119 protein-coding genes (2 of these 119 only partly in view) are annotated in these 112,044 nt (G+C 62.0%); 45 read left to right on the forward strand and 74 right to left on the reverse strand.

The window, feature by feature from the left end; genetic code table 11:
- The 7 genes from RS694_RS11105 to RS694_RS11135 all read left to right on the forward strand — a co-directional run.
- Positions 1 to 406, forward strand: partial view of a 3-hydroxyacyl-CoA dehydrogenase NAD-binding domain-containing protein gene (locus RS694_RS11105; RefSeq protein ID WP_029707015.1) — the 3' end only. 1,754 nt of this gene lie to the left of the window's left edge; 406 of the gene's 2,160 nt are visible here — the last part of the coding sequence; its start codon lies beyond the left edge, outside the window; its stop codon occupies positions 404 to 406.
- Between the two features lie 193 nt (positions 407 to 599).
- Positions 600 to 1,688 carry an MBL fold metallo-hydrolase gene (locus tag RS694_RS11110; protein WP_029707014.1) on the forward strand — a complete coding sequence of 363 codons (1,089 nt, stop codon included), beginning with the start codon at positions 600 to 602 and terminating at the stop codon, positions 1,686 to 1,688.
- A gap of 2 nt (positions 1,689 to 1,690) precedes the next feature.
- Entirely contained in the window at positions 1,691 to 2,608 is a 918-nt protein-coding gene (locus RS694_RS11115; protein ID WP_029707013.1) for a haloalkane dehalogenase, read from the forward strand.
- A gap of 35 nt (positions 2,609 to 2,643) precedes the next feature.
- Positions 2,644 to 2,913, forward strand: a complete 270-nt coding sequence (locus RS694_RS11120; protein WP_029707012.1) for a DUF1145 domain-containing protein — start codon at positions 2,644 to 2,646, stop codon at positions 2,911 to 2,913.
- A gap of 2 nt (positions 2,914 to 2,915) precedes the next feature.
- Positions 2,916 to 3,524, forward strand: coding sequence for a DUF1214 domain-containing protein (locus RS694_RS11125; protein WP_051391800.1), 609 nt, complete (start codon positions 2,916 to 2,918; stop codon positions 3,522 to 3,524).
- Positions 3,521 to 4,084 (forward strand): DUF1254 domain-containing protein, encoded by a 564-nt coding sequence (locus tag RS694_RS11130; protein ID WP_029707010.1) that lies wholly within the window; start codon positions 3,521 to 3,523, stop codon positions 4,082 to 4,084. The genes RS694_RS11125 and RS694_RS11130 overlap by 4 nt, the downstream gene beginning before the upstream one ends.
- An 8-nt stretch (positions 4,085 to 4,092) precedes the next feature.
- Entirely contained in the window at positions 4,093 to 4,977 is an 885-nt protein-coding gene (locus RS694_RS11135; RefSeq protein ID WP_037247002.1) for an esterase/lipase family protein, read from the forward strand.
- Positions 4,978 to 4,997: 20 nt separating this feature from the next.
- Here RS694_RS11135 and RS694_RS11140 read toward each other — a convergent pair whose 3' ends face one another.
- Positions 4,998 to 5,594 (reverse strand): TetR/AcrR family transcriptional regulator, encoded by a 597-nt coding sequence (locus RS694_RS11140; RefSeq protein WP_051391798.1) that lies wholly within the window; start codon positions 5,592 to 5,594, stop codon positions 4,998 to 5,000.
- 163 nt (positions 5,595 to 5,757) lie between these two features.
- Between RS694_RS11140 and RS694_RS11145 the strand changes: the two genes are divergently transcribed.
- The 9 genes from RS694_RS11145 to RS694_RS11185 all read left to right on the forward strand — a co-directional run bounded on the left by RS694_RS11145 (position 5,758) and on the right by RS694_RS11185 (position 14,665).
- Positions 5,758 to 6,579, forward strand: coding sequence for an esterase/lipase family protein (locus RS694_RS11145; RefSeq protein WP_029707007.1), 822 nt, complete (start codon positions 5,758 to 5,760; stop codon positions 6,577 to 6,579).
- Positions 6,580 to 6,613: 34 nt separating this feature from the next.
- Positions 6,614 to 7,438 (forward strand): metal-dependent hydrolase, encoded by an 825-nt coding sequence (locus RS694_RS11150; RefSeq protein ID WP_029707006.1) that lies wholly within the window; start codon positions 6,614 to 6,616, stop codon positions 7,436 to 7,438.
- A gap of 8 nt (positions 7,439 to 7,446) precedes the next feature.
- A complete protein-coding gene (locus tag RS694_RS11155; RefSeq protein ID WP_029707005.1) occupies positions 7,447 to 8,082 on the forward strand; it encodes a hypothetical protein in 636 nt (211 codons plus the stop codon).
- Positions 8,079 to 8,906 carry a type 1 glutamine amidotransferase domain-containing protein gene (locus tag RS694_RS11160; protein WP_029707004.1) on the forward strand — a complete coding sequence of 276 codons (828 nt, stop codon included), beginning with the start codon at positions 8,079 to 8,081 and terminating at the stop codon, positions 8,904 to 8,906. Before RS694_RS11155 ends, RS694_RS11160 begins: the two co-directional genes overlap by 4 nt.
- Before the next feature lie 64 nt (positions 8,907 to 8,970).
- A complete protein-coding gene (locus RS694_RS11165; RefSeq protein ID WP_029707003.1) occupies positions 8,971 to 10,635 on the forward strand; it encodes a sulfatase-like hydrolase/transferase in 1,665 nt (554 codons plus the stop codon).
- A gap of 27 nt (positions 10,636 to 10,662) precedes the next feature.
- A complete protein-coding gene (locus RS694_RS11170) occupies positions 10,663 to 11,703 on the forward strand; it encodes a formylglycine-generating enzyme family protein (RefSeq protein WP_081708588.1) in 1,041 nt (346 codons plus the stop codon).
- 34 nt (positions 11,704 to 11,737) lie between these two features.
- Positions 11,738 to 13,174 carry a WS/DGAT/MGAT family O-acyltransferase gene (locus tag RS694_RS11175; protein ID WP_051391797.1) on the forward strand — a complete coding sequence of 479 codons (1,437 nt, stop codon included), beginning with the start codon at positions 11,738 to 11,740 and terminating at the stop codon, positions 13,172 to 13,174.
- A gap of 209 nt (positions 13,175 to 13,383) precedes the next feature.
- Positions 13,384 to 14,001: a chromate transporter gene (locus RS694_RS11180; RefSeq protein ID WP_037247001.1), complete on the forward strand. Its 618-nt coding sequence runs from the start codon at positions 13,384 to 13,386 to the stop codon at positions 13,999 to 14,001.
- Between the two features lie 61 nt (positions 14,002 to 14,062).
- Complete coding sequence (locus RS694_RS11185; protein WP_029706999.1) at positions 14,063 to 14,665, forward strand: chromate transporter; 603 nt, start codon at positions 14,063 to 14,065, stop codon at positions 14,663 to 14,665.
- Here the strand turns inward: RS694_RS11185 and RS694_RS11190 are convergent.
- The 3 genes from RS694_RS11190 to RS694_RS11200 form a co-directional block, all read right to left on the reverse strand.
- On the reverse strand, positions 14,639 to 16,666 hold the full coding sequence (locus RS694_RS11190) for a putative bifunctional diguanylate cyclase/phosphodiesterase (protein WP_161631557.1): 2,028 nt from the start codon (positions 16,664 to 16,666) through the stop codon (positions 14,639 to 14,641). The two genes, RS694_RS11185 and RS694_RS11190, sit on opposite strands and share 27 nt — an antisense overlap.
- Before the next feature lie 234 nt (positions 16,667 to 16,900).
- A complete protein-coding gene (locus RS694_RS11195; RefSeq protein WP_029706997.1) occupies positions 16,901 to 17,461 on the reverse strand; it encodes a dihydrofolate reductase family protein in 561 nt (186 codons plus the stop codon).
- Between the two features lie 66 nt (positions 17,462 to 17,527).
- Positions 17,528 to 17,923, reverse strand: coding sequence for a hypothetical protein (locus tag RS694_RS11200; protein WP_029706995.1), 396 nt, complete (start codon positions 17,921 to 17,923; stop codon positions 17,528 to 17,530).
- Between the two features lie 310 nt (positions 17,924 to 18,233).
- On the opposite strand from RS694_RS11200, the gene RS694_RS11205 reads away from it, so the two are divergent.
- Positions 18,234 to 18,566 carry a hypothetical protein gene (locus RS694_RS11205; protein WP_152528794.1) on the forward strand — a complete coding sequence of 111 codons (333 nt, stop codon included), beginning with the start codon at positions 18,234 to 18,236 and terminating at the stop codon, positions 18,564 to 18,566.
- Positions 18,567 to 18,585: 19 nt separating this feature from the next.
- On the forward strand, positions 18,586 to 19,392 hold the full coding sequence (locus RS694_RS11210; RefSeq protein ID WP_152528793.1) for a hypothetical protein: 807 nt from the start codon (positions 18,586 to 18,588) through the stop codon (positions 19,390 to 19,392).
- A 415-nt stretch (positions 19,393 to 19,807) separates the two neighbouring features.
- On the opposite strand, the gene RS694_RS11215 is transcribed toward RS694_RS11210, so the two are convergent.
- From RS694_RS11215 to RS694_RS11230, 5 genes are all read right to left on the reverse strand, one after another.
- Complete coding sequence (locus RS694_RS11215) at positions 19,808 to 20,422, reverse strand: DUF4145 domain-containing protein (RefSeq protein WP_029706991.1); 615 nt, start codon at positions 20,420 to 20,422, stop codon at positions 19,808 to 19,810.
- A 68-nt stretch (positions 20,423 to 20,490) separates the two neighbouring features.
- A complete protein-coding gene (locus tag RS694_RS20490; RefSeq protein ID WP_156876172.1) occupies positions 20,491 to 20,874 on the reverse strand; it encodes a hypothetical protein in 384 nt (127 codons plus the stop codon).
- Between the two features lie 240 nt (positions 20,875 to 21,114).
- Positions 21,115 to 21,618: a hypothetical protein gene (locus tag RS694_RS11220; protein WP_051391795.1), complete on the reverse strand. Its 504-nt coding sequence runs from the start codon at positions 21,616 to 21,618 to the stop codon at positions 21,115 to 21,117.
- Positions 21,615 to 22,496: an alpha/beta fold hydrolase gene (locus tag RS694_RS11225; RefSeq protein ID WP_244898401.1), complete on the reverse strand. Its 882-nt coding sequence runs from the start codon at positions 22,494 to 22,496 to the stop codon at positions 21,615 to 21,617. The genes RS694_RS11220 and RS694_RS11225 overlap by 4 nt, the downstream gene beginning before the upstream one ends.
- Positions 22,497 to 22,536: 40 nt before the next feature.
- Positions 22,537 to 23,415 carry a helix-turn-helix transcriptional regulator gene (locus tag RS694_RS11230; RefSeq protein ID WP_029706988.1) on the reverse strand — a complete coding sequence of 293 codons (879 nt, stop codon included), beginning with the start codon at positions 23,413 to 23,415 and terminating at the stop codon, positions 22,537 to 22,539.
- 172 nt (positions 23,416 to 23,587) lie between these two features.
- Here RS694_RS11230 and RS694_RS11235 point away from each other — a divergent pair, with 172 nt between their 5' ends.
- Together RS694_RS11235 and RS694_RS11240 are read left to right on the forward strand one after the other, a co-directional pair.
- The gene (locus RS694_RS11235) at positions 23,588 to 24,613 is read left to right on the forward strand and encodes a Bug family tripartite tricarboxylate transporter substrate binding protein (protein WP_029706987.1); all 1,026 of its coding nucleotides are present in this window, start codon (positions 23,588 to 23,590) and stop codon (positions 24,611 to 24,613) included.
- On the forward strand, positions 24,613 to 25,089 hold the full coding sequence (locus RS694_RS11240; protein WP_029706986.1) for a DUF3237 domain-containing protein: 477 nt from the start codon (positions 24,613 to 24,615) through the stop codon (positions 25,087 to 25,089). Before RS694_RS11235 ends, RS694_RS11240 begins: the two co-directional genes overlap by 1 nt.
- A gap of 16 nt (positions 25,090 to 25,105) precedes the next feature.
- Here RS694_RS11240 and rlmB read toward each other — a convergent pair whose 3' ends face one another.
- The 4 genes from rlmB to RS694_RS11260 form a co-directional block, all read right to left on the reverse strand.
- Positions 25,106 to 25,873: a 23S rRNA (guanosine(2251)-2'-O)-methyltransferase RlmB gene (gene rlmB / locus RS694_RS11245; protein ID WP_029706985.1), complete on the reverse strand. Its 768-nt coding sequence runs from the start codon at positions 25,871 to 25,873 to the stop codon at positions 25,106 to 25,108.
- Positions 25,874 to 25,880: 7 nt separating this feature from the next.
- On the reverse strand, positions 25,881 to 26,246 hold the full coding sequence (locus RS694_RS11250) for a 2OG-Fe(II) oxygenase family protein (RefSeq protein ID WP_029706984.1): 366 nt from the start codon (positions 26,244 to 26,246) through the stop codon (positions 25,881 to 25,883).
- A 72-nt stretch (positions 26,247 to 26,318) separates the two neighbouring features.
- Positions 26,319 to 26,621: a DUF1330 domain-containing protein gene (locus RS694_RS11255; protein ID WP_029706983.1), complete on the reverse strand. Its 303-nt coding sequence runs from the start codon at positions 26,619 to 26,621 to the stop codon at positions 26,319 to 26,321.
- The gene (locus tag RS694_RS11260) at positions 26,618 to 27,304 is read right to left on the reverse strand and encodes an ABC transporter ATP-binding protein (protein ID WP_029706982.1); all 687 of its coding nucleotides are present in this window, start codon (positions 27,302 to 27,304) and stop codon (positions 26,618 to 26,620) included. Before RS694_RS11260 ends, RS694_RS11255 begins: the two co-directional genes overlap by 4 nt.
- On the opposite strand from RS694_RS11260, the gene RS694_RS11265 reads away from it, so the two are divergent.
- Positions 27,303 to 27,956, forward strand: coding sequence for an arylesterase (locus RS694_RS11265; protein ID WP_029706981.1), 654 nt, complete (start codon positions 27,303 to 27,305; stop codon positions 27,954 to 27,956). The genes RS694_RS11260 and RS694_RS11265 overlap by 2 nt on opposite strands.
- Positions 27,953 to 29,002, forward strand: a complete 1,050-nt coding sequence (gene mnmH, locus RS694_RS11270) for a tRNA 2-selenouridine(34) synthase MnmH (RefSeq protein WP_029706980.1) — start codon at positions 27,953 to 27,955, stop codon at positions 29,000 to 29,002. Before RS694_RS11265 ends, mnmH begins: the two co-directional genes overlap by 4 nt.
- 21 nt (positions 29,003 to 29,023) lie before the next feature.
- Here the strand turns inward: mnmH and RS694_RS11275 are convergent, their stop codons facing one another.
- From RS694_RS11275 to RS694_RS11385, 23 genes are all read right to left on the reverse strand, one after another.
- The gene (locus tag RS694_RS11275) at positions 29,024 to 29,221 is read right to left on the reverse strand and encodes a hypothetical protein (RefSeq protein WP_029706979.1); all 198 of its coding nucleotides are present in this window, start codon (positions 29,219 to 29,221) and stop codon (positions 29,024 to 29,026) included.
- A gap of 17 nt (positions 29,222 to 29,238) precedes the next feature.
- Entirely contained in the window at positions 29,239 to 30,060 is an 822-nt protein-coding gene (locus tag RS694_RS11280; protein ID WP_037246997.1) for a DUF2189 domain-containing protein, read from the reverse strand.
- Between the two features lie 54 nt (positions 30,061 to 30,114).
- Positions 30,115 to 31,326: a PLP-dependent transferase gene (locus RS694_RS11285; RefSeq protein ID WP_029706977.1), complete on the reverse strand. Its 1,212-nt coding sequence runs from the start codon at positions 31,324 to 31,326 to the stop codon at positions 30,115 to 30,117.
- A 141-nt stretch (positions 31,327 to 31,467) separates the two neighbouring features.
- A complete protein-coding gene (locus RS694_RS11290) occupies positions 31,468 to 31,992 on the reverse strand; it encodes a phosphoribosyltransferase (protein ID WP_029706976.1) in 525 nt (174 codons plus the stop codon).
- A gap of 78 nt (positions 31,993 to 32,070) precedes the next feature.
- Complete coding sequence (locus RS694_RS11295; protein ID WP_029706975.1) at positions 32,071 to 33,447, reverse strand: adenylosuccinate synthase; 1,377 nt, start codon at positions 33,445 to 33,447, stop codon at positions 32,071 to 32,073.
- Positions 33,448 to 33,458: 11 nt separating this feature from the next.
- The gene (locus tag RS694_RS11300) at positions 33,459 to 34,607 is read right to left on the reverse strand and encodes an ATP phosphoribosyltransferase regulatory subunit (RefSeq protein WP_029706974.1); all 1,149 of its coding nucleotides are present in this window, start codon (positions 34,605 to 34,607) and stop codon (positions 33,459 to 33,461) included.
- A 54-nt stretch (positions 34,608 to 34,661) separates the two neighbouring features.
- Entirely contained in the window at positions 34,662 to 34,853 is a 192-nt protein-coding gene (locus tag RS694_RS11305) for a DUF2065 domain-containing protein (protein WP_029706973.1), read from the reverse strand.
- A gap of 3 nt (positions 34,854 to 34,856) precedes the next feature.
- A complete protein-coding gene (gene hflC / locus RS694_RS11310) occupies positions 34,857 to 35,759 on the reverse strand; it encodes a protease modulator HflC (RefSeq protein WP_029706972.1) in 903 nt (300 codons plus the stop codon).
- A gap of 9 nt (positions 35,760 to 35,768) precedes the next feature.
- Positions 35,769 to 37,151 carry an FtsH protease activity modulator HflK gene (hflK, locus tag RS694_RS11315; RefSeq protein WP_029706971.1) on the reverse strand — a complete coding sequence of 461 codons (1,383 nt, stop codon included), beginning with the start codon at positions 37,149 to 37,151 and terminating at the stop codon, positions 35,769 to 35,771.
- 39 nt (positions 37,152 to 37,190) lie between these two features.
- Positions 37,191 to 38,363 (reverse strand): GTPase HflX, encoded by a 1,173-nt coding sequence (gene hflX, locus RS694_RS11320; protein WP_037246995.1) that lies wholly within the window; start codon positions 38,361 to 38,363, stop codon positions 37,191 to 37,193.
- 54 nt (positions 38,364 to 38,417) lie between these two features.
- A complete protein-coding gene (gene hfq, locus RS694_RS11325; RefSeq protein WP_037246993.1) occupies positions 38,418 to 38,666 on the reverse strand; it encodes an RNA chaperone Hfq in 249 nt (82 codons plus the stop codon).
- Positions 38,667 to 38,772: 106 nt separating this feature from the next.
- On the reverse strand, positions 38,773 to 40,110 hold the full coding sequence (gene der, locus RS694_RS11330) for a ribosome biogenesis GTPase Der (protein WP_029706968.1): 1,338 nt from the start codon (positions 40,108 to 40,110) through the stop codon (positions 38,773 to 38,775).
- Between the two features lie 17 nt (positions 40,111 to 40,127).
- Complete coding sequence (gene bamB, locus RS694_RS11335; RefSeq protein WP_051391802.1) at positions 40,128 to 41,264, reverse strand: outer membrane protein assembly factor BamB; 1,137 nt, start codon at positions 41,262 to 41,264, stop codon at positions 40,128 to 40,130.
- A 14-nt stretch (positions 41,265 to 41,278) separates the two neighbouring features.
- Entirely contained in the window at positions 41,279 to 41,953 is a 675-nt protein-coding gene (locus tag RS694_RS11340) for a YfgM family protein (protein WP_029706966.1), read from the reverse strand.
- Positions 41,954 to 41,965: 12 nt separating this feature from the next.
- Entirely contained in the window at positions 41,966 to 43,291 is a 1,326-nt protein-coding gene (gene hisS, locus RS694_RS11345) for a histidine--tRNA ligase (protein ID WP_029706965.1), read from the reverse strand.
- Positions 43,292 to 43,299: 8 nt separating this feature from the next.
- Entirely contained in the window at positions 43,300 to 44,574 is a 1,275-nt protein-coding gene (gene ispG / locus RS694_RS11350) for a flavodoxin-dependent (E)-4-hydroxy-3-methylbut-2-enyl-diphosphate synthase (protein WP_241463948.1), read from the reverse strand.
- Positions 44,574 to 45,545 carry a helix-turn-helix domain-containing protein gene (locus RS694_RS11355; RefSeq protein WP_029706963.1) on the reverse strand — a complete coding sequence of 324 codons (972 nt, stop codon included), beginning with the start codon at positions 45,543 to 45,545 and terminating at the stop codon, positions 44,574 to 44,576. Before RS694_RS11355 ends, ispG begins: the two co-directional genes overlap by 1 nt.
- The gene (gene pilW / locus RS694_RS11360; protein ID WP_076069606.1) at positions 45,520 to 46,356 is read right to left on the reverse strand and encodes a type IV pilus biogenesis/stability protein PilW; all 837 of its coding nucleotides are present in this window, start codon (positions 46,354 to 46,356) and stop codon (positions 45,520 to 45,522) included. The genes RS694_RS11355 and pilW overlap by 26 nt, the downstream gene beginning before the upstream one ends.
- Positions 46,349 to 47,503, reverse strand: coding sequence for a dual-specificity RNA methyltransferase RlmN (rlmN, locus tag RS694_RS11365; RefSeq protein WP_029706961.1), 1,155 nt, complete (start codon positions 47,501 to 47,503; stop codon positions 46,349 to 46,351). The genes pilW and rlmN overlap by 8 nt, the downstream gene beginning before the upstream one ends.
- An 8-nt stretch (positions 47,504 to 47,511) precedes the next feature.
- Complete coding sequence (gene ndk / locus RS694_RS11370; RefSeq protein WP_029706960.1) at positions 47,512 to 47,937, reverse strand: nucleoside-diphosphate kinase; 426 nt, start codon at positions 47,935 to 47,937, stop codon at positions 47,512 to 47,514.
- Positions 47,938 to 48,009: 72 nt separating this feature from the next.
- Positions 48,010 to 49,323, reverse strand: a complete 1,314-nt coding sequence (locus RS694_RS11375) for a pseudouridine synthase (protein WP_276324426.1) — start codon at positions 49,321 to 49,323, stop codon at positions 48,010 to 48,012.
- Positions 49,316 to 49,996 (reverse strand): SMC-Scp complex subunit ScpB, encoded by a 681-nt coding sequence (gene scpB, locus RS694_RS11380; protein WP_029706958.1) that lies wholly within the window; start codon positions 49,994 to 49,996, stop codon positions 49,316 to 49,318. Before scpB ends, RS694_RS11375 begins: the two co-directional genes overlap by 8 nt.
- 116 nt (positions 49,997 to 50,112) lie before the next feature.
- Entirely contained in the window at positions 50,113 to 51,141 is a 1,029-nt protein-coding gene (locus tag RS694_RS11385) for an RluA family pseudouridine synthase (RefSeq protein WP_051391793.1), read from the reverse strand.
- 14 nt (positions 51,142 to 51,155) lie between these two features.
- On the opposite strand from RS694_RS11385, the gene RS694_RS11390 reads away from it, so the two are divergent.
- On the forward strand, positions 51,156 to 51,962 hold the full coding sequence (locus RS694_RS11390) for an outer membrane protein assembly factor BamD (RefSeq protein WP_029706955.1): 807 nt from the start codon (positions 51,156 to 51,158) through the stop codon (positions 51,960 to 51,962).
- Here the strand turns inward: RS694_RS11390 and RS694_RS11395 are convergent.
- Positions 51,916 to 53,937, reverse strand: a complete 2,022-nt coding sequence (locus RS694_RS11395; RefSeq protein ID WP_029706954.1) for a DNA repair helicase YoaA — start codon at positions 53,935 to 53,937, stop codon at positions 51,916 to 51,918. The genes RS694_RS11390 and RS694_RS11395 overlap by 47 nt on opposite strands.
- Before the next feature lie 3 nt (positions 53,938 to 53,940).
- Positions 53,941 to 54,144, reverse strand: a complete 204-nt coding sequence (locus RS694_RS11400; RefSeq protein WP_029706953.1) for a YdcH family protein — start codon at positions 54,142 to 54,144, stop codon at positions 53,941 to 53,943.
- A 110-nt stretch (positions 54,145 to 54,254) separates the two neighbouring features.
- Between RS694_RS11400 and RS694_RS11405 the strand changes: the two genes are divergently transcribed.
- Positions 54,255 to 55,019 (forward strand): PP2C family protein-serine/threonine phosphatase, encoded by a 765-nt coding sequence (locus tag RS694_RS11405; protein ID WP_029706951.1) that lies wholly within the window; start codon positions 54,255 to 54,257, stop codon positions 55,017 to 55,019.
- A gap of 11 nt (positions 55,020 to 55,030) precedes the next feature.
- On the opposite strand, the gene RS694_RS11410 is transcribed toward RS694_RS11405, so the two are convergent.
- The 8 genes from RS694_RS11410 to RS694_RS11445 form a co-directional block, all read right to left on the reverse strand.
- Positions 55,031 to 55,618 carry a hypothetical protein gene (locus RS694_RS11410; RefSeq protein WP_029706949.1) on the reverse strand — a complete coding sequence of 196 codons (588 nt, stop codon included), beginning with the start codon at positions 55,616 to 55,618 and terminating at the stop codon, positions 55,031 to 55,033.
- Between the two features lie 17 nt (positions 55,619 to 55,635).
- On the reverse strand, positions 55,636 to 56,733 hold the full coding sequence (gene zapE / locus RS694_RS11415) for a cell division protein ZapE (protein ID WP_076070039.1): 1,098 nt from the start codon (positions 56,731 to 56,733) through the stop codon (positions 55,636 to 55,638).
- Between the two features lie 82 nt (positions 56,734 to 56,815).
- Positions 56,816 to 58,243, reverse strand: a complete 1,428-nt coding sequence (gene lpdA / locus RS694_RS11420; protein WP_029706946.1) for a dihydrolipoyl dehydrogenase — start codon at positions 58,241 to 58,243, stop codon at positions 56,816 to 56,818.
- Between the two features lie 12 nt (positions 58,244 to 58,255).
- Positions 58,256 to 59,521: a 2-oxoglutarate dehydrogenase complex dihydrolipoyllysine-residue succinyltransferase gene (gene odhB, locus RS694_RS11425; RefSeq protein WP_029706945.1), complete on the reverse strand. Its 1,266-nt coding sequence runs from the start codon at positions 59,519 to 59,521 to the stop codon at positions 58,256 to 58,258.
- 48 nt (positions 59,522 to 59,569) lie between these two features.
- Positions 59,570 to 62,464 carry a 2-oxoglutarate dehydrogenase E1 component gene (locus RS694_RS11430; RefSeq protein ID WP_029706943.1) on the reverse strand — a complete coding sequence of 965 codons (2,895 nt, stop codon included), beginning with the start codon at positions 62,462 to 62,464 and terminating at the stop codon, positions 59,570 to 59,572.
- Positions 62,465 to 62,665: 201 nt separating this feature from the next.
- Positions 62,666 to 64,567, reverse strand: coding sequence for a propionate--CoA ligase (locus tag RS694_RS11435; RefSeq protein ID WP_076070041.1), 1,902 nt, complete (start codon positions 64,565 to 64,567; stop codon positions 62,666 to 62,668).
- Between the two features lie 129 nt (positions 64,568 to 64,696).
- Positions 64,697 to 65,308, reverse strand: coding sequence for an isochorismatase family protein (locus tag RS694_RS11440; RefSeq protein ID WP_029706940.1), 612 nt, complete (start codon positions 65,306 to 65,308; stop codon positions 64,697 to 64,699).
- 49 nt (positions 65,309 to 65,357) lie between these two features.
- Positions 65,358 to 66,032, reverse strand: coding sequence for a TetR/AcrR family transcriptional regulator (locus RS694_RS11445; protein ID WP_051391792.1), 675 nt, complete (start codon positions 66,030 to 66,032; stop codon positions 65,358 to 65,360).
- A 271-nt stretch (positions 66,033 to 66,303) separates the two neighbouring features.
- On the opposite strand from RS694_RS11445, the gene RS694_RS11450 reads away from it, so the two are divergent.
- Complete coding sequence (locus tag RS694_RS11450; protein ID WP_029706938.1) at positions 66,304 to 66,858, forward strand: C40 family peptidase; 555 nt, start codon at positions 66,304 to 66,306, stop codon at positions 66,856 to 66,858.
- A gap of 33 nt (positions 66,859 to 66,891) precedes the next feature.
- On the forward strand, positions 66,892 to 68,148 hold the full coding sequence (locus RS694_RS11455) for a DEAD/DEAH box helicase (RefSeq protein WP_029706937.1): 1,257 nt from the start codon (positions 66,892 to 66,894) through the stop codon (positions 68,146 to 68,148).
- A gap of 252 nt (positions 68,149 to 68,400) precedes the next feature.
- On the opposite strand, the gene RS694_RS11460 is transcribed toward RS694_RS11455, so the two are convergent.
- A complete protein-coding gene (locus tag RS694_RS11460; RefSeq protein ID WP_029706936.1) occupies positions 68,401 to 69,603 on the reverse strand; it encodes a glycerophosphodiester phosphodiesterase in 1,203 nt (400 codons plus the stop codon).
- 220 nt (positions 69,604 to 69,823) lie between these two features.
- Between RS694_RS11460 and RS694_RS11465 the strand changes: the two genes are divergently transcribed.
- The 3 genes from RS694_RS11465 (at position 69,824) to RS694_RS11475 (ending at position 73,309) form a co-directional block, all read left to right on the forward strand.
- Positions 69,824 to 72,574 carry a DEAD/DEAH box helicase gene (locus tag RS694_RS11465; protein ID WP_076069612.1) on the forward strand — a complete coding sequence of 917 codons (2,751 nt, stop codon included), beginning with the start codon at positions 69,824 to 69,826 and terminating at the stop codon, positions 72,572 to 72,574.
- A gap of 82 nt (positions 72,575 to 72,656) precedes the next feature.
- The gene (locus RS694_RS11470; RefSeq protein WP_029706422.1) at positions 72,657 to 72,890 is read left to right on the forward strand and encodes a FitA-like ribbon-helix-helix domain-containing protein; all 234 of its coding nucleotides are present in this window, start codon (positions 72,657 to 72,659) and stop codon (positions 72,888 to 72,890) included.
- Positions 72,887 to 73,309, forward strand: a complete 423-nt coding sequence (locus RS694_RS11475) for a type II toxin-antitoxin system VapC family toxin (protein ID WP_029706424.1) — start codon at positions 72,887 to 72,889, stop codon at positions 73,307 to 73,309. The genes RS694_RS11470 and RS694_RS11475 overlap by 4 nt, the downstream gene beginning before the upstream one ends.
- Positions 73,310 to 73,319: 10 nt before the next feature.
- On the opposite strand, the gene RS694_RS11480 is transcribed toward RS694_RS11475, so the two are convergent.
- Positions 73,320 to 74,015, reverse strand: coding sequence for a 2'-5' RNA ligase family protein (locus RS694_RS11480; RefSeq protein ID WP_241463909.1), 696 nt, complete (start codon positions 74,013 to 74,015; stop codon positions 73,320 to 73,322).
- A 165-nt stretch (positions 74,016 to 74,180) separates the two neighbouring features.
- Between RS694_RS11480 and RS694_RS11485 the strand changes: the two genes are divergently transcribed.
- On the forward strand, positions 74,181 to 75,314 hold the full coding sequence (locus RS694_RS11485; RefSeq protein ID WP_037246745.1) for a YHYH protein: 1,134 nt from the start codon (positions 74,181 to 74,183) through the stop codon (positions 75,312 to 75,314).
- A 13-nt stretch (positions 75,315 to 75,327) separates the two neighbouring features.
- The gene (locus RS694_RS11490; protein ID WP_051391735.1) at positions 75,328 to 76,716 is read left to right on the forward strand and encodes a sensor domain-containing diguanylate cyclase; all 1,389 of its coding nucleotides are present in this window, start codon (positions 75,328 to 75,330) and stop codon (positions 76,714 to 76,716) included.
- Between the two features lie 9 nt (positions 76,717 to 76,725).
- Here the strand turns inward: RS694_RS11490 and RS694_RS11495 are convergent, their stop codons facing one another.
- Complete coding sequence (locus RS694_RS11495) at positions 76,726 to 77,658, reverse strand: LysR family transcriptional regulator (RefSeq protein WP_029706429.1); 933 nt, start codon at positions 77,656 to 77,658, stop codon at positions 76,726 to 76,728.
- A gap of 107 nt (positions 77,659 to 77,765) precedes the next feature.
- On the opposite strand from RS694_RS11495, the gene RS694_RS11500 reads away from it, so the two are divergent.
- From RS694_RS11500 to RS694_RS11510, 3 genes are all read left to right on the forward strand, one after another.
- Positions 77,766 to 78,689 (forward strand): SDR family NAD(P)-dependent oxidoreductase, encoded by a 924-nt coding sequence (locus RS694_RS11500; RefSeq protein WP_029706430.1) that lies wholly within the window; start codon positions 77,766 to 77,768, stop codon positions 78,687 to 78,689.
- A 113-nt stretch (positions 78,690 to 78,802) separates the two neighbouring features.
- Positions 78,803 to 79,186, forward strand: a complete 384-nt coding sequence (locus tag RS694_RS11505) for a hypothetical protein (RefSeq protein WP_076069614.1) — start codon at positions 78,803 to 78,805, stop codon at positions 79,184 to 79,186.
- A 36-nt stretch (positions 79,187 to 79,222) separates the two neighbouring features.
- On the forward strand, positions 79,223 to 80,002 hold the full coding sequence (locus RS694_RS11510; RefSeq protein ID WP_051391736.1) for a class I SAM-dependent methyltransferase: 780 nt from the start codon (positions 79,223 to 79,225) through the stop codon (positions 80,000 to 80,002).
- An 18-nt stretch (positions 80,003 to 80,020) separates the two neighbouring features.
- On the opposite strand, the gene mraW is transcribed toward RS694_RS11510, so the two are convergent.
- Complete coding sequence (gene mraW, locus RS694_RS11515) at positions 80,021 to 80,311, reverse strand: 16S rRNA (cytosine(1402)-N(4))-methyltransferase (protein ID WP_206538093.1); 291 nt, start codon at positions 80,309 to 80,311, stop codon at positions 80,021 to 80,023.
- A gap of 166 nt (positions 80,312 to 80,477) precedes the next feature.
- Here mraW and RS694_RS11520 point away from each other — a divergent pair, with 166 nt between their 5' ends.
- The gene (locus RS694_RS11520; protein WP_029706435.1) at positions 80,478 to 81,191 is read left to right on the forward strand and encodes a class I SAM-dependent methyltransferase; all 714 of its coding nucleotides are present in this window, start codon (positions 80,478 to 80,480) and stop codon (positions 81,189 to 81,191) included.
- Here the strand turns inward: RS694_RS11520 and RS694_RS11525 are convergent.
- The 21 genes from RS694_RS11525 to rsmH form a co-directional block, all read right to left on the reverse strand.
- A complete protein-coding gene (locus tag RS694_RS11525) occupies positions 81,173 to 81,865 on the reverse strand; it encodes a 4'-phosphopantetheinyl transferase family protein (RefSeq protein WP_051391737.1) in 693 nt (230 codons plus the stop codon). The genes RS694_RS11520 and RS694_RS11525 overlap by 19 nt on opposite strands.
- A gap of 34 nt (positions 81,866 to 81,899) precedes the next feature.
- Positions 81,900 to 82,316: a hypothetical protein gene (locus RS694_RS11530; protein WP_029706438.1), complete on the reverse strand. Its 417-nt coding sequence runs from the start codon at positions 82,314 to 82,316 to the stop codon at positions 81,900 to 81,902.
- Positions 82,317 to 82,404: 88 nt separating this feature from the next.
- Entirely contained in the window at positions 82,405 to 83,634 is a 1,230-nt protein-coding gene (locus RS694_RS11535; RefSeq protein WP_029706439.1) for a beta-ketoacyl-ACP synthase, read from the reverse strand.
- On the reverse strand, positions 83,631 to 84,362 hold the full coding sequence (gene fabG, locus RS694_RS11540; RefSeq protein WP_029706441.1) for a 3-oxoacyl-ACP reductase FabG: 732 nt from the start codon (positions 84,360 to 84,362) through the stop codon (positions 83,631 to 83,633). Before fabG ends, RS694_RS11535 begins: the two co-directional genes overlap by 4 nt.
- Positions 84,359 to 84,814 carry a hotdog family protein gene (locus tag RS694_RS11545; RefSeq protein WP_029706443.1) on the reverse strand — a complete coding sequence of 152 codons (456 nt, stop codon included), beginning with the start codon at positions 84,812 to 84,814 and terminating at the stop codon, positions 84,359 to 84,361. Before RS694_RS11545 ends, fabG begins: the two co-directional genes overlap by 4 nt.
- Complete coding sequence (locus tag RS694_RS11550; protein WP_029706444.1) at positions 84,815 to 85,999, reverse strand: beta-ketoacyl-ACP synthase; 1,185 nt, start codon at positions 85,997 to 85,999, stop codon at positions 84,815 to 84,817. It lies immediately after the preceding gene.
- Positions 85,996 to 86,571, reverse strand: coding sequence for a DUF3261 domain-containing protein (locus RS694_RS11555; RefSeq protein ID WP_029706445.1), 576 nt, complete (start codon positions 86,569 to 86,571; stop codon positions 85,996 to 85,998). The genes RS694_RS11550 and RS694_RS11555 overlap by 4 nt, the downstream gene beginning before the upstream one ends.
- On the reverse strand, positions 86,568 to 88,916 hold the full coding sequence (locus tag RS694_RS11560; protein ID WP_051391738.1) for an MMPL family transporter: 2,349 nt from the start codon (positions 88,914 to 88,916) through the stop codon (positions 86,568 to 86,570). Before RS694_RS11560 ends, RS694_RS11555 begins: the two co-directional genes overlap by 4 nt.
- Positions 88,913 to 89,545, reverse strand: a complete 633-nt coding sequence (locus RS694_RS11565) for an outer membrane lipoprotein carrier protein LolA (RefSeq protein ID WP_029706447.1) — start codon at positions 89,543 to 89,545, stop codon at positions 88,913 to 88,915. Before RS694_RS11565 ends, RS694_RS11560 begins: the two co-directional genes overlap by 4 nt.
- Positions 89,533 to 89,967, reverse strand: a complete 435-nt coding sequence (locus RS694_RS11570; protein ID WP_029706449.1) for an acyl-CoA thioesterase — start codon at positions 89,965 to 89,967, stop codon at positions 89,533 to 89,535. The genes RS694_RS11565 and RS694_RS11570 overlap by 13 nt, the downstream gene beginning before the upstream one ends.
- On the reverse strand, positions 89,957 to 90,088 hold the full coding sequence (locus RS694_RS21025; protein ID WP_276324424.1) for a hypothetical protein: 132 nt from the start codon (positions 90,086 to 90,088) through the stop codon (positions 89,957 to 89,959). Before RS694_RS21025 ends, RS694_RS11570 begins: the two co-directional genes overlap by 11 nt.
- Positions 90,066 to 91,058: an LpxL/LpxP family acyltransferase gene (locus RS694_RS11575; protein WP_051391739.1), complete on the reverse strand. Its 993-nt coding sequence runs from the start codon at positions 91,056 to 91,058 to the stop codon at positions 90,066 to 90,068. The genes RS694_RS21025 and RS694_RS11575 overlap by 23 nt, the downstream gene beginning before the upstream one ends.
- Positions 91,055 to 91,798: a glycosyltransferase family 2 protein gene (locus RS694_RS11580; RefSeq protein ID WP_029706452.1), complete on the reverse strand. Its 744-nt coding sequence runs from the start codon at positions 91,796 to 91,798 to the stop codon at positions 91,055 to 91,057. Before RS694_RS11580 ends, RS694_RS11575 begins: the two co-directional genes overlap by 4 nt.
- Positions 91,791 to 93,566: an ApeI family dehydratase gene (locus RS694_RS11585; RefSeq protein ID WP_029706453.1), complete on the reverse strand. Its 1,776-nt coding sequence runs from the start codon at positions 93,564 to 93,566 to the stop codon at positions 91,791 to 91,793. The genes RS694_RS11580 and RS694_RS11585 overlap by 8 nt, the downstream gene beginning before the upstream one ends.
- Positions 93,559 to 94,143, reverse strand: a complete 585-nt coding sequence (locus RS694_RS11590) for a COG4648 family protein (protein ID WP_051391740.1) — start codon at positions 94,141 to 94,143, stop codon at positions 93,559 to 93,561. Before RS694_RS11590 ends, RS694_RS11585 begins: the two co-directional genes overlap by 8 nt.
- On the reverse strand, positions 94,136 to 94,399 hold the full coding sequence (locus RS694_RS11595; protein WP_029706457.1) for an acyl carrier protein: 264 nt from the start codon (positions 94,397 to 94,399) through the stop codon (positions 94,136 to 94,138). Before RS694_RS11595 ends, RS694_RS11590 begins: the two co-directional genes overlap by 8 nt.
- A 21-nt stretch (positions 94,400 to 94,420) precedes the next feature.
- Complete coding sequence (locus RS694_RS11600) at positions 94,421 to 94,681, reverse strand: phosphopantetheine-binding protein (protein ID WP_029706458.1); 261 nt, start codon at positions 94,679 to 94,681, stop codon at positions 94,421 to 94,423.
- A complete protein-coding gene (locus RS694_RS11605; RefSeq protein ID WP_029706460.1) occupies positions 94,662 to 95,471 on the reverse strand; it encodes a lysophospholipid acyltransferase family protein in 810 nt (269 codons plus the stop codon). The genes RS694_RS11600 and RS694_RS11605 overlap by 20 nt, the downstream gene beginning before the upstream one ends.
- A complete protein-coding gene (locus tag RS694_RS11610; RefSeq protein ID WP_051391741.1) occupies positions 95,464 to 96,303 on the reverse strand; it encodes a beta-ketoacyl synthase chain length factor in 840 nt (279 codons plus the stop codon). Before RS694_RS11610 ends, RS694_RS11605 begins: the two co-directional genes overlap by 8 nt.
- Positions 96,304 to 96,526: 223 nt before the next feature.
- Positions 96,527 to 97,114, reverse strand: coding sequence for a hypothetical protein (locus RS694_RS11615; RefSeq protein ID WP_029706463.1), 588 nt, complete (start codon positions 97,112 to 97,114; stop codon positions 96,527 to 96,529).
- 323 nt (positions 97,115 to 97,437) lie between these two features.
- Entirely contained in the window at positions 97,438 to 98,508 is a 1,071-nt protein-coding gene (rsmH, locus tag RS694_RS11620; protein WP_029706465.1) for a 16S rRNA (cytosine(1402)-N(4))-methyltransferase RsmH, read from the reverse strand.
- 261 nt (positions 98,509 to 98,769) lie between these two features.
- Here rsmH and RS694_RS11625 point away from each other — a divergent pair, with 261 nt between their 5' ends.
- Positions 98,770 to 99,459, forward strand: a complete 690-nt coding sequence (locus RS694_RS11625; protein WP_152528771.1) for a hypothetical protein — start codon at positions 98,770 to 98,772, stop codon at positions 99,457 to 99,459.
- Between the two features lie 308 nt (positions 99,460 to 99,767).
- The gene (locus RS694_RS11630; RefSeq protein ID WP_029706468.1) at positions 99,768 to 101,108 is read left to right on the forward strand and encodes an MFS transporter; all 1,341 of its coding nucleotides are present in this window, start codon (positions 99,768 to 99,770) and stop codon (positions 101,106 to 101,108) included.
- Between the two features lie 130 nt (positions 101,109 to 101,238).
- Here the strand turns inward: RS694_RS11630 and RS694_RS11635 are convergent, their stop codons facing one another.
- Positions 101,239 to 102,141: a LysR family transcriptional regulator gene (locus RS694_RS11635; RefSeq protein WP_029706470.1), complete on the reverse strand. Its 903-nt coding sequence runs from the start codon at positions 102,139 to 102,141 to the stop codon at positions 101,239 to 101,241.
- A 141-nt stretch (positions 102,142 to 102,282) separates the two neighbouring features.
- On the opposite strand from RS694_RS11635, the gene RS694_RS11640 reads away from it, so the two are divergent.
- The gene (locus RS694_RS11640) at positions 102,283 to 103,056 is read left to right on the forward strand and encodes a glucose 1-dehydrogenase (protein WP_029706471.1); all 774 of its coding nucleotides are present in this window, start codon (positions 102,283 to 102,285) and stop codon (positions 103,054 to 103,056) included.
- Between the two features lie 128 nt (positions 103,057 to 103,184).
- On the opposite strand, the gene RS694_RS11645 is transcribed toward RS694_RS11640, so the two are convergent.
- Positions 103,185 to 104,252, reverse strand: a complete 1,068-nt coding sequence (locus RS694_RS11645; protein ID WP_029706472.1) for a LacI family DNA-binding transcriptional regulator — start codon at positions 104,250 to 104,252, stop codon at positions 103,185 to 103,187.
- Between the two features lie 250 nt (positions 104,253 to 104,502).
- On the opposite strand from RS694_RS11645, the gene RS694_RS11650 reads away from it, so the two are divergent.
- The 7 genes from RS694_RS11650 (at position 104,503) to RS694_RS11680 (ending at position 110,725) form a co-directional block, all read left to right on the forward strand.
- Positions 104,503 to 105,186 carry an amino acid ABC transporter permease gene (locus tag RS694_RS11650; protein WP_029706473.1) on the forward strand — a complete coding sequence of 228 codons (684 nt, stop codon included), beginning with the start codon at positions 104,503 to 104,505 and terminating at the stop codon, positions 105,184 to 105,186.
- Positions 105,183 to 105,866, forward strand: coding sequence for an amino acid ABC transporter permease (locus RS694_RS11655; protein ID WP_029706474.1), 684 nt, complete (start codon positions 105,183 to 105,185; stop codon positions 105,864 to 105,866). Before RS694_RS11650 ends, RS694_RS11655 begins: the two co-directional genes overlap by 4 nt.
- A 14-nt stretch (positions 105,867 to 105,880) precedes the next feature.
- Positions 105,881 to 106,621, forward strand: a complete 741-nt coding sequence (locus RS694_RS11660; RefSeq protein ID WP_029706475.1) for an amino acid ABC transporter ATP-binding protein — start codon at positions 105,881 to 105,883, stop codon at positions 106,619 to 106,621.
- 58 nt (positions 106,622 to 106,679) lie between these two features.
- The gene (locus tag RS694_RS11665; RefSeq protein ID WP_029706476.1) at positions 106,680 to 107,474 is read left to right on the forward strand and encodes a transporter substrate-binding domain-containing protein; all 795 of its coding nucleotides are present in this window, start codon (positions 106,680 to 106,682) and stop codon (positions 107,472 to 107,474) included.
- 48 nt (positions 107,475 to 107,522) lie between these two features.
- Positions 107,523 to 108,065, forward strand: coding sequence for a VOC family protein (locus RS694_RS11670; RefSeq protein ID WP_029706477.1), 543 nt, complete (start codon positions 107,523 to 107,525; stop codon positions 108,063 to 108,065).
- 72 nt (positions 108,066 to 108,137) lie between these two features.
- Positions 108,138 to 109,415, forward strand: a complete 1,278-nt coding sequence (locus tag RS694_RS11675; RefSeq protein WP_029706478.1) for a ribulose-bisphosphate carboxylase large subunit family protein — start codon at positions 108,138 to 108,140, stop codon at positions 109,413 to 109,415.
- Positions 109,412 to 110,725, forward strand: a complete 1,314-nt coding sequence (locus tag RS694_RS11680; RefSeq protein ID WP_076069619.1) for a four-carbon acid sugar kinase family protein — start codon at positions 109,412 to 109,414, stop codon at positions 110,723 to 110,725. Before RS694_RS11675 ends, RS694_RS11680 begins: the two co-directional genes overlap by 4 nt.
- 275 nt (positions 110,726 to 111,000) lie before the next feature.
- On the opposite strand, the gene RS694_RS11685 is transcribed toward RS694_RS11680, so the two are convergent.
- Positions 111,001 to 112,044 carry the 3' portion of a hypothetical protein gene (locus RS694_RS11685; protein ID WP_029708934.1) on the reverse strand. The gene runs 198 nt beyond the window's last position, so 1,044 of the gene's 1,242 nt are visible here — the last part of the coding sequence; its start codon lies off the right edge, out of view — the gene reads right to left on this strand; it ends in the stop codon at positions 111,001 to 111,003.

The raw sequence follows: 112,044 nt of genomic DNA on the forward strand, positions 1-112,044 counted from the left end.
ACAGCACAGCCGCCCCGGCCGCGCCGGTGGTGCGGGCTTCTACGAGTACCCCACAGACAAAGCCGTGAAGAAGTTCCTGTGGCCCGAACTCAAAGGCTTGTTCGAGAAGGCCGATGCGAACTGGAACATCACCGATCTGAAAGACCGTTTGCTGTACCGCCAGGCCGTGGAGACCGCACGCTGCCTGTCCGAGAACGTGTTGACCAGCGTGCACGACGCCAACATCGGCTCGATCTTCGGCATCGGCTTCCCCGCCTGGACCGGTGGTGCCATGCAGTTCATCTACGGCATCGGTGTGGACGCGTTCGAAGCGCGTGCGGCAGAGCTGGCCAAGGCCTACGGCCCGGGCTTTGCGCTGACAGCCGAGGTCAAAGCGGCTATCCGCAAATACCAGCCGGTGTATTAAGAAACCTGAACAAGGGATACGCCTGACGCTCAGCAACGCTAGGTGTAGACCCTAGACTGATTCCCAAAAACTCATGGTGGGCGTGGCTTTCAGCCCCTCACCATGGGGCTGGTACCCGACTGTCCGAATGTGAAACATAACGTGAACTGATTTCATAGACTAGTGCCATGAACAGAGCCACAGGAGTATTCGCATGAGTCGTACACGTAAAGTTGTCTGGAGCCTATTGGGGGCCGCAGTCTTGCTGGGAGCCGCAGCCTGGGTCTTCCAGAAACCCATCTCCGTCCGTGTACTCGAACAGGTAGCCCGCAAAAACGTGGGCCGCAACATCATTCCCGACCTGCCCGATGGCTTGCACCTGGCACTGTGTGGCACAGGCTCTCCGTTTCCAGACCCCACACGCGCGGGGCCCTGCTCCGCCATCATCGCGGGTGACCGCCTGTTCATTGTGGACACCGGAGAAGGCAGCGCGCGCACCCTGGGCTACATGGGCATACCGGCCGCGAAGATCGAAGCCATCCTGCTGACGCACTTCCACTCCGACCACATCGACGGCATGGGCCCGTTCCTGCTGCAGCGCTGGGGCGTGGGCACGGCCCAGACACCCACTCCGGTATACGGCCCCACAGGTGTGGACCGCGTGGTCAGCGGCTTCCGCGCGGCCTATGCGCTGGACTTTGGCTACCGTGTAGCGCACCACACCGAAAAAATCATGCCTCCTGGCGGCAGTGGCGGCAAAGGCATGCCCTTTGCCCTGCCTGCTGTGGGGCAGGGTGACAGCGTGGTGGTACTGGACGACAAGGGCCTGAAGATCACGGCGTTTCGCGTGGACCATTTGCCGATTGAGCCCGCTGTGGGTTACCGCTTTGACTACAAGGGCCGCTCTGTCGTCATCAGCGGTGATACCAAGGTCGCGGCCAGTCTGGTCGCTGCAGCCAAAGATACGGACATACTGGTGCATGAAGCGTTGCAGCCGAACCTCGTGAAAATTCTGGAAACCCAGTTTGCCGACCACCAGATGAACAACATGGCGCAGGTGATGCACGACATCCTGAACTACCACACCACGCCCGAAGAAGCTGCCCAACAGGCCACCAAGGCCGGGGCTAGGCAACTGGTGTTGAACCACATCGTGCCACCCCTGCCGCTGCGCTACGCCTACCCGGCTTTCCTGGGCGACGCAGCCAAGTACTACGACAAGCCCATCACCGTGGGTGAAGACGGCATGTTTTTCAGCCTGCCTGCAGGCTCCACGGCCATCAACACCCAACGCCTCTACTGACCATGCTGCCCACCATAAACAAGGCCCGCGTGCTGCGTACCCCTGACGCATGTTTTGCCGCCCTGCCCGACTTTCCCTACACCCCGCACTACCTGGAGCTGGACGACCTTCGCATTGGGTACATCGACGAAGGCCCGCGCGACGCGGCACCGGTGCTGCTGATGCACGGCGAGCCCACCTGGTCTTACCTGTACCGCAAGATGATTCCAGGCCTCGTGGCCGCCGGCCACCGCGTGATTGCGCCTGACCTGGTTGGCTTTGGTCGCTCTGACAAACCTTCGCAAAAGTCCGATTACTCCTATGCCAACCACGTGGCCTGGATGGCCGCGTGGATGGAGCGTATGGACCTGCAAAACGCCACGCTGTTCTGCCAGGACTGGGGCTCGTTGATCGGCTTGCGACTGGTCACGCACAACCCGCAGCGTTTTGCGCGTGTGGTGCTGGCCAATGGTGGCCTGCCAACCGGCACCGCCGCCGTTCCGCGCGCCTTCAAGCTCTGGCGCGCATTCGCACGTTTCAGCCCGTGGTTTCCAATTGGCCGCATCGTCAACTCGGGCTGCGCCAATAAGCTGTCACCCGCCGAGATCGCAGCGTACGACGCACCCTTTCCATCGTCGCGATATGAGATGGCAGCTCGCCTGTTCCCGACCTTTGTGCCCGCATCACCCAACGACCCAGAACGTGCAGCGAATGAACAAGCGTGGGAAGTGCTCAAGCAGTGGCACAAACCGTTTCTCACGCTGTTCAGCAGCCGCGATCCGATCACCCGCGGTGGTGACAAAATCTTCCTCAAGCTGGTGCCGGGCACTGCCAACCAGGCCCACGCCGTGACCCGTGGTGCCGGGCACTTTTTGCAGGAAGACAAGGGACCAGAGCTGGCCCAGAAGATTTCTGAGTTCATCGCGGCTACGCCTGTCTGACACAACAACAACCTATTGATACGAGGAGACTCTCCATGAACAACATTCTCAAAGCCGGTTGCGCAGCCATCTACATCCTGGCACTTGCCAGTCTGCTCTGGCCCTTCCCCGCAGGCGCAGGCCCGGTTCTGCAGACCCTGGCCGTGGCACTGATCGTGGTCCACGCACTGGAAATGCTGTTTGTGTTCAAACACATCAAGTCCTATCCCGGCCCGCTGCTGGTCAGCATCGTGTTGTCATTGCTGTTCGGCCTGCTGCACTGGCTGCCCCTGGCCAAAGCTAACCGCCCGGCGGCCAACACCTGACCATGGCCGTGCAGCAGACCTCCCGCTTGCGGCGCATCGCCATCGGTTTTGCCCTGTACCTGGGGGCGGTTGCCCTGGGTCTGGGTTCTGCCTGGTGGGTGCTGAAAAAAGCGCCGTTCACCAACCGCACGGTGCAAGCCGGTGCCTGGCGCACCAATACGCTGGCCGGCAGCACGGATGCCGACATGTACACGCGCGCTGGCGTCGCCGTGAACGGGCTGCTGGCGCTGGGGCGTGATGAAACCATGTACTTCATCGCCACACACGACGATGCCGGGCGCCCGCTGCGCTCGCAGTGCAGCTACCGCGTGGCGGGCGAACCGCCCAAGGCGCGCTGGTGGAGCGTCACCGTGTATGCGGACGACATGTTCCTGTTTGACGCACCCAACCAGCACTACAGCCTCAACGGCAGCACCGCCCAGCTGGACGCTCAGGGCCGCTTTGCGTTCAGCACCGGCCATCAGGCGCAGCCCGATACGTTCTGGCTGCCCACGCCGGGCAACCGGGGCATGGTGATGACACTGCGCCTCTACAACCCCGAGCCCTCGCTGCAGGCCGCACCGGCCTCGCTGGTGCCACCGACCATCCAGCAAACGGGAGACTGCGCATGAACACCCTCTCCACCCAACAGCGGCTCTGGTTCTACCGCATCCTCACGCTGCTGGTCACCGCCATCCTCGTGCATCTGCTGGCCGTCTGGGCCGCGCCGCGGCTGATCATGCGCATGGTGCTCAACGGTGCGGCCGCGCAGCAAATGGACATGCAGAACAAGGCGGCTTTTCCACCGCCCGTGACGGCCAGTTCGCGTTCTGTCGTCATGCCCAGCCCGGACCTGTTGTATTCGGTATGTGTATTTGATGTGTCCAGCGGCCCGGTGCGCGTCACTGCGGCCCCTAAACTCACGTCTTATTGGTCCATTGCGCTGTACGCTGCCAACAGCGACAACTTCTTTGTCATCAACGACCGCCAGGCCGCCAACAAACCGGTAGACCTGTGGCTGGTGTCCGAAGGTGGCAACGCCAGCCAGCACGATGTGCCTGCGGGCAGCACCGTGGTAGTGAGCCCATCGTCCAAGGGCTTTTTGTTGATGCGTGTGCTGACCGGAAACTACGAGGCTGAAAAAGACCTGGTGGAACCGGCGCGCCGTACCCTGACCTGTTCCCCAACCTAGGAAATTCAATGCTGGCACAACTTCTTCGACGCATGTTGCTGGGCCAGGCGGCCCTGGGCGCGCTGGTGGCCTGGCTGCTGTGCGGTAGCGTAGTGGCCACCGTGATCGGTGCCATGCTGCTGCCTTTCGTGACCATGGTCTTGGTAGACACGGTTTCGATGCTGCTGTCCCGTGCTGCGGGCGAGCCCACGCGCATGTGGTGGCGCGCGCTGTTCGGCGAGTACCTGGCGGGCTTTCGGGTTTTCCTGTTCCGCCAGCCCTGGACGGTGCAACCGCCCATGCTGCTGCCCGCAACCGGCGGTACACCCCAGATTCCGGTGGTGCTGGTGCACGGCTACATGTGCAACCACCGCATCTGGGACGACATGGCCGATGCACTGCGCGCCCAAGGCCATCCGGTGTTTGCCGTGAATCTGGAGCCGGTGTTTGCGTCCATCGACCGCTACGCCCCCATCGTGCAAGCCGCTGTGGATGCGCTGTGTGCCCACAGCAGCCACAAGAAAGTTGTGTTGATAGGCCACAGCATGGGAGGCCTGGCGATTCGCGCCTGGATGCGCGCGAACGGTACGGCGCATGTGGCCCGTGTCATCACGCTGGGCACGCCACACGTCGGCACCCAGATTGTGCGCAACACCCACACGCCCAATGGCAAACAAATGGTCTGGCACAGCCGCTGGCTCGAAGAGCTGGCTGCTGGCGAATCCGACGCGGCGCGCGCACTCATTCGGATTGCCATCACACCGCAAGACAACATCGTTTTCCCGCAGCGTGCCCAATTGCTGAAGGGCATCGTGCCTGCCGTGTTTGACGGCCTGGGCCATGTGGAGATGTGCCTGGACCCGGTGGTCATCCGCTGGACACTGGCAGAAGTGGCCGGGGCACAAACCCCTTGATCCCTTTTGCGCGCCGCGCTTCAGGCCTTGCCGGCCTGGGCAGCGGCGTCGCGTTTGACCAACTGATAAACGTAGCCGTCCACCAGATCGGACAAGGCCTGCGCAAATTTCGGCGACGCGGTGTCGGCTTCGTCGTTCCAGATGGCGGTGCGCAACGCCCCCAGAAATGCGCGCGACAGCACAAACATCTCGGTAGAGTCCAGCAGCCGGTTCAGCGGAAGCCCCTGGGAACGTGCCGATACGCTGGCCAACATCTGGCCCAGAAAGGTATTCCGCCCGTCAATGGTCCGCACATCGCGGCGCGACAACGCCCAGTCGATGATGGCTTTTTGTGCCGCACGGCGCTGGGTAAAGGCGCCCAGCATCAGGTCCACCAGATCACGCGTGCCCTGTGGCACACCCCGGGCAGCCAAGTCGCTGAACTGGGCCAGCAGGGTTTGCCGCTGGCGCTCGTTTTCCAGCTCCACCAGGGCCAGCATCACGGCGTCGATGTTCTCGAAATACTGGTACAGCGTGCCGACCCCATACCCCGACCGTTCGGCCAGCGCCGCGACCTTGAAACCAGCCAGCCCTTCCGTTTCCAAAATCTGAACGGCGCTTTCCAGAATCGCCTCCACTGTGATCCGGGAACGGTCCTGTTTTGGCGCCCTGACTATTGATTTAATGGAGTTTTTTTCCGATTTCTTTGCCATGCGTACCGCATCCAGAAATATGAAACATGAAAGTGAACTACTTTCATAAACTATAAGTCCAATCTTGCGCATGTTGCAAGGAGAAAACATGTCCCGACTGAAACGCCTCAAGACATCCCTGACCCAGTTTCCCGATATCAAGGCACCGCCGCTATGGCTGCTGGCGACGGAGCAACGCGCGTTCTGGGAATACTTTGCCGGGCTGGCCCTGTACAAGCCCCTCAAACGTGCGGCCCCACGCGGTGACGGCCATCCCGTGCTGGTCATCCCCGGTCTGGGCGCGTCCGATGTGTCCACCGCGCTATTGCGCCGGTTTCTGGATGACCTGGGCTACACCACCTACCCCTGGGGCATGGGCCGCAACCGCGGTGTCAAGGAAGAGGTGTCCACCACCATGGAACAACTGCTGCAGGACATCTACGCGCGGCATGGCCAGCAAAAGGTGAGCATCGTGGGCCAGAGCTTGGGCGGTGTGTTTGCACGCGAGCTGGCCAAGCTGGCGCCACACCAGGTGCGCCAGGTCATCACACTGGGCTCGCCCTTCACCGGCCACCCATTGGCCTCCAGCGTGGCGCGCTTTTACGAATGGATTTCGGGCGACAAGCTCGACAACATCAACTTTGACCGGCACGTGGAAATGCGTGTGAAGCCCCCTGTGCCGACCACGGCGGTCTACAGCAAGCTCGATGGCGTGGTGGCGTGGCGCTGCTCCATCGAAGAAGGCACGCCCGAGGGTGAGAGCATCCATCTGCGCGGCAACACCCACTGCGGCATGGCCGTGAGCCCCTCGGCCCTGTACCTGGTCGCCGAGCGCCTGGCCCAGGCACCAGACCAATGGAAAGCCTTTGAGCCCCAGGGCCTGGGCCGCGTTTTCTACGGCGCGCAAGACCATCTGCCCGCCCACGGATGACCCTTGATTCTTGAATATCTGCGGAGAACCCACCATGACAGACTTGGTTGTACGAAAACTGCTGATCGACCTGAACACACCGTTCGAGAGCCGCTGGAATGGCGGTGACGCGTTTCGCTCGGCCTTCTTCAGCGCCCTGTCCATGAGTTTTCCGCTGGGCGAGCAGTACTTCATTGACTCGGTGCGCAACGGACTCAAGACCTTGCCCGAAGCCGACCGGCAACGCCTGGCACCCGAGGTGCAGGGCTTTGTGGGGCAAGAGGCCACACACCGGCGCATCCACGCCCTGTTCAACGGCCATCTGGAAACAATGGGCTACCGCAATGTGCTCGAAGTGCGCGCGGGAAAACGCCTGAAAGACAACGCCCACCGCGACACGCGCATTCATGTGGCCGCCACCGCCGCTACCGAACACCTGACCGCCATTTTTGCCGACTGGATGCTGCGCCACCCCGAGGCGCTGGCGGGCGCCGAACCTCGCCTGCAAACCCTGTGGCTCTGGCACAGCGCCGAAGAGTCCGAACACCGCAGCACCGCCTTTGACATCTACCGCGCCATGGGTGGCAGCGAGACTTGGCGCCTGCGTCTGTTCCGTTACATCACCATCACCTTCCTGTCGGACATCACGCGGCAGACCATTCGCAACCTGTGGCATGACGGCAGCTTGTTCCAATGGAGCACCTGGCGCAGCGCGGGCAAGCTGCTGTTTGCCAAAGACGGCATGTTCCGCGGCAACTACGGCCTGTGGCGCGACTACATGGCGCCCGACTTCCATCCGCGCCAGCAAGACGCCAGCATGTCGGAGCAATGGCTGCGTGACAACAGCGACCAGTTCACCCCTGTCGGCCAGGCCGCCTGAGGTCCACCATGCTGATTGCCTCGCTCTGCATTGCCCTGCCGCTGGCGGCCCTGTACCTTGCCTTCTGGCTCTGGTACGGCGGCAACGGCAAACCCATGACAGCCGAAGAAAAAGAAGCCGCATTGCGTGCCCTGCAAGCCACGGACGACAGCGACCACACCCGAGCCGCGATAGAAGAGGTCCGCGAACTGCTGGCCAGTGATGACGGCAAAGAGTTCGTCATGCAAAACCTGGTGCGCTACCGCCCCAAGGCGCTGTACCCAGCGGGCTACCACTACAGCGACGACCCGCGCGAGGCAGACAATCGTTACGGCAAGTCCATCGTCTGGCCGCTGCTGCGCAACGGCAACCTGCTGCTGTTCATTGGCCGACGTACCGGTAACTTTGTGGTGCCCGAAGGTGCAGACGCCTGGCACTACGTGGCCATGGTGCGTTACCGCAGCCGGCGCGACTTTGTGCGTTTTGCCATTGACGCCAACCAGGCCGAGAAGTTTGTCCACAAGTGGGCGGCCATCGAGAAGACCCACATCTTTCCCGTCAAACCCGTCGTGAGCCTGTTTGTGGTGCGCACGCTGGTCGCGCTGCTGTTGTCCTGCGCAGGCGCTTTACTGTTCTTCATTGCTCTTCAACCATCCACACCATGACCATTGCACTCCTGCTGCTTGTCCTCACCGGCCTCTACCTCTGGCTGGGCTTGCCCGCCACCTTGCGCGCCTTGGGCCTGCACCCCCACTACCACGGCCCCCTGTACAAACTGCCGGGCCAGCGCGCGCTCATCATCACCACCAGCCAAGCCACTTTGGGTGAAGGCGGCAAGGCTACAGGTGTTTTTGGCTCGGAGATGACGGCACCGTATTACGCCTTCCTGGACGGTGGCATGCACGTGGATGTGGCGAGCATCCGGGGCGGTGCCATCCCGATTGAGCCGGATTCGTTTCGCTGGTTCATGGCCACCGACTCCGACAAACGTTACCTGCATGACGGCGTATTCCAGGCCAAGGTGGAAGACTCGCTGCGCATTGAAAACCTGGACTTTGCCGAATACGACCTGATTTTCCTGGCCGGTGGTTGGGGCGCCGCTTACGACCTGGGCACCTCGGCGGTACTGGGCGAAAAAATTACCCAGGCCTGGCGGGCGGGCAAAGTCATCGGTGGTGTGTGCCACGGCCCCCTGGGCCTGCTGCGGGCCAAAGACCACAACGGCGAATCGCTGGTCCAAGGCAAACGCGTGACCGCAGTAACCGACAAACAGGTCCGCGAACTGGGCATCAGCACCACGCCCCAACACCCGGAGCGTGAGCTGCGTGCAGCCGGCGCCCTGTTTGAAAGTGCCACCGCCCTGAGAGACCCCTTTGCCAACCACACCGTGGCAGATGGCAAACTGGTCACCGGGCAAAACCAGAATGCAGGCCCAGAGACAGCACAAACGATGATGCGTGTGGCCGGGGGCATGGTTCGCATGGCGTAAAACAGGCGCGCGCGGCGCCACTTCACCCTGCGGGGTGATCCATAAAAACAAAGGAGACATCGCTGTGACACTTCGCAAAAGACTCGGCATCACCGCCCTGGTACTGCTGGGGGCCGTGGCCCTGCTGTATGTCAACCGCATCGAGCTGCTGAAATATTCGCTGGGCTGGTACACCGACATCCGTTTTCCGCGCGAACCCAACAAGCCCGTACCCTGGATGGCTGGCCCCGACCAAGCCGACAAACCAGTGGGCCAGCGCCCGCCCAACATCATCGTCATCCTGGCGGACGACATGGGCATCAACGATGTGTCCACCCGCGGCGGCGGCCACACGGCCGAGGGTGTACCCACCCCCAACATCGACTCCATCGCCCGCGATGGTGTGCGTTTTGACCAAGGCTACGCGGGCGCGGCCGTCTGCACAGTCTCGCGTGCCGCACTTATGACCGGGCGTTACCCCTGGCGTTTTGGCGTGGAATTCACGCCCACCCCCGGAGCCATGTCACGCGTGGCTCCTGCGCTGTATGGCGATACCAAACGACTGTATCCCGTGATCGTGGACAAGGAAAAGGCCGAGAAGTCCAAGGACTTCAACGACCTGGGCATGCCTGCTTCCGAAATCACCGTGGCCGAGGCGCTCAAGGCACGGGGCTACCACACCGTGCACATCGGCAAATGGCACCTGGGCAGCACACCCGAGATGCGTCCCAACAACCAGGGTTTTGACGAAACCTTGTTCATGGAAAGCGGGCTGCATCTGCCCGTGAACTCGCCGGACGTGGAAAACTCGCGCCAGGACTTCGACCCCATCGACAAATTCCTGTGGCCCAACATGCGTTTTGGCGTGAGCTACAACGGTGGCAAGTGGTTTGAACCGGCCAAGTACCTGGCCGACTATTACACCGACGAAGCCATCAACGCGATCCAGAAAAATAAAAACCGGCCCTTCTTCATGTACCTCGCACACTGGGGCGTACACACCCCGCTGCAGGCCAGCAAGGAAGACTACGACGCGCTCTCCAACATCCCTGACCACCGTCGCCGCGTCTATGCCGCCATGGTGCGGTCCATAGACCGCAGTGTGGGCCGTGTGCTTCAAACCCTGAAAGACCAAGGGCTGGAAGAAAACACCATCGTCATCTTTGCCAGCGACAACGGCGCGCCCGGCTACATCGGCCTGCCCGATGTCAACAAGCCCTACCGCGGCTGGAAGCTCACCATGTTTGAAGGGGGCCTGCGCGTGCCCTATGTGGCCAAGTGGCCGGGGCATATTGCCGCCGGTACGCAGTACCAGCCACCCATCTCCAACATCGACATCATGCCTACCGTGCTGGCCGCAGCGGGCGGCACCCTGCCCACGGACAGGCCTATCGACGGCGTCAACCTCTTGCCCTACCTGACGGCCAAGCCTGCAACACAACCACCGCGCCCCCTGTACTGGCGCGACGGCCCCTACCAGGCCATGCAGGAAAACCTCTGGAAACTCATCGTCTCGGAGCGCCCTAAAAAAGAGTGGCTGTTCAACCTGGCCAACGATCCCACGGAAAAAACCAATCTGACCGGCGAGCAGCCGCAAAAGTTGGCACAAATGAAGGCGCAAATGGCAGCCCACCACGCCACCATGCCGCCCTCGATGTGGCCCTCCTTCATTGAACTGCCTATCGAAATCGACAAAACCCTGGATCAGGTTCATGAACCCAGCGATGAGTATGTCTATTGGTACAACTGACGTGTACCGGCGATTGAAGGAAGACGCATGACACTGCGCCGCACGGCAATAGGGCTGACCCTAGCTGCAGTGCTGGCTGTGGCGGGCATTTACGGGTACCGACTGTACTGGCAAGAGGCCACGCCGCAGGATGCAGGCAACACAGCGCGCCTGCAATGCGTCGCCCCCGGCACCGACGCGCAAGTACCCTCACCCCACCCCGGCATGGTGTGGGTACCGGCTGGCACATTTGCCTTTGGCGACACCGTGTATGCCGAAGAACAACCCGTGCGCCCGGCCACTGTCAAGGGCTTCTGGATGGACCGCACCGAGGTCACCAACGCGCAGTTCGCACGCTTCGTACAAGCCACCGGCTACGTGACGCTGGCCGAACGGCCCGTGGACACCAAGCTCCACCCCGGCTTGCCCCCAGACATGCAGCAACCCGGTGCTGTGGTCTTCATCAACCCGGCCGACGTGCGCAATGGCGGCGACCTGCGCCAGTGGTGGCAATACGTGCCCGGTGCCAGTTGGCGCCACCCCGGTGGCCTCGCCACCAGCATCGAGGGCCGCGATGCGTTTCCGGTGGTCAACGTCACGCTGGAAGACGCCCAGGCCTACGCGCGCTGGGCAGGCCGCGCCCTGCCCTCCGAGGCCGAATGGGAATGGGCCGCACGCGGTGGGCAGGTGGAGAACAACGACCGCACCCAACCCGTGCAAGCCAATACCTGGCAAGGTGTGTTCCCCGTATCCAACCAGGCCGCCGATGGTTTTACTGCGCTGGCACCCGTGGGCTGCTTTGCACCCAATGGGTTTGGTTTGCGCGACATGATTGGCAATGTGTGGGAACTCACCGCCGACCGCTATACCGAGCGCCACGGCGCACAAGACAACATCCCGCCCGACCAGCCGCCCGTGGCCCAGCGCCCCGGTGCCGAGCCCGGACGCCACGTGATCAAAGGCGGCTCTTACCTGTGTGCGCCCAACTACTGCATGCGTTACCGCGCCGGTGCGCGCCAGCCACAGGAAGATGACCTGGCCACCGCCCATGTCGGATTCCGGACAGTGTTGCGTGCAGCGGGGCCTTAAACTGGGCGCATAACTACACGACGGAGACTGCCGCATGAAAGCCCTGAGCCCCACCGATTCAGCGTTCCTGTGGATGGAAACGCGCAACCAGCCCATGCATGTGGCAGGGCTCAACATCTACACACCGCCCAAGGGCGCCGGGCCGGAGTTTGTGGGCCAGATGCTGGACGAGTGGCGCCAGCACCTGGGTGCCGAAGCACCTTTTAACCTGAAGCCGCGCCTGCGGCTGGGCATGTGGTACTGGGAAGAAGACACCGATTTCGAGATGGACTACCACGTGCGCCATCTCGCGCTGCCCCAGCCCGGACGCATCCGCGAGCTGCTGGCACTGGTGTCGCGTGTGCATGGCAACCTGATGGACCGCAGCCGCCCGTTGTGGGAGTGTTACGTCATTGAGGGCCTGCCCGGAGGGCGTTTTGCCACCTACATCAAGATGCACCACGCGCTGATTGACGGCGTGAGCGGCGCGCGCATGACAGCACAGGCCATGGCCACTACCGCTGCCGAACACAAGCCGCCGCTGTGGGCCCAATCGCTGGGCAAGGTGCCCAAGCCACGCCCTGCGTCTGCCAGCAAAAGTCTGCTGGCGCAACTGAGCGAACTGGCCCAAGCCGGGCGCGAAATACTGCCGGGCATTGGCGCCGGGCTGGTGGACATGGCCCGCTCCGCCAGCGGTGAAGAAACCGCCATCCCCACGCTCAAGGCGCCACCCACACCGTTCAATGTGGAGATTTCGGGTGCGCGCCGGTTTGCCGCACAGTCGTTTCCGCTCTCGCGCCTCAAACGCATTGGCCAGGCCGCCAACGCCACGGTCAATGACGTCACGCTGGCGATTTGCGCCGGTGCCCTGCGCCAGTACCTGCAAACCCACGCCAAGCTGCCCGCCAAACCGCTGGTCGCCATGGTGCCGGTGTCGCTGCACGGAGAGACCGATCTGGGTGGCAACCAGGTCACGCTGCTGCTGGCCGAGTTGGCCACCCACATCAAGGACCCGCTCAAACGGCTGGAGAAAATCAAGGCCTCCACCACCCAAGCCAAGGACAAGCTGCGCAGCATGTCGCGCCTGCAGAAAATGGCTTACGGCATGACGTCGATTGCCACCTTCGGCCCCGCGCTGGTGACCAAGCTGGCAGGCAAGTACCCGCCATTCAACCTGGTGATCTCCAACGTTCCGGGTTCACGCGAGACGCTGTACATGAACGGCGCCACGCTGGACGAGATCTACCCGGTGTCCATCCCCACGCACTACTTGGCGCTCAACATCACCATCAGCGGTTACCGCGACAACCTGGGTTTTGGCTTCATCGCCTGCCGCCGCTCGGTACCTGCGCTGCAGCGCATGCTGGACTACACAGAGCAATCGATTGAGGAACTGGAAAAAGCGCTGGGACTGAATGCTCCTGTGGCGAAGAAAAAAGCGGCCGCTCCTGCGCCGAAAAAGCCCCACAAGCCCGTAGCGAAGAAGACATAAACCGGGATTGTCCGTTGGGACGCGGATGGCTGGCGAGGCGAGTTGCGAGGCAGTTGAGTCACTGGTGAGAAGGCAATAGCACGGCTATTGCCGCCGAAGCAGGGGCACAAATGGCCGCAAATCGTCCGGCAGACACCGCGTAGGGGCGACAGCCCCGCCCAATGGACTATCCCGGTTGCAGTACAGTGCAGTTTTGCACTGTGCTTCGTATGCCCCCTGCCTCACCTCCTGCTGATTCTTCGGCAGTTCGCGCCCGCCCCCAATCGATAGCCGACCTGTTCTGGTCTTTCTCCATGCTCGCACTGCAGGGCTTTGGCGGCGTGCTGGCCGTGGTGCAGCGGGAGCTGGTCGAAAAGAAAAAGTGGCTCACGCTGGAAGAGTTTGTCGAAGACTGGGCTGTGGCCCAGATCCTGCCCGGCCCCAATGTGGTGAACCTCTCGCTGATGATTGGTGACCGCTACTTCGGCATGCGCGGTGCGCTGGCCGCACTGGCCGGCATGCTGGCTTTTCCGCTGCTGATCGCCGTGGCCATGGCCGCCTTATTTGCTGGCGTTGCCGACACCCCGCAGGCCCAGGGCGCACTGCGCGGCATGGGTGCCGTGGCGGCTGCGCTGGTCACTGCCACCGGGCTCAAGCTCATCGGCGCTTTGAAGAAAAATCCGATGGGAACCCCCGTCTGCTGGGCGCTGGCAGCTATTACTTTTGTAGCGATTGGCATCTTGCGGCTGCCCCTGGTCTGGGTGCTGCTGTCGGCGGGTGGCGTGGCCAGCCTGTGGGCCTACCGGCAACTGGGCAAGACCCGCGCACTGGGCGGAGACGCACGATGAGCGCCGCCGGGCCGTTCCCAAGGTGCTCGCACCCGCAGTCCGCTGGACGGAGGGTTACCTGATGCCTTTGCACCTCACCCTCACCGCCGCCGACTGGCTGGGCATGTTTGTCCACTTCATGTCTCTCTCGCTCCTGGCCGTGGGCGGCGCCATCACCACCGCGCCCGACATGCACCGCTACCTGGTGGGTGAACAGCACTGGTTGACCGAGGACCAGTTCACTTCCAGCATCTCGCTGGCGCAGGCCGCGCCCGGCCCCAACGTGTTGTTTGTCGCGCTGATGGGCTGGAATGTGGGTGTGAACGCCGCCGGCGGTCTGTCTACCGGTGTGATGGCCGGGGTCTATGGCCTCATGGGCGTGCTGATCGCCATGGTGGGCATCATGCTGCCCAGCACCACCCTCACCTTCGCCGCCGCCCGCTGGGGCCACCAGAACCGCGAGCTGCGCGCCGTGCGCGCCTTCAAGCAGGGCATGGCGCCCATCGTGATTGCACTGTTGATTGCGACGGGCTGGATTCTGGCGTCTAGCCAAGGCACGCCGCTGGAGAACTGGCGCCCTTGGCTGCTAACCGCCGTGGCCACCGTGATTGTGTGGCGCACCAAGCTGCACTTGCTGTGGCTGCTGGGAGGCGGGGCGTTATTGGGGTGGATGGGCTGGGTATAAGACGGTCAACTCTTCCGCAGAACAGGGGCGCGCAAAGAGATAGCCCTGCGCCAGATGGCAACCCAAAGCAGCGATGTATTGCAGTTGTTCTTCCGTCTCAATGCCCTCTGCCACTGTTTCCATGCCAAGCCGTGTGGCCAACGCCATGATCGCCTCCACGATGGCCGCGGCCGCACGCGTCGAGGGTGCCGCCTGCACAAAGCTGCGGTCGAGCTTGACGATGTCAAACGGAAACCGTGCGATGCTCATCAGCGACGAAAACCCGGTCCCAAAATCATCCAGCGCAAGACGCAAACCCAATGCTTTGAGCGCGCTCAACTGCGCCATGGCTGCATCGTTGTCGTGCACCAGCACAGATTCCGTCAGCTCCAGCACCAGCTTCTGAGGCGGTAGCTCCGACTGGGCCAGCGCCCGGGACACTCGGCTGGCAAACCCCGGGTCGGCCAGTTGCAGCCCCGACACGTTCACCGCCATTTCAGTGAGCACCAGGCCCGATTGCTGCCATCGCACCGCCTGCGCGCAGGCTTCGTTCAGCACCCATTCCCCAATCTCGTGAATGAGGCCAAGCTCTTCCATCATCGGGATGAACTCCACCGGCCCGATGGCACCCAATGTAGGGTGCGTCCAGCGCAGCAATGCCTCCACGCCCGACGGCGTGCGGTCTGAAACCCGCACCAGCGGCTGGTAGGCCAAGGACAGTTGCCCAGCGGCAAGGGCTCCGCGCAGGTCTTCCTCAAGCCGCTGCCGCTGCGCCAGCGCACGATCATGGTCGGCGTTGTAGAAATGCAGGGAGCGCTCCTCGTGCGCATGCGTGGACAGCGCCACACGCGCCGCTTTGAGCGTAGCCTCGCCCGAGTCGCCATCGTTGGGATAGAGCCCCAAGCCCCCGGTGGGCAACAGATAGAAGTCTTGCCCCTCCAGATGGAACGGCTGTCGCAACGACTCCAGCAAACGCTCGGACGCTTCAATCACCGTGGCGGTGTCCTGAACATGGCGAAACAGCACCGCGACTTCAAAGCTGGAGGTGCGGGCAAACTCGGGTGTCGGTTGAAACGGGCCCGCTGACGCATGCAGTCGATCCACCAAAGACCGCGTCAGATGATCGGCCGCCTTTTGACCAAAGGCATCCCGGATACGCCGAAGGCGCTCCAGGTCAATGAGCAACAGTGGCAATGTGCGGTGCTGGGCATCTGCCGCACGCGTCTCCCGCTCCAGCAACGCAATGAAACCCGTGAGGTTGCGCAGCCCGGTCACGGCATCGTGCTCACTGAGATATTCCGCTTGGCTTAACGCGACCTGCGTGGCCACCTCAAGCTCCGCCACCGCCAGAAATTCCTTGCGCAGCAAATACTCCCGCCACCAGCCAATCATGGCCGCCAGCAGAAACACCGTGAACACATGGTAGGTCAGGTAGCTGCCATGCTCCATCTCGCCGGCCAGGACGGTCAGTATGGAGACCTCAAATCCCACAAAAAGTAGCAAACCGGTCGGCAGCGCATAACGAAACCCGATGCCAAGAATGACAAAACAATAGAGCTCAAAAAAGGTGAAATTGAGGATGCCGACCCACGACCCCAGACCACTGCCGCCCTGAAGACCGATCCGGTGCAGCGTCCAGTACAGGCTGATCCCCACCAGCACAATAATCGCAGCCATCAGCGTCTGCCAGTGCCGCTTGCCCGCACGGCTGAATGACAGCGCCAGACCGACCGCAAGGATAGGGATGCTCAACACCATGCGGTACCCATTGGCGGAAACCTCGGGAAACGCCAGGTGGTCAACCAGCCAGTCGCCAACAATCAGAATCATGCCCAGCACCAGACTGGCCTGGGCATAACGCCTGTAGAACCCCTCGTAAAAGCGCAGAAAGCGCTGCTCAAACAGAGGATCGGTAAACCGCATCAACAGCCGGATCGGCAGTTTGCGCACGTCCGGGGAACTGTCCAACGCGGGCGGCACCACGCTGGTATCGCGGGACGGCAAAACGCTTGGGCTTTGCACTGCGCGGTGTCCTTGACTTGGTTCCATACCACAGCATACACGGGGCTCGGCGCCACCTGGAACTCTGCCGCCGCGCGCTGGCGTCCCCGGATGCTGACCGCTGTGGCCACGTTGATCGTTGGCACGCCAAGCTGCATTTGCTTTGGTTGCTGGGTGCTACTGGGTGGATAGGGGTATGTAGATTGACGCCTGAATTAAGCCGCGCCGCGAAGCGGTGTCGGCTTGAATGCCTTGTTAGCCGCGCGCGCGCCGGTAGTGCATGGCGACCGCGCCGTTGCGGAGCGGCGTCGATGAGACCAGATCAAGCCGTCGCGTGCTGAGCAGCCCGCTCTCGTACAGGGTCGGGCCGTGGCCGGCGATTCTGGGGTGGACGAGGAACTGGTATTCGTCGATCAGATCCAGTCGGTCCAGTTCGGTCGCGAGCTTGCCGCTACCGAGCAGCACACCGTTCGGGGTCGCGTCCTTGAGCTTTTGTACGCCAGTGCGCAGGTCGCCGGCGATGTGGTGGCTGTTGGCCCACGGGAAGTTTTTTCGCGCCCTGGACACCACGTACTTAGTCTTGGCCTCCAGCTTGACCGCCCACTCGCGGATCACCGGCGGTGCCTCCGCATCGCCGCGGGCCACCACGGGCCAGTAGCTCTCCATCATCTCGTAGGTGACGCGACCCCACAGCATCGCCCCGCTCTCGTCCATGAGGCGGGTGAAGAAGGCGTGTGTCTCGTCGTCCGCGATTCCCTCCTGGTGGTCGACGCAGCCGTCCAGGGTGACGTTGATACTGAAGGTCAAGAGTCCCATGGTGTCCTCCGTTCGAGATTCGCAAACAGACTGGCACAAGTCATGAAGCGCTGTCAGGCCACAGACCTACTTCGCATCCTGGTCATGAAACAGTACTTCCAGGCCGGGCTGCATGGTGTTAGCACCAGGCCGGTACAGATAACAACTGATTCTTCCGTAGTTATCCAGATCGCTGGCAACCAGGCAGGTTTGTTCGTATTTGATATTGGCTTCGGTAAACCGGATGCGCAGGACACTGGACTCGCCGCCATTCGTGGGCTCGATTTTGGCGGTGCCGTTGATGGATTTGCCGCCCACCTGCCGCGTCACGATGAAGCCTTTACCAGAAGACTTTATTTTTACCTTGCCATGGTAGGTCTGGTCGCTGTCCACCGCCTTGCCCACCAAGATGTAGTCGCCAGGTGCCATTATCTCGATCAGTTCGCTACTGCCATATGCCAGTGATGAGGCAGCAAAAAACATGAACGCTATTAGGTGTTTCATAGTATGTGTACGTGACCTGGCACGCCGTTGTAAGGGTTGACCAAAAACCATTGTGGATGATTTTGTGGCCGCCGGGATTTGCCTTGGATATCCCAGAGCTGCTGCAGATCAGCGTCGCGCTGTAAAGCGCGCATGCAGCACGAAGCCCCTTTCTAGGTGGCCACCGTAATCGTGCAGCACGCCAAGCTGCACTTGCTATGGGACTCGGGTGCGAGAGCGGCATTGGGTGCCATGGGTTTGGTATAGACTGCGCCAGCCCACTACCTACCTCAAATAGAAAGAAGCTGGAATGCCAAAAGCCATGCGCACCTGCATTTCATGGGCCACCGCCTTGGCGCTGATGGCCGCTGCTGGCCCTGCCCTTGCGCAAACGCCAACCGCCAATGCCCAGCAGTGGGTGACGCGGCAGATCGTGACCGAGCCCCTCACCTTCCTGGGCACCGGCACGCTGGGCCTGGCCGCCGCAAACACCAAGTGGGAGACACGACAGATCGTGACCGAACCCCTCACCTTCCTGGGCACCGGCACGCTGGGCCTGGCCGCCACAAACACCAAGTGGGAGACACGACAGATCGTGACCGAGCCTCTCATCTTCCTTGGCACCGGCAAACTGACACCCTAAATCCATGTACGGAGACACTATGTATTTCAGAAAAATCTTGCTCGGCGCGATGGGACTGTTCCTGCTTGGCGCCGCCCAGGCCCAACCCAGAGACAAAGAGTATTTGGATACGCGTCGCGATCTCGCGAGCATCGTAAAAAGTAACCCGAGAATTCAGTTGCCCGATTTCCTGATCACGGTGCCACTGGATTTGCGCAATATGCCGCCAGAGGTGTCTGCCGTCGTGGTCTGGTGCGACATCCTCAACGCCAAGTACGCATGGGACCGCAGCACCGCCTCCCGTAACGTCCTCAACCCGCAAAATCTGGCACTGCTGCAGTTCAACAAGGTCGGCCCCCAAACCGTGGCCACGACGGGTAGTCTGGAAATTCCCGTTGCTGTTCCACGTCCAGCAACAGCAGGACTTCCCCCGGCGCCCTGGACTATAGAGAGCACCTATTGGGGAAACGGAAACACGAACCCTGGCGGTATGGCACCTGGCGACAAACTCATGATCGTCCCCGGCGACGTTGCCAAAACCCCCAACCCCTCACAGAGCCGAAGCTCTGTCGTCCTGGAGGCCAGTGCCCAAGGGGCTATTGATGCCAGCCTGGGAACAGCCTATGCCTGCCACATGGGCTTCAAGGCACGCGCGCCCATCAATGGCAAGGTGGAAGAATTCACCGTCTTTGCCCCCGATGCCAATACCTACACAGGCATGCCATTCAAGGGGCTGTACGGCGCCGATGGCAAACCCGCACCTGCATCCGAGGTCGAGAGGTCTGTGCTGCTGTCCAAGGTGCTGCACATCTACGGCAACATCCCCACGCCTGCTGCATCCAAGTAAGAATTCAGGCCCCAGCCAGCTGCGCACACACCTGGGGCGCTGAGGCTGGCAGGCAGCTGTAATGCGACAGGCCCGGCATGCAGATGTCCCACACCACCGACCATAAAACAGCTGCCCAGACTGCGCGCCTTCAAACAGGGCATGCCCCCGATCGTGATTGCGCTGTTGATTGCGACGGGATGGATTCTGGCGTCCAGCCAGCGTCACAACTGGAAAACTGGCGGCCGTGGCTGCTAACTGCGGTAGCTACTGTGGTGGTGTAGCGCACCAAGGTGCATTTGCTGTGGCTGTTGGGAGGTGGGGCTGTGTTGGGGCGGATGGGGTGGGTATAAGTCAGTAATAAACCACGCCCTAAAAGTATTCATACAGCGACAAGAAAAAGCAACTACAGACAAACGTCACATTGACTCGCTTGTTAGCCCGGCAGACCGTGAGGCATCGCCTTTCGTGCCAAATACTTGTCGTATTTTTCACTCAACGTATAGACATAATCAAAGATGGCTATGGTGAAATCAATTACATCTTCGGCATTTTCACGAGTAGTCTCTTGCTCCGACGCATGTGCGCCGATATTGCGCTCTTTGCGCAAGGCTTCCGCCCACGTAAAGAGTCTTTCATCAATGATGCCTTTAGTTTTCAATTCTGCTAAGCCTTTGCCAATCATCATGTTCGCTCCGGCCTTCTCATGTATGAGCCGCTCTAAAGCCTTTCCACACAATACGGCAGCTGCAGAATAAATGCCATGCGACAGACATTTCTGCGCATCTTTAATGTCACGGCGAGCTGCCACCGGAATAGAGGAAGAAATTTCAGTATTTGCAGGTACGGGCCAGATTCGCTCCGCATTACTCCACTCATAGTTCATCTGCTCGTCTTGATAAACAAAGGCTTTACCCAAAAGCGCCTGCTTGCAGGACGGACACTCAGCAAGAAAATAGGCGTCACTCTCTGCGTTACCAACCCAATACTTAATGTCCGTTTTTACTCTTACGGAACACTGGGGGCAATCAATGACAGTGGAATTGGTCATAAATATTTTGTTTACATGAGGGGCTTCCGCTCTTTCGGCTATCTCCCTTTATGAAGAAGCTGGAGACCTCACTCAAAGTCAAAGAAATCAGCGAGCAACAAACCATTTTTTCCTCGCTGACGCCCGTCAAGGCACATAATTTCAACTCTTGGGATCGCTAGCAATTCTTGAGACAAATCTCTGCCTGGAACGAATGTATTAATTTCATGACCATGCCTATTGGGTGACAAAAAAGCAATGCGAACTCTTTCCGGTTCAAAAAATTTAACGAACAATTCGACGGACTGGACTATGTCAGGCATCTTCCGGAAAGCATTGGGTTGGAATGGCCCGGCATAGCACCAGCGTCCATCGTTCATCTTGTTTCTTGTCTTTTCCAAAAACTCTTTAGGAGTTTCATCGTATTCATGCGGAGAAGTTAACCGCAAATACAACCGGCGCTCGTTGCTCAAGTGATAAATCTCAGAGAGCCTGCGTTGCTCTGACGAAGGGGGTGGTAAGCCTTCTGTACCGAGCCTTCGGTCTAGAAACATCGACCGAAGCGTTGTACTCTTGCCAGAGTCTTGAGGCGCAACTACAAAAAGTGCTCGTTCTAGAAATATTGCCATTATTGCTCCCGGCTTCTTGGATAACCATTTTGCGTCTGCCCAAGTACTCTGAATATCCCCCGTTCGGGTGATTCGACAACAAATTTAGCGTCGCGCTACAGAGCGCGCATGCACCACCACCACCCCGAACAACACAATGCCAGCGAACTTGAGCGCCGAGCAGGCTGTCGCAATGGGCACCAGCAACGCAGCGTTCTCCAGATGTCCACTTGTCAGATACCAATGCAGGATGTTTTCCCCTACATCGGCCAACGCAGCCACGGGCATGAGCGCGGATACCCGTAGCCGCCACGCCGGCGTGTACCGCGCGAATACCGCAGTGCGCGTGGTCAGCAGATAGCCAAACGCGCCATACGCCAACAGCAGCGCCGCATCCACCGGCAAGTGCGAACGGAACAGCGCCACGCCCGCAGGCTGCCACTGGGCCAGGATGGCTTGAAATGCATCGGCGTTCCCGGCGAACTGCAGTGCGACAAGGTTGGGTTGCAGCGGCAGCAAATAGACCGCCAACCCAATGAAAAGCAGCAGCGCGGCAATACCGGTGGTGCGCACCCAGATGTGGGATGCATTCACGGTGCTGCCTTTCATGCCGCCACCTGCGTGCAAATCTTTGGTAGGGCCGCCAGCAAACAGGAATAGTGCGACAGCCCGGGCATCAATTGCAGCCCGGCCACGTGAGGCAACGTGGCCTGCAGGTAGTGCGCCATGGCAGGCGACGACCAGTTGTCTGCATCGCCGTGCCACAGGTGCACGGGCGCGTGAATGGTGGCCAGGCTGGCGGCCCACGGTTGCACATAGGTTTCCACATCACGGCGGTAACCCGCCTGCCCTCCCCCAAAGGCGCTTTGCAAGGCGGATTTGACGACGGCTTGAAACGCGGCATCTTTGGCCAGGGCGACATCGCCCCCCTGGGCCGATGCGAACAACATGCCGAACAAGGCACCCGGTGCAAACCGGGCCAGCACGCCCTGCCAGCGTGTCAGCAGGCCAAACAGCCAAGGCGCCTTTTGCGCCAGGCGAAAGACATGTTTGCCCGCCAGTGCCTCCAGAAAATCACCGCCATCCAGCGGCGCGGCGGCAGATACCAGATGGATGCTGCGCACCTGCGAGGGCAGAAAGCGGCTGGTCTGCAGCGCGATGAACGCGCCCATGGAAAAACCCACAAAGTCCACGACCTGCCCCTGGGCCACGCTGGTGATGTGTGCTGCCAGCGCTTGGTAATAAGCGTCCCCACGCAGCGCGCTATCCATGGCGAAGCGGTCTATGCACAACACCTGCAGGCCATGCGCCTGGGCAGGCGCGTCGAACACATTGGCCTCTTGCGGCGCACCGGGCACGCCGTGGAAATAGACGAGCAGCCGCCCCGACTGCACGTCATTAGCGCCTTCAATCAAGGCATAGCCCTGATCGTGATTGCGCTGCTGACTGCCGTGACCATGGTGGTTGTAGGGTGGCCCAAGTTGCATTGGCTGTGGCTGCTGGGCGCTTTAGGCTGGGTCTCAACAGTCAAGCGCCGCGCACGGCGGAAGCCCCCATGACCAGGGCATACAGTTCGTTGCGAAAGTGGATACCCAGGCGGTTGAAGGCCCGGTTGCGGTAGGTCTTGACCGTGGGCAGACTCAAGCCCAGGTCGTTGGCAATGCCATCCTGCGTCATGCCCTGCAGCAAGCGCAGGCACACATCCAGCTCGCGCTGCGTCAGCGCCGGTGACAGGGCCAGCAATCGGCTGCGCAGGCTGGGGCCGACGGGCCCCTCTTCCGCATCCGCCTCGATGGCAGGCGCTCCCACCAGTGCCAGGTGCTTGCGGGTCAGTGCCAGCAACGACGGCGCCAGATTGCCAAACATGGCCAGTTGCCCATCTGTGAAGGGCCGCTGGTGCTGATGGCGGTAGAAGTTGATCGCGAACACCACCCCGTCGCCAGGCAGGCTGACGATAGACACCCGCTCGGCCACACCATGCGCCTCATAGACCTTGGCCCGGTGCTCCACAGGAACCTCGCGCGCCATGATGTGGCACAGCTGTGTCATGGGCCCGGTGGCACCGGCCAGGGCGGCGGCAGAGCTGGTCGGTTGTGCGACCAGCGTGCGGTCCTTCAAGTAGGGGCCCGACAGGTAGGCTCGCCAGCAGTCGCGGGTGGTGTCGGTCACGCCATGACTGGCCGACATGAACAGCGTGGGACGGCAGTGCTGCCCGGTGCGGTACACCGACCACGATGCGGCGGGCACCACCGGGTACAGGCAGTCCAACAGGTTGTCCTCAAAACGGGGCTGGCCCAGTGCCATGACCATTCCGGCCAACACGTGGCCGACCTCACTGCTTGCCGCATCACCCGCCAGCGGTGCGCCGGTCGAAGCGCTGCGGCCACTCACGGTCCATGTCCTCATGCTTTGTCTCCTCGGCGCTTTTTTTGTGCATCCTCAGCATTGGTCTGCTGGTTTACCCGTCGTCCTCAGGGATGACGGCCCCGCAGCAGCGGCTGTTTTACGCTTGCTCTGTCGCGGCATTCTGCCTTTTTTTGGGTGCCAACGCCCTTTTTTCACAACAACGAGAGACACCATGAGCACACCATCCACCCGTCGCACCCACCTGCGCCAGCTGACCCGCACCGCCGCCGCGCTGGCGGTTGCCGCTGCATCACTGGCGCCATGGACCACCGCGCAAGCCCAATCGGCCGCGGGCTACCCGACCAAACCTGTGCGCATCATTGTGGGATTCCCGGCAGGCACCGGTCCGGACATCGTGGCCCGCCTGCTGGCTCAAAAGCTGTCAGAAGGCTGGGGCAACATGGGTGTGATTGTGGACAACAAGCCCGGTGCCGGTGGCCTGATTGCCGCCAATGAGGCCGCCCACGCCGCGCCCGACGGCTACACGCTGATGCTGGGCGAGACCGGGCAACTGAGCATTGCCCCCAGCAGCTACAACAAACTGCCTTACGACCCGCAAAAAGACTTTGCCGCCGTCAGCCAAGTCGTGAGCTCCGACTTCGTGCTGCTGGTCAACCCGCAGAAGGTCCCGTCCAAAAACGTCAAGGAGTTTGTCGAGTGGAGCGGCAAACAGCCCAATGGCATGTTCCTGGCCACCTTTGGTGCAGGCACACCGGGCCACTTTGGCGCCTTCATGTTTGGCGATGCCGTCAAGATCAAACCTGAAGCAGTGCACTACAAAACCACAGGTGACGCGCTGGGTGGCCTGTTCAGTGGCGACGTACAGGGCGTGTTTGCCAGCGTGGGTCTGGCCGCCCCCAACGTCAAGGCCGGCAAACTGCTGGCCCTGGGCAGCACTGGCGCGACCCGTGCCAACGCGCTCCCCGACACCCCCACCATGAAGGAACAGGGTTACAACAGCCTCGAATTCACCTCGTGGTTTGGCATTGTGGCGCCCGCCAAGGTACCCGCTGACATCCTCGCCAAGCTCAGTGCCGACATCCAGAAAGCCGTGAAATCCGCCGATGGCAAGACCCGATTGGAAGAGGCCGGTTTCCGCGTTACGGGCACCTCCCGCGAGGACTTCACCCGCATCATCAGCGCCGACACCGTGACATGGGGCAAGGCCGTGGCCGCTACCGGATTCAAGGCCGACTGATGGCCCCCATGGACGCCCTCGCGCCACCGGCCTTGAAGTATTTTGCTGACCTGACTGTGCAGGTGGGCCCACCTCAGGAGGTGGGCCAGACCGGGCGCGGCCTGCGCCGCCTGATCCCTATCCTGAGTGGTCAGGCCACAGGTGATGGCTGGACTGCCCGCGTGCTGCCCGGCGGCGCAGACTTTCAGTTGGTCGTCAACGAGCGTCTGGCCGAGCTGGATGCGCGCTATGTGCTGGAGACCGATGGCGGCGACATGATTTATGTGCAGAACCGCGCCCTGCGCTGCGGCCCGGCAGACCTGATGGCCCGGCTGGTACGCGGTGAGCCGGTGGACCCGACGCAGATCTACTTTCGCTGCAGCCCCACGTTTGAGACCGCCTCGCGCGCGCTGGGCTGGATCACCGAGCGCATGTTTGTCGGCTCGGGCGCGCGCTTCCCTGATCAGGTGGCCATGCGCTTTTATGAGCTGATGTAGCCCGGGGCCAGGCCGATCAACTGCGCTGGCGCAGCGCTTCGTACAGGCACACGCCACTGGCCACCGACACGTTCAGGCTCTCTACGGCACCGTGCATCGGAATGCTGACCAGTGCGTCGCAGGTCTTGGACGTGAGCTGGCGCATGCCGTCGCCTTCGGCGCCCAACACCAGGGCCACGGGGCCTTTGAGGTCCGCCTGGTACAGGGTCTGGGTGGCCTGGTCGCTGGTGCCGATGATCCAGATGTTCCGCTCTTTGAGCTCATTGAGCGTGCGCGCCAGGTTGGTCACCATGAAATACGGCACGGTCTCGGCCGCGCCGCTGGCCACCTTGGCCACGGTGGCGTTGATGCCGGCGGCGTGGTCCTTGGGGGCGATCACGCAGTGTGCGCCCGCGCCATCGGCCACCCGCAGGCAGGCGCCCAGGTTGTGCGGGTCAGTCACGCCGTCCAGCACCAGGATCAGCGGCTGGGTACGTTCGGCCACCGGCAGCGCGGCGTTGGCGGCTTCCAGGTTTTCCAGCAGCTCGTCCAGCGAATGGACTTGTTTGATCTCTTGCACCCGCGCAGCCACGCCCTGGTGGCCGTGGCTGCCGGCCATCTTGGCCAGGCGCACGCCGTCGGCTTCGATCAGGCGGATGCCCGCCTCGGCCACCTTGTCGGTGAACTGCCGCATGCGCGCATCGCGGCGCGTGGGGTCCACATAGATTTCAACGATAGATTTTGGGGCGGTCTTGAGGCGCACGCCCACGGCATGGAAGCCGAAGAGAACTTTGGGAGATGACATGGCCCGATTATCGGGCCTGCGCCTTCAAAACCCAGCCCAGCGACAGCACATAACGGCTACTGCCCTCTACGCGGGTCACACTGTGCTCACAAGCGTCGGGGCGAAACAGCTTGACCCTGCGGCTGGTGTAAATGGGCGTGGCACAGACAAACTCACCGCCCGCACGGGACGCCTTCAGCACGATGTTGAGCCGGTAGTGCCGCCCGGCCTGCACCGGGTCGGTATGCGGCGGAATCTGCGCACCCACGGGGTAACGGATCAGATAACTGTCAAACGGCAGCGGCCAGCGGGCGGTCAGCAGCAGCATCTTGTCGTAGCCGGTGCCCTGGCGGCCCCTTTGCCAGCGGAAGGCCTTCTTCAGGTAGTCACGCATGCCGGGCCAACCCTCTATTTACTATATTTTTGATAGCTGCTTGCGCACATCCCATAAGGGCTAGAGGCCAATTTAAGGCTGAGGTCCGTCGTAACCTTCAACGATCACGATGTCTGCCGTGGACACCGGCTTGCGCAGTGTCACCGCGTACTGGTATTCGGGGGAGTTCCAGCAGTCCAGCGCGGCCTGGTAGGACGGGAACTCCAGCACCACATTGCGCGAGCGGCTGCTGCCCTCGGGGTTTTCATACCGGCCTGACCGCGCCAGAAACCGGGCACCGTATTTCTTGAAAGGAATCGCGTTGGCCTCCACGTAGGCCTTGTAGCCCTCGGGGTCTGCAATATCGACGCGTGCAATCCAGTAGCCCTTGGTCATGTCAGCTCCTCTGCCGCAGCCACCCGACCCGCTTCGATGGTGATACGCCGATCGCAGCGCGCGGCAATGGCGCGGTCGTGGGTTACCAGCACCAGGGTCGTGCCCTGCTCGCGGTTCAGTTCAAACATCAACTCCATGATGGTTTCGCCCGTGGCGAAGTCCAGGCTGCCGGTGGGTTCGTCGGCCAGCAGCACAGCGGGCTGCACCACGAAGGCGCGGGCCAGCGCGACGCGCTGCTGTTCGCCGCCACTGAGCACCTTGGGGTACGAGTTCAGGCGCTGCGACAGGCCCACGCGGGCCAGCATCTCGCTGGCAGCTTTGCGGGCGTCCTTGCGGCCGTCCAGCTCCAGCGGCAGCATGACGTTTTCCAGCGCGGTCAGGTTGCCCAGCAACTGGAAGCTCTGGAACACAAAACCCACGCTGCGGGCGCGCAAGGCAGCGCGTGCGTCTTCGTTGATGGCAAACAGATCCTGCCCGGCCAGGCGCACCGTGCCCGACGTGGGGGTGTCCAGGCCGGCGATGATGGAGAGCAAAGTACTCTTGCCCGACCCGGATGCTCCGACGATGGCCGCCGTCTCGCGCACTTTGAGTGCAAAATCGATGTCACGCAGGATCTGCAGCGTGCCGGTGGAATCGGTCACCGCCTTGAATACATGGTCCACCGCAATAATTGAATCAGACATGAGGCCCTCTTTGTATCGACGACACTTTATCGCGCTTGGTATTTCGGCTGGCTTTGCAGGGCTTTCCAGCGCCCAGACCAAGACCCCGCCCGCCTCCGCCACCCTGCTCGTGATCGGCGACTCGTTGAGCGCTGAGTATGGCCTCAAACGCGGTAGCGGCTGGGTCGCGCTGATGGAACAACGTCTGGCGCAGGAGAAAAAGGCCGTGACCGTGGTCAACGCCAGCATCAGCGGCGACACCACCTCGGGCGGGCGTTCGCGCCTGCTAGCCCTGCTGGCACAACACAAACCCACGGTAGTCGTCATTGAGCTGGGCGGCAACGACGCCCTGCGCGGCCTGCCGCTGGCCATGACGCAGGACAACCTGCAGGCCATGACCCAAGCAGCACAAGCGGCTGGCGCCAAAGTACTGTTGCTGGGCATGCAGGTGCCACCCAACTACGGGCAGGACTATGGCCAGAAATTTGCAGCCACCTTTGCCACGGTAGCCAAAGCCAACAAGGCCGCCTTAGTGCCGTTTATGCTCAAAGGCATAGCCGATGGGCCCGACGCCACGCGCCTGTTCCAGGCGGACCGCATTCACCCCACCGAAGCAGCCCACCCGACCATTCTGGCCAACGTGTGGCCCGCCGTGAAGAAACTGCTTCCATGAGCCTGAACGTGATGCAGGCCACCGAGGTGCTGGCCCGGCTGCACGAGTTCGACACGGTGATTGACGCGCGCAGCGAGGGCGAGTTTGACGAAGACCATCTGCCGCTGGCCGTGAATTGGCCCACACTGAACAACGCCGAACGCAAGGAAATCGGCACGCTGTACAAGCAGGTCAATCCATTTGAAGCCCGCAAACGCGGCGCGGCCATTGCGGCGCGCAACATTGCCATGCACATCGAACGCGAGGTGCTGGACAAACCCAAGGACTGGAAACCCCTGGCCTACTGCTGGCGCGGCGGCAAACGCAGCGGCTCGCTTTCGCTGATCCTGGACCAGATCGGTTTCAGGGTCACGCTGGTGGAAGGCGGCTACAAGGCGTTTCGCGCGGCCATGCTGCTGGATACCGCCGCACGCGTCGCGCCGCTGGACCTGCGCGTGGTCTGTGGCACCACAGGCTCGGGCAAGACGCGGCTCTTGCACGCGCTGGACAGCGTGGGCGCGCAGGTGCTGGATCTGGAAGCCCTGGCCAACCACCGAAGTTCGGTGCTGGGCGCCATCCCCGGGCTGGCCCAGCCGACACAAAAGCGCTTTGACATGCTGGTGTGGAACGCGCTGCGCCAGTTTGACCCCGCGCGCCCGGTGTTTGTGGAAAGCGAGAGCAAGAAGGTCGGCAATGTGTTTGTGCCCGCCGTATTGGTGGAACAGATGCGCACCAGCCCGTGCCTGAACGTGGAACTCCCCATGGACGCACGTGTGGCGCTGCTGCTGGAGGACTACGCGTTTCTGACGCGTGACACCACCTACTTTTGCGACCGCCTGGACGTGCTGGCCACCTTTCGGGGCAGGGCCCTGGTGGCAGAGTGGAAAGCGCTGGTGCTGGCGGGAGATTTGCAACCGGTGGTGCGGGACCTGCTGGCCCAGCACTATGACCCGGGCTACCTACAGTCGATGGTGCGCAACTTCAGTCAGTACGCGCAGGCCATCACTATTTCACCCGCCGACCATTCGATGCAGGCCATGGTGGCGCTGGCAAAAACCCTGGTCTAACGGAGCGCCTGCGCTGGGTTGTCAGGGCGTGTCGTCGGAAGCCGGTTCCGCGGGCGCGGCGGACTCACCAATAGCTTCGTTGGCGGCGTCATTGGGGGTGCTGTCGTCTTGTCCGTCGCCGGCCTTGCGCTCACCCTTGTTCTTGAGCTTTTCCTCTTTTTTCTTCTTTTTAGCCAGTTCTTTCTGACGTTTTTCGTAACCGTAATTGGGTTTTGCCAAGGTGTTCTTTCAATAATTCATGGCACTGTACCACCTTGCAGCCAGTGCACCGTGCCACGGTACGCATGCCAGCTCGCGTGGCCCAGCAAAGGCCCCACCACCAGCAGGCCCAGACCCCACGGCGCCAACAACGCCAGCGCCACCAAAACAGCGATCAGCAGCCCCCACAACAGCATTGCCCCGGTGTTGTGGAACACCACCTCCAGGCTGGTGATGGCCGCGGAGATGGCGTCGGTGTCGCGGTCCAGAATCATCGGGATGGACACCACCGCCATCGAAAACACCAACATGGCAAAGCCTCCACCCACCACGGTGTAGGCCAGCAAGAATTCCCAGTTCTCTGGGTTGAACACTGCCTGGACCACGCTGGCCGTGGACGGCATGCCGGTGTTGAAGAACACGGCGAACACCACCAGCGACGCCCTGCCCCACAACAATTCCAGCACGATCAAGACCAGCACCAGCATGGCCATGCTACCCATATGGCGGTCCCAGCAGGTCAGCGAGCTGCCCAGGTCGGGCACCAGGTCCTGCTCACGCCTGCGGCTGACCTCATACAGCCCCATGGCCAAGAACGGGCCCAGCAACAGGCAGCCGGAGGCCATGGACATGGTGTACTCGGGTTTGTTGCGGAACACGGCACCGAGCACCAGCGCCATAAGCCAGAACGCCGTGCCGTAAAAAGCGGCAATGCCGGGGTGGGCGCAGAGGTCACGCCAGCCCGCGCGCAGCCAGTGCAGCAGGTGCACGAGGCGCACCCGCAGAATCTCTTTGGGTGGCGCCTCGGAGGGCGGCGGGATATAGGGTGGAGGGGCTTCAACCGGCGGCAAGGGGCTCATGCCCCAAGCCTAGCGCGGCCAACGCGTCTGCTGCCCCGGGAGAAACCCGGGCGCTCAGCGAAGGACCCGCAGGGCTTCCTCGATGTCAGCCTGCAGATCTTCCACCGCTTCCAGACCAATGCAAAAGCGCACCAACGTGCCGCGCAGCAAATGTTGCGGCCAGCCGTTGCGCATAGATTCGAGGTCATACGGCATGACCAGACTGATAGGCCCACCCCAGCTGTAGCCCAACCGGAAGACCTGCAAGGCATCGCAAAACGCGTCGACCTGGGCCTGGCTGAAGCGCGCGTCCAGCATCACGCTGAACAGGCCCGCAGCACCACCGGCGCCATTTACACACTGGGCTTTCCAGTGCGCGTGACCGGGAGATTCTTCCAGCGATGGGTGCAGCACCTGGACAAACTCGGCCTGCGTCTGCGCCCACTGGGCCAGTGCCCGCGTGGCTTCGTCATGCGCGCGGTAACGCAACGGCATGGAAGGCAGGGAGCGCAGTACGGCCTCCACGTCATTGGCCCCTACGCCAAAGCCCAGGCGCCGGTGGGTCGTGGCCAGGCGTCGGTGCACGGCGGTATCACGCGTCATGGCGCTTCCCATCAACACATCGCCGCCACCGCTGGGGTATTTGGTGAGTGCATGGGTGGACACATCCACCGCCAGCGGCTCGACGCTGCCGGGCGTCAGGTCAAACGGATTGAAGGCCAGACCGGCGCCCCAGGTGTTGTCCAGCGCCGTGAAGACTTTGCGCCGGCGGGCAATACGCACCATCTCGGCCAGGTTGGGAAACTCCAGCGTGACTGAGCCCGCAGCCTCCAGCCAGATGAGTTTGGTGCGGCTGGAGATCTGCGCTTCCAGGTCGGACGGATCCATCGGGTCATAGACCTGGTAGGAAATACCCCAGTCCTTGAGCTCACCGTCGCACAGGTCCTTGTTGGGGCCGTAGCTGTTGTCGGGGATCAGCACCTCGTCGCCGCTCTTGAGCAGCGACAGGGACACCATTGCAATGGCTGCCAGGCCACTGGGCGCGAGCAGGCAGCGCGTGCCGCCCTCCAGCGCGCACAGGCGCTCTTCCAGCAGATAGCTGGTGGGCGTGCCGCGCAGGCCATAGGTGTAGGAGTTTTTGTCGACCACCGAGGTGTAGCGCGAACGCATGTCGGCCACCGACTCAAAAAACACGGTGGACGCCTTGAACACGCCGGGCTGCGGCGCGTCAAAACCGGGGGGTGGTGTGTACGGGTTGTGGATGAGTTGGGTGGTGGGATGCGTCATAGTGAAGCCTTGTAGATGGGGGCCACAATTCCGCGCCGGGCCGCCCCAAACGGTTCTGGACCGCTTGGCGGCCAGCGCCGCTAGGCAATTAGCCCCCTCGGGGGGCAGCGACCCGCGCAGCGGCGGAGCGTGGGGGTGACGTCACACACTCCACTTCTGGATCAGTTGCTCGGGACGCAGAGCGTCGTAGCCCTCGAAAGGCTGGTGAATCCAGGGATTGGTGGGCAGGAATTCGACCGAATAGTCGGGCGTGAACACCGACACGGCCTTGGTCCAGATCACGGCGCTGCGCAGCTCGGTGATGGGCGAATAGTTGTTGCGCAACAGGTTGATGACGGCGTTGAGCGTGTGGCCCGAATCGGCCAGGTCGTCGACCAGCAGCACCTTGCCGGCGATCTCGCCCTTGGGGGTGGTGATGTAGCGGGCAATGTCCAGGTTGCCCTGCTGCGTGCCGGCTTCGGCGCGGTACGAGCTGGTGGACATGATGGCCAGCGGCTTGTCGAACACGCGGGACAAGATGTCACCGGGGCGCATGCCGCCGCGGGCCAGGCACAGGATGGTGTCGAACTCCCAGCCCGACTGAAAAATCTTGATCGCCAGTTTTTCAATCAGGTTGTGGTACTCGTCGTAGCTCACATACAGGTGCTTGCCGTCTTCTGTCAACATCAGAATGCTCCTAAATTAGTAGCTGCTTGCGCAATATTTACGGGGGCTAGAGGGCTATTTTGCTCAAAAACTGGAGCATCAATCGGCCAGATAGGGGTGGCGCATCATGATCGTGTGGTCACGGTCCGGGCTGGTGGACACCATGTGGATAGGCACACCGGTGACCTGCTCGATACGCTGCAGATACAGGCGCGCGGCCACCGGCAGCTTGTCGTACTGCGTGACACCCACGGTGCTATCGCTCCAGCCTTCCATGGTTTCGTAAATCGGCTTGCAGCGCGAAATGTCATCGGCGCCCATGGGCAGGATGTCTACCACTTCGCCGTCCAGTTCGTAGCCGGTGCACAGCAGCAACTCTTTCAGGCCGTCCAGCACGTCGAGCTTGGTAATGCACAGACCCGACAGGCCATTGACCTGGGCCGAGCGCTTCAACAAAGCAGCATCAAACCAGCCGCAGCGGCGCGAGCGGCCGGTGGTCACGCCCTTCTCGGCGCCCACGGTGCTCATGTGGTAACCCGGGGTGCCTTCTTTTTCCCAATCCAGTTCGGTGGGGAAAGGGCCACCGCCTACACGGGTGCAGTAGGCCTTGGTGATGCCCAGGATGTAGTGCAGCATGCCCGGGCCGACACCGGCACCCGCGGCGGCGTTGCCGGCCACGCAGTTGCTCGATGTGACATAGGGGTAGGTGCCGTGGTCCACGTCCAGCAGCGTGCCCTGTGCGCCTTCAAACAAAAGATTGGCGCCGTGCAGGTTGGCTTCGTTCAGTTCGCGCGACACGTCCGCCATCATGGGCTTGAGCAGTTCGGCGTGGCGCATGGCTTCGGCATATACCGGCTCAAACAACACCTGACCGTCTTTCATGTACGGCGCCAGTGTGGGGCCGAAGTCGAATGCGGCGGAGCCCAGGTAGCTGGTCAGCACATGGTTGTGCAGGTCCAGCAGTTCGCGCAGCTTGGCGGCAAAACGCTCGGGGTATTTCAAATCCTGCACGCGCAGCGCGCGGCGGGCAATCTTGTCTTCATAGGCAGGGCCAATGCCGCGACCCGTAGTGCCAATCTTGGTGGTTCCGCCCTTTTCGCGGAAGGCTTCACGGGCCACGTCCAGCGCGGCGTGGAACGGCAGGATCAAGGGGCAGGCCTCAGAAATGCGCAGGCGCGAGCGCAGCTCGACACCGACTTTTTCCAAGCCTTCGATTTCTTCAAACAACTTGGCGGCCGACAACACCACACCGTTGCCGATGTAGCACTTCACGCCCGGGCGCATGATGCCGCTGGGGATCAGGTGCAAGGCAGTTTTCACGCCGTTGATGACCAAGGTGTGGCCTGCGTTGTGGCCGCCCTGGAAGCGCACCACGCCTTGGGCGCTTTCGGTGAGCCAATCGACCAGCTTGCCCTTGCCCTCGTCGCCCCACTGGGTGCCCACGACCACTACATTTCGACCTTTGGTTGTATTCATTTCGCTTTGCTCTAGATTGCTGTTACGACCCACTGACCGGCGGCTTGCACCAATTCGCGGTCGCACTGAAACTCATCGACTTCACTCTCGTGGCCTGGCAACACGCAGACCACGGTCTCGCCCTGCCGGCGCAGCCCGGCGATGGCCGAGCGCAAGGCAGGTGCTTCACCCCAAGGCGCACGGATGGCCGCGCGCAGGGGGCGTACCGCTGCAGCGCCGACCACAGCCTTGATATCCAGGCTGAAACCCACGGCCGGGCGTTTGCGGCCAAAGACCGAACCGACCTCGTCATACCGTCCGCCACGTGCCAGCGCATCACTGGCACCCGGGGCGTAGATGGAAAACTGCACGCCGCTGTAATAGGCATAACCACGCAGGTCGGCAAGGTCAAACGTCACCTTGGCGTCTTCGATATGGCTGGAGAGCCATTGCAAATGGTCCAGGCCACGCTGGATGCCCGGCAGATCGGGCAACACCTTGCGGGCCTCAGCCAGCACACTGGCGTCGCCGTACAACTGCACCAGATCCTGCAGCGCCTTGGCGGTAGCTGCGGGCAGATGGCGCGAGAGGGATTGGAGTTCGCTGGCGTCCTTGGCAGCCAATGCACTGTGCACGTTGGCCAGCGCAGCGGCTGTCAGGCCTGCATCCTTCAGCACCGCATGCACGATACCGGCATCGGCCATGTCCACGCTGATGGAGCCGACCTGGGCGGCCTTGAGCGAGTCCAGCGCGAGGGTCAGGATTTCAAGATCGGCCTCCAGGCCGCTATGGCCGTAGATTTCAGCACCAAACTGCAGCGGTTCACGTGTGGCATTGGTACCGCTGGGGCGCGTATGCAACACCGGGCCGCAGTAGCACAGGCGTGTGACTCCTGCACGGTTGAGCAAATGGGCGTCGATGCGGGCGACCTGGGGCGTGCTGTCGGCCCGCAGGCCCATCATGCGGCCCGAGAGCTGGTCGACCAGCTTGAAGGTCTGCAGATCCAGCGCCTCACCGGTGCCCGACAACAGGGATTCAAGATGCTCCAGCAAAGGCGGCATGACCAGCTCGTAGCCATAGCAGCGCGCCATGTCCAGCAGGTCTCGACGTATTTCTTCGATGTGGCGCGCCTCGGAAGGCAGCACATCGGCAATGTGATCCGGCAGGACCCAAGCAGACATGGAATTTGAGGGGGCTGTTAAAACCGAGATTTTACCGGGCTTGGGGCCCGGTTTTCAGGGTGTCAGCCACCAAATCAGTACAAGACCACCCAATACGCTGAACATTGCGAAGAAGCGGATTTGGCCGTCGCTCAATTGCAGCAGTTGTGTGAAGGTGCGGCGCCAGCCTGAGGGAGACAGAAAAGGAAAAAGGCCTTCGATCACCAGAACGAAGGCCAATGCCAGCCAGAGGGTATCGCTGTCCAAGGCTTATTTCTTGCTGGAACCACCCGAAGATCCACCATTGCGGAAGACCTTGAAGAACTCGCTGGAGGCCGGGTCCAGCACCATCACGTCACTCTTGTTCGCAAAGGAGGCCTTGTAGGCGTCCAGGCTGCGGTAGAACTGGGCGAACTGCGGGTCTTTGCCAAACGCGTCGGCGTAAATCTTGGCGGCTTCGGCATCGCCCTCCCCCTTGATCTTCTGGGCGTCGCGGTAGGCGTTGGCAATCGCCACTTCGCGCTGGCGGTCGGCATCGGCACGGATTTTTTCGCCTTCGGCAGCACCGGTGGAACGCAGCTCATTGGCCACACGCTTGCGTTCGGCTTCCATACGGCGATACACCGATTCGGTGATCGCTTCCACGTAGTCCACGCGGGTAATACGCACGTCCACCACGTCCACGCCCCATGGCTTGGCGCCGCGCACCTTGTCCAACACTTCGGCCTTCACATCGGCCATCAGCGCTTCACGCTTGAGCGAGAGCAGTTCTTTTACCGTGCGTTTGTTGATTTCTTCCTGGAAGGCATTGCGCACCACGCGGTTGAGCTGGTTCGCGCCCGCGCTTTCGTTCAGACCCACGTTACGGATGTACTCCGAAGGTTCGGAAATGCGCCAGCGCACATACCAGTCGATCACCACGCGCTGTTTCTCGGCAGTCAGCATGGGTTCTGCATCGGTGCTATCCAGCGTGAGCAGGCGCTTGTCGATGTAGGACACGTTCTGGAAGGGTGGCGGCAACTTGAAATTCAAGCCGGGCTCCGTGATCACTTCCTTGATTTGCCCCAGGGCATAGACCACGCCGAACTGGCGCTGGTCCACCACAAACAGTGTGGAGCTGGCCAGTGCCAACAGCACCAGCAACGACGACAAAATAAATCCAAGCCGGTTCATGCGTGGCTCCTAGCGTACGTCACGATCACGGCTGCGACCGGAGTCGCGGCTACGTGCATCGTTGGACAAGGTATTGGCGGGGGGCAGCACCTGGACAGGTGCGCCAGCCGCAGAGGAAGAGGCCATCGGGTCCGCAGTCACGGTACCGGGACCATTCATCTGCAACAGCTTTTCCAGTGGAAGGTACAGCAAGCTGGAGCCTTGGCGCGATTCGACCAGCACTTTGGTTACGTTGCTGTAGATCTGCTGCATGGTGTCCAGGTACATGCGGTCACGGGTGACCTGGGGCGCCTTCTGGTACTCGGCATAGATCGAGCGGAAGCGCTGGGCATCACCCTGTGCCTGGGCGACCACACGGGCCTTGTAGGCATCGGCTTCTTCCTTCAGACGCGAGGCGGAACCTACTGCGCGGGGAATCACGTCGTTGGCATAGGCCTGGGCTTCGTTCTTGGCGCGTTCGCGCTCCTGGCCGGCCTTGAGCACATCATCAAACGCAGCCTGCACCTGCTCGGGGGGACGCACGCCCCCTTGCTGCAGATTGATACCAACCACTTCCACACCCACGTTGTAGCGGTCCAGAATCTGCTGCATCAGGGCGCGGACTCGGGGAGCAATCTGGTCACGCTCTTCGGACAGGGCAGCATCCATCTTCATCTTGCCAACCACTTCGCGCACAGCCGTTTCAGCGGCCTGCACTACAGCGTCCGACGGATTCTTGCTTTCGAACAAGAAAGCACGTGCGTCACTCAGACGGTATTGCACAGCCAGCTTGATGTCCAGAATGTTCTCGTCTTCGGTCAGCATGGCCGATTCTTTGAGTCCAGTGGCCTTGAGCACGCTGTCGCGCCCTACGTCCACCGAGCGGATCTGGGTCACGGACACCAGCTCATGGCGCTGGATGGGGTATGGCAGGCGCCAGTTGAAACCCGCACTGACGGTGCTTTTGTATTTGCCGAACTGGGTGATGACGGCCTGCTGGCCTTCCTGAACGATGAAAAAGCCGGTCCCCAGCCAGATCAACACCACCACGCCCAGAATCAGGCCGACACCAATGCCAGCGCTTTTCATGTCGGGCTGAAAACCGCCGCCCGAGCCGCCACCGCCTTGCGGAGGCTTCTTCGGGCCGCCAAACAAACCACCGAGCTTGCGGTTGAAATCGCGCCACAGTTCGTCCAGGTCTGGCGGTCCAGAGGCGTTGCCGCCCTTGCGTCCGCCAGCAGGACCTGTATCAGTGGGTGGCTTGGGTGTATCGCCTTCCGGAGAACCATTGCCCGAAGCGCCGGAATCGGCAGGCTTGTCGTCTCCGCCACGCCCCCATCGGGGATCGTTCAGATTGAACAAGGTGCGGGCTCTCCAGGTGGCCCACTCAGCAGCACGAAGGTGTAGTTTCATTTCTTCATCTCACGTATATCTCTGTGCGATTGTGCCCAATCACAGATCAGCCCCTGAAGAGTCGGGGGAATAAACCGGCATTTCCGGCTCAGCCGCCTCAGTGGACGCCAACTGTGCCAGACGGGCACGCAACTCCTGCATACCCAACATATTCTTGGCACTGACAAAAATGCGGGGGGTTTGCACACCCGCGATTTCAAAACTGTCTTCCACGCGCACCGGTTGGTGCTCGGCATCGAGTGCATCAATTTTGTTGAACACCAGCAATTGCGGAATGTCGGCCGCGCCAATCTCCACCAGCACCTGCTGCACCTGGGCAATCTGCTCGACGAAATTGGGATTGGATGCATCCACCACATGCAGCAACAAGTCGGCATCGATGGCTTCCTGCAACGTGGCTTGGAAGGCATCCACCAAACCGTGCGGCAGATCACGGATAAACCCTACTGTGTCCGACAGCGAGACCGAACGCGCAGCCTCACCCAGGTACAGCTGGCGCGTCGTGGTGTCCAGCGTGGCAAACAATTGGTCGGCTGCGTACGCACGGGCCTTGACCAGCGCGTTGAACAGTGTGGACTTGCCCGCGTTGGTGTAGCCAATCAGTGAGATGTTGAAAGCGTCTCTGCGTTCGCGCTGTCGGCGCTGTGTTTGTCGCTGTTTCTTGACTTTGACCAAGCGCTCCTTGGTGCGCTTGATGGTCTCCGAGATCATGCGGCGGTCCAATTCGATCTGCTTCTCACCAGGACCACCACGTACACCCGCTCCGCCGGTCTGACGCTCCAAGTGGGACCAGCGCCGCACCAAGCGCGTACTGAGGTACTGCAGTCGGGCCAGCTCGACCTGCAACTTGCCTTCATGGCTGCGCGCACGTTGCGCAAAGATTTCCAGAATCAGAAAAGTCCGGTCATTCACCGGAAGTTCCAGATGGCGCTCCAAGTTGCGCTGCTGGCCTGGGCTTAGCGACTGATCGAACAGGATTTCCTGGGCCCCGAGTTGGGTAGCCAGCAACTTGATTTCGTCAGCTTTGCCGGAGCCTATGAACAACGCCGCATCGGGCGCCCGGCGCTTGCAGGTGACGCGTGCCACGGGCGTCATGCCCGCCGTCTGGGCCAAAAGACCTAACTCTTCCAGCTCACCATCAAAGTTGGGCAAGCCCAAATCAACCCCGACCAGAATGGTAGGAGCCTCAACGGAAGAAGGCTTGGTGGTCAAATTGGTGAAAAAGAACGGGACTCACCATGGAGTCCCGGTCGAAGTCGCGAAGGATCAGGGCGTCGCAGGCTCTTCCGAACCGGGGGTAGCAAAATTCACAGCACGTCCGGGAACGATGGTGGAAATCGCATGTTTGTAGACCATTTGGGTCACCGTGTTGCGCAACAACACGACGTATTGATCGAAAGATTCGATCTGACCTTGCAGTTTGATGCCGTTAACCAGATAAATAGACACTGGCACGTGTTCCCGACGCAATGCGTTGAGGAAGGGGTCTTGCAAAAGCTGACCTTTGTTGTTCACGATATTCTCCGTGTTCAAAAAATGAAGAGAAAGGAACGATACCACACCATGAACCCGAATCTCGCACTATGCGGAGAAACCCGAGTATTGCGGGGTCAATCAGCGATCAATCCTTGTCCGCGTACGGGTTGGATGAGGATTTCATTTCGATACGCAGCGGCGTACCAATCAGGTTGAATTCCTTGCGGAAGCGACCTTCCAGAAAGCGTTTGTAGGCTTCGGTGACGTGCTCCAGCGAGTTACCGTGCACCACGATAATGGGCGGGTTCATACCGCCCTGGTGGGCATAACGCAGCTTGGGCCGGTACATGCCGGTCTTCTTGGGCGTTTGGAACTGCACGGCTTCCAGCAACAGTCGGGTGAGCACCGGCGTAGGCATCTTGCAATTGGCAGCCTTGTGGGCCTGGGCAATCGAGTCCCAGACCGGTCCCAGACCTTGGCGCTTCTGGGCCGAGATCAGGTGCAAAGCCGCAAACTTCAGGAAACCCAGCCGGGTTTCGATCGATCGCTTGACCAGCTCACGCTGGTACTCGTCCACCGCGTCCCATTTGTTAATGGCAACCACCACAGCCCGGCCGGATTCCAGGATGTAGCCCGCTATATGGGCATCCTGGTCGGTCACGCCCTGGATCGCATCGATCAGCAGCAAGACCACACTGGCAGACTCAATCGCCTGCAGGGTTTTGACGACCGAAAACTTCTCAATGGCCTCAAAAACCTGGCCTTTGCGGCGCAAACCTGCGGTGTCTATTAGCTCGAATTTCTGGCCTTTGCGCTCAAAAGGCACAGAAATCGCGTCACGGGTTGTTCCCGGCATGTCAAAGGCCACCAGCCGCTCTTCGCCCAGCCAGGTATTGATCAGCGTGGATTTGCCCACGTTCGGGCGCCCTGCCACGGCCAGCTTGACCACGCCGGGCTCTTGCTCCGCTTCTTCTTCGTCAGGGTCTGGCAGGTGCAATGGTTCCAGCGCCACATCCACCAGCGAACGAATACCCTGCCCGTGTGCTGCAGAAATGGGGAACACTTCTCCCAGTCCAAGTTCAAAAAACTCGACCAGTTGAGCGCCCTCTTTCATCCCCTCGGCCTTGTTGGCCACCAGGATGCAGGGCTTACCTAGCTTGCGCAAGTATTTGGCAATATCGTGGTCCTGGGCAGACAAGCCACCACGGGCATCCACCACAAACACCACCACATCAGCTTCCGCAACCGCCTGGCGGGTTTGCTTGGCCATTTCTTTGTAGATACCGCTGGTCGCGTCCGGCTCAAAACCACCGGTGTCAATCACGATGTACTCGTGTTTACCTTGCTTGCCGTTGCCATAGTGGCGGTCCCGCGTGAGCCCCGCAAAATCCGCAACGATGGCGTCACGGGTTTTGGTCAAACGATTAAAAAGGGTGGATTTGCCTACATTGGGCCGCCCCACCAGGGCAATTACGGGTTTCATGCATTCAATCCCAAGTTTTACTCGGGCCTGAAGCCAAAGATACCGCCACGGCGCGTGACCACCACCAAAGTCTGCCCCGCCAACACAGGTGCAGCCACGACGGCAGATCCGTCGGTGGCCACCCGGTTCAAGGGCGCACCGTCCTCACGCGACAGGAAATGCACCCAACCTGATTCGTCGCCCACCACCACGGAACGTCCCACCAAGGTAGGGGCGGTGACATTGCGGAAACGCAAACGATCGGAAGACCACAGACGTTCACCGTCTGCGCGACGCCACGCAATAAGCTTGCTGTCGCTTTCGGCGCCATATACGACAGTCTCATCACCATGAACACCGGTCGCGCCGGATGCAGGTTTGGTCCAGACTGTACGCCCCTTGACCGTATCTACACAACCGACGGCCGACTGGAACGCCCGCACACACACCGAATCGCCATCGCGGCTGACGCCCGCGACCAGGTCCACCAGGCGCTCTACTTCATTGATGCCGCGACTGGTTCCCACAGGCGCTTCCCAGCGCACAGTGCCATTCTGCGGGTTCATGCCCACCAAGCGACCACCCAGTCCGATGACCAAGGTATCGCCGACAGCGACCATGACACCCGCTTGGCCCAGCACCAGCGCATCACCGCTGCGTTGCTGCTGCCACAGCTTGCGGCCACTGGCGGCGTCGAACGCTGACACAGTGCGGTCAGCGGACAACACAAAAACCCGCGCACCTGCGACCAACGGTGCAGTCAGCGTGACTGCTCCTATTTTTTGTCGCCAAATTTCTTTTCCAGTGTCCAGCACAATCAATTCATTGCCACGGCTGACCACCGCCACATGGCGGCCATCACTGCCCACGCCAGCGGCCAACGGGGTCGCCAATGCGGTGCGCCACACGTCGCCTCCGGTGCGGGCATCAATCGCCACCACCACGCCCTGGGAACCTGCAGCAAAGAGGGTATTGCCGACCACGCGGAGGTCCAGCGGAAACGCCACTTCTCCAACGCTGGCATTCCAGGCAGGACGCACGCCTATGAGTGCCGTGTTGGGCTCCAGATCAGCGGGCTTGGCTTTTTCGGCACCCGCACATCCGGCAAGAAGACCCGCCAGCAGCAACAAGCAGCCAAAGCGGCTGACTAGGCCTTGGAAAAGAGAACGGTGCACCACGTTTATTTGCCTCACTTCGCCGCACTAACCGCAGGCGCATCTGCTGCAGGATTGATACCCAAGGCGTTGAGTTTGACTTCCAGCAAACGACGGTATTCCGAACGTTCGTCAAAGGCCTTGAACGCCTTCTGGTATTCCGTAGCTGCTTCGGTGCGTTTGCCTTGGGCTGCATAAATGTCGCCCCGGCGGTCCAGTACCAAGGCAGAGAATTCAGGGGCGATGTCCCCTTCCAGTTGCTTGAGCGCTTCGTCAAAGGCCTTGGCCTCCATGAGTACCCCAGACAGCCGCAGCCGCGCAATGGACGCATAGCCTTTATCGGACGATTTTTCTGCAACCCATCCCAACACCGTCTTGGCGCTGTCTGCCTTGCCTGCTTCGTAAGACATCTTGGCAACCAACAGGCCCGCCTGGTACGTGTAGGTGGTGGAAGCAAAACGCTCTTTCATGTCAGAAAAAGCACGTTCGGCCTTCTCGACATCTCCACTGCGCACCACGCGCTCCACTTCATCAAACATGGTCGATGCTTGATTTGCCTGGCTACGCTGCCAATATTGGTAGCCGTTCCAGGCGGCAAAGGAGCCCAGAACCGCGATCAGTAACCAGGTAATGAGGTTGCCGTATTGCGCCCAAAAGTGTTTGAGCTGGTCCAGTTGTTCTTGTTCTTCGAGATCGAGATGATTTGCCATGGAGATATTCAGTTAAGCGTTGGATTGTAGGCTGGACGCCCATTGCGCGGCCTGGGCCAGTGGCTGGGTCACTTGCACGCCGCTACCATCGCGCAAAGACTTGACGGTCACTTCGCCCCGCGCCAACTCGTCCGCACCAAAAACAAGCGCGAATGCCGCACCGCTGGCGTCTGCCTTCTTGAACTGCGCCTTGAAGCTGCCCAGTCCTTCCGCAGTGCTAGCGTGCATCTGCACGCGCACGCCCACGTCACGCAACTGTTGCAGTGTGCGTAAGGCCACAGGCATGCTTGTAGCGTCGGGAATCACCGCGTAAGCGTCTGGGGCGGGCGCCGACATGGGTGTACCTTGTTCTTTCAGCAACTCGAGCACGCGCTCGATACCCAATGCCCATCCCACTGCTGGCGCCGCCTTACCGCCGATCTGGACGATCAAGTCGTCATAACGGCCACCGGCGCATACCGTACCTTGCGAGCCCAGCCTATCGGTCACAAACTCGAAGACAGTGAGGTTGTAGTAGTCCAGCCCGCGTACCAGCCGTGGGTTGATCGTATAGGCGATGCCATTGGCGTCGAGGATGGCCTTAAGCCCTGAGAAATGCGCCAGCGATTCCGCGCCAAGGAAGTCCAGCAGCCGGGGGGCAGACTCCACCACATCCTTCATCGCGGGATTCTTGGTGTCGAGGATGCGTAGCGGGTTGCTGTGCAGACGGCGGCGCGCCTCTTCATCCAGTTTGTCTGCATGTTTTTCGAAGTGTGCGATGAGCTGGGTACGGTGCTGCGCACGTTCTGCAGCCTGCCCCAGGCTGTTAAGTTCCAGACGCACATCAGTGAGGCCAATGGCTTTCCAGAGGGCAGAAGCCAGCAAGATCAGCTCAGCATCCACTTCAGGGCCTGCAAAGCCCAATACTTCCGCACCGATCTGATGAAACTGGCGATAACGCCCGCGTTGCGGTTTTTCGCGGCGAAACATGGGGCCCATGTAGTAAAGGCGTTTGCCACCGTCGTACAACAGGTTGTTCTCGATAACCGCACGCACCACGCTGGCGGTGCTTTCAGGTCGCATCGTCAGATGTTCGGCCTGCCCATGCTTGTCAGCCCGGTCTTCGAAGGAATACATCTCCTTTTCGACGATGTCCGTTACTTCACCGATACCCCGCACGAAGAGCGCCGTGTGCTCAAGAATGGGCGTCCGAATGTTGCGGTAGGCATAGCGCGCCATCAACTCGCGCACCGTAGCTTCAAGTGACTCCCAGCGCGCCGACTCCGGCGGCAGGATGTCATTCATGCCTTTGACAGCCAACAGCTTTTCCGCCTTGCGTGGCGCAGTATTCTCAACCATGGTTCTTCTTAATTGGGGGTAGCAACAGCTGCACTTCCGAAGCGCTGCTGTATATAGTTTTCAACCACTGCCTGGAAATCGGTGGCAATGGAGTCACCGCGCAGTGTCATGCGTTTTTCGCCGTCGATGAAGACCGGTGCAGCCGGTGCTTCGCCCGTGCCGGGCAAGCTGATGCCGATGTCGGCGTGTTTGCTTTCACCGGGGCCATTCACGATGCACCCCATGACGGCCACCTTGAGGTTTTCCACACCGGGGTAACTGGCACGCCAGACGGGCATCTGGGCACGCAAAAAATCGTCAATCTGTTTGGTCAACTCTTGGAACGTCGTACTGGTGGTGCGACCACATCCGGGGCAAGCAGTAACACTGGGCACAAAAGTGCGCAGGCCGAGGGCCTGGATGATCTCGGATGCAATGACCACTTCCTGCGTGCGTGCTTCGCCCGGCGCGGGGGTGAGAGAGACACGAATGGTGTCACCGATACCGTCTTGCAACAGCACGGCCAATGCCGCCGCAGATGCCACGGTGCCCTTGGTACCCATGCCCGCCTCGGTTAACCCCAAATGCAAGGGGTAATCACAGCGCCTCCCCAATTCACGGTAAACCGCGATCAAATCCTGCACACCACTGACCTTGCAGGACAACATAATCTGGTGCGCAGGCAAGCCCATCTCCTGCGCCCGCGCGGCAGATTCCAGCGCCGAGGTGATCAAGGCCTCATACATCACAGGTTTGGCATCCCAAGGCACGGTACGTTTGCTGTTCTCATCCATCATGGATGCCAGCAACTCCTGGTCCAGGCTGCCCCAATTGACGCCAATACGGATGGGCTTGTTCCAGCGCACGGCCGCTTCAATCATCTGCCCGAACTGGCGATCCCGCTTGTCACCCTTGCCAACATTGCCTGGGTTAATGCGGTACTTGGACAGGGCTTGGGCACATTCAGGAAAATCGGTCAACAGACGATGTCCGTTGAAATGGAAATCGCCAATCAGCGGAACATCAATGCCCATTCGGTCCAGTTGTTCCCTGACATAAGGCACGGCCTGCGCTGCCTCGGGCGTGTTCACTGTGATGCGTACCAGCTCCGAACCAGCAAGCGCCAGTTCCTTGACCTGGATTGCCGTACCAATGGCGTCTGCAGTATCGGTGTTGGTCATGGACTGAATGCGCACCGGCGCACCGCCACCCACGGTCACCGTGCGGGAACCCCACACCACGTTGGATTGGAGGGATGCACGCTTTTTGGGCAATGCCAAAGCGATCGGCAAATCGGAGTCCACTATTTCACCTCAAAACGCGCAACGTTGTCTTTGCCAATGCCAGCCAGGCTGAACGCTTTACCACGTACTTCTACGTCTGTGACGTCCACACGTCCGACCACAACCGACAGAGGCAATGCGCCAGAAGCGCCAATGGTTTCGCCCTGCACCAAGGTCTTGCGCAGTTGGACGACCCCTTTTCCATCCGTCACCTCCACCCATGATGGGCCACGAACCTTGAATACCACCAAACCCGTGGAAGCGCCGGCCACATCAACCACCGCACCGGGCATTTCTACCTTGACGGGAGTGGCGGGCACCGCTGCTTTTGCAGGCTCTGGCAAGGATGGCGCGGCCGCAGGCAAAGTGGCAGCGACCGTAGGCACGGCTGCAGGTACGACAACGGGCATCTGGTTTGTCGGAGCGACCTCCACAGGGGTAGTAACCTCTTCCTTGGCGGTAGCAGGAGGAAGCGCAGGCGCAACCAGCGCAACAGGGTCACTTGCCGGCTCTGGTTTTTGCATCTCGGGTAAGAAGGCCAACCCAACCACCCCAACCAACAACGCCAGTACTAGCAACACCGCTGGTTTGGCAAAAAAGGCCGGAATGGAGAGGCTGGTAGCTTGCCCCGGACTATGGAATGGCGCGTTAATGCCGCGCTCTTCAGTATCCAGGCGAGGAATGATGTTTTGCGGAAGTTTCTGCAAAACCGGTGCGGGGTCAATCTTCAGCGCGCGACACATGCTGGATGCCAAGGCCCGCACAAACACCGCGTCTGGCAGCAAATCGAACCGGTCAGCCTCCAGCGCCTCGAGCTTCTTGACAGGGATCTTCATCGATACCGCCAGGGCGGCCACATGCAGCCCCGAAGACTCTCTTGCATTGCGTAGCATGGTGCCCGCGCTCAAGGAAACAGGCTGGGCAGACTCATTAACGCCACCATCCGGTTGTGATGGAGTCACCACATCATTCATCAAAAGCACCTCGCTCATAGGCCGACGACTCGCGGGACTGAGGAAAACGTTTCTTCAACTGCCCGCCCAATTGCGCCACAGCATCCCTGTTGTTCAATTCACGTTCCACTTTGATGCCAAGCCAAAGCGACTCGGAGTTGGCCAGCTCGCTGTTGTTAATGCGGCGGACAAAAAACTGCGCTCGCACCAATTCCTTGCGCTGAAACATGAGCAGGGCAAGGTTGTAGCCCGTAATCGGATTGACAGGGTCGACTTCATAAGACCGCAGAAAACTGGCTTCCGCCTCTATCCGCTGGCCACCCTCCAACTGGCACTGTCCTTGTGCCATCCAAGTTTTGGCTTTGTCTCTATACGCAGGATTGGCCAGGGCATTGCTGAACATCTGCACAGCCTCAGGCAAGCGCGACTGCTTGCAGAGCATCCAGCCGTAGTTATGTTGTACCGACGCTGCCCTGGGGTTCAGGCTCAACGCTCTGCGAAAACTTTCCTCGGCCAACGGCATATCACCCAACTGCGTATAAATCAGCCCACGCATGTTGTAAGACTCAAACCAGCTGGGGTCGGTCGCAATCGCCTGCTTGACTTCGTCCAACGCAATGGTTGCCTTGCCATCGCTGAAATACAGAACGGCCAAGTCCAGACGTGTGCGTGCGCGTCTGCGCGCATCCGGCTCGTCCGAATCGGTCACCAAATCAGCGCCCGCTCCTTTGCTGCCTGGATTAGAGGTACTGGACGCACAGGCCGACAGGCCAACCACGGCAACAAATGCCCAGCAGGCCCACAGCAAGCGGGAGGAAATCACCACGCCCATTTTTCTCAAATCACCCATTGACCACATCCCCCTGCCCACTCGGAGCAATTTCAACAACAGGCTTGAGCATAACGGTACGTTGTATGGTTATTCGCTTCTGAACTCCGGTACGGTCTTTCACATCTCCAGCCAGTTGCCCGCATGCTGCATCGATGTCGTCGCCACGGGTTTTGCGAATGGTCGTCACTATGCCTGCATCACTAAGAACTTTGGCGAAAGCCAAGACTGTGGCTTGCGGTGATCGGGTCAAACCAGACGCTGGAAAGGGATTGAAGGGAATCAAATTGAATTTGCACCAGTTCCCTGGCTCTTGTCGCACCAGTTTGACCAGCTCCGCCGCATGCTGCGGTGTGTCATTCACCCCATCCAGCATGCAGTATTCAAACGTAATGAAGTCCCGCGGCGCAAATGCCAGGTAACGCTTGCAGGCATCCAGCAATTCGGCGATCGGGTATTTGCGATTCAGGGGAACCAGGTTGTCACGTAGCGCGTCATTCGGGGCATGCAGGGAAACGGCAAGTGCCACCGGGCAATCTGCCCCCAAACGGTCCATCATGGGCACTACGCCCGATGTAGATACGGTCACACGGCGACGCGACAGACCGTAGGCATGGTCATCCAGCATGACGCGAAGAGCCTGCACCAGCGCAGCATAGTTCTGCAGGGGCTCGCCCATACCCATCATCACCACATTGGAGATAACGCGCTCTGGCGTATTCAGGTGCTTGCGCAGAAAATGCTCTGCAAACCACAACTGGGCAATGATTTCGCCAGCGGTCAGATTGCGACTGAAACCCTGGTGCCCGGTAGAGCAAAACCGGCATCCCACTGCACAGCCAGCCTGGGAAGAAATACACAAGGTGCCCCGGTCATCTTCGGGGATAAAAACCGCCTCTACCGCATCACCAGCCCCTACATCGAACAGCCATTTGATGGTTCCATCCGACGAAATGTGTTGCGTAATGATGCCAGGGGCTTGAACATGTGCCGTCGTCTTGAGCTTTTCGCGCAAAGACTTGGCCAGATCACTCATTTCATCAAACTGGGAGGCACCCTTTTGATGAATCCAGCGAAACAGCTGGGTGGCGCGAAAGCGCTTTTCTCCAAGCCGCTCGCAAAAAACGGCCAATCCCTCTAGATCGAAGTCGAGCAGGTTGGCCGTCATTGCATAACTTAACGTGTGTAAACGTTCAGACCAGCGAAGAAGAAGGCGATTTCGACGGCAGCAGTTTCTGCAGCGTCGGAACCGTGCACGGCGTTGGCATCGATGCTGTCCGCAAAGTCAGCGCGGATGGTGCCGGGAGCGGCCTTCTTGGGGTCGGTTGCGCCCATCAGGTCACGGTTTTTCAGGATGGCGTTTTCGCCTTCCAGCGCCTGGATCATCACGGGGCCGGAAACCATGAAATCCACCAGATCCTTGAAAAAAGGACGGGCCTTGTGCACAGCGTAAAAGGCTTCAGCCTCACCACGCGACAGGTGTGCCATACGTGCAGCAACCACCTTCAGGCCGGCAGCCTCAAAACGGGCATAAATTTGGCCAATGACGTTTTTGGCAACTGCGTCGGGCTTGATGATGGAGAGAGTACGTTCGATTGTCATGGTGTTTCCTGAACTGGATTGGTAATCTTCTTGCCCCTAATGGGACAAAGCCTTGGATTTTAGCATTCCAGCCTACCGACTGCGGCCGTTGCGCCGAGAACCACCCTGCCCGCCACGGGGGCGTTGCGTGCCGTCTTGCCGCTGGCGGGTAAAACTGTCGGCGCCAATGTATCCAAAAGAGGTCTTCATCGGGTCGGGTTGGCCCGCAGCCGCCTGGCGATCACCACCCTTGTCCTGCCGACCATTGCCTCCACGGACATTCTTGGCCCCGCCCCCAGTCCCCAAGGGCCGGGGCTGGCCGCCCTGTGCCGGGCCGCGTTGCCCGGCATTGGCGCCACGGGGCCCTCCTGTGCGCCCATTGCGGCGCTTGCCACCACCGGGGGGGCCAGCCTCTGCTGCAGGGCCCGCCTCGCGCCTTGCTTCGTTATTGCGCGCACCATTGCCTGCGGCTTGTACCAGCGAACGGATATCGGCATCATCAAGCTCCATCCAGGCGCCACGCTTGAGCCCACGTGGCAAAACCATGGCACCGTAACGGATACGGATCAGTCGGCTCACGGCGTGTCCAACCGACTCCAGCATGCGCCGAACCTCCCGGTTACGGCCTTCAGAAATCGTCACCCGGTACCAACAATTGGAACCCTCGCCTCCACCCTCTTCAATCGAGCCGAACTGCGCTACACCATCATCGAGCTGGACACCGTCCAGCAACATCTGTTTCTCTTCTTTGTTCAACGCACCCAGCACACGCACTGCGTACTCACGCTCCAGACCGAAGCGCGGGTGCATCAGGTTGTTGGCCAGCTCACCGGAGCTGGTAAACAGCAGCAGACCTTCCGTATTCAAATCCAACCGCCCAACGGACTGCCATTTACCCTGATGCAACTTGGGCAGACGGCGAAATACGGTGGGACGGTTCTGTGGGTCGTCATGGGTGACGACTTCGCCTACCGGCTTGTGGTACGCAATGATGCGTGCGGGCGGCGGATCGATGCGAACACGGATTGGTTTTCCATTGACCTTGATGTTGTCACCAAACTGGATGCGCTGACCGATGTGGGCAGGTTCGTTGTTGACAGAAATACGGCCTTCCAGAATCAACTGCTCCATCTCCAGTCGAGAACCCATGCCCGCCTGTGCCAACACCTTGTGCAGCTTGGGAGTCTCGGCCATGGGCGCCAGGATTCGCTTGGGAGGCGCCAGATCGACCAGTTCCTCATCCGCGTCAAACTGCCCGGAAATCACATCGCTGAAGCGATTGCCCAGCGACTCCTGCGCCGCTGCCTCCAACGACGGAGAAGTATCTGGCGTCACCACCGTGGGCAAAGCGACCTCGACCGCCTCATCCACTTGGGTTGCTTGCGTCACAGGGTTGGTGTCATTCATTCTCAAATCCATTCAAAGGGGGCTCAAGCTCAGCACTTGCAGGCTCCAGCGGCATATCCAATTGCAAGGCAGCATCACCGCCAGCCTCTTCGGCTGGAGAAACAGGCTCTGCCGTGTCTTCCAGTCGCTCAGCCAAAGCACCAAAGGCGTCACCTTGCTGCGTTGGGTTATCCAACAACGGCAATTGATCCAACGACTCCAGACCCAGGTCATCCAGAAATTGCCGGGTCGTTGCAAAAAGAGCTGGCCGTCCAGCGGCTTCACGGTGCCCAATCACTTCCACCCAACCACGGTCTTCCAACTGCTTGATCAGCAAGGAGCTGATGGTCACACCCCGGATGTCTTCCATATCGCCCCGGGTCACCGGCTGCCGATAAGCAATGATGGCCAGTGTCTCCAGCGTGGCCCGTGTGTAACGCGGCGGCTTTTCAGGGTGTAGGCGATCCAGGAATTCCCGCATCTCCGGTCGACTCTGAAAACGCCATCCCGTGGCCACATTCACGAGTTCCACACCACGACTGGCCCAGTCGTCTTTCAATTCTTCCAGCAGAGTTTTCAGCGTATCCGCGCCCAGCGTTTCATCAAAAAGCGCGCGCATATCGCGCAAAGGCAGGGGCTGCTGAGAACAAATCAACGCGGTCTCCAAGACCCGCTTTGCGTCCACCAAATTCATAGTCAGGCTTTTTCCGGAAACATCACCCAGAAGGTGACCAATCAACGTGATTCCAATCGGATGGCAGCGGATGTGAAGAGATCACCGTGCCGACCCATGGCAATGCGCCGGGGTCCTTAGAGGCTTTCCAGCCTTTGTGGGGGATTGTATCGCAGCCCCCAGTCGGCCAACAGGTCTGAGAAATCCTGCGGTACGGCGGATTCGAACACCATGGGCGCCCCGGTTACTGGGTGCTCCAATGCCAGGCGACATGCGTGTAGCGCCTGCCGAGCCATTGGGGGCACCGGTGTTCCACCGTAGACCGCATCGGCCACCAGCGGATGCCCCAGAGAAGCCATATGTACCCGAATCTGGTGCGTACGCCCGGTGTGCAAAACACAACGCACCAGACACCCGGCTTGTGCATTGCCCAGAAAAATAACGTCCGTCTTGGCAGTTTTCCCCGGGCTTTTCTGCAAATCCACGACCGCCATACGGAAGCGGTTGCGAGGATCACGCCCAATAGGCGCTTCCACGGAAACAGTCGCTGCGCCGGTCCAGGGTTTGTGCGCAATGGCTAAGTACTGTCGGCTCACTTCACGGGCGGCAATGGCTTGTACCAGCGCATCCATGACCGCACGCGTGCGGGCCACCACCATCAATCCACTGGTATCTTTGTCCAGCCGGTGCACGATGCCCGCTCTGGGCACCATGGCCGCGGCCTTGTCATAGGCCAGCAAACCATTGAGCAAGGTACCACTCCAATTGCCCGGCGCCGGATGCACCACCAGGCCTGCTGGTTTGTCGATCACCAGCAGATGTTCGTCCTGGTAAACCACCTGCAGCGGCATGGCTTGCGGGGTAAATGCCTGGCTTTGCGGCGTGGGACGGAGCTCGATCACCACCGCATCGCCCGCCTTGACCCGGTGCGAAGCCTTGATAACCTTCTGGCCGCGTACCGTGACCAGGCCCGCTTCGATCAACTGTTGCAGATAGCTACGTGAAAACTCCGGTGCACCATCTACCAGGGCACGATCCAGGCGCTCGCCATGCTGCGGTGCTGCAATGTCCAGCGTACGCCACTCGGCTTCGACCGCTGTCTCCTCCGCATCCTCCAACTCATTCGCGACTGGTGTGCTCGATATAATCCCGGCGGTCTGTTTCAAGAAAGTTTCCCATAATGCTGCGAGTCAAATTATCGGTCGTTTACGCCTTGTTGCCTGCGGCCGTGGTGTTACTGCTCGCGGGCTGCTCAAGCGCACCCATCGACAAGACGGCAGGCATGAGCCCCAACGCGATCTACGCCGATGCCAAGGACGAAATGAATACCGGCAAGTGGGACACCGCGATTCCCCTGCTGGAAAAGCTCGAAGCCCGGGCTGCGGGAACCCCGCTGGCACAACAGGCCCAACTGGACAAAGCCTACGCCCACTACAAGGCTGCCGAGCCCGCCCAGGCGATTGCCACGCTGGAGCGGTTCATGAAGCTGCATCCCGCGAGCCCGGCGTTGGACTACGCGCTCTACCTCAAAGGCATCATTACGTTTAATGACGACTTAGGCATATTCTCTGCCGTCACGCGCCAGGACTTGGCGGAGCGGGACCAGAAAGCTGCCAAGGAATCCTTCGAGTCATTCAAGGAGCTGACAACCCGCTTTCCCGACTCCAAATATGCCGTCGACGCCCAGCAGCGCATGAACTACATCGTGGCCTCACTCGCTCAATATGAGGTGCATGTCGCGCGCTACTACTACAGGCGCGGCGCTTATCTGGCCGCCATCAACCGTGCACAAACCGCGGTGTCGGACTACCGGGATGTTCCTGCTACCGAAGAGGCCCTGTTCATCATCTACAGGTCCTATGACGCCATGGGCATGGTGCAACTGCGCGACGATGCCAAACGTGTTCTCGAAAAGAACTACCCCCAATCCGAGTTTCTGACTAAGGGCCGGAAGTCGGACTCCGACCCGTGGTGGAAGGTCTGGTAAGCGACAGCAGCGCGGCGTGAAACTCGTCCTCGGTTTCCAGCCGCGTCATGGGCGGTAGCGCCGCCAGTATTTTCTTGCCATAACCCATCTGCGCCAGGCGCACGTCGCAGACGACCAGCAGGCCTCGGTCTGTTTCGCGACGAATAAGGCGACCCGCGCCCTGCTTCAGTGCAATGGCAGCCTGCGGCACGTGGTAGTGCTGAAAGGGATTTTTCCCATCCGACTCCAGCTGTTGCGCCCGCGCCTGCACCAGAGGGTCGTCGGGAGGGGCAAAGGGCAGCTTGTCTATCACCACCATCTGCAAGGCATCACCGGGGATATCTATGCCTTCCCAAAAAGAGGCCGATGCCACCAGAATGCAGCCCTTGCTTCCATCGGTGCCTGCACTGCTGAAGCGCTCCACCAGCTCGCGTTTGGGCGACTGGCCTTGCACCAGCACATCCAGTCCCGCATCCCCTGAAAAATACTGCCGCAATGCGTCGCCAATCGCACGCATGGCGCGCAAGGTCGTGGTCAGCACCAGAGTACGGCCGCCGATGGCGGTGGCCGCATCGGCCACCAGCGCGGCGACACAGGCACTGTGCGACGCTTCATTGGGTTTCGGAAAATTCCGGGGAATGTAGAGGGCCGCCTGAGCCGCGTGGTCAAAAGGGCTGGCGACCTGCAGCACCTGCGCACCTTGCAGACCACAGGACTCCACAAACAAACTCATCTTTGCATCGTGCCCCAGCGTGGCAGAGGTGAATATCCACGACTTGCGGCCATGGTCCCCCACGGCAAGCCCCAAAACACGGGCCTGCATGGCCTGTGAAATATCCAGCGGCGTCTGCACCCAACGGAAATGCTGGTCCACATCCATCCAGCGCACCACACCGGCGGGAACCGGCTGGGCAAATTCCCGCAAGGACTCCAGCAGACTGTCTGCCCGGTCCCGCAACAATGCAAGCTCCGGTGACATTTCGGCCACATGCGTCAGCACCTCCTGTGCAGCGGCCAAGGCAGTGCCCATACCATCCAGCGCCTGCTGCCATACCTGCGCATCCACGCCCTGAGGACTCTCCAGACTCCAGCCACGCCGACCAGGGCGCGCACCACTTCCACACAACTGGTGCAAGGCGGCAATGCTCGCCTCCAACGATTCAACCAGGGCCCGCCAATCCGCAACCCCCAACGCCAACTGGGAGCCGCGGGCTGCCAGATCCCTGGAGAAACCGGCGAGTTGGCCACTGCCCATCTGCCGCCCCAGAAACTGGACCCCAATTTCATTGAGCTGGTGCGCTTCGTCAAACACGACGGAGGTCACGGAGGGCAGCAACTCTGCCACACCCGACTCACGCACATTCAAATCGGCAAAGAAAAGGTGGTGGTTGATGACCACCACATCAGCGGCCATGGCCTCTCGACGCGCCAGATTCACGTGACAGGCAGAGGCCTGGGGACAGCGCGAACCCAGACAGTTCTCGCGGGTGGAGGTTACGAGCGGGATCACCGGCGAGCGCTCATCCAGCGCAGGGATTTCCGCAAGGTCCCCCGAACGGGTGACCAGAGACCAGGCCTCCACCTGGGCGATATGCCGCAACGCCACGGCCTCGTTGCCAAACAGGCTCTGACGGGCCGACTCCATGCGGTGCAAACACAGGTAGCTACTCCTGCCTTTCAGCAGTGCCACACGCAACGGCAAACCCAACACTTTCAGGAGCCGCGGAATATCCCGGCCAAACAACTGGTCCTGCAACGCCTTGGTGGCGGTGGACACGAGCGCACGCTCCCCACTCAACAACGCAGGAATAAGGTAAGCAAATGTTTTACCAACACCGGTCCCGGCCTCCACCACCAGGGCGCCGCCATGCTCCATGGTTTGCGCCACCGCCATGGCCATGGCGGTCTGGCCGGCACGGGGTTTGAACTCATCGACCGCTTGTGCCAACAAACCATCGGAATCGAAAACGCGGCCTACGGCCTCCTGCAACGCCATGCCTCAAGCCGGCTCATTGGGGTGGAGTTCTCGCTCTACACGGGCGATTTCATCGCGCAGCGCCAGGCGCTTTTTCTTCAGGCGGCGCATCATGAGTTCGTCCACCGGTACCACTTCTGCCGCGCGGTCGATCAGGGCGTCCAGATCACCGTGCTCCATGCGTAACTCGATCAAACGGCGTTCAGGGGAATGGAGGTTGGCAGTCAAGGGAGATGGGGAAAGTACGTGGTTAAATCGCGCTCGGAGCTTCCGAGCTGGCTCGATAATACGTCCAGACCCTTCTTTTGCAGAAAGTATTGCGTTACACGCAACCCAACATGGCTACTGGTTACCGACTCACCGCATCCACGGGCATCCACAAAGGCGACCGCGACTACCAGCAGGACCAGGTAGCCTTGCTCAAACATTCCCGCGTGAATGGCTGCGTGTTGGCCATCGTGGCCGACGGCATGGGTGGACGCAGTGGTGGCAGAAAGGCATCCGACCAAGTCATGATGACCGCCAAGCAGCTCTTCGAGCGCTACGACCCCGACACCGATGACGCAGCTGCCACCTTGGCCCAGGTGGTGCAGGAAGCGCACATCGTCATCAAGCTGACCGCCATCTCTTCCGAAGAAGAGCCCCACAGCACATTGGCCGCTTTTTTGATCAACCCGGGCGGCGACTGCCACTGGGCACACACCGGCGATTCGCGCATCTACCAGTACCACGGCAGCCAGTTCGTCAAGCGCACCATGGACCACTCCTATGTGCAGGCACTGGTCAATCGCGGCGAGATCACCGAAGAGCAAGCAGCGATACACCCCCAGTCCAACATCCTGATGGGCTGCCTGGGCACCGAGAACGACCCGCCCGTAGACTTCCACTTCATCCCCAAGCTGCGCTCAGGTGACGTGTTGATGGCCTGCAGTGATGGTGTCTGGCACTATTTCAACGCGGGAGAAATCGGTTCGGTGCTGTCCACGCTGTCGGCCCGCGAAGCCACCGAATTCCTGATTGAGAAAGCCCGCTCCCGTGGGCATGGCACGGGAGACAACCTCTCCTTGGTGGTTGTCAAACTCGAACCACTGGAAAACAACTGAGGCCCTGGCTCTCAGGGTGCTGCAGGCAAGGGGGCTGTTGAAGCCCCTTTTTCTTGCAGGCGTTTTTCTCGGTCTTTCTTGCGCTGCAAAGCAGCTTCCTGTTTGCGCACATAGTCAGCACGGTTGGCGGCTGCGGTACCGGCCTCCAGCCCACCGGACTTCTCAACCGGTGTTGCGCTGGCGGCGGTAGCCGGTGGTTTGGCATGTTGCCGTACTTTATCTTCCTGGGCCTTGCGTCTGTCTTCCTCGGTCATTGAACCGCCGGATGGCTCCATTCCCGATAGACGCTGCGCGTTCTCTACCGCCTTTTCCTCGGTGCGCTTGAGCTGCTCGGCACCACGCTGACGTCGCTCGGCGTCGTGCAAACTGGCTTCCTGGCGTTTGAGTTCCGACTGCATGGCACGGCGCCGTGCATTCACATCGTTGGTGCAACGCACCACCGCAAAACGGTCTTGGCATGCGCGCTCTTGTGCATTGAATTCTGCCGTTTGCTGGCGGCGCAGTGTGTCGATGCGCGCACGCTCCTGGGCCATACTCGGCAAGCCCTGAAAAGCGTCTTCTTGCGCCCATGCACCAACAGCACCCATCAAGATCGCCATGGCGAACCAAGCGCGCCTCATGTCAGCCCCGTGTCCACCACCCGCCGCTCCAGCGCCAGAAATTCCTTGGACTGCATTTCCCGCAAGCGCGAAACCGTACGCGGAAACTCGTGGGCCATGGGGCCTTCGGTGTACAGCGCTTCAGGCTCCACTTCGGCGGACATGATGAGCTTGACCCGGCGGTCATACAACACATCCACCAGCCAAGTAAAGCGCCGCGCCTCGGACGCCATACGCACCGGCATGTGGGGCACATCGCTCAGCAGCACCGTGTGAAACTGCGTCGCAATTTCCAGGTAGTCGTTTTGGGAGCGTGGGCCGCCACACAGGGTTTTGAAGTTGAACCAGACAATGCCGCCGGCCTTGCGCCAGGCACGGATCTGGCGCGACTCGATATGCAGTATCGGGTCTTCATCGCGCGACTCGGCCAGCGCATCAAAGGCGGTTTGCATCGCCACGTCGGCCGTATGGCCCAGCGGCGTGTGGTACATCTGCACCGATTCCATGGTGCGGCTGCGGTAGTCGGTGCCGTTGTCCACGTTGAGGACTTCGAGCTTCTCATTCAGCAGTGCAATGGCAGGCAGGACGCGGTCGCGGTGCATCCCGCCCGGGTACAGGTCATCCGGCTTGAAATTGGACGTGGTGACAAAGCCCACCCCGCGTTCGAACAAGGCAAACAGCAACCGGTGCAGGATCATTGCGTCCGTGACATCGGCCACATGGAACTCGTCAAAGCAGATCAGCTTGTAACGCACCGCCATGCGCTCGGCCAGGATATCCAACGGATTGGCCTGCCCCTGCAACTCGGCCAGTTCGCGGTGCACTTCGCGCATGAATTCATGGAAATGCAAACGCGTCTTGCGTTTCAGTGGCACTGCGTTGTAGAAGCAGTCCATCAGAAAGCTCTTGCCCCGCCCCACCCCGCCATACATGTACACGCCACGCGGAATGTCAGGCCGGTTGATCAGCTTCTTGAGCGCGTTGGAGCGCTTTTCCTTGTAGTGCGCCCAGTCACGCGCGCAGCGCTCCAGCGCCTCCACGGCGCGCAATTGCGCCGGGTCGGCGGTGTAGCCACGGGCCGTCAGTTCGGCTTCGTAGGTTTGCTTGACGCTCAGGGACACTGGCTGGGATTGCTATGCATTCAATAGCTGCCAGCGCACGCTGCATGCGGGCTGGCGGCCATTTTCATTACATATTTCAGAAGTTCAGCGTGCGCTTGTCCACCGCCAGTGCCGCTTCCTTGGTCGCTTCGGACAACGAAGGATGGGCGTGGCAGATGCGTGCGATGTCTTCGGCACTGGCCTTGAACTCCATGGCCACCACAGCTTCCGAGATCAACTCACTGGCTTGTGGGCCCACGATGTGCACGCCCAGGATTTCGTCCGTCTTGGCATCGGCCAGGAACTTGACGAAACCAGTGGTGTCGCCCAGCGCGCGTGCGCGGCCATTGGCCAGGAACGGGAAGGAACCCGCCTTGTAGGCCACGCCGTCTGCCTTGAGCTGTTGCTCGGTGCGGCCGACCCAGGCAATCTCGGGGCTGGTGTAAATGACCCAGGGCACGGTGTTGAAGTTGACATGTCCGTGCTGGCCAGCAATGCGCTCGGCCACGGCAACGCCCTCTTCTTCCGCCTTGTGCGCCAGCATGGGGCCGCGCACCACGTCACCCACCGCCCACACGCCGGGCAGATTGGTCTTGCAGTCACCGTCCACCACAATCGCGCCGCGCTCGTCCAGCGCCAGGCCCACCGCTTCGGTGTTCAGACCGATGGTGTTGGGCACGCGGCCGATCGAGATGATCAGCTTGTCCACATCCAGCGTCTGGGCTTCGCCCTTGGCGTTGGTGTAAGCCACCGACACACCCTTCTTGCCATTCTTGATCTCGCCGACCTTGACGCCAAGCTCGATCTTCAGACCCTGCTTGGTGAACGCCTTGTGTGCTTCCTTGGCGACCTGCTCATCCACCGCGCCCAGGAAAACCGGCAGGCCTTCGAGGATGGTGACGTCCGCGCCCAAGCGCTTCCACACCGAGCCCATTTCCAGACCGATCACGCCAGAGCCGATCAGGCCCAGCTTCTTGGGCACCGCGCCGATGTTCAGCGCGCCATCGTTGGACAGCACATTGACTTCGTCAAACGGTGTACCGGGCAAGGCACGCGCATTGGAGCCCGTGGCGACGATGATGTGTTTGCCGGTGATGACTTCTTCGGCAGCGCCAGCGACCTTGATTTCGTAACCGCCATCCACCGCCTTGGCAAACGAGCCACGGCCATGGAAGAAAGAAATCTTGTTCTTCTTGAAAAGGTACAGGATGCCGTCGTTGTTCTGCTTCACCACGGTGTTCTTGCGCGCCAGCATCTTGGCCACATCCATGCTCACACCCGTAGCCGTAATGCCGTGCTCGGCAAAGTGGTGGTTGGCATGGTTGAAGTGCTCGGACGATTGCAGCAAAGCCTTGGAAGGAATGCAGCCTACGTTGGTACAGGTACCGCCGGGCGCAGGACCACCCTTCTCGTTCTTCCATTCGTCGATACAAGCGGTATTGAAACCCAACTGGGCAGCACGTATGGCGGCGATGTAACCACCGGGGCCACCGCCGATAACGATCACGTCGAATTGTTTGCTCATGCTCAGTGATCCTTAGATGTCAAACAACAGACGTGCCGGATCTTCCAGCGCTTCCTTCATGGCCACCAGGCCCAGAACGGCTTCGCGGCCGTCGATGATGCGGTGGTCGTAGGACATGGCGAAGTAGTTCATCGGGCGAACCACAACCTGGCCGTTCTCCACCATTGCACGGTCCTTGGTGGCGTGCACGCCCAGGATCGCACTTTGTGGCGGGTTGATGATGGGCGTGGACATCATGGAGCCGAAGGTGCCGCCGTTGGAGATGGAGAAGGTACCGCCAGTCATTTCTTCAATGCCCAGCTTGCCGTCCTTGGCCTTTTGGCCGTATTCGGCAATCTTCTTCTCGATGTCGGCAAAGCTCATCTGGTCTGCATTGCGCAGAATGGGCACCACCAGACCACGGGGCGATCCAACAGCGATACCGATGTCGAAGTAGCCGTGGTAGACGATGTCATTGCCATCGACCGAAGCGTTCAATACGGGGAACTTCTTCAGCGCGTGCACTGCGGCCTTGACGAAGAAACTCATGAAGCCGAGTTTCACGCCGTGTTCCTTCTCGAAACGCTCCTGCATGCGCTTGCGCATGTCCATGACCGGGGCCATGTTGATTTCGTTGAAGGTGGTCAGGATGGCATTGCTGCTTTGCGATTGCAGCAGACGCTCGGCCACGCGTGCGCGCAGGCGGCTCATGGGCACGCGTTGCTCGGGGCGATCGCCCAGTTGCACCTTGGGCGATGCCACTTGGGGCAACAAAGTGGTCGGAACCCCCGTAGGTATTGTGGATGCAGCTACTATTTTAGGAGCAGATGCGCCGGTGGCCACAGCCTCCAACACGTCGCCTTTGGTCACACGGCCGTCCTTGCCGGTGCCGGCCACGGAGCCGCTGGCCAGGTTGTTGTCGGCCATCAGCTTGGCAGCGGCGGGCATGGCCACACCAGCCTTGGAGTTGCCAGCAGGGGCTGCAGCAGCCACGGGTGCGGCTGCAACCGGGGCAGTGGCAGCAGGTGCGGCGGCGGGCGCGGATGCACCGGCCACAGCTGCGGTGTCAATGCGGGCGATCAACTGCTCAGCGGCCACGGTGGCGCCATCCGCAACCACCAGTTCCACGATGACACCAGCGCTGGGTGCTGGGACTTCCATCACGACCTTGTCGGTTTCGACTTCGATCAGGATTTCGTCCACTGCGACTGCGTCGCCCACTTTTTTCTTCCATTGCAGCAAGGTGGCTTCTGCCACGGATTCGGAAAGCTGCGGTACTTTTACTTCTACGATAGCCATAAAATTCTTTCGGTATTTTTGTTCGAGGGTGTGTGTTGGTGCCAGGCCTTACTTGGTCAGCACAAAGCCTTTGAGCTTGCCGAACGCGCCTTCCACCAGGGCCTTTTGCTGCTCCTGGTGCAAATGGGAGTAACCCACTGCAGGCGATGCAGAGGCTGCGCGGCCGGAGTAACCCAGCTTCTGGCCTTCGAGCATGTTTTCGTGGATGTAGTGCTGCACGAAGAACCAGGCACCCTGGTTTTGCGGCTCGTCCTGGCACCACACCACGTCAGTGGCGTTGGGATACTTTTTGAGCTCGGTGGAAAACGCCTTGTGCGGGAACGGGTACAGCTGCTCCACGCGGATGATGGCCACATCGTCGTAACCCTTCTCTTCGCGCTTCTTGACCAGGTCGTAATAGACCTTGCCGGAACAGGCGATCACGCGTTTGATCTTGTCGCCCTTGAGCTCTTTGTTCTCGGGGATGACGGTCTGGAACGCACCCTTGGTGAACTCGGACAGCGGCGAGGTCGCGTCCTTGTTACGCAACAGGCTCTTGGGCGTCATGATGATCAGCGGCTTGCGCAGGTTGCGCACCATCTGGCGACGCAACACGTGGAAGATCTGGCTGGCCGTGGTGGGCTGCACGATCTGCATATTGGTGTCGGCCGCCAACTGCATGAAGCGCTCCAGACGCGCCGAGCTGTGCTCTGGGCCCTGGCCTTCGTAGCCGTGCGGCAACATCAAAGTGATGCCGTTCACACGACCCCACTTCACTTCACCGGAGGCGATGAACTGGTCGATCACCACCTGGGCGCCGTTGGCGAAGTCGCCAAACTGGGCTTCCCAGATCACCAGGGTGTTGGGGTCGTTGGACGCATAACCGTACTCAAAGCCCAGCACCGCCTCTTCGGACAGGATGGAATCGATCACGGAAAACGGCGCCTGCTTTTCGGCCACGTTTTGCAGCGGCGTGTAGATGCCCGCATCCCACTTTTCACGGTTCTGGTCGTGAATCACCGCATGGCGGTGGGTGAAGGTGCCGCGTCCGCAGTCTTCACCGGACAGGCGCACCGGGTAGCCACTGGCCACCAGGGAGGCAAAGGCCATGTGCTCGCCCATGCCCCAATCCACATTGACTTCGCCGCGGCCCATGGCAGCGCGGTCGTCATAGACCTTCTTCACCAGTTGGTGCGGCGTCACGCCAGCAGGGATCGTGGTCAGCTTCTCGGACAGGCGTTTCCACTCGGTCAGCGGAATCGCGGTGTCACCCGCATCGGTCCACTTCTTGCCGAGGAAAGGCGACCAGTCCACCGCGTATTTGCTCTTGAAGTTGGTCAACACCGGGTCCACCGTGTGTTTGCCCGCGTCCATCGCAGCACGGTATTCCTTGACCATGTCGTCACCCAAGGTAGCACCCAGGCCCTGGGTTGCCAGCTTGTCGGCGTACAGCTTGCGGGTACCGGGGTGGGCCGCAATTTTCTTGTACATCAGCGGCTGGGTCAGCGACGGCGTGTCTTGCTCGTTGTGGCCCAGCTTGCGGAAACAGGTGATGTCCACCACCACATCCTGGCCGAACTCCATGCGGTATTCCAGCGCCAGTTGGGTCGCCAGAACGACAGCTTCAGGATCGTCACCGTTGACGTGCAGCACGGGCGACTCGACCATCTTCACGATGTCGGTACAGAACGCGCTGGAGCGCATGTCGCGCGGGTCAGAGGTGGTGAAACCGATCTGGTTGTTGATGATGATGTGCACCGTACCACCCGTGGTGTAGCCACGGGTTTGCGCCAGCGCCAGGGTTTCCTGGTTCACACCCTGGCCGCCGAAAGCGGCATCGCCGTGCACCAGCACAGGCAGCACCTGGCTGCCCGTGGGGTCATCACGGCGATCCATACGGGCGCGTACCGAACCTTCAACCACGGGGTTCACGATTTCCAGATGCGAAGGGTTGAACGCCAGAGACAAGTGCACCGGACCGCCGGGGGTAGACACGTCGCTGGAGAAACCCTGGTGGTACTTCACGTCGCCGGACGGCAGGTCTTCGGGCGCAGTGTGGTCAAACTCGGCAAACAGGTCCGCAGGCATCTTGCCCAGGGTGTTGACCAGCACGTTCAGGCGGCCGCGGTGGGCCATGCCGATCACGATTTCCTGGATGCCCTTGGCACCGGCTTGCTGGATCAGCTCGTCCATGGCGGCGATGAAACTTTCGCCACCTTCGAGCGAGAAGCGCTTCTGGCCCACGTACTTGGTGTGCAGGAAACGCTCCAGCCCTTCGGCCGCCGTCAGGCGGTCGAGGATGTGCTTTTTCTTTTCGGCCGTGAATTGGGGCTTGCTGCGAATCGCTTCGAGCTTTTGTTGCCACCAGCGTTTCTGGTTCTGGTCGGTGGCGTACATGTATTCGGCACCCAGCGTGCCGCAATACGTTTCACGCAGTGCGTTCATGAGCTCACGCAGGCTCATCGACTCTTTGCCGAAGAAGGTGTTGCTGATGTTGAAAACGGTTTCCTGGTCAGCGTCGTTGAAGCCGTAGAAGGACAGCTCCAGCTCGGGAATCTTGTCGCGCTCGGTGCGTTTCAGCGGGTCCAGGTCGGCCCAGCGGGCGCCCACATTGCGGTAGGCGGCGATCAACTGCTGCACAGCGGTGCGCTTGCGGCCCATTTCGGAGTCAGCCCCAGTGGCCATGACCACGCGGCTCACGCCTTGTTTGGCGCGCTCGGCAAAGGCGTTGATGACAGGAAGGTGGGCTACGTCCTTGGCACTGCTACCGTCTGCGGCAGGCACGTGTTGCAGGGCGTCGAAGTAGTCACGCCAGGTGTCGGGCACGCTACCGGGATTGGCCAGGTAGTTCTCGTACATCTCTTCGACATACGGCGCGTTACCGCCAAACAGATAGGTATTGTTTTGATACGCCTGATAGACAGACGACGGCTGATTCGCCCCGTTGGACGTTGATTCACTCATATTCCGCTGACCTCCGTTTCCCTTGGGGAAACATTAGCTGGTTAAAGCTGATTAATTAACCTTCCGCGACACGGCTGAACCGTTTAGCGGATGCGACTGTGGCATGGGAAGGGCCTAGATTGCGTGGCGATTGTGCCACTTTAAAAAGAAAACGGGAAGCACCTGCCGGGAATCCACACCCGGACTACTACCTACAGCGACCTACGGGGCCACCAAATCCCGTATCTGCTGCAGGGCCGCCGGGTCATCCATAGTGGTCAGATCACCGGGGTCGCGCCCCTCGCAGACAGCCTGGATGGCGCGGCGCAGCAATTTACCGCTGCGGGTCTTGGGCAATACCGTGACAAAACGCACCCGCGCCGGGCGGCCCACGGCGCCAATGCTGTTGTCCACCACTTTCATGACTTCGCCTTCGAGCTTGAGGCGGGCGGCATCGTCCGTCAGGCTGGTGGCGTCCTTGACCACGGCAAACGCCATCGCCACCTGGCCCTTGAGCGCGTCGGCCACGCCTACCACCGCCACTTCGGAAATATTGGGGTGACTGGAAATAGCCTCTTCAATCTCGCGCGTGCCCAGGCGGTGGCCAGCCACATTGATCACGTCATCGGTGCGGCCCAGAATGAAGAAGTAGCCATCTGCGTCACGCACGCCCCAGTCAAAGGTGCTGTAGACCAGTTTGCCCGGCACACTCTTCCAATACGTATTCACAAAGCGGGCATCGTCGCGCCATACGGTCTGCATGCAGCCGGGCGGCAGTGGCCCTTCGATAGCGACCACGCCCTTCTGGTTGGCACCCGTCAATTCGTCACCCGTGTTTTCGTCCAGCAGCTTCACGTTGTAGCCGTACATGGCCACGCCGGGGCTGCCGAACTTGCTGGGCGCCTTCTCCACGCCGTTGGCAATACTGAGGATGGGCCAGCCCGTTTCGGTCTGCCAATAGTTGTCGATGATGGGTTTGCCCAGCGCGCTGCTGATCCACTGCGCTGTCGGTTCATCCAGCGGTTCGCCTGCAAGGAACAGCGCGCGCAGGCTGGACAAGTCGTATCGGGCCATCAACGCCGGGTCCTGTTTCTTGAGCACTCGCACCGCCGTGGGAGCGCTGAACATCACCGTGACCTTGTACTTCTCCACCAGGCTCCACCAGATGCCGCCGTCCGGGCGCGTAGGCAGGCCTTCGTACATGATGGTTGCCATGCCAGCGATCAGCGGGCCGTAGATGATGTAGCTGTGGCCCACTACCCAGCCAATGTCGCTGGTGGAGAAATAGGTCTCACCCGGGTTGCCGCAGTAGATGTACTTCATGCTGGCGGCCAGCGCCACGGCGTAGCCACCGGTATCGCGCTGCACGCCTTTGGGTTTGCCGGTGGTGCCACTGGTGTAAAGCGTGTAACTCGGGTGCGTCGCGTCCACCCACTCGCAGGGCACGACAGAATTCAGGTGTTTTTGCCGCAAATCGCCCCACAGATGGTCGCGGCCAGCTACCAAATCCATAGCAGCCAGCGCACGGTCCGTCAGCAACACGGCGCCGGGCTTGTGGCTGGACAGGCGAATGGCTTCGTCCAGCAGCGGCTTGTAGGGCACCACCTTGCCAGCGCGCGAGCCCGCATCCGCGCTCACAATCACTTTGGGCTCGGCATCTTCAATACGCGAAGCCAGCGAACCGGCGGCGAAGCCACCAAACACCACACAGTGGATCGCGCCAATGCGCGCGCAGGCCAGCATGGCAAACGCCGCCTCGGCCACCATGGGCATGTAGATCAACACGCGGTCGCCCTTTTGCACGCCCAGCGCCAGCAGGCTGGCGGCCATGCATTGCACCTCGGTGTGCAACTGGGCAAAGGTATAGACCTGCTCGGTATTCGTCTCGGTGCTGACCGCAATCAGCGCGGGTTGTTCGGCCCGGTCTTGGAGATGCCGGTCCACTGCGTTATGGCACAGGTTGGTCGTACCGCCCACGAACCAGCGGGCAAATGGCGGGTTGCTGTAGTCGCAAATCTGTTGTGGCGGGCTTTGCCAGTCAATCAGCTGGGCCTGTTCGGCCCAGAAACCGTCACGGTCCTGCAGGGAACGTTGGTAAAAGTCTGCGTATCGGTACGGGGTCATGGGCGGGTCCTCGGAATCCTGGCGAGCCATCTGAAACTGAATTCATAATTATGGATAACCAGCTTGCTGGGGGCTGACTGGGTCGCCCAAGCCCCTCGCGCCGCCCTGCCCGGCCCACCAGGTCAGGGCCTATTTAATAAGCGCCTGCGCCGCCTTGAAGTCCGGGTGCTCCGCCGTACGCAGCCACTCAAACAGCACCATTTCGGTGGTGACCAGTTCCGCGCCCGCACCGGCCAGGCGGTCAAACGCGGCGTCGCGGTTGCGCTCGGTGCGCGAACTGCAAGCGTCGGTGACAACCCAAACCTCAAATTCGTCTTCCAGCAGATCCAGCGCGGTTTGCAGCAGGCAGACATGGGCTTCGCAACCAGCCAGCACGATGGTGCCGCGCTCGCCACCGGTGGATGCTTTTTGTAGATGCTTGGGCAGGCTGCGGGCGTTGCCCTGCACCGGCTTGGCGGGCGGGCGCAGCCATTCGCCCAGCCCCTCTTCCACGGCGCTGAACTGCATTTTGGACAGGACACGGGCGTGCGCCTCGTCCAGCGCCGCCTTCAGCTCAGGCACAGTTGCACCCAGTTTGGAGGGGTTTTGTTCAGTCACAAACGCGGGCACCTGCAGCAGGGCGGCCAGTTGGGCCAGGCGCACTGCGTTGGCGAGCACGGCCGGTCCTTCAAACAAGGCGGGCATCAGGCGGACCTGGTAATCCACCAGGACCAATTGGGATTCTTCAATGTCTAGCAGCATGGGGAGCTTTCAATAAGTAAAGCAGAGCATAGCAAGGGCCAAGGGTGGCTCAGGAAAAAAGGTCGACCTGAGGTGGTATCGCGGTCTTCTCCGTTATCGCCGAAACACTGGCCGTTTCGAAACGCTCCGCCAGCCGGTCCAGGTATTGCACGAACAGGGCTTGAGCCGAGGTTTCGGGCGCAGTGAGGCTGGCCGAACTTTGCACCATCAACAAGCCCAGCCCGTGGGCCAGCAGCGCTTCGCGCTCAGCGTGGGCCTGCGCCGGATCGGCACCCAGGGTTTGCAGGGCGGCCACACACGGGTCCAGGGTTTGGCGCAAGCGGGCGTGCAGCCGTTGCGATAACTCGGGCGCCATGCCTTGCAGGCCAGACCCGGCCAACAGAAACAAGGTCAGCTCCAGATCGCGGGAATGCGTGGCAAAGAAGGAAAACCAGGCCTGCGCCCGGGCTTGCAACAAGGCATGGGGCCGGCCTTTGATGGGCCTGGCCTGGGCGATAACGCCGTCCACGCGGTGCATGGACTCCTCCAGCAAGGCTGCAAACAGCTCCTGCTTGCTGGGAAAGTAGGCATAGATGGCACCCGGTGTGTAGCCAGCCCGCTTGGCAATCTCGCGGATGCTGGAGCGCTCCAGCCCCAGCTGGGTGAACACGGCCTTGGCGGCGGCCAGCACCATGGCGCGGCGGGTGTCCACCATGGTCTGTTGACGACGGATTTTTGCTTCCATGGGCGGTTTTAAATTGGTGCTTTGAATGGCATTTTCTCAATAAACCATAAACACAAATATAAAAACAACGTATGTTTAATTTAAACAACGTTCAATTTACATGATTTTGCTTATGGCGACTGCACTTGGCCTCTCCAGCAAGCCGCTCCGCCCGGTGTTTTTCCCGCATCGCGAAAAATGCAGGAAATTTATACAAATCATAGAGTTACATAATATTTCTAAGAACTCACATTACTTGACACTGTGCTATCACGCCGCTAAGCTATGCCCGATGCGATTCGCCCCCCTCCTCCTTTGCCTGACACTTGCCGGTGTGGCCCATGCCGCCCCTACGGGTTCGGGTGACGATCTGGGCCGGTTTGTGGCAGACCGCGGGTTGATGGAACGCATTGGCGACGTCAGCAACCGCGTGGAGGCCAAGGCCTCCGAGTTGGTGGTCAATGCACTGGGCTTTCTGGGCGTTCCCTATAGACGCGGTGGCAACAGCGTGGAAACCGGCTTTGACTGCAGCGGCTTTGTACGCGCCATCTACGAACAAACCGCCGGGCTGGTCTTGCCCCGCAAAGCCGAGCAGCAGGCCGCTGCCACCCAGAAGATCGACAAGTCCGACTTGAAACCTGGTGATCTGGTGTTCTTCAACACCATGCGCCGTGCTTTCAGCCACGTGGGTATCTACGTGGGTGAAGGCAAATTCATCCACTCACCCAAGCCCGGTGCCGAGGTGCGCGTGGAAGACATGGGTGTGTCCTACTGGGCCCGCCGCTTTGACGGCGCCCGCCGTGTCCCGGTAGCGGACACCAGCAGCGCCAGCGCGTCCGCCCAATAATCCGGGCTTTTACGCCCCCTCTTCTCTTTCTGCATGCCATTTTCCGTACTGGGCCTTTCGCCCGAACTGCTGCGCGCCGTCCAGGCCGAAGGTTTTAGCGCCCCCACCCCCATTCAGACCGAAGCCATTCCCGCCGCCCTGCAAGGCCGGGACGTGCTGGGCAGCGCCCAGACCGGTTCGGGCAAGACCTTGGCCTTTGCCCTGCCGCTACTGCAACAACTCCAAGCCGCAGCGCCTAGCGGCTCCCGGCGCACGGCGGCACTGGTCCTGGTGCCCACCCGCGAACTTGCCACCCAGGTCGGTGACACGCTGCGCACACTGGCACAGCAGTTGCCCCGTGCCGTGAAGGTGACCGTGGTGTTTGGCGGTGTCTCTATCAACCCGCAAATGATGGGCCTGCGCGGCGGCACCGACATCGTGGTCGCCACGCCCGGGCGCCTGCTGGACCTGCTGGACCACAACGCGCTGACGCTCTCCCACGTCAAAACCCTGGTGCTGGACGAAGCCGACCGGCTGCTGGACCTGGGTTTTTCCGAAGAGCTGGAGCGCATCCTGGCGCTGCTGCCACGCCAGCGGCAAAACCTGTTTTTCTCCGCCACCTTCCCGGTCGGTGTGCAAAGCTTGGCCCACCAGTTGCTGCACGACCCGGTGCGTGTGGAAGTGGTGGCCGAACCGCAAGACCTGCCCGACATCGCCCAGCGCGCCATCGCGGTGGACACCGGACGGCGCACCCAGTTGCTACGCCATCTCATTACCCAAAACGCCTGGAGCCGGGTGCTGGTGTTTGTGGCAACCAAACACGCCACCGAAATCGTGGCCGACAAGCTGCGCAAGGCGGGCATTGACGCCGAGCCTTTCCACGGCGCTTTGAGCCAGGGCAAACGCACCCAGGTGCTGGCCGACTTCAAGGCTTCGCGCCTGACCGTGGTGGTGGCCACCGACGTGGCCGCCCGCGGCATCGACATTGCGCAATTGCCCGTGGTGGTGAACTACGATCTGCCGCGCTCGGCGGTGGACTACACCCACCGCATCGGCCGCACGGGCCGCGCGGGCGAAAGTGGTTTGGCAGTGAGTTTTGTGAATGCGGCATCGGTGGCGCATTTCCGGCTGATCGAAAAACGCCACCAAATCGCGTTGGCGCTGGAAACGGTGGCGGGCTTTGAGCCAACCGAGCAGGCGGTAGAACCCGCCGTCACCGCAACGCCTTCACCGTCCAACGGTGGTATCAAAGGCTTGCGCCCCAGCAAAAAAGACAAACTGCGCGCCGCAGCAGCGGCCGCCAAAACCTGACGCTGCCAGTTTTCCGTTGGGACTGCCCTTCGACAAGCTCAAGGCGAACGGTTTCACGCGCATCGCACCCCATCACGCCTGACACAGGGCGAAATGCGGAGACAGCTCTCAACAGCAGAGTGTATGGATGAAATAGGCCTCTAGCCCTCACGGGGACTGCGCAAGCAGCTTCTCTTTTGATAGCAGAAGAGAAGCTGCCCGGTCTACGAAGTGCCGCGCGCGGCGGCCTACACCGCTGCGCGCCACTGGCCCTTATTGCCCCGCGCGTGCGGCTACGGCCGTGTCGGGGAAGTCGCTGAACAGGCCATCCACACCCAGAGCGAAGAAGCGTTTGTATTCGGCCTTGGGGTCGCCCTTGTAGTCAGACAACAAGCCCGGCGCTTCGCTGCGGAAGGTATAGGCGTGGACAAACAGGCCCGCAGCGTGCGCATTTTTCACCACGTCGGTGGGCGGGAGCGCCACGCGATCGTTGTCGTTGATCTTGCCGTCGCCGTTCAGGTCTTTCGGCTTGCCGTCTGCACCCAGCACGTGGGCGCCGCTGGCCAGGTAGGGCTTCCAGGGGCCGATGCCATCGGCATAGGTTTTGACTTCGGCCAGGCCCTGGGGCGTCAGCAGGTCGGGGAAAGTGCGTGGGTCTTTGGCCACGGCAAAGTCATAGGGCTTGTCGAACGGGGCCACCAGGACCATATTGCCCTTGGAGTCCACATCGTCCGCGTCCACCAGTTGCACCAGGCGCACCTGGGTCAGCTTGCGCAGTGCCTTGAGGTTGGACACCTCAAACGACTGGATGATGACTGGGGAGTCCTTCTTCGTGTAGCCGTACTCGGCCAGCATGGCCAGCATGCGCGGCTCGATGGGCAGGCCTGCGTCCACGTGGTAGGTGGGGTGCTTGGTTTCGGCGTACACGCCAATGGTGCGGCCGGTGCGTGCGGACTGTGTCTTGGCCAGCTCCAGGATTTCGCGGAAGGTGGGGATCTGGAACTGACCATCAAACGACTTGTCGCGTGCGGGGTTGGGCTGCTTGGCGCGCAGGGTGCGCAGCTCGGCCAGCGTGAAGTCGGTGGCAAACCAGCCGGTTTCGTTCACACCGTCCACCTTGCGGGTGGTCTTGCGGCTGGCGAATTCGGGGCGGGTGGAGGCATCGGTGGTGGCCGTGATGTTGGGTTCATGGCGTGCAACCAGCTCGCCGTCTTTGGTGACCACCAGGTCGGGTTCGATGAAGTCCGCGCCCATGTCGATGGCCTTCTGGTACGACGCCAGCGTGTGCTCGGGCAGGTAACCGCTGGCACCACGGTGGCCAATGACCAGCGGCTGCGCGCCATTCAAGGTGGGGTACTTGTTTTGCCCCGGGGTGGTGCTGGCGCAAGCGCCCAGCAGTGCAGCGGTCGCAGCGGCCAACGCAATGGCGCGATAGGTAAAGCCTGTCATCTGATTTCCCTTCCGTTGTAAAAACAATGGGCATCATCCGGGGGCCATATGTCGAAGTGATGACGGCGCGGATTCGAGAATATGACAGGCCCAGGCAGAAGCCAGTCAGCGCCGGGCACCTCCTGATTGCTATTGTTTCAGGAGCTGCTTGCGCATATTCCGCGGGGGCTAGAGGCACATTTGGCAATAAACCTGCGCCCGTACGGTCGGCATCTGAAGCCGCATGCCCAGGCGGCACAATCGCTGCATGCCCCGCCCGCGCATCCCCTCCCCGCAACTTCCCCCCGGTGCCGACCAGCGCGACCGCACGGTCGCGGCCTGGGTCGACGCGCTGCGGCGCAAGGCTGATGCTGCCACGCTGAAAACCCTGCCCACGCTGTCGGATGCGGATGCCGCCCGCGTGATGACGCTGCTGCGCATGGACAGCCCGCCACCGGCCGCACCTGCGCCGGTGATTGAAGTGCCCACGAACAGCGTGCCGGGCAACTTCCGCCCTCGCCTCACGCTGCAAACGCTGGGCCGCGGCGACGGCCTGCTAGGCCTCAAACCGCAAGGCAAGCTGGGCCCGCGCGGTGACAGCGTCACGCTGGCGCAGTTCGACTGGATCTACCAGACCGACGCGGGCGACCACTGGCACACGCCCGCCCCCACTTCCATCCTGAACAACCGCCCCAACGCGATCCAGGAACTGTTCGACACCGGCGGCCCCGTGGTGCGTTTGCAGCGTGACCTGGCCGCCGAGGCTGACGCCATGGACCTGGTGTGGGACATGGGTTTTGTGCCGCTGGACCCTCAGTCTTTTCAGTGGCGCAGCCGCGAACACCCGGCCCTGGGCTCGGTGTGGACGCTGCCGCAGGAAGAATTCTTTGGCGACTTCTGGGCCGACCAGGTGCCCCAACTGCAAACCAAGGGCTGGTCGGTCGTCGTCAAGCCCGGCTTTGCGCACGAAAGTGTGCCCGTGTTGCGCTGGAAACTGGTGGTCAGCCCCGACACCGGCGAGGTGCTGGGCAAGGAACTCGACGCACCCCTGGTCACCCCCGGGCGCGGCGTGGAAAAGCTGCAACTCCCCGCGCGCGAAGGCGCCTGGCTGCTGAGCCTGGGCATTGAGATTGACGGCCAGACGCTGGACCTGGCCCCCATGCTGGCCGACCTGCTGCGCCGCGACCACCGCTGGCTCAACGCTGCGCAGATCGCCGCCATCGACGATCTCGCCATCGTCTCGCTACGCGCGCCGGGCGGTAAACGCATCGACGCACCGGCCGCCCCGATCAAGGCCATCGTCGGCGCGATGGTGGACCTGCTGACCGACCCAACTCGCAACCAGGACCAGAGCCTGCTGAAGCTGGGCGCATGGGAAGCCCGGCGTCTGGATGCGCTGCGCGCCAGCCTGCTGGAGGCGCACCGCGTGGGCGCGCACAACGCCTGGCAACTGGAAGGTGACATGGGTCTGGCCAGCCTGGCCAAACGCCTGAAGGCTTTGGGCGCACCACAGCCCGTGGCCGCGCCAGAAGGCCTGCAGGTGGAGTTGCGCCCCTACCAACTCGAAGGCCTGGCCTGGTTGCAGTACCTGCGCGCCCACAGCCTGGGTGGCATCCTGGCCGACGACATGGGCTTGGGCAAAACCGCGCAGGCACTGGCCCATGTGCTGGTGGAAAAACACGCCGGACGGCTGGACCTGCCCGTTCTGGTTGTGCTGCCCACATCACTCATATTTAACTGGCAGGCCGAGGCGAAGCGCATGGCGCCAAGCCTGCGTCTGCTCACGCTGCAAGGCCCGGAGCGCGCAGAGCTGTTCGCCCAGATGCCCGACCACGACCTGGTGCTCACCACCTACCCGCTGCTATGGCGCGACATGGATGCCCTGGCCGCACAGCGCTTCCACCTCGTCATATTGGACGAGGCCCAGATGGTCAAGAACGCCGGCAGCCGCAGCGCCCGCGCGCTGCGTCGCCTGCAGACGCGCCGCAGCCTGTGCCTCACCGGCACGCCCATGGAAAACCACCTGGGCGAACTGTGGGCGCAGTTCGACTGGCTGATGCCCGGCTTTCTGGGCGATGCGCGCCACTTTGCCGCGCGCTGGCGCAAGCCGATCGAAGAGAACGGCGAGACCCTGCGCGCCGCGCTGCTGGCACAACGTGTGCGCCCTTTCATCCTGCGCCGCCGCAAGCAGGACGTGGCGAGCGAACTGCCACCGCGCACCGAAGTCATCAAACGCGTGCAACTACAAGGCCAGCAGCGCGAGCTGTACGAAAGCGTGCGCGTGGCCGCCGATGTGCAAGTGCGCCGCGTGTTGCAGCGCCAGAGCTTCAACGGCGCGCAGATCAGCATCTTGGACGCGCTGCTGAAATTAAGGCAAGTATGCTGCGACCCGCATTTGGTCAAAGGCAGCAAACCAACAGAAAACATCGAGCGCGCCAAGCTGGAGCTGCTGGCCGACATGCTGCCCGCGCTGGTGGAAGAAGGCCGACGCGTGTTGGTGTTCTCGCAGTTCACCGAGCTGCTGGATTTGATTGCGGACCAACTGCACGCCCAGGCCTTGCCCTTCCTGAGCCTGACCGGCCAGACCAGCCCCAAGGACCGCGGCAGCGTGGTGCAGCGCTTCCAGGCACAAGAAGTGCCGGTGCTGCTGTTGAGCCTGAAGGCGGGCGGCGTAGGCCTGAACCTGACCGCCGCGGACACCGTGATCCATATGGACCCTTGGTGGAACCCGGCTGTGGAAGAACAGGCCACCGCACGCGCCCACCGCATAGGCCAGGACCAGCCGGTGTTTGTCTACAAGCTGGTCGTGGAAGGCAGCATCGAGGAACGCATGCTGGAGCTGCAGGCGCGCAAACTGGCACTGGCCGACAGTGTCCTGGGGCATGACGCGGCAGGTGCGCTGAAGTTTGACGAGGCAGACCTGGACGCCCTGCTGGCACCGCTGGGCGCCGTTGTAGCCACCGGACAAACACCCGAAGAAGCCGCCCGGCGCTGGGGGCGTACGGGGAGCCGAGCTTGAAGCCCAAGCCATCTCTTTACGGTCAATTGATATCATTTTTATTATTTGATATCATTGATTCCAAATTAAAGGAGTGATATCCATGTCTTCCGTCACTGTCCGAAACCTCCCCGATGCGACACACCGCGCGCTCAAGCTGCGTGCAGCACAACACGGGCGCAGCACCGAGGCTGAAATTCGCTTCATTCTGGAAGGTGCCGTGGCCCCAAGCGTCGGTCTGGGTTCCGCGCTGGCTGCCATTGGCCGCAGTGTGGGCGGGGTCGACCTGCAAACGCCACGTGACCAGCGCCCTATTGAGCCTGCGAGTTTTGAATGATCATTCTTGACACGAACGTGGTGTCGGAACCGCTAAAGCCCGAACCCGACCCGGCCGTTTTGGACTGGCTCAACGCCCAAGCACCCGAAACGCTCTACATCACCAGCATCAACCTGGCGGAACTGCTGGCTGGTGTGGAAGTCCTGCCGCCGGGTAGACGCCGTGATGCGTTGGGACACGCACTGTTGCAAGAAGTGACCGCCCTGTTCGACAGGCGCGTTTTGAGCTTTGATGCGAAGGCGGCCGAGTTCTTCGCCAAGACCTATGCCAGTGCCCAGGCACAAGGCAACCCCATAGGTTTTGCCGACTGCGCCATTGCCGCCATCGCCAAGGCCAACGGATTTGCGATTGCCACGCGCAACGTACGTGATTTCAAAGGCGCAGACATTGACGTGATAGATTCCTGGACTTTTGCCTGAATCCAGCAGGTCAGAAAGCCAAACCGGGCTGGCCACGCAAAGGCCAACGGCCGAGCACTTCGTGCACGGTTTTGCCCTGGTGGCTGTTGATCAGCACCAGTTCATGCGCAGACCAGCGTAAAGGTTCAATGGAATGCACCAGCCCCAACCGGCCCTTGTAGGCGAGCGTTATATGGGGCGTGAAATCCCGCTTCACATCCAAAAGAGGAAAAGCATTCTTCAAGGCAATACCCAGTTCGAGATGAAACGTATCTAGAGCCTCAAGCTTCGAGCTGCTGCAAAGCACATAGGGCGTACCCCGACCGCGAAACACCATGGCGTGGTCAAAAACCACGTCGAACGCAGGAAAGGCCAGGCCATCCGCAACCAGGCTGGCCAGGCGTATCAGCCCCGGAGGTACCACGTCGTACTCGCCCAGATTGTGCAAACTCACATGCAGGCGTCCCGCCGCCAAGGGCTTGCACCGCATGCCATGGGCCTGGGCCAAGCGGTGCCCCAGCGCCTCCAGGGTCAGCGCATCATCTGGCGCAGGGCGGATTGCGAAAAATAGATTGAATGCCCGACGAGGCCGCAGGATCGGCTTGGGGCGCGGCCGGGGCGGCGCCGGGCCGCCTTCCTCCATGCCGGGCAAAGTGAGCTGCTCAGACATCACACCTCCAAAGCCTTGAATAAAAAGACCGAGGGGCCCTCGTGGGATGTGCGCCAACAGCTACTGAATTCATAGCATTTCTGAAACATCCCCAGCACATCGCAAGGCATGCGCCGTTGCCGCCATGCCACCTTGCCGCCTGACTTGTGAATACTGTAGCGCCAGCACACGGGGAGCGGATATCCTTGTGCTCACACGCAGCTTGACTTGTGGGAGCCTCGGATGAAAAAAACAGTGACCGCCCTGGTGTGGGTTATTGCCTCTGGCTCGGGGCACAGCCATGATTTGACCGCCCTGCCCCTGGGCGACGGCAAGTTATCGCAGTCGCCCAAAGTCGGCTGGATCTGGGCCTGCCACACTGACCCGCAAGCCGGTGGCGCGCAACGCGCCGGGCCATGGATCAACACCGCCAAAGGCACCTACGACGCAACCGCCAAACCGGTGGTGCCGGGTCAGGTGAGCTGGCCGTCGCAGTTCCGCTTGAGCGTGCAGCAGGACCAGCGCGTGTTCAGCAGCAACGACCTGCCCAGCCACCCCACGGGCAGCTTCCCCATCCCAAGCAGCAGCGACGCCTACCGCTACGACCGCAATCCCAACAGCATCGCAGCGCAGACCATGCAGGTGGCGCTGCCCCTGTGGCCCGAGTTGGCAGCGCAGCCCACATGTGTGCCGGGAGCCATCGGCTTCCTGCTCAGCGGGGCCGTGTTGTTCAACGCACTCGATGCGCCAGGGCGCGATGCGGTCGCCCATGAAACCCAGGACGCCTGCCAGGGCCACCCGCAGGAATCGGGGGTGTACCACTACCACAACCTCAGCAACTGCGTGGCCGATAAACGCGAGCCCGCAGGGCACTCCGCGCTGGTGGGTTATCTGCTGGACGGCTTCGGCATCTACGGCCCGTATGGCGAGAAAGGCCAAGCCCTGGCCAGCAAAGACCTGGACGAATGCCACGGACACACCCACACCATCAGTTGGGAGGGCAAACAAGTGACCATGTACCACTACCACGCCACGCCAGACTTCCCCTACACCGCAGGTTGCCTGCGCGGTAGCTACAAGCAGTCAGACGTCACTACCATCAGCGGCCCACGTCCGCAGCGTGGCATGGGCGGTCCCGGCGGCCGCAACCAACCTCCAGGCATGCAGCAGCAAGGCGGCGGCACGCCGCAAGGTGGTGGCCCCGGCGGCCCGGGTGGCGCCCCGCCTGACCTGAACCGGGTGGCAGCCGCGCTGGGCATTGGCGTGCAAAAGCTGCGCGATGCGATGGGCCCGCCACCGCCAGACCTGCAGGCTGCTGCCACCAAGCTGGGCATCAGCGTGGATGCACTGCAGTCGGCCCTGAACGCAGCCCGCTGATACGAGGAACTTCATGAAGACCCTGCTCCCCCGCTGGAACCTGTCATTGCGCACCGAACTCATTGCATGCCTGCTGGTCACCAGCCTGGCGTCTACCGCCATCGTCGGCGGGCTGGCGTACCAGCGCCTCACGAAAAAGTTCAATACCCTGGTCATGCAGGAGTCCAACAACAATTTCACGAACGATGTACAGCAATACTTCAAGGTCTACGGCAGTTGGGCCGAGGGGCAGAAGCAGGAGAGCTTCCGTGCGTTCACCGAACGCAGGCGTGCCACCATGCGGCCCGATGCTGGCGGTGTGCTGCGCCCGCAGCCGGGCGTGGAACCCGGTCCTGTGGGGCCTGCCGGTCCCCCGCCCGGCGGCGGCCTGCAGAAGCCACCACCACCGGGCACGGGTGGCAACCTGAACCGCCCGCCTTTCCGCTTCTACCTGTTTGACGCCGACTACCGCTCGCTGTTCACGCTGGCGCCCTACCGGCCAGGGGACCCCATCCACGACGAAGACCGCGCCCGCATGCTCCCCATCCAGCTGGACGGCAAGACCATCGCCTATTCCTCGCCGCAGGGTGAAGTCAGCTACTCCGACCTCGATCTGGGCTATCTGGCGGCCATGCGCGAATCGCTGGTGATGGGCACCGCCCTCGGGCTGGCCCTCACACTGCTGCTGGGCGTGTTTCTGGGCAACCGCCTGAGCCGCCCCCTGCGCCACCTGACCGGCGCAGTGCAAGCCATGGGCGAAGGGGCGCTGCGCCAGCAAGTGCCGGTGGAGTCGGACAACGAGGTCGGCGTGCTGGCCCAGGCCTTCAACCGCATGAGCGGCGAGATCGCGCGGCAGTACGAAGACCTGCAAAAGTCCCATGCCCAGATTGAGGCCATGGCCACACAGATGCGTGAGCTGAGCCTGCGCGACGCGCTGACTGGACTGCACAACCGCCGCCATTTTGATGAACAGTGCGCCCAACTTTTTGCCAGTAGCCAGCGCTACCAGCGCCCCTTCAGCGTGACGCTGTGCGACATCGACCACTTCAAACGCGTCAACGACCAGTTCTCCCACGCCACCGGGGACGAAGTACTACGGCGCATCGGCGAGATCCTGAAGCAAAGCATGCGCGGCTCGGATCTGGTGGCGCGTTATGGTGGCGAAGAGTTTGTCGTGGCCTTCCCCGAGACCGACCTGGAGCATGCTAAAGAGGCCTGCGAAGCGCTGCGCCAGCGCGTGGAAGCCTACCCCTGGCACGAAGTGCACCCGGACCTGCGCGTCACCATCAGCATGGGCCTCTGCAGCGACACCCAGGTCGCTAGCTTCCACCACATGCTGGAGGCCGCAGACGCTTTGCTGTACCAGGCCAAACATGGCGGGCGCAACCAGGTTTGCGCTTTGGCCGCTGGCGAGCCTGCTTAAACCAGAACATCAAAGCCCAGAAGCCAGCGCCTCTTGCTCGCTTCTGGCACTTCCATACACCTCACGCACCAGGGCGATAAATGCCTTCATACCTGCGGGCACGTTTCTTTGACTGGGATAGTACAGACGCAAGCCAGGTGAAGAAGTGGACCAGGATTGCAGTACTGGAATCAACTGGCCCGATGCCACATGAGGGGACACCGCCCACGCATTGACCCATGTGAGCCCCGCACCCTGCAGGGCCGCTGAAATCCGCAGGTTGTAGTTATCCAACGTCAGGGGGCCAGAAGGGTCGATGGCAATAGTTTCTTCGCCCTGCTGAAACTCCCAGCGGTACAGGGCTCCACTGGGCAGGCGATTGCGAATGCAACGGTGGCCTCGCAGGTCATTCGGGTGAAGCGGCTCACCGTGTTCCAGAAAATACCGCGGTGACCCGACTACCACGTAACGAATCGGTGGACTGCAGACCACCGCCACCATGTCCAAAGGAACGAATTCCGCCTGGCGAATGCCAGCATCAAAGCCTTCGGCGACAACATCCACCAAACGCCCCTCTGTAACGAGATCGACCCGCATGTCAGGGTAGCGCCGCAAAAACTCCAGCACCAACGGCTCCAGAACCATTTGGGCAGCGGCCTCGGAGGCATTGAGACGTATCGTGCCGACCGGTGTATCCCGGAATTCGTTGACCCCGGTCATGGCGTCCCTGATCTCCGAAAGCGCCGGGCTGACGCGCGACAGAAACTGCTCCCCTGCTTCGGACGGCGTGACGCTGCGGGTCGTGCGGTTAAACAGTCGCACGCCCATACGCTTTTCCAGGCTTGCGACGGCATGACTCAGGGCAGAGGGTGAAACGCCCAGTTCAGCCGCCGCCTTGCGAAAGCTCCGGTGCGTGGCGACAGCAACCACCGCATTGAGTTCGATCAGACCAGCGCGCGTCATTGTGCTATTTCGCTCATTGATTCATCCATATTCAGGCCGATTGTAGTAATGCCTGCCCGTAATTACATTTCAATCTCCGCAACAAATACCTGCATTTGCAAAGAATGATGAACAAAATAGCACTTATCACCACCCCATTTGGCTTCGACTCCACCGCCGATGCGGTGATTGCCGGCGTGGACCTGACCGGCCAGCGCGCCATCGTCACCGGCGGCTCATCCGGCATCGGCATCGAGACCGCGCGCGCACTCGCCAGCGCCGGGGCAGAGGTCACGCTGGCCGTGCGCAACCTGGATGCAGGTCACGAGGTCGCCAAAGCCATCAGCGCTTCGACGAAGAATCCCCATGTGCATGTAGGCCACCTCGAACTCGGCAACCAGCACTCCGTACAGGCGTTCACCGCTGCATGGCGCGGCCCGCTGCATATCCTGGTCAACAACGCCGGCATCATGGCGCTACCAGAATTGGAACGCTCCCCCGAGGGATGGGAGATGCAGTTCGCCACCAACTTCATGGGGCACTTTGCCCTGACACTGGGCCTGCATGCCGCCATGGTTGCAGCCCAGGGCGCACGCATTGTGTCGCTGAGCTCAAGCGGCAGTCTGTTTGCGCCAATGCTCTTCGGCGATCCGCATTTCCGGTTTATTCCCTACACACCGTTCGTCGCCTACGGGCAGTCCAAGACCGCCTGCGCGCTGCTGGCCGTGGAGGCCACCCGCCGCTGGGCCAGGGAGGGCATCTACGCCAACGCGCTCAATCCAGGGGCGATTGCAACCAACTTGCAAAAGCACACCGGAGGCCTGAAGACACCGCCAGAACGGCGCAAAACCATACAACAGGGGGCAGCCACATCCGTGCTGCTGGCGGCGTCGCCTCTGCTGCAAGGCATCGGCGGGCGCTACTTCGAAGATTGCAATGAGGCGCGCATGGTGGATGAGCGCCCTGCAGACTTCAGCGGCGTTGCCTCTTATGCCCTCGATCCAGGCAATGCCGAGCAGCTTTGGGAACTCGCCACCACGCTGTTGGCTTGATCCCCAGAAAGCGTAGTCAACAAGACGGCTCCGTGCGCAAGCGCACAGCACGACCGAGGCAAATGACGCAGCATGCTGTATCAGGTCCCTTTACGATCTGAAGGACGACCCACATGCCCATTGCACATTTCCACAAAGCCACCGACCCCGCCACGGAAGACGAGGTGCATATCAACACCGATGCGGTCCTCTTTGTGGAGGAGCCACCTGCCTCGCAAATCGGCCGAACGGCGATTCAGGTGATGGGGCTGCAGACGGACGGCATCCGTATTACCGAGCCACTGGACCTGGTGCTGGCGCAACTGCCCGCCCTGACCACGACGCTGCGCCACTACCACGCAGGTCCGCCACCCGAGGGGGCGAGCGTGCTGCACATTGCCACGCACAACGTGAGTTATGTGGTGCCCAACGTGCCCCACACGCCCACCTTCTGGACCATCCACTTCAAGGACGCATCTGAACTGCGCGTGGTGCACCCTTTGCCTGCCGACCTGTAGGCGAGAATGCGGCCATGGCCGCTGATGGGATGCTGAATGACCGTGATTGAGCGCACTTTGTTGAACCTCGGTTTTGCGGGCAGCACTTGGGGCAATCTGGGGCTATGGGCCGATGCAGTCCAAGACTATCCTGCCGCCTGCGAGGCGCTTGCGGTGCGACTGGCCGAGCACGCGCAGTTGTCACCGGGATCCAGCGTGCTGGACGTCGGCTTTGGGTACGGGGACCAATTGCTGGTCTGGAAACAGCGCTTTGGCGTGGGGCGCATCACCGGCATCGAAACGGACGCTGCGGGTGTTATCGAGGCGCGCAGGAAACTCGCTGCATTCACCGATGTGACTCTGACCTTGGGTGATGGCGGCCTGCCGCTCTCCAAAGAACACTACGACCGCGTGCTCGCATTGGACTGCGCTTACCACTTTGCCCCGCGCTCCGCTTTCTTCGCCCATGCATTCCGGGTTCTGCGTCCCGGTGGCAGGCTGGCGCTGACCGATATTGTTCTGGCAGACAACGCCAGCAGCGCACAACATACACGCTTGGCAAAGGTGTGCGGTATCCCGTCAGAAAACCTGCTCACGCAGCAGACCTATGGGCAATCATTGGTGGAGCTGGGTTTCAGCAATGTCCGGTTCGAATACTTGGATGAAGAAGTCTTATCCGGGTTCTCACGTTTTGCCATTCGCCTGCTGCGCCGCCGTGGTTTGGCCGGGCTGAGTGCAGGCGGACTCAAGATATTTGCAACCGCTGCCATCTCCGCCTGGCTGCGCCGTGGCCGACGCGTGCATTACGTGGTGGTCAGCGCAGAGCGACCGGCGTAAGCATCCATCGAATTAATGCTACGCCCGCACCGCCCAGCGCAGCTTGGCCGATGATGAGCGCGGGTTGCTGCGTTGCTCGTCATACGACGCGCGTATCGGGTCGGCGGCGACGCTGCTGAAAGTGCCATTGCGCTCCCCCGTTTGAAAGCACTTTTTCACGCGCCGGTCTTCGTCCGAGTGAAAGCTCAGGATGGCCACGCGTCCACCGGGTTTCAGGCAGGTAGGCAATTTCAGCAACATCGCATCCAGCACCCCAAATTCGTCATTCACCTCAATGCGCAGCGCCTGCATGGAGAAGCTGAGAGGCACAAAAAAGGTTGAAAAGCCGTTCAGGGTTTCAGCCGAGGAGTCCCGAGGCTGAATCCACAATCCTCGCCCCAGTTTGAAGCGAGGCTTTTTGCACCGCTGCCGGCTTCAGCATCGCCCCTCTGCACCCTAAAATCACATCAAAAATACAGATTCGAAAAGGGATGCAATGAAACCGTCAACTACGCTGCCGTCCAACGCTTTTGTGGAGGAAACCCGTTTTGGCAACTGGTTTCTGGGCACCGATACCTGGAAGTTCAGTGTGCTCAACCGGGCTCTGGCCGATCTACAGCGCGTGCTGCCGGCGGGCAAGGAATTTGCGCAGGTGCTGGATACGGGCTGCGGCTTTGGCCAGTCGTTTGCCGAGCTTGCACGCTGCTTCAAGCCCGAGCGCATCGTGGCCATAGACCCGGCCCCCGGCCTGCAGGAGCGCGCTGGTGCCAAGGCTGCAGCCTGTGCCAGCCCGGTGGAGCTGCGCACCGACAATGCCGCCAGCATGTCCTTCCCCGATGCGCATTTCGACATGGTGTTCTGCCACCAGACCTTCCACCATATCGTCGACCAGGAGCAGGCCCTGGCCGAGTTCTTCCGGGTGCTGAAACCCGGCGGTGCGCTGCTGTTTGCAGAGTCCACCAAGAAGTACATCCACTCGCTGCCCATCCGACTGCTGTTTCGCCACCCCATGCATGTGCAGCGCACGGCGCCCGAATATGTGGCCATGGTGCGCGCGGCCGGCTTCAGCCTGCCCGACGCCAACATCTCCACACCCTATCTCTGGTGGAGCCGTCCCGATATTGGTTTTCTGGAATGGATTGGCCGTCCGGTGCCCAGCCAGCGCGAGGAAACCATGGTCAATCTGGTGGCCTACAAACCTGCGGCGTGACGGTCGCCACCGGGCCAACCCCACACGGTCCAGCGCAGGGCCGCGAGTTCCGGCTCGGCAAACGTGGTGCTGGCTGCCTGGGCAGGGCACAGCGCCAGCGTGAAGTCATCGGTCTGCGCCAGCAGCGCCTGCAGCCCGTCCGCACCCAAGGCAAAGCCGGTGGCCTGCATGCGGGCTGCGGGGCCCGCCTGTTTGAACCAGGCTTCTGCCAGCGTCCAGTGGGTATGAAAGGTTTGCTGTTGCTGCTGGGGTGTCAGTGCTGCAAAGGCCTTGGAGGCCAGGTCCAGCCCTGTCCACTGTCCCAAGGCTGCAAAGTCGCGAATGCGGCCCGCGCTTTCAATGTCCACACCAACGGGATGGCGCGCCAGCGCGCAGGCCACCCAGTTGCCGCTGTGCGAGAGCGACACATGAACGCCGCGCCAGGCCAGCGCCTGCGGGCCGTCCAGCCAGACCGGGGGCCCATCGTCCGGTGCTGACAGGATGTAATCGGTCGTATTGCCCCCAAGCCACTGCGCCACCACCTGGCGTGCCAACCAGTGCCCAGCCACAAACTGTGCGCGCCGCGCAGGAGACTTCAGGCTGTGCCAGCGCTGCATTTCCTGGGCGCCCAGCCAGGTCTCTGGTGACACCGGCAACAGCCGGGCCATCGCGTCGACCTGGCGCAGGGACAGCACGACGGGGCCGTCGCCACTGTCCCTGTGCGTCTCTTTAGAGCCTGGTGAGTTCCACACGCACGTCGCTGAGCATGTTGTTCACCCAGTTGTTGTAGTTCGGGTGGATGACGGGCTTGCCGTCCTTCAACTCATAGTTCATGTTGACACTACCTGTGTAGGTCACGGAAAACTTGTCACCGCTGTAGACAATTTCTGCGCTCACGGTGTGCTTGTTGCGCACCACCAGGTTGGCCAGCAGCTTGCCGTCGCCGGCCTGTGTGTAGGTCCAGCCCCTGCCGGCTGTGCCGGTGATGAAGGCCTGGCGGACCTGCTCGGCCGTCGCAGGCTTGCCAGAGCCGGTGGTCACGGCGACATTCTCGTAATTGATCACGGGCACCGAGCCACGCGCCATGGCCGGCCCCTGAAACAAAGCTGCAAATGCAAAAACTGCAATACCGAGTACCGATTTCATGGTTTTTTTTCCCTGATTGAAAGTGAACGAAAGGTATGACCGGGTCCGCAGGCAACCCGGCCCATCGCATGCCCATGCTGCGATTCTTTTAGGCATTCCAGCGACGCAAGACCAAAGAGGTATTGATGCCGCCAAACGCAAAATTGTTGCTCATCACGCAGTCGGTCTGCAGGCTGCGCCCGCCAGCCAGCACATAGTCCAGCGCACCGCAGCGCGGGTCTATGTCGCGCAGGTTCAGCGTGGGCGCAAACCAGCCCTCCTGCATCATCTGCAGCGTCATCCAGGCCTCCAGAGCACCACAGGCACCCAGCGTGTGGCCCATGTAGCTTTTCAGCGAGCTGATGGGCGTATGGCTGCCAAACACGGCGTGCGTACCGGTGGTCTCGGCCACATCGCCATGCTCGGTGGCCGTGCCATGGGCGTTGATGTAGCCAATCGCCTCGGGAGGCAGGTTCGCGCTTTGCAGTGCCAAGCGCATGGCCTGGGCCATGGTGTCGGCATTGGGCTGGGTCACGTGCCTGCCATCACTGTTGGTACCAAAGCCGACAATTTCGCCGAGGATGCGCGCACCTCGACCCTGGGCGTGCTCCAGTTCTTCCAGCACCAGCGTGCAGGCACCCTCGCCCAGCACCAGGCCGTCGCGGTGGGCATCAAACGGACGCGGCGACAGCGCCGGCGTGTTGTTGCTGGTACTGGTGGCAAACAGCGTGTCAAACACGGCGGCGTGGGTGGCGTCGAGTTCTTCGGCGCCACCGGCCAGCATGGCAATCTGGCGCCCGCTCTGGATGGCTTCAAACGCATAGCCAATGCCCTGGCTGCCAGCAGTGCAGGCGCTGGAGGTGGTGATGACGCGGCCGGTCAGACCGAAGAACACGCCGATGTTGACGGCGGCGGTGTGCGACATCATGCGCAGGTAGGTGTTGGCGTTGATGCCTTCGGTGCTCTTGTTGGCAATCATGTTGCCGAAGTTGCCAATCGCCGCTGGCGAACCGGCCGATGAGCCGTAAGACACCCCCATGGCGCCACTGGTCACCAGCGGGTCGCCCAGCAGGCCGGCGTCAGCCAGTGCGCGTTCGCTGGCCAGTGTGGCCATCACCGCAACGCGGCCCATGCTGCGCGTGGTCTTGCGGTTGAAGTGCGGTGGCAGTTCGAAGGGCGCAGCCAGTGCGCCCAGGCGGGTATGCAGGCCTTCGTAGGCATCCCACTCATCCATGTGGCGCACCACGTTCTGCTCGGCTCGCAGCTGCTGCAGCACGGTGGGCCAGTCATGGCCCAGGGGACTCAGGGCTCCCACCCCGACGATAACAACGCGCTTCATCCGACCATGCCTCCATTGACGGAGATGACCTGGCGCGTGATGTAGGACGCATCGGCGGACATCAGAAAGGACACGGCAGCGGCCACCTCTTCGGGCTTGCCCACGCGCCGCGCAGGGATCAGGGGCAAAGCCTCTTCCAGAATTTCGGCGCTGATCATGTCGGTGTCGATCAGGCCCGGCGCCACGCAGTTGACCGTGATCTCGCGCTTGGCCAGTTCAATGGCCAGCGCCTTGGTCGCGCCGATGATGCCGGCCTTGGCCGCGCTGTAGTTGGTCTGCCCGCGGTTGCCCACCAGGCCCGAGACCGAGGACAACGTAACGATGCGCCCCGGCGCACGCCGGCGCACCATGGGCATCACGATGGGGTTGAGCACGTTGTAGAAGGCGTCCAGGTTGGTGTGGATCACGGTGTCCCAGTCCTCGCCACTCATGGCCGGGAAGGCGTTGTCGCGCGCCAGGCCGGCATTGCAGGCCACGCCGTAGTAGGCGCCGTGCGCCTGCATGTCCTCGCCCAGCACCTGCGCGCACTGCGCGCGGTTGGCCACATCGAACATCAACACCCGGGCCGCGCGGCCCAGGGCTTCAATCTCCTGCGCCAGTTGCTGCGCCTGCTCCTGGCCGGTGCGGCCATGCACCACCACATCAAAACCATCACGCGCCAGCCGCAACGCAATAGCCCGCCCGATACCGCGACTGGACCCGGTGACCAGCACCCACCCCTTGCTCATGATTGTCCTTTTTGTAGTTCTAGAAATGCAGCCGCATCCGGCGGCTCGAACACCGACAGCCGGGCACTGGCCACGACTGCGCCGTCCACGCTGATTTTGCAGTCAAACATGCCCAATCCGTTGTCGGCAAGCAGCTCTAACTGCGAGGCTATGCGCAGTGTCTGCCCCACGCTGAAATGCTGGCACTGCGCCTGAAACTGGCGGCTGCCCACCAGCATGCCCAGCACCACGGCGCGGCCTTCGCGCTGCGCACGGTGGCCAGCCCAGGCCGCCACGGTCTGGGCCATGAACTCGATGCCGGTCCACACGCCCAGGCGCCCATCGCGCACAAAGAACATGCCCTCGCGGATGTCGGCCTCGGCTACGGCAGTGTTGGCGTCCACCTGCACGATGCGGCTGAGCCAGCTCATGCCCGCGCGGTGCGGCACCAGGTCTTCCACACGCCAGTCCATTCAACCAGCCCCCAACAACAGGCAGGCATTGCTGCCGCCAAACGCAAACGAATTGCTCATCACATGGCGCGCCGGCCGGCCCAGGCTGTGCCCCGGTGCGGCCACGCACAGCGGCGCCAGCGCCGGGTCGGTCGCGCCATCCCACCAGTGCGGTGGCAGCTGGCCTTGCGGGTTGTCGCACAGCGTCATCCAGCCAAAGGCGGCTTCCACGGCGCCGGCCGCCGCCAGCGTGTGGCCAGTCAGGGGTTTGGTGGAGCTCACGGGCACGCCGTCGCCCAGCACCTGCGCCACGGCCAGGGCTTCCATGCTGTCGTTGTGCTGGGTGGCGGTGCCGTGCAGGTTCAGGTAATCAATCTGGTCGGCCCGCACCTGGCCCCGCTGCAGCGCCTGCTGCATGGCGCGGATGGCGCCCTGGCCCGTCGGGTCGGGGGCCGACATGTGGTGTGCGTCCGAGGTCTCGCCCCAGCCCAACAAGCGCACCGGGCCGTCGTCGCGCGTCATCAGAAACAGCGCAGCGCCCTCGCCCAGGTTGATGCCATTGCGATGGCGCGACAGCGGGTTGCAGCGCGTTGCCGACACCGACTCCAGCGCCGAGAAGCCCGCCACCGTTAGTCCGCCCAGCACATCGGAGCCACCGGCAATCACCGCATCGGCCAGGCCAGCCTGCAACAACCGTGCACCGCTGGCCAGCGCCTTGGCGCCCGAGGAGCAGGCGGTGGATATGACATGGGCCACGCCGCACAGGCCCAGTTCGGCCGCCAGAAATTCGGCCAGATTGCCCAGCTCCTGCTGCGCGTAGTCAAAGCCGGCCGGCCAGTTGCCCGTGGCTTCAAACTGCGCGCGCGCCACCTCCCCTTCGGGCTGGCCCGAGGTACTGGAGCCCACCACCACGGCCACCCGGCCTGGCCCGTAGCGGGCCACGCAGGCCTCTACGCCAGCGCGTATGTCGTTGAGCACCAGCAGCGCCATGGCGTTGTTGCGTGTCTGAAAGCGCGGCGCCGCATGCGCCAGCGAGGGCAAGGCCGTGTGCACCTGGCCCAGCGGCAGGCTGCGGCCCGGCGAATAGCGCTCGGTCAGCGTCAGCGGACTCTGGTCCTGCGCGCTGAACAGGGCTTGGCGCACGCGGTCCACGCCGTAGCCCAGGGCGCACACCACGCCGAGCTGCTGAAGAAATACGTCACTCATGGCTTGTCTGCAGTCGCATCAAAAATCGGGCTCTGTGTTTCGGTGCGCACCTGCACCGTGTAGCCCTCCAGGGGATGGCGTATGACTATAGTCGTGCCGCCCTGCGCCAGTTCGATCACCACCACGCGCTGCGGACCATGCCACAGCGTGCGGCGGCTGGCGGTCTGCTCCAGCGTCCAGCCCGCCGGTAGCGCGCCGCGTATGGCGCCCACCGGCCACCAGACCAGTTGCAGGTCATTGAGCACGGACTCGGCCAGCAGGCTATCGGGCCAACCCGGCGCCAGCGTGCGCGTCAGTTGCTGCCCATCCCATTCCATGCGGGCCAGCGTGCGGCCCAACTGCAGCACGGCCATGCGCACCGCCGTGGCATCGGCCTCCAGCGCCACGTCCATGGTCACACTGCGGCCGCCCGCCTCCACCTGCATCTGCTGCGCCATGGCCAGTTCGCGGCCCAGCGATGCGGGCGAGAGTTTGAGCAAGGGCGCAGTGTCGGGTGCCGATGGCATGGCGCAGCCGGCCACCAGGCCCAGCACGGCAACCGCCAGCCACAGCGGGCGTAGCAGACGGTTCATGCCGGGGCCGCCTTGCCCTGCAAGCGGAAAAACGGTGCCAGCACGCACACCGTCACCAGACCCACCAGCAGCGTCAGCCCGTAGGCGTGCAGTGCCGGCGTGGCCGACAAAGCCAGCAGCCCAAAGGACAGCCCGGTGCTCAGCGCCCCCATCAGAACCGCCAGCCAGGCGTGGCCCTGTTCGTCGCCCTGGTGCTCCAGCAGAAAAATGCCGTAGTCCACGCCCACGCCCAGCAGCAGCATCAGCGCCAGCAGGTTGAACAGCTGAAACGGCTCCCCCAGCCAGCCCTGCACTGCCACGCAGGCCATGCTGGCCAGCACGGTCGGTATCCAGGCGCGCCAGGCAGAGCGCCCATAGCGCAGCGCCAGCGCCACCCAGACCACCGCATGCCCCAGCACCAGCAGCCAGCCAATAACGCTGCGAAACCGCCCCAGCAGCGAAGACACATCGGCCGCCCGGTCCACCCAGCGCACGCCAGGCACCTGTTCGCCGGCAGCCTGCAGGGCCTGGCCCTGAGCGCGCTGGCTCAGGCCGCGGATCAGCACCACGCTGACATAGTCATCCCCCACCTGGCCCAACCACTGCGCGCGCATGCCCTGCGACACCGGGCTCTGGAGCCACTGCGCCAGCGCCAGCGGCTCTGCTGCAAATGCCGGGCGCTGCAAGTCTTCGCCCAGTTGCCGGCCCAGCTGTTGCAGCAGCGGGGCCTCGATGCTGGCCGTGAGCCTGCGGTTGTCGGCCTGGCGGGCCGCCGACGGCACCCAGTCCGAGATGGCGCTCAGGCCGATGCGCTCGCCCTGGGTGTTGAACTGCGCCAGCTGCGGCGCCAGCGCGGCCTTGAGCGCTTCCTCGCGCTGCAGCAGGGCTTCGGGGCTTTCGCCGTGCAGCACAAAAAACTGCGCCGGGCTGGGTATTTGCAGCAGGCGGCCCAGGGCGATCTGCGCGCGCACCAGCTCGGCCGGCGAGGACTGCAGCTGGCGCAAATCGTCGCTGACATGCACGCGGTACAGGCCCCCGGCGCAGAACAGCGTGAAGACGGCCAGCACCGAGCCCAACTGGCGCGCCGACAGGCGCGGCCAGCGCTGCAGGCTGGCGGCAATCCAGCTGGCCAGGCGGCTGCCGGGCAAGGGGCCACGGTCCAGAAACGGGAACCAGCACACCGCCGTCAACATGGCCGCCGCCATGCCCACGGCAGAAAACAGCGCCATCTGGCGCAGGCCGGGGAACGGCACCACGGCCAGCACCAGGTAGCCCAGAACGCTGGTCACCATGGCCAGAAACAGGCCCGGCAGCAGGTGCTTCATCAGTGCCCAGCGTTCGGTTTTGGGCGCGGCCAGGCGCGAGGCAAAGTAGTGAATGCCAAAGTCTTCGGCCACGCCCACCAGGCTGGCGCCAAACACCAGCGTCAGCACATGCACCCGGCCAAACACCAGCAGCGTGACCGACAGCGCCGCCGCACACCCGACTAGCAGGGACACCGCAATCAGCGCGACCGGCCGCACGGCACGAAAGGTCCACCAGACCAGCAGCACCACGGCCAGCAGCGAACCCCAGCCAATCGTGTTCATCTCGCGGCTGCCTTGCGCAGCGCCGGCTTCGGCATGCAGGGGCACACCGGCTTGCAGAATCTCCAGGGCCTGCGCATCAGCGGCAGAGGCACCCGCGCGTGCCGCAGCACCAGCCTGGTCCAGCGCATCGCTCCAGCGGCGCTCGCCGTCCAGGCGGAAGGCCGAGCCCTCTGTCTCGTACAGCAGCACCGCCCAGTCCCGCCCGCCATCGTGGACCCACAGGCCACCGTCGCGCGGGCGCGCCGCCGTCAGTTGTGCGCGCTGCGACCACCAGTCGGGCCACAGTCCGGCCGGGTCTTCCAGCCAGGAGGTGGGCTGCGCACCGGCCACGCCGTGCAGGCGGCCCAGGGCGCGGCCCAGCCACGCATCGGGCGTACTGCCGGACAGCTGCTGGCGCTGCGCATCGGTCAGCAGCGCATCACGCCAGGGGCGGAAAAAAGCCAGCGCCTGGTCCATACCCTGGGCCGTGGGCGTAGCGCGCAGGCCCACCTGTTGCGTGGCCAGGTAGGCATCAAAGCGCTGGGCGGCGGCCTGTGCACTGGCCCAGTCGGCGGCACCTAGGGCCACCACCACGCGGCGCTCGCCCTGCTCGGCCAGCCTTTGCATGGCCAGTTGGGCGGCGGGCAGTTGCTCGTCCTGCGGCAGCAGCGCGAACACATCGGTGTCCAGCGCGGGCGCGCGCCAGAAGCTCCACTGGTGGGCGGCAATCGCCAGCACCACCAGCAGCCAGGCCAGGGCCAGCGCCCGGGGTGCAGTCCAACGCGCGGCCAGGCTCATGGGGCGAAGCGCCCCAGCTCGGCGGCGGTCAGCGGCGAGCTCTTGTGGCCGAAGAAGCGCACGCTGTTGCTGTCGCCCGAGGCCTCATGCCATTGGATGGCGCGCACATGCTGGTCGCCTTCAATCTCGATGCGTGTCATCAGCGCCAGCAAGCCGGCGTCGCGCGGCACCAGCGTCAGGCGCCACCCCTGCGCCTCCTGGTGGCCTTCCACCTTGAAGCGGGTGGCCAGCACTTTCACATCGCCCAGCAACACAGCCATCAGGGTTTCGTTGAAGGCGCGCAGGCCGGGTTCTTGCCGGGCGTCCATTTTTTGCCCACTGCCCGTAGCGTCCAGCGTCATCAGGCGGTCGGCGGTGACCACCAGCGTGGAGGCAAATGGCTGCGTGGTCAGCCACTGCACGCCGCGGGCACGCGCCATGACAAAGCTGCCGCGTGACAGCAGCGGTTTCTTGAAGCCCTTGAGCGTCTTGCTCTGCTCGAACTCGCCGCGCAGCACAGGCGCCGGGTCCAGGCGCTGGCCGATGCTGGTCAGTGCCTCGGGACTCAGCTCGGCGGCCAGGGCCAGCTGCGCCGCAGCGCAGGCCCATACCAGCAGCAGCACGGCGCGCAGCCAGGTCAGACCACGCATTGCCCGCTCCTGTCGATACCCAGTCGCTCCCACAGCACCGGCGGGCAGACCCAGCACATCTCGCGGGTCTGGATGTCCAGCGCCACCTGCACGCTGGTGGCCTTGTTGAGCCGTGCACCGGTTTCGGCGCAGGTGATCAGGTACTCGATCTTCAGGCGGCATTCCCACTCGACAATGCGTGCGCGCACCTTGATGCGCTGGCCGTAGCTGACCATGCCCACATACTTCAGACGCAGGTCGACGATGGGCCAGGCATAGCCCGAGGCACGCATCTGCGGATAGTCGTAGTGGTACTTGGCCATCAGCGCATCGCGCGCCAGCTCCAGGTACTTGACGTAGTTGCCGTGCCAGACGATGTCCATCGGGTCCAGGTCGTGGAACGCCGGACTGATTTCGATCTCATGCGACAGATCAGGCGCCATACAGGCTCCAGTGTCCTTCGCGGATCTGCACCAGCAGTACTTGCAGATCGCGGTCGAGCGCGCGGTCTTCGTCGACCCGCACCACGGTGGCCAGGTTGTCAGGGGTGTTGTTCTTGGGCATGGGCGTGTGGGTTGGGCAGGCGTTGGCCTTGCTGCCAGAAAGAAAAGAAATTGAACCAGGCAAAGGGTGTGGCGGCGAGGATGCGGGTGAGCCAGTCGGCAAATTGCTGCGCGTGGCCGGCCAGCGCCTGCTGGCGTGCCTGGCGCGGCAGCAGCACGCGCTCGGCCATCTGCTCCACGTGCATCACGTAGCCGGCAGGCTCCTTGACGCATGCCACCGCGAACACCGGGCATTTGAAGAGCGCGGCCAGCACATATGGGCCCACCGGCCAACGCGCGGGCTGGCCCAGAAAATTGGCTTCCACGGTACCGGTGGCCGCCCCGTCTGCAGCCTCATCACGCACCGGAATGCGGTCGCCGGCCATGGCCAGAATCTCGCCACGCGCCACACGGTCGGCCAGCATCATGGCGGTGGCCGGCGTCACCTCTGTCACCTGGATGAAGTGCACCTGGCTGGCTGGGTCGATCTGGTGCAGCATGCGCGTGAAGCGCGCGGCATGGCGCGTGTGCACCAGAACATTCAGGCGCGCGGTGTGCTGGTGCTCGCCGCTCAGGCGGCACAGCTCCATGCAACCCACATGGCCGGTCAGCACCAGGGCGCCCTGCCCGCTTTGCAGCACCGCCTGCAGGGGCGCGGCACCGCTGCCGGTCACGCGCACGGCGTCGGCCGAGAGGATGCCGTTCAAGGCCAGCAGCTTGTCCAGAATCGTGTCGGCAAAGGCCAGAAAGTGGCGCAGCGTATCGCGCCAGCCCGGTGCATGGCCCAGCGCGCGGTGGGCCGCCTGCAGGTGCTGCAAATACTCCAGCGAGGCGCGTCGCGCCGTGCTGCGAGTGGCCCAGTAGTAGGTGACCACCGGGTACAGAAAAACCAAAAACGGCCCGCGCCCGAACAGGCGGTAGACCCAGTACATGAAGCGGATGCCCAGCACAAAGGTGTGTTCGGGCAGGCTGGCCCAGTGGCGGGCACTCATCGCGGCGCTACCTTGCGCCACAGCAGCAGCGGACTGCGCAGCAGCATGCCGAAGAACAGGCGCGTGTGCATGCCCGAAATCAGCAGGTTGTCCCACAGCAGCTTGAAGTGCGACACACCGTCCAGCGGGTAGCTCACGCGGGTGGGTAGCGAGCGCATTGGCACACCGCGCCAGTGCAGGCGCACCAGCAGTTCGGGGTCGAAGTCCATGCGCTTGCCGATACGGGCCTGGTTGATCAGCTGAACCACGGGTGCCAGCGGGTAGACCCGAAAGCCGCACATGGAGTCGCGAATGTCTAGCGACAGCGTGTTGATCCAGACCCAGACATGCGTGGCGTAGCGGCCATACAAGCGGCCCTTGGGCACGCTGGCGTCATACAGGGGTTCGCCGCAAATCACGGTGTCCGGGTGCGCAACCGATGCGGCCAGGAACGTGGGGATGTCGGCCACATCGTGCTGGCCGTCAGCGTCAATCTGCAGCGCGTGGGTGAAGCCGCTGGCATGGGCCGCGCGCAGGCCGGCCATCATCGCCCCGCCCTTGCCCTGGTTGTGGGCCAGCCGCACCAGCTGCATTCGCGGGCCATGGCGTGTGGCCAGCTCGTCCAGCGTCTGCGCGCATTCGGCGTTGCAGCCGTCGTCCACCACCACGGCCACCAGGCCATGGGCGTGCACGGCGTCCACCATCATGCCAATGGTCTGCGGGTGGTTGTAGCAGGGAATGACGGCAACCGGCTTATGCATGGGCGGCCTCCTGCGGCACAGTGCGGGACCACAGCGCGCGGCCACTGGAATGCGCCACCGGTTCGGCACTGCTGCCGTCCTGCGAGGTCCAGGCAAAGGCCACCGCGCACAGCTCAGGCTTGGCAAGCTGCGCCTTGTAGCTCAGGTCCAGGATCAGCGTCGTCCCCGGCGTCACAGGCCGCACAAACTTCAGGGCCTCCAGGCGCACAAAGTGCGTGGGCAAATCAAAGCATTGCTGTGCCAGCTGGATCGCCCAGTCCAGCTGCGCCACGCCCGGCAGAATCGGCGCCACATCGAAGTGGCCGGCAAATAGCACTAGGTCGGCCTCGATACGCAGGGTGGCGCGCGCTTCGGTGGCGCTGCGCAGTTGCCATTGCGGCATCGGCATGGCCGATGTGTCCAGCGGCTCCACCGGGTCAAACAGTGCGCGCAGCAGGGCTTCGGGCGTCTTGCCCTGGGCGTTGTGCGGCAAGGCCGGTACAAAGCGCCAGCGCCTGGGCAGGGCCACGGCCTCCACCGCACCGGCCAGGGCCTGGCGCAAGCGGTCGCCCAGCACCTTGCGGCCCTGCGCTGCCAGCAGCTGGCCGGCCTCGGTGGGCACAGCCACCACGCCCACGCGCTGGCCCACCGAGGTGGGAATCAGCAAGGCGCGCGCTTCCTTGACGAGCTGCGTGGCCAGCAGCTGCTGCTCGATCGCGTCCAGCGACACGCGCTTTTCTTCAATCTTGACGATGCGGTCGCTGCGGCCCAGCAGCACAAAGCCACCGTCCCCGCTGGCCTGCACCCGGTCGGTGGTTTCCCACCAGGCGCCGTCGGGCAGGTTGGGCGACTGCACGGCCAGGCAACCCGCGTCTTCGCGCCACTGCACGCCGGCAAAGGGTTGCCAGCTCTGGCTGGCACTGGCCGCCTGGCGCCAGGCGATGCCACCGGTCTCGGAACTGCCGAACACCTCGGTGGGCACCAGGCCCAGTGCCTGTGCAGCGCTTTGCGAAGCCTCGAACGGCAAGGGGCCGCCCGAGGAAAACACGGCGCGCAGGCCCTGGCGTGCGCGCTGCCAATCGAGCCGGTCACCCAGGCGCTTCAAATGCGCGGGCGTGGCCACCAGCACACTGGGCGCCGGTCCCAGGTGGGCCACCATGTCTTCGGGGTACAGCAGGCGCTGGCTTGCCAGCGGGCGACCGCTGGACAGAGGCCACAAGATGTAGAACAGCAGGCCGTAGATGTGCTGGTGCGACACCGTGGTCCAGACCGTGGGCACGGTCTCGCCGCGCAGGCGTGCACCAAAGGTGGCCTCCAGCGTGGCCACTTCGGCCAGCAACTGGTGAAGCGCCTTGTCGATGGCCTGCGGCTGGCCTTGCGAGCCCGAGGTGAAGACCTGAAGCCGGGTGTGCTGCGGGTGCAGGGCCTGCAGGGCTGCGGTGGGTGCAACAGCACCGGCTTCGGGCTGCAGGCCGCCCGGCAGGTCGCCGGCCAGGGCACAGCCCCTGTGCTGCAACTGGTGCACGGTTTCGGGAAGCGCGTCGCCCGGCAGCAGCACGGTTTTTCCGGCATGCCAGGCACCCAGCAGCGCGGCCGCAAACTCCAGCGGGTCGTTCAGGTACAGCGCCCATTCGGTCTGTGCTTGTGGCGCCAGCAGTGCGTGCCAGTGGCCGATGCGCACCAGCAGATCGGCGTGGCTGGCCAGGCTGCCGTCGGCGCGCCGTGCCACCGGTCGCAAGGCACTGGGAGGCTGGGTCGCCAGCGTGGCAAGCGACCAGAAATCAGCCATGCACCACCAGCTCTGGCGCCGCTGCAGCCAGCTGGTTGCGCCTCAGGCGCCGGCGCACCAGCCACTCGGCCCCACCCAGCAGACCCATCAGGCCATAGGCGATGAGGCCGTTGTACAGCGTCCAGACCGCGTCCGACGCCCACAGGGCCGTAGCCAGTGCCATGGAGCCATTCACCAAAAAGAAGGCCAGCCAGACCTTGGTCACCGTGCGGGTGTAGGCCACGCCGTCAGCGGGCAGCTCCGGCTCGCGCAGCCGCGCGATGCGCTCGACCACGGTGGGCGGGTAGACCAGGCTGATGGCAAACAGCACAGCCAGACAGAGATTCACGCCCACCGGATACAGCTTCAGGGGCAACCAGGCATTGCTGAGCCAGGTCAGCGTGGCCAGCAGCAGGGCCGCGCCCACCAGGGCCCAGTTTTCGGCCGCTGGTTTGAGCACCAGCCGCACCAGGCCCATGAGCAGCAGAATGGCGGCAAACCAGCGCGGCTCGAAATGACCCAGGCCCAGGTACACCAGCAAGGGGTAGGCCACGGTCACCGCGGCCAGCACGATGCCGGCCAGGCGCTCTTTAGACATTCGCAGGCGCATCGCCCGAGACCAGCAACTGGATCGCATCGACCACGTCGCCAATCGTGCGCACCGACTTGAAGGCTTCGGGCTGCATGCGCCGGCCCACCAGGGGCTTGAGTTGCACGATCAGGTCCACCGCGTCGATGCTGTCGATGTCCAGGTCATCGCGCAGGCGCGCTTCGGGCACGACGCGGTCGGCATCGATGTCGAAGACCTCGCTCATGATGTCCTTGATGCGTTGCAGGATTTCTTCATTGGTCATGGCGTGTCACCGGAGGATTGCTTATTGGGTTCGTTGCGCGTGCACAAAGGCGGCCAGCGCGCGTACGCTGCCGAAGTGGGCGCGTGTCTCTTCAGAGTCGGAGGCCACGGTCACGCCGTAGCGCTTTTGCAGCGCCAGGCCGAGTTCCAGCGCGTCGATGGAGTCCAGCCCCAGGCCTTTGACAAACAGGGGCTCGGCGCTGTCGATGTCCGACACGGCAATGTCTTCCAACGCCAGCGACTGGATAATGATGTCCTTGATTTCAAGCTCCAGCGCTTGCAGGGTGTCGGTCATTGCGAATCTCCGCGGTAAAAAATTGAATCAAATGCTCCGACAGGCGGCGCGCAGCGAGGGCTTCGCTGGGACAGTCCGCCACCAGGGCGGCCACTTTCAGGTCGTCATGCACTTCGATGGACAGGTGCGGACGCTGGGGCGGTATTTTCCACCACGGCACACCCTTGGCCAGGAAGGACTGGTCGCAGTGGATCAGCACGGGCGTGACATCCAGCTTGCAACGCACCGCCAGGTTGGCCGCGCCACGCTCCAGGCGCGGCGGAAAACCGGCCTCGGGGGTGCGTGTGCCTTCGGGAAAAATGATCAGGTTGTTGCCGGACTGCAGGGAGGCATGGCAACGGTCTATCAGCACGGCACCGGCATCGTTGCAGATATAGCCCGCCGTCTGCACCGCGCCACGGGTGGACGGGTTGCGCAGCAGCTGCGCCTTGACGATGCAGTCGGCCCGCTCGATCAGCGAGATCAGGAACACCACATCGATCAGCGTCGGGTGGTTGGCCAGCACCAGCAGGCCACTGCGCTGGAGCTTCTCCAGGCCGCGCAGGTCGTAGGTGAAGATGCCCAGCCCGTGCATCAGGCCCACAAAAAGCTTGAACAGACGCTGAATCAGGGCCTTGGCCAGCAGGCTGCGCCGCGCCGGCTGCGGCACCACGAGCGACAGCACGGGAAAGACCACCGCCCATAGCAACAGGCCACCAATGCCAAACAGCGTGAAACTCAAGGCCGTGGCGCACAGGCGCCAGACATAACCCAGGCGGTTAGCTACGAACTCAAGCATGCGCACTCCAGGTCCACTGGCTGCCGGGGCGGTCCTGGCGTTGCAGGCTGGCGTCGGTATGTCCACCTGCCTGTACTTCCGGCTGCGCCATCTGCTGCAGCACATGGCGCAACACGGCCAGGCCAGAGGGCCAGGCGGCAGGAGTCGCATCGGCACTGTGATCGATGGGATCAGAAGGCACATCCACGCGGACCCGCACCAACGGCCGCGATGCCACCGGTTTGCTGATGCGCCAGCACCAGGCGTATTCGGCCAGTGCTTCGTCATGGAACACGCGGTAGTGCTGCGGTAGCGGTGCTTCGTAAAAAACGATCAGAACGTCGGGCGCACCATCGGCCAGCAGCGCGGCGGCCTCGACCAGTGCAGCCCCGACGCTGGCGCGACCGGCGCTGACCGCCAGCGCGTTGCCGGTGTGCCCGCGTGCAATGCCGTAGACCGCAGAGAAGGCGTTGTGCACCGACAGGCTAAAGGCCGTGGGCGACAGGGACTGGCCCTGCACCAGTTCTTTCAACAATGTGAGCGTATGTGCGGCATCGCCGTAGCGGGACGCAAAAACCAGGGGGGCGGAGTCGGGCTGCTGCTGGCACCACCAGGCGACCTGGCAGGCATAACGGCCCAGCGGGCTGAGCCGGCGGCGCATCATGGCCGGCATCTCGGTCAGGGCCGGTGCGGCTTGCGCGTCAATGGTGGGAAGCTGGGGTGGCCGGGCGGCCCAGTCCAGCCAGTCCTGCTGATTGCCGAGGCCTGCCGCGTAGGCAGACCAATCAAGAACGGTGAACTCAAACTCCAACATGCCTGCGTCCTTGGTATTCCCAAAAGGTATTTGCTCCATTTGGTGAGAACTGTTTTTTTGTTGCTCTGCACCCCTCCCCAAACAGACGCCTCAAGCACGTATTCGGTGAAGCATTATATTTGCTTAAGGTGTCCGGCCCCGCGCAGACTGCGCCTTGCACGGCAGGACGCCCAGGGCAGGCCGCCAGGCGGAACAGCCGAACCAGGCACCCTCAAGGGTGCCGGGATCTGTGTGGATCTGCGCTCCAGAATATGGCGCTGCCTCAATTGGGTGCAACAGCCTTTTCGTCCGCACCAGTGGGACCACCCTGTGCACGCGCGTAGTTGCCAATGACATAGTTGCTGGCCAGTTGCGCGACACGGGTCAGCATCAGGTTGTCATGCACGCCCACAACGAACCCGGCAGACCAGGCGTCAGCGCGCTGGAAGAATTCGGGAGCGGCGACTTCGCGGCCAGCGGCGTCACGGATATTGAGCCGCAACAGCACGCCGGAGCTGCCCGCCAGAGGGCCCAGCAGTACGCGTTTGGCGCCATGCTGGAAGGCCATCTCCTCAATCACGGGCTCGATGGTCAGCGTACGGCCATTGGCGGGGCGGGCATTCCACTCGTCCAGCGAGCGCGCAAGATTCTTCTTCAGGTTCTCGTCAATCTTGGCCAGGCCCGACGCGTCGCCCTTGGTGCCGGCCTTGAAAACCACGGTCTTTAGTTCGATCTTGCCGAAAGCGGAGAACGCTTCCTTGGGCGGCGGATTCTGTGTGCTGGACGCCTTGATGCTGGTGGCACAGCCCTGAACTGCAAGCAAAGTCACCACACCGACCGCCACACTGAAAAACCGAGCGAAACTCTTCATGCCTACTCCCTGAATATTTGTAAAGGTGGCGATCCTAACCTACGCAAAACAGACTGCAGATTGGTCGCTCCATACGGTAGCGCAGTGATTGCCCCATCTGCACTCAGCGTCTGCCGCTCTCAATAGGTGAAGGACGGACAGGGCTCGGGTTCGAGCGCAGTCTGCCGACCGCCCTCTTCCGGCGTGGTCCGGAAAACCGTGCATTCATACTCTGCGGGCTTGCACCCCAATAAACGCTTGAACACCCGCTGCGGCGGCACCCTGTGCCAGCGGACCCACCTCAGCCCACGGCGCACGCTGCCGTTGTTCGATCTCACGCCCAGTCATGCAGTACCAACGTGCTGCGCCCGCACCGCCCAGCGCAGCTTGGCAGACGATGAGCGCGGGTTGCTGCGTTGCTCGTCATAAGAAGCGCGAATCGGGTCCGCCGCCACGCTGCTGAAAGTACCGTTGCGTTCGCCCGTCTGAAAGCACTTTTTCACGCGCCGGTCTTCGCCGGAGTGAAAGCTCAGGATGGCCACGCGCCCACCGGGTTTCAGACAAGCCGGCAGGTTCAACAGCATCGTGTCCAGCACGCCAAACTCGTCATTCACTTCAATGCGCAGCGCCTGGAACGTGCGCTGCAGCACCTTCTTGGTTTCCACCAGGCGCTCTTCTGCAGGCATGCTGCGCTTGTAGGCCAGCTCCATAGTGGCACGCACCAAATCGGCCAACTGCACCGTGGTTTCCAGGTACTGGCCTTGCAGAGCGGCGGCTAAGGGAATAGCAAACGGCTCGTCTGAGTTGTCGGTCAGCAGGTCGCGCAGTCGGTGCCGCGTCACGCACAGCAGCAGCTCACTGGCCGACTGGCCGTGGGTCGGGTCCAGGCGCAAATCCAGCGGACCATCGGCCCGGAAGCTAAAGCCCCGTGCCGGGTTGTCGATCTGCATGGACGAGACGCCCAGGTCCGCCAGTACAAAGTCGAAACCACCGCCCGCTTGCGGCAGCAAGCTGGCGAGTTCGCTGAAGTTGGCGCGGTGCACGCTAAGCGCTTCTTCGCCAAAACCCAGAGCGCGCAGCCGCGCCGTGGTGCGGGGCAACTCAATCGGATCGACATCCATGCCAAACACGCGTCCGCCCGGCTGCACCAGCGGCAGCATGGCCAGGGTGTGGCCGCCAAAGCCCAGGGTCAGGTCCAGCCCGGTTTCGCCGGGCAACGGTTTCAGGATGGCGAGAATTTCGTCCACGCAAATGGAGCGGTGCATGCCCGCAGGCGTTTGCCCGCGCTGCATGACTTTGTCCACCTCGGCCGCATGGCGCGTGGGGTCCAGCTCTTTGTACTTTTCTTCAAACTGGCGGGGATGGGTGCCCGCATAACGCACGCGGCGCTTGTGGGGAGGGGAAGCGTCGGTCATTGGCCATTATGCGCCCCCGAAAATACAAGAAAAAAGGCCGTCCAGCCCTCATGGAATGTGCGCAAACAGCTACTGAATTTGTAGCGGTTTCAACGCATCAGAATCACTTCTCTGCATCGACTCCTGCTATCCCGCATCGGGCACAACCGGGTCCGCCTGGCGGTGATGCAATGAGAGGCTGCAGAGGCTGGCTTTGCTAGACTGCAACGTCTTTTTTACCCTGAGGAATGCATGTCGAACTCTCTGAAATACCTTCTGGTCTTGCTGGTCGCCACTTTGGCCACAGGATGCTCTACAACCACGACGCTGAAGCCAGAGCAAACCTCACGCATTCAAAAAGTAGGCGTGATTTCCTTGCTGCCAGACACGCTGATTTACCAAAAAATTGGCATCACCGTGTTCAACAACGAACGCGTGGAGAAACCGGTGGCGACGAACCTCAATGATGCAGGAAGAGCCGGGGCAGAGTCGGCCTTTCGGGGCGCGAAACGGCAAGTGAAACAACTGGACGTGAATGTGACCGAGGTGCGGAACTTGTTCAAACCCGGTGTGATCGTGTTCTCTTGGCCTCCCGAAAAGGCCAAAGCCCTGTTGGTGCAACTCGCGAAGCAGCACGACCTGGACTCCATCGCCATAGTTGGCGAGGTGTTTGATGGGGACAATGGATATGCTGGCGTGCGCTATTTTCTGCGCGGTGGCTTTAACAGCATAGAAAACCACGGCATACGTGCGGACACCGAGGTCACTTTGTACGATGCCAAGGGTGAGGTCCTGATTTCACGCAGCTCGGGCCTTGGGGAGCAGTACCCGGTGCTGAGACCCGACGGAAAACCCTGGGCTTCTAAGATTGAAGACAATCTTGATGCGGCAACGCAGGCGCAGGTGCTGTCATCCATGAAGAGCGTTATCTCCACAAAAACTGTCAGCCAGATCCAGGCCATGGGCTTGTGATGCAAAGACTTCGCAGCACAGCCTGCTCTTAGTCCACTGTCTTACAAACCCTGGCAATCTGCCACGGGAGGGAGACATAAACCTTCTTTCCCGGTAGCCGCCTAGCAGCAGGCATAATTCGCACCTCCCCAGGTTTATGAATAAATTATGAACAGCGCCCTACCCTGGCGCTGTGTAGCCTGGCATGCCGACTGGTTTACCCCCCAGCCTGGCCGGGCAGACATCCACCCGCTGTTTCTGCCCTTGTGCACTGCCCTCACGCCGAGGTTTGCAGGTACACGTCTTGACGCCGTTCTGAAAGGTTTTCCATGTCTGCATCCACTGCTGTGCAGGGCAATTCGCCCCGCAAAGTAGCCATCGCGTCCCTGGTGGGCACCGCGATCGAGTTTTACGATTACTACATCTATGCCGCCGCTGCGGTGCTGGTGTTCAACAGCCAGTTCTTCCCCAAGGGCGATCCCTCCGCGGCCATGCTGCTCTCCCTGTCCACGCTGGCGCTGGCCTTCTTGGCACGCCCCATCGGTTCGGCCCTGTTCGGCCACTTTGGTGACCGGATTGGCCGCAAGACCACGTTGGTGGCGTCGCTGCTGACCATGGGTGTGTCGACCGTGGCCATCGGCTTGTTGCCCACCTACGAAAGCATTGGCCTGTGGGCTCCGGTGCTGTTGTGTCTGTGCCGCATCGGCCAAGGCATCGGCTTGGGCGGCGAATGGGGTGGCGCAGCATTGGTCGCTACCGAAAACGCACCCAAGGGCAAACGCGGCTTGTTCGGCAGCTTCCCCCAACTGGGCGCACCTATTGGCCTGTTCGCGGCCAACGGCGTGTTCTTCCTGGTGACCTATTTCCTGGGTTCGGAAGCCCTGGTGACTTGGGCCTGGCGCATTCCTTTCGTCATGTCCATCGTGCTGGTGGCCGTGGGCCTGTACGTGCGGCTGAACCTGCACGAAAGCGCCGCCTTCCAGAAGGTGGAGCGCGAAGGCCGCAAGCTGCAGGCACCCGTGAGCGCGGTGTTCAAGCAACACGGCGGCGCCTTGGTGCGCGGCATCTTCTGCATGTCCACCACCTACGTGCTGTTCTACCTGATGACGGCGTTTGTGCAGGTCTACTCCAAGAGCCCGGTCGCTCTCTCGGCCGCAGGCCACGCCACGGGTCTGGGCATTCCGCCCAACACCTTCACCGGCCTGCTGCTGATCGGCGCCATTGTGTTTGGCATCTTCACCACCCTGGGTGGCGTGTGGGCCGACAAGCTGGGCCGCCGTACCTGGCTGCTGTGGGTGACCACCGGCATCGTGGCACTGGGCCTGTTGATGCCAACCTTTCTAAACCAAGGCACTGTGGCGTCGGTAGCCGCGTTCATCGTCATCGGCATGGCCGTCATGGGCATGACCTTTGGCCCCATGGCTGCGCTGCTGCCAGAGCTGTTCCCCACCGAAGTGCGCTACTCGGGCGCCTCGCTGGCCTACAACCTGTCCTCCATCGTGGGCGCGTCCATCCCCACCCTGGTGGCCATGGAACTGAACAAGAGCTACGGCCTGTGGGGCGTGGGCCTGTACATGGCGGCCAATGGTGTCATCACCATGCTGGCGCTGTACCTGTCGCGTGAAACCCGCGACCTGGACATGAGCGAAGCCGTCACGGCAACACGCTAAGTGGCTTGTAAAGCCCCCGGAGTTAACGACTCCGGGGGCTTTTTTACGTCAAAAGACCGTTTAGCCCCCGTGGAATATGCGCAAGCAGCTACTGAATTTGTAGCAATTTGGCAGCCCACTGGCTCGCGGTTTATTCCTCCAGCCGCGTGAACAACGCCGCCACCCAGTCCACAAACACCCGCACCTTGGCACTCAAATGCCGGTTGGGCGGGTACACCACATGCACAGGGACCGTCGGTTGCTGCCAGTCGGCAAGCACTACCTGCAGCGCGCCGCTGGCGATGTGTGGCTTGACCATGAAATTGACGGTCTGCATCACGCCCAGCCCTGCCAGCCCCGCCGCCACGTGGGCATTGCTTTCGTTCACAGCCAGCACATGTCGGCCCTCGATTTCGACCACTTCTCCATTCCTCTCATAGTGCAAGGGCGTGATGCGTCCCGTGCGGGCTGAGAAATAGCTGGCCACGGGAAATCGGGCCTTGAGCGCATGGGGGTCTTTGGGAAGGCCGTGGGTCTTCAGGTAAGCCGGTGTGGCGCAAGTCACGAAGCTGAGCGTGCCCACCCGGCGCGCCACCAGTGACAGGTCGGTCAGCGCGCCACCACGGATCACGCAGTCCACGTTGTCGCTGATCAGGTCGACTTGCCTGTCTGTTACACCCAATTCGATTTGGATATCTGGGTACAACGCATAAAACTGCGGCAGCGCCGGTATCAGGATGAGGCTGGCGACCGTGCCTCCCACATCTACGCGGATTTTTCCTTTGGGACTGGCTAACGCATGGGCCAGGCCGGATTCCAGGTCATCCATCTCCGCGAGCAGGCGTGCAAGGCTCTCGTAATACGTCGCGCCATCCGGCGTAACCGTCACACGCCGCGTAGTGCGGTTAAGCAACTTCACGCGCAAGTGCGATTCAAGGCCCTGGATCAGCTTGGTAACTGTCGGCTTGGGTATGGCCATCGAGTCGGCCGCCTTGGTGAAAGTGCCCGCCTCCACCACCCGCATGAAGACACGCATTGCAAGCATTTGGTCCATGTTTTCACCTGTGCGGACAGTCGTTGTGATCCATCAATTATTCACCATTGGAAATAAACAAGTTCAAAAAACGGTATTTATTTATTCAGGAGCAACTCATACATTCAACTCCCATCCCGTTTATTGCAAAGGAATCGTTTCATGACTACCCCACTGACCTCCGCCTCCGGCAAACTTTCCGGCAAGGTCGCCCTGGTCACCGGCGGCACCAGCGGCATTGGCCTGGCCACTGCAAAGCGCTTTGTTGCCGAAGGTGCCCATGTCTTCATCACCGGCCGGCGTCAATCTGCGCTGGACGCTGCCGTCCAAGCCATCGGCCCACACGCAACCGGTATCCGCGCAGACGCCTCCAGCATGGCAGACCTGGACCAATTGTTTGCACAGATCCAAAAAGACAAAGGCCGCCTGGACGTGCTGTTTGCCAATGCAGGCGGTGGTCTGTTGGCTCCATTGGGCGAGATCACGGAAGAGCACTTTGACACGACCTTTGACACCAACGTCAAGGGCGTGCTGTTCACCGTTCAAAAGGCATTGCCGCTGATGCACGCAGGCGCTGCCATCGTGCTCAATGCGTCGACAACCTCGATCAAGGGCACTGGCGCCTTCAGTGTGTACAGCGCCACCAAGGCAGCGGTGCGTAACTTTGCGCGTAGCTGGTCCATCGATTTGAGAGAACGCCAGATTCGCGTCAACGTCATCAGCCCCGGCGTGGTGCCCACGCCCGGCTACGACCTGCTGGGTCTGACAGAAGAGCAAAAGCAAGGTTTTGTCGCGTCACAAGTCGCAACCATCCCGCTGGGGCGCGTCGGTACCACCGACGAAATCGCCAAAGCCGTGGTCTTCTTGGCCAGCGATGACAGCAGCTTTGTCAACGGCATCGAGCTGTTTGTCGACGGTGGCATGACGCAGGTCTGACATCCCCCCAATGCTGGCCCTCTCAATGGGTCAGCACTTCTTGCACAGAGCCCCATAAGCGCAAACGCAGTGTTTCCTCGGAAGGCCTAGACAAGCTCCGCCAAAAAAGGGCTGCGCTCAACGCAGCCTCAGGGCAGGTTTTCCCGAAAAATTACCTGGCTACGGGTCGTCTCGACACCGCTGGTGGGCTCACGCCCATCGCGCAGGTTGGCAAAGATGCGCACGCAGTTCATCACGGCGCCCTGCGGGTTCTGGGTGATGACGGCGTCCATGGTGCCGTCGATCAGCAGCGCACGGGTGTCGGGGGTGAGGCCATGACCGATGAACACGATCTTGCGGTCAGCACCCACCTCTTTGAGCGCGCGGCCAATACCTTCTGCCCCACCACCGATGTTGTAGATGCCGGCCAGGTCGCTGTGTTGCTCCAGCAGCGCGCGGGCCTGGCTGTAGTTTTTCTCGGCGTCGTCTTGCCCCTCGCGCACACCCACCACCTGCACCAGCGGAAACTGCTCTTCGAACAGGTGCAGAAAACCGGCCTCGCGCTCCTCGTGGGCGCGGTAGCGGAGAGACCCCACAATCATCGCCACACGGGCAGGACGGCTCTTTGGGCTATGAGCCAGAGGCCCCATGAAACGGGCAATCAGGTAAGCGGCGGTGCGGCCCGCGGCGCGGTTGTCCAGGCCCACATAGGCGACCCGGCGCGAGCTGGACAAATCGGAAATCAGTGTGACGGTAGGCACGCCCTGCTCAGCCAACTGCGCCACGGCCTCGCGCACCACCGGGTGTTCCAGCGCCATGAAGGCAATGCCATCACAGCGCTTGCCGTAGTGCAGCAGCGCCTTGGCCAGCGCGTCGGGGTTGAAGCTCTCGATGTAAGCGGCCTGGCAGCGCACGTTGAACGGTGCCCAGTGGTCCTGCGCATACCCAATCACGTCACCCAGCATCTGCAGGAAGCGGTTGCTGCCCTCCGGGATCAGCACCATCAATCGCAACGGCTGCGGCTGCACCTGCGACGCCGTGTGGATGTCGGCCTGCGGCAGGTAACCCAAGCTGGCAGCGGCCTGCATCACCCGCTGCACAGTGGCGCTGCGTACGCCCGCGCGCTGGTTCAGCACCCGGTCGACCGTGGCCGTGGAGACGCCAGACAACTGCGCGATGTCGGGAATGCGGGGGTGACGAGAGGGAGTGTGCGCCATAAATCAATTCAATCAAAAACCATCATATTGTTTGCTGGCATTTGATGGATTATGGGGATACTATCACTCTGCGTTCGATGCTGAAAGGCATCAAATAGAATCAGTAGAAACCCTAGGTTGCGGCGGCCAAGACCCACCGCACAGGAGACAAACCATGCCTGATACCACTGCCCGTTTGGGGCGCCGCGCACAAGTCGCGCCCTTCGTCCATCGCTGCGCCTGCGTGCGCTGAAGCGTCTGTAACGCCTCCATGACATACACGTTCGACTTCGCCAGCGTACTGGCCAGCTGGCCCCAGTTTCTGGAAGGGGCCTGGATGACCATCCTGCTGTCCTTCCCCGCCACCGTCATCGGTTTTGTCGGCGGCACCCTGTTGGCCATCGGCCGCCGCGGCGACAAGCGCTGGGTGGCCCGGGCCTGCGGTATCTATGTGGAAGTGCTGCGCAACACGCCGCTCTTGGTGCAGGTGTTCCTGGTGTTCTTTGGCTTGGCGAGTCTGGGCTGGAAGGTGTCGGCGTTTTCGGCGGCGCTGCTGTCGCTGGTTATTAACGTAGCGGCCTACTCTTGCGAAATCATGCGGGCCGGTATGGACTCCATCCACAGGGGCCAGATCGAGGCGGCCGAGTGCCTGGGCCTCACGCGCCGGCAGATTTATTGGCATGTGGTGCTGCGCCCGGCCATGGAAAAGGTCTACCCCGCGCTCACCAGCCAGTTTGTGCTGCTGATGCTCGCATCCTCCATTACCTCGCAGATCTCGGTGGAAGAACTTACCGCCGTGGCCGCACGGGTGCAGTCTGAAACCTTCCGCCCGTTCGAAGCCTACATCCTGGTGGCGGTGGCCTACCTGATCCTGTCGCTGCTGATGCGCCTGGGGCTGTGGGTATTTGGGCAAATCGTGTTCACACGCAAACGCAAACTGGGGAGCGCGAAATGATCGATGGTGGACTGAACGCCTACCACCTGCAGTACCTGATGTTCGGTGCGCTGTGGACGATTGGCTTGTCGCTGATTTCCTTTGTCGGTGGCGGTATTGCGGGTGGTGTGATTGCGCTGTGCCGCGTCAGCCCGATCAAGGCCGTGCGCTGGGCAACGATTGCCTGGATCCAGTTGATCCAGGGCACGCCACTCCTGGTGGTGCTGTTCCTGTTTTACTTCGGCCTCTCCATCATGGGCTTCGAGCTGCCCGCCATCGTGGCCGCCAGCATCGCCATGATTGTGTATGTCAGCGCCTACCTGGGTGAAATCTGGCGCGGCTGTATCGAATCGGTGCCGCGCACCCAGTGGGAAGCGGCCGAGTGCTTGGCCCTGTCGCGTGCCCAGCGCATGCGCCTGGTGGTGCTGCCGCAGGCGGTGCGTATTGCCACACCGCCCACGGTGGGCTTCATGGTGCAGATCGTGAAGAACACCTCGCTGGCATCCATCGTGGGGTTTATCGAGCTCGTGCGTGCCGGCCAGCTCATCAACAACTCCATCTTCCAGCCCTTCCTGGTTTACCTGCTGATCGCCGTTGTCTATTTCGCCATCTGTTACCCGCTGTCGGTCTGGAGCCACAAGCTGGAAAAGCGCCAGCAGTTTGGCAACCGTGCAGCCCTCCCTACCGCGAACGCCACATGAAGCAAGAAGTCACCATGAACCCCACTGAGTACCCCATTGTTGAACTCAAGGACGTCCACAAAAGCTTTGGCAACGTCAAGGTCCTCAAAGGCGTGTCCTTCGCCATTCCCAAAGGCCAGGTCGTTGCCATCATCGGCAAAAGTGGCTCGGGCAAAAGTACCGCGCTGCGCTGCATCGACCGGCTGGAGATCATCGACAGCGGCACCATCCAGGTCTGCGACCACGCGGTGCATTCGCCCAGTGTGAACCTGCGCCAGTTGCGCCAGGACGTGGGCATCGTGTTCCAGAGTTACAACCTGTTTCCGCATCTGACGGTGGAACAGAACATCACCCTCGCCCCCAAGGCCGTGAAGAACCTGTCCGCCGCCGAGGCGCGCGAGATTGCCGCCCGCACGCTCAAGCAAGTGGGCCTGGCGGACAAGGCGCAGGCCTACCCCGAGCAACTCTCAGGCGGCCAGCAGCAGCGCGTGGCGATTGCCCGCTCGCTGGCCATGGAGCCGGAGGTGATGCTGTTTGACGAAGTGACTTCGGCCCTGGACCCGCAACTCACCGGTGAGGTGCTGCGCGTGATCGAGTCGCTGGCCGAAGGCGGCATGACCATGGTGCTGGTCACCCACGAAATGGACTTTGCCGCCCGCGTGGCCGACACCATCATCTACATGCACGAGGGCAAGGTCTGGGAGACCGGCTCTGGCGACATGCTCAAGAACCCGCAGACCCCCGAGCTGCGCGATTTCCTTTCCCACGGACTCTGATCCGACGCTTTCACTTGTATTTCTGCTTGCATTTCAACAACCACTAGGAGACAACACCATGAACTATTCCCTCATCCTTCGCCGCACCCTGCTGGCCGCCAGCGCTGCCGCACTGTGCATGCCCGCCATGGCCGAGCTGGTCGACATCAAGGCCGCCGGCAAGCTGCGCGTCGGCATTGACTTTGGCGCACCGTTCTACGGTTTTGTGGACGACAAGATGAAGCCTGTGGGCTCCGACGTGGAAGCCGCCGAGCTGATGGCCAAAGACTTGGGCCTGCAACTGGAGATCGTGAACACCACCAACTCCGCACGCATCCCCAACCTGCTGTCCAACAAGGTCGACCTGATCATCTCGTCGCTCTCCATCACGCCAGAGCGCCAAAAGGCTGTGGACTTCTCCATCCCCTACGGCGCCATCCAGGCCGCAGTGGGCGCACCCAAGAGCCTGAAGCTCACCAGCATTGAAGACCTGGCTGGCAAGACCGTGGCCGTGACCCGCGGTGGCCCACAAGACAAGATCGTGACCGAGCGCGCGCCACAAGCCAAGGTCGTGCGTTTTGACGACGAAGCCGCCTCCATCACCGCAGCTGCTACCGGCCAGGCCGACATCGTGGCCATCACGCCACCGATCATTGCCGCCATCGCCAAGAAGAACCCCGCGCGCGAGTTTGAAACCAAGTTCATCCTGCAGTCCTACCAGCTGGGTGTGGCCATGCGCAAGGACCAGCCTGAGCTGATGAAGGCCGTGAACGGCTGGATCAAGACCAACCTGGCCAACGGCAAGCTCAACACCATCCACCTGAAATACGCCGGTGTGCCCATCCCCAAAGAAATCATCGACGGCGCGAAGTAATTCCACCCGCACGTCACCACCTTTGCCCCCTCACCTAAGGAAATTCTCATGAGCCGTCATTTCGGCGCCATCCGCCAGCTTGGCTACGTGGTCCACGATATCGAAGCCGCCATGGACTATTGGAGCCGCACGCTGGGCGTGGGCCCCTGGTTCTACAACCCCAAGGTTCCGATCGTGAACTACCAGTACCGCGGTGAGGCCCATGAGCCGCACAACTCGGTGGCGCTGGCCAACTCGGGCTATGTGCAGGTCGAACTGATCCAGACGCGCAACGACGTGCCGTCCATGTACCGCGACTTCCTGCAGGCCGGTCGCACCGGACTGCAGCACGTCGCCTACTGGACCAGCGACTACGACGCCGACCTGGCGCGGCTGACGGCCGAGGGTTTCAAGACGGTGATGAGTGGTGAGGTGGGCGAAAAAGGCCGCTTCGTCTACTTCGACACCGAGTACCACCCCGGTACGGTGATCGAGTTGTCGGAAGTGGCGGGCCCCAAGGGCCGCATGTTCGACCTGATCCGTGCGGAATCGGAAACCTGGGACGGGAAGACCGACCCGGTGCGCCCCTTCCCCGACCTCTCGAAGATCTGATTTTTCAAGCCAAATAGCCTGCTTGCGCCCGTCTTGCGTGCGCAAGCAGCTATGTAATTTATAGCAAGCAGCATGTCCCCAAACCGTTTTGAAGCCACCTACCTGATAGAGACCCCGCTGGACCCGGCCCACGTGGCCGAAGTGCTGGCAGGTGAACAATCGTGTGGCACCTTCACCCGGGTGGAGGGCGAGACCGACGCGCTGCGCGAACGCGCCCGCGCCACGGTCGAATCGGTCGAGCTGCTGGAGGTGGCGCCCGCTCCCTCCCTGCCCAACGGCTGGATGCAGCGGCGCGGCATGTTTGACAAACCCCAGACCTGGCAGCGCGCCCGGCTGCGCGTGAGTTTCCCGTGCGACAACATTGGCCCCAACCTGCCCACGCTGGCCGCCACGGTGTCGGGCAACCTGTACGACCTGGGCGAAGTCACCGGCCTGCGGCTGGAGTCCATGAAACTGCCCAGCGCCTACCGCGCGCAGTTCGACATGCCCCGCCACGGTATCCGCGGCACACGTGCGTTGACCGGGGTGCAAGGCCGCCCGCTGATCGGCACCATCATCAAACCCAACGTCGGTTTGTCTGCTGAAGAAACCGGCGACCTGGCCGGCCGCCTGTGCGCCGCCGGGGTGGACTTCATCAAGGACGACGAGGTCTGCGCCAACCCGGTGCACGCACCGCTGGCCGACCGCGTGCGCTCCGTCATGCGCCGTGTGCGCGCCCACCAGGACAAGACCGGCAAGCTGGTGATGGTGGCCTTCAACATCACCGACGAGACAGATGCCATGCGCCGCCACGCCGACCTGATTGCCGCCGAGGGTGGCAGTTGCGTGATGGTCAGCCTGAACTGGTGTGGTTACTCCAGCGTGCAAACCCTGCGCCGCCACACCCCGCTGGCCCTGCATGGCCACCGCAACGGCTACGGTGCGCTGTCGCGCCACCCGCTGCTGGGCTTCTCGTTCAACGCCTGGCAGACGCTGTGGCGCCTGGCCGGTGTGGACCATATGCACGTGCACGGCCTGCAAGGCAAGTTTTCGCAGACCGACGAAGAAGTCATCGAGTCGGCGCATGACACGCTGGCACCGCTGTGTGAAGGCCTGGACGACCGCGTGTTGCCCGCCTTCTCCAACGGCCAGTGGGCCGGCACCGTGCCCGCCACCTGGGACAGCATCCGCTCCAACGACCTATTGTTCATGTCCGGCGGCGGCATCCTGGCCCACCCCGACGGCCCCGCTGCGGGCGTGGCCAGCCTGCAGCAGGCCTGGGATGCGGTGCAAAAGGGCGAGACCCTGGCACAACGCGCCACCCAAGCCTCCGAGCTGCGCCGCGCGATCGAATTCTTCGGTAAAAAATGACAGCGCCTTTGTTCGGCTGGTACGGCGACGACTTCACTGGCGCCACCGACACCCTGGCCGTGCTGGCCCAGGCCGGCCTGCGTTCCATGCTGTTTATGGGTGTGCCCAGCAGCGAGGCCCTGGCCGCCGCCGGGTCACTGGACGCCGTGGGCATCGCAGGCGCCGCACGCGCCATGCCGCCGGATGCCATGCGGACCGAGATGTCGGCCATTGGCCGTTTCTTTCAGCAGGTCGCGCCCCCGGTGCTGCACTACAAGGTGTGCTCCACCTTCGACAGCGCCCCGCATGTCGGCAACATCGCTTGCGGACTCCAGACCCTGCACCCGTTTGTGGACCACCGCTGGGTGCCCATCGTCGGCGGACAGCCCAGCCTGGGCCGCTACTGCGCATTCAGCAACCTGTTTGCCGCCGCAGGCACAGGCGGGGCCGTGCACCGCATCGACCGCCACCCCACCATGCGCCAGCACCCGGTCACCCCCATGGGCGAGGCTGACCTGCGCCTGCATATCGCGCTGCAAGGGCTGGAGGGCATCACCGCCCTGCACTACCCGCAGTACGACACCAGCGCCGACACGCTGGACGCCACGGTGCGCACTTTGCTGGACAGCGATGCACCACTGATTCCTACGCTGCTGGACCTGACTGCGCAAGCGCAACTGGCCACCGTGGGCCGCCTGTTGTGGCAACAGGCCCAACAGGCCCGGCTGCTGGCCGTAGGCTCCAGCGCCGTCGCACAGGCTTTAGTGGCGTACTGGGCCAAGCCCATACCCGCCGTGCCTTCCACACTGGCACCGGCCCACAGCCCGGTCTTCGCGTGGGCCGGAAGCCTCTCGCCATTGACCGCCGCCCAAGTGCAGGCCGCCACCGATTACCAGCGCATCCCCGTGGACGCCCAGCGCCTGGCTGGCGATCCGGCGTATGTGCAAACCGTGCAGGACGCCATTTGCGCCGGACTGCAAAACGGCCAGCATGTGCTGGCTTACACGGGCCCCACCGATGGCAAGGCCGCAAACATCGCATCCGCGGCCAACGTCGCGCAGGCCAGCGCCGACCTGGTGGCTCGCGTGGTGCAAGCCCAGACCGACCACGGCACGCCGCTGCGGCGCATTGGTATTGCCGGCGGCGACACGTCCAGCCACGCCGTGCAGGCCCTGCAACTGTGGGGGCTGTCCTACCAGGCCACCCTGTGCCCCGGCGTCACCCTGAGCCGCGCCCACAGCCCCCACCCCGCCCGCCACGGGCTGGAACTGATGCTCAAGGGCGGGCAGATGGGCGGGACGGATTTGTTTGCGCGGTTGCTGGGCCAATAGCAGAAATACAAGTAAAAAGGCCACGCAGCCCTTATGGGGACTGCGCAACCAGCTATTGAATCAATAGCGTTTTGACAAAAGCCGGTTTGGACGTGCTTAAGGTATTTTTGTCGTGCGATAGACCAAACACTGCCTCATTGGCCACTGTGCCGAGTACTGAGACCTCAGGTACGAGGATGTCAAACGTGCGCTTGGCCATAGCTGTTATGTGGACATCGCTGAAACGCAGCAATCAAACATGATGTTCACTCCGAGAGTTGAAATCAGTCAGTGTTTCAGCGTGGAGCTTTGTAAGCGCGGCATTGCACCACGTCGAAGCCGCGCTCATTCCATGCCTTCACGTTGGGGAAATATGGATCCCTGCAGGCAACGAAAATGAAACGCCCTCCTGCATAGGCGCCAGATGGTCCTGGTTCAAAATAGCCATGCTGGCCGGGATTGGCCTGGGCCCGGATGTTGGTTGAATCCCAGAACTGACTTTCAGTGCCACATTCACCACCGATTCTTCCACCAACTGTGCATCGGAACAGGTTGATCGCGTAGCCACACGTGTTTGAGGCGTAATAGCGTTCCGCTTTGGCAGAGACGGAGAACTTGACGCATTCATTGACCGTTTCTTGGTAGTTGAACTGGTCGATTTGCTCACCCTGAGCACTAAGGCCATTACCATCAACTCTGCCTGAACCGCCACCAACACCAGCGCCCGAAGGGGCATTTCCCTGCAACACCGACCCGAGCGCTTGCAGCTGTGCCGCGTTCTTGGCGCCTGCGGCTGCCGCCCCTTGCAACACCGCGCCGACAACTGCCAGCGGGTTGTCAGAACCATCAGCTGCATGCGCTTGCCGCTTCTCAGCCAGAATGCGTTGCTTTTCTTCGCGGTTTTTCTGCTCAATATCCTTTTCGATTTGTTCCAAACGTTGGCTTAATGCCAGCCTATGGGCTTCGTTGGCAGCTTTTGCTTGTTTGACAAGAATCACACTCTTTTCTGCCGCCAGGTCTTCAATGGCGACTTGCTCGGCACCTACGAAAGCGATGCGCTCATCGTGCAAGGCCCTGCAACTGGGAATGCCCAAACATTCTGCAAGCGTACGAGGATCCTCGTCATAACTGTCGCTCGTGACGACATAGCGAATGTCACCCGAAGGAATGGCGTAGCGGAAATAGGCACGGTCAAGCTTTCCGGGTTCGACTTTTTTCCAGTGCAGCGAAGCCGGATTGCCGTCCAGAATTTCCGTGAGATGGCCCGTCCCGCTGATGAAGTTGCCTTCACATTTGCCTGACCACTCATATGAAAACCGCTTCATGACTTCATCGTAGAG

The organism is Rhodoferax saidenbachensis (genome assembly GCF_001955715.1).
GTDB classification, from domain to species: domain Bacteria; phylum Pseudomonadota; class Gammaproteobacteria; order Burkholderiales; family Burkholderiaceae_C; genus Allorhodoferax; species Allorhodoferax saidenbachensis.

Bases quoted from the DNA above. Each gene is read 5' to 3' on its own strand.
- RS694_RS11110 (WP_029707014.1), top strand. From the start codon at position 600: ATGAGTCGTACACGTAAAGTTGTCTGGAGCCTATTGGGGGCCGCAGTC.
- RS694_RS11115 (WP_029707013.1), top strand. From the start codon at position 1,691: ATGCTGCCCACCATAAACAAGGCCCGCGTGCTGCGTACCCCTGACGCA.
- RS694_RS11120 (WP_029707012.1), top strand. From the start codon at position 2,644: ATGAACAACATTCTCAAAGCCGGTTGCGCAGCCATCTACATCCTGGCA.
- RS694_RS11125 (WP_051391800.1), top strand. From the start codon at position 2,916: ATGGCCGTGCAGCAGACCTCCCGCTTGCGGCGCATCGCCATCGGTTTT.
- RS694_RS11130 (WP_029707010.1), top strand. From the start codon at position 3,521: ATGAACACCCTCTCCACCCAACAGCGGCTCTGGTTCTACCGCATCCTC.
- RS694_RS11135 (WP_037247002.1), top strand. From the start codon at position 4,093: ATGCTGGCACAACTTCTTCGACGCATGTTGCTGGGCCAGGCGGCCCTG.
- RS694_RS11145 (WP_029707007.1), top strand. From the start codon at position 5,758: ATGTCCCGACTGAAACGCCTCAAGACATCCCTGACCCAGTTTCCCGAT.
- RS694_RS11150 (WP_029707006.1), top strand. From the start codon at position 6,614: ATGACAGACTTGGTTGTACGAAAACTGCTGATCGACCTGAACACACCG.
- RS694_RS11155 (WP_029707005.1), top strand. From the start codon at position 7,447: ATGCTGATTGCCTCGCTCTGCATTGCCCTGCCGCTGGCGGCCCTGTAC.
- RS694_RS11160 (WP_029707004.1), top strand. From the start codon at position 8,079: ATGACCATTGCACTCCTGCTGCTTGTCCTCACCGGCCTCTACCTCTGG.
- RS694_RS11170 (WP_081708588.1), top strand. From the start codon at position 10,663: ATGACACTGCGCCGCACGGCAATAGGGCTGACCCTAGCTGCAGTGCTG.
- RS694_RS11175 (WP_051391797.1), top strand. From the start codon at position 11,738: ATGAAAGCCCTGAGCCCCACCGATTCAGCGTTCCTGTGGATGGAAACG.
- RS694_RS11180 (WP_037247001.1), top strand. From the start codon at position 13,384: ATGCCCCCTGCCTCACCTCCTGCTGATTCTTCGGCAGTTCGCGCCCGC.
- RS694_RS11185 (WP_029706999.1), top strand. From the start codon at position 14,063: ATGCCTTTGCACCTCACCCTCACCGCCGCCGACTGGCTGGGCATGTTT.
- RS694_RS11195 (WP_029706997.1), bottom strand. From the start codon at position 17,461: ATGGGACTCTTGACCTTCAGTATCAACGTCACCCTGGACGGCTGCGTC.
- RS694_RS11200 (WP_029706995.1), bottom strand. From the start codon at position 17,923: ATGTTTTTTGCTGCCTCATCACTGGCATATGGCAGTAGCGAACTGATC.
- RS694_RS11205 (WP_152528794.1), top strand. From the start codon at position 18,234: ATGCCAAAAGCCATGCGCACCTGCATTTCATGGGCCACCGCCTTGGCG.
- RS694_RS11210 (WP_152528793.1), top strand. From the start codon at position 18,586: ATGTATTTCAGAAAAATCTTGCTCGGCGCGATGGGACTGTTCCTGCTT.
- RS694_RS11215 (WP_029706991.1), bottom strand. From the start codon at position 20,422: ATGACCAATTCCACTGTCATTGATTGCCCCCAGTGTTCCGTAAGAGTA.
- RS694_RS11220 (WP_051391795.1), bottom strand. From the start codon at position 21,618: ATGAAAGGCAGCACCGTGAATGCATCCCACATCTGGGTGCGCACCACC.
- RS694_RS11225 (WP_244898401.1), bottom strand. From the start codon at position 22,496: ATGCAACTTGGGCCACCCTACAACCACCATGGTCACGGCAGTCAGCAG.
- RS694_RS11230 (WP_029706988.1), bottom strand. From the start codon at position 23,415: ATGAGGACATGGACCGTGAGTGGCCGCAGCGCTTCGACCGGCGCACCG.
- RS694_RS11235 (WP_029706987.1), top strand. From the start codon at position 23,588: ATGAGCACACCATCCACCCGTCGCACCCACCTGCGCCAGCTGACCCGC.
- RS694_RS11240 (WP_029706986.1), top strand. From the start codon at position 24,613: ATGGCCCCCATGGACGCCCTCGCGCCACCGGCCTTGAAGTATTTTGCT.
- rlmB (WP_029706985.1), bottom strand. From the start codon at position 25,873: ATGTCATCTCCCAAAGTTCTCTTCGGCTTCCATGCCGTGGGCGTGCGC.
- RS694_RS11250 (WP_029706984.1), bottom strand. From the start codon at position 26,246: ATGCGTGACTACCTGAAGAAGGCCTTCCGCTGGCAAAGGGGCCGCCAG.
- RS694_RS11255 (WP_029706983.1), bottom strand. From the start codon at position 26,621: ATGACCAAGGGCTACTGGATTGCACGCGTCGATATTGCAGACCCCGAG.
- RS694_RS11265 (WP_029706981.1), top strand. From the start codon at position 27,303: ATGAGGCCCTCTTTGTATCGACGACACTTTATCGCGCTTGGTATTTCG.
- RS694_RS11260 (WP_029706982.1), bottom strand. From the start codon at position 27,304: ATGTCTGATTCAATTATTGCGGTGGACCATGTATTCAAGGCGGTGACC.
- mnmH (WP_029706980.1), top strand. From the start codon at position 27,953: ATGAGCCTGAACGTGATGCAGGCCACCGAGGTGCTGGCCCGGCTGCAC.
- RS694_RS11280 (WP_037246997.1), bottom strand. From the start codon at position 30,060: ATGAGCCCCTTGCCGCCGGTTGAAGCCCCTCCACCCTATATCCCGCCG.
- RS694_RS11285 (WP_029706977.1), bottom strand. From the start codon at position 31,326: ATGACGCATCCCACCACCCAACTCATCCACAACCCGTACACACCACCC.
- RS694_RS11290 (WP_029706976.1), bottom strand. From the start codon at position 31,992: ATGTTGACAGAAGACGGCAAGCACCTGTATGTGAGCTACGACGAGTAC.
- RS694_RS11295 (WP_029706975.1), bottom strand. From the start codon at position 33,447: ATGAATACAACCAAAGGTCGAAATGTAGTGGTCGTGGGCACCCAGTGG.
- RS694_RS11300 (WP_029706974.1), bottom strand. From the start codon at position 34,607: ATGTCTGCTTGGGTCCTGCCGGATCACATTGCCGATGTGCTGCCTTCC.
- hflC (WP_029706972.1), bottom strand. From the start codon at position 35,759: ATGAACCGGCTTGGATTTATTTTGTCGTCGTTGCTGGTGCTGTTGGCA.
- hflK (WP_029706971.1), bottom strand. From the start codon at position 37,151: ATGAAACTACACCTTCGTGCTGCTGAGTGGGCCACCTGGAGAGCCCGC.
- der (WP_029706968.1), bottom strand. From the start codon at position 40,110: ATGAAACCCGTAATTGCCCTGGTGGGGCGGCCCAATGTAGGCAAATCC.
- RS694_RS11340 (WP_029706966.1), bottom strand. From the start codon at position 41,953: ATGGCAAATCATCTCGATCTCGAAGAACAAGAACAACTGGACCAGCTC.
- hisS (WP_029706965.1), bottom strand. From the start codon at position 43,291: ATGGTTGAGAATACTGCGCCACGCAAGGCGGAAAAGCTGTTGGCTGTC.
- RS694_RS11355 (WP_029706963.1), bottom strand. From the start codon at position 45,545: ATGAGCGAGGTGCTTTTGATGAATGATGTGGTGACTCCATCACAACCG.
- pilW (WP_076069606.1), bottom strand. From the start codon at position 46,356: ATGGGTGATTTGAGAAAAATGGGCGTGGTGATTTCCTCCCGCTTGCTG.
- rlmN (WP_029706961.1), bottom strand. From the start codon at position 47,503: ATGACGGCCAACCTGCTCGACTTCGATCTAGAGGGATTGGCCGTTTTT.
- ndk (WP_029706960.1), bottom strand. From the start codon at position 47,937: ATGACAATCGAACGTACTCTCTCCATCATCAAGCCCGACGCAGTTGCC.
- RS694_RS11375 (WP_276324426.1), bottom strand. From the start codon at position 49,323: ATGAATGACACCAACCCTGTGACGCAAGCAACCCAAGTGGATGAGGCG.
- scpB (WP_029706958.1), bottom strand. From the start codon at position 49,996: ATGAATTTGGTGGACGCAAAGCGGGTCTTGGAGACCGCGTTGATTTGT.
- RS694_RS11390 (WP_029706955.1), top strand. From the start codon at position 51,156: ATGCTGCGAGTCAAATTATCGGTCGTTTACGCCTTGTTGCCTGCGGCC.
- RS694_RS11395 (WP_029706954.1), bottom strand. From the start codon at position 53,937: ATGGCGTTGCAGGAGGCCGTAGGCCGCGTTTTCGATTCCGATGGTTTG.
- RS694_RS11405 (WP_029706951.1), top strand. From the start codon at position 54,255: ATGGCTACTGGTTACCGACTCACCGCATCCACGGGCATCCACAAAGGC.
- RS694_RS11410 (WP_029706949.1), bottom strand. From the start codon at position 55,618: ATGGCGATCTTGATGGGTGCTGTTGGTGCATGGGCGCAAGAAGACGCT.
- lpdA (WP_029706946.1), bottom strand. From the start codon at position 58,243: ATGAGCAAACAATTCGACGTGATCGTTATCGGCGGTGGCCCCGGTGGT.
- odhB (WP_029706945.1), bottom strand. From the start codon at position 59,521: ATGGCTATCGTAGAAGTAAAAGTACCGCAGCTTTCCGAATCCGTGGCA.
- RS694_RS11430 (WP_029706943.1), bottom strand. From the start codon at position 62,464: ATGAGTGAATCAACGTCCAACGGGGCGAATCAGCCGTCGTCTGTCTAT.
- RS694_RS11435 (WP_076070041.1), bottom strand. From the start codon at position 64,567: ATGACCCCGTACCGATACGCAGACTTTTACCAACGTTCCCTGCAGGAC.
- RS694_RS11440 (WP_029706940.1), bottom strand. From the start codon at position 65,308: ATGCTGCTAGACATTGAAGAATCCCAATTGGTCCTGGTGGATTACCAG.
- RS694_RS11445 (WP_051391792.1), bottom strand. From the start codon at position 66,032: ATGGAAGCAAAAATCCGTCGTCAACAGACCATGGTGGACACCCGCCGC.
- RS694_RS11450 (WP_029706938.1), top strand. From the start codon at position 66,304: ATGCGATTCGCCCCCCTCCTCCTTTGCCTGACACTTGCCGGTGTGGCC.
- RS694_RS11455 (WP_029706937.1), top strand. From the start codon at position 66,892: ATGCCATTTTCCGTACTGGGCCTTTCGCCCGAACTGCTGCGCGCCGTC.
- RS694_RS11465 (WP_076069612.1), top strand. From the start codon at position 69,824: ATGCCCCGCCCGCGCATCCCCTCCCCGCAACTTCCCCCCGGTGCCGAC.
- RS694_RS11470 (WP_029706422.1), top strand. From the start codon at position 72,657: ATGTCTTCCGTCACTGTCCGAAACCTCCCCGATGCGACACACCGCGCG.
- RS694_RS11475 (WP_029706424.1), top strand. From the start codon at position 72,887: ATGATCATTCTTGACACGAACGTGGTGTCGGAACCGCTAAAGCCCGAA.
- RS694_RS11485 (WP_037246745.1), top strand. From the start codon at position 74,181: ATGAAAAAAACAGTGACCGCCCTGGTGTGGGTTATTGCCTCTGGCTCG.
- RS694_RS11490 (WP_051391735.1), top strand. From the start codon at position 75,328: ATGAAGACCCTGCTCCCCCGCTGGAACCTGTCATTGCGCACCGAACTC.
- RS694_RS11495 (WP_029706429.1), bottom strand. From the start codon at position 77,658: ATGACGCGCGCTGGTCTGATCGAACTCAATGCGGTGGTTGCTGTCGCC.
- RS694_RS11500 (WP_029706430.1), top strand. From the start codon at position 77,766: ATGAACAAAATAGCACTTATCACCACCCCATTTGGCTTCGACTCCACC.
- RS694_RS11505 (WP_076069614.1), top strand. From the start codon at position 78,803: ATGCCCATTGCACATTTCCACAAAGCCACCGACCCCGCCACGGAAGAC.
- RS694_RS11510 (WP_051391736.1), top strand. From the start codon at position 79,223: ATGACCGTGATTGAGCGCACTTTGTTGAACCTCGGTTTTGCGGGCAGC.
- RS694_RS11520 (WP_029706435.1), top strand. From the start codon at position 80,478: ATGAAACCGTCAACTACGCTGCCGTCCAACGCTTTTGTGGAGGAAACC.
- RS694_RS11530 (WP_029706438.1), bottom strand. From the start codon at position 82,316: ATGAAATCGGTACTCGGTATTGCAGTTTTTGCATTTGCAGCTTTGTTT.
- RS694_RS11535 (WP_029706439.1), bottom strand. From the start codon at position 83,634: ATGAAGCGCGTTGTTATCGTCGGGGTGGGAGCCCTGAGTCCCCTGGGC.
- fabG (WP_029706441.1), bottom strand. From the start codon at position 84,362: ATGAGCAAGGGGTGGGTGCTGGTCACCGGGTCCAGTCGCGGTATCGGG.
- RS694_RS11545 (WP_029706443.1), bottom strand. From the start codon at position 84,814: ATGGACTGGCGTGTGGAAGACCTGGTGCCGCACCGCGCGGGCATGAGC.
- RS694_RS11550 (WP_029706444.1), bottom strand. From the start codon at position 85,999: ATGAGTGACGTATTTCTTCAGCAGCTCGGCGTGGTGTGCGCCCTGGGC.
- RS694_RS11555 (WP_029706445.1), bottom strand. From the start codon at position 86,571: ATGAACCGTCTGCTACGCCCGCTGTGGCTGGCGGTTGCCGTGCTGGGC.
- RS694_RS11560 (WP_051391738.1), bottom strand. From the start codon at position 88,916: ATGAGCCTGGCCGCGCGTTGGACTGCACCCCGGGCGCTGGCCCTGGCC.
- RS694_RS11565 (WP_029706447.1), bottom strand. From the start codon at position 89,545: ATGCGTGGTCTGACCTGGCTGCGCGCCGTGCTGCTGCTGGTATGGGCC.
- RS694_RS11570 (WP_029706449.1), bottom strand. From the start codon at position 89,967: ATGGCGCCTGATCTGTCGCATGAGATCGAAATCAGTCCGGCGTTCCAC.
- RS694_RS21025 (WP_276324424.1), bottom strand. From the start codon at position 90,088: ATGCCCAAGAACAACACCCCTGACAACCTGGCCACCGTGGTGCGGGTC.
- RS694_RS11575 (WP_051391739.1), bottom strand. From the start codon at position 91,058: ATGAGTGCCCGCCACTGGGCCAGCCTGCCCGAACACACCTTTGTGCTG.
- RS694_RS11580 (WP_029706452.1), bottom strand. From the start codon at position 91,798: ATGCATAAGCCGGTTGCCGTCATTCCCTGCTACAACCACCCGCAGACC.
- RS694_RS11585 (WP_029706453.1), bottom strand. From the start codon at position 93,566: ATGGCTGATTTCTGGTCGCTTGCCACGCTGGCGACCCAGCCTCCCAGT.
- RS694_RS11590 (WP_051391740.1), bottom strand. From the start codon at position 94,143: ATGTCTAAAGAGCGCCTGGCCGGCATCGTGCTGGCCGCGGTGACCGTG.
- RS694_RS11595 (WP_029706457.1), bottom strand. From the start codon at position 94,399: ATGACCAATGAAGAAATCCTGCAACGCATCAAGGACATCATGAGCGAG.
- RS694_RS11605 (WP_029706460.1), bottom strand. From the start codon at position 95,471: ATGCTTGAGTTCGTAGCTAACCGCCTGGGTTATGTCTGGCGCCTGTGC.
- RS694_RS11610 (WP_051391741.1), bottom strand. From the start codon at position 96,303: ATGGAGCAAATACCTTTTGGGAATACCAAGGACGCAGGCATGTTGGAG.
- RS694_RS11615 (WP_029706463.1), bottom strand. From the start codon at position 97,114: ATGAAGAGTTTCGCTCGGTTTTTCAGTGTGGCGGTCGGTGTGGTGACT.
- rsmH (WP_029706465.1), bottom strand. From the start codon at position 98,508: ATGACCGACGCTTCCCCTCCCCACAAGCGCCGCGTGCGTTATGCGGGC.
- RS694_RS11630 (WP_029706468.1), top strand. From the start codon at position 99,768: ATGTCTGCATCCACTGCTGTGCAGGGCAATTCGCCCCGCAAAGTAGCC.
- RS694_RS11635 (WP_029706470.1), bottom strand. From the start codon at position 102,141: ATGGACCAAATGCTTGCAATGCGTGTCTTCATGCGGGTGGTGGAGGCG.
- RS694_RS11640 (WP_029706471.1), top strand. From the start codon at position 102,283: ATGACTACCCCACTGACCTCCGCCTCCGGCAAACTTTCCGGCAAGGTC.
- RS694_RS11645 (WP_029706472.1), bottom strand. From the start codon at position 104,252: ATGGCGCACACTCCCTCTCGTCACCCCCGCATTCCCGACATCGCGCAG.
- RS694_RS11650 (WP_029706473.1), top strand. From the start codon at position 104,503: ATGACATACACGTTCGACTTCGCCAGCGTACTGGCCAGCTGGCCCCAG.
- RS694_RS11655 (WP_029706474.1), top strand. From the start codon at position 105,183: ATGATCGATGGTGGACTGAACGCCTACCACCTGCAGTACCTGATGTTC.
- RS694_RS11660 (WP_029706475.1), top strand. From the start codon at position 105,881: ATGAACCCCACTGAGTACCCCATTGTTGAACTCAAGGACGTCCACAAA.
- RS694_RS11665 (WP_029706476.1), top strand. From the start codon at position 106,680: ATGAACTATTCCCTCATCCTTCGCCGCACCCTGCTGGCCGCCAGCGCT.
- RS694_RS11670 (WP_029706477.1), top strand. From the start codon at position 107,523: ATGAGCCGTCATTTCGGCGCCATCCGCCAGCTTGGCTACGTGGTCCAC.
- RS694_RS11675 (WP_029706478.1), top strand. From the start codon at position 108,138: ATGTCCCCAAACCGTTTTGAAGCCACCTACCTGATAGAGACCCCGCTG.
- RS694_RS11680 (WP_076069619.1), top strand. From the start codon at position 109,412: ATGACAGCGCCTTTGTTCGGCTGGTACGGCGACGACTTCACTGGCGCC.